This window comes from Maricaulis sp. (assembly GCF_030149425.1).
GTDB lineage: Bacteria > Pseudomonadota > Alphaproteobacteria > Caulobacterales > Maricaulaceae > Maricaulis.
The window spans coordinates 54,237-153,938 of sequence record NZ_JASBRQ010000051.1 but is presented as its reverse complement, the minus strand read 5'-3'; the positions used below and the strand labels follow the sequence as shown (position 1 = coordinate 153,938).

96 protein-coding genes and 2 tRNA genes (1 of these 98 cut by a window edge) are annotated in these 99,702 nt (G+C 63.6%); 70 read left to right on the top strand and 28 right to left on the bottom strand.

Annotated elements, in window-relative coordinates; genetic code table 11:
* Positions 1 to 91: 91 nt before the first annotated feature.
* The 4 genes from Q1V57_RS08475 (at position 92) to Q1V57_RS08460 (ending at position 3,347) form a co-directional block, all read left to right on the top strand.
* Positions 92 to 400, top strand: coding sequence for a hypothetical protein (locus tag Q1V57_RS08475; RefSeq protein WP_300529619.1), 309 nt, complete (start codon positions 92 to 94; stop codon positions 398 to 400).
* Complete coding sequence (locus tag Q1V57_RS08470; protein ID WP_300529617.1) at positions 393 to 2,132, top strand: Na(+)/H(+) antiporter subunit D; 1,740 nt, start codon at positions 393 to 395, stop codon at positions 2,130 to 2,132. The genes Q1V57_RS08475 and Q1V57_RS08470 overlap by 8 nt, the downstream gene beginning before the upstream one ends.
* A gap of 154 nt (positions 2,133 to 2,286) precedes the next feature.
* Positions 2,287 to 2,640 carry a helix-turn-helix domain-containing protein gene (locus Q1V57_RS08465; protein ID WP_300529615.1) on the top strand — a complete coding sequence of 118 codons (354 nt, stop codon included), beginning with the start codon at positions 2,287 to 2,289 and terminating at the stop codon, positions 2,638 to 2,640.
* Entirely contained in the window at positions 2,637 to 3,347 is a 711-nt protein-coding gene (locus tag Q1V57_RS08460; protein WP_300529613.1) for a DUF6456 domain-containing protein, read from the top strand. The genes Q1V57_RS08465 and Q1V57_RS08460 overlap by 4 nt, the downstream gene beginning before the upstream one ends.
* On the opposite strand, the gene Q1V57_RS08455 is transcribed toward Q1V57_RS08460, so the two are convergent.
* Positions 3,344 to 4,714, bottom strand: a complete 1,371-nt coding sequence (locus Q1V57_RS08455) for an alginate export family protein (protein ID WP_300529611.1) — start codon at positions 4,712 to 4,714, stop codon at positions 3,344 to 3,346. The genes Q1V57_RS08460 and Q1V57_RS08455 overlap by 4 nt on opposite strands.
* Before the next feature lie 84 nt (positions 4,715 to 4,798).
* On the opposite strand from Q1V57_RS08455, the gene Q1V57_RS08450 reads away from it, so the two are divergent.
* Positions 4,799 to 5,134, top strand: a complete 336-nt coding sequence (locus Q1V57_RS08450) for a metalloregulator ArsR/SmtB family transcription factor (protein ID WP_300529608.1) — start codon at positions 4,799 to 4,801, stop codon at positions 5,132 to 5,134.
* Here the strand turns inward: Q1V57_RS08450 and Q1V57_RS08445 are convergent.
* The 3 genes from Q1V57_RS08445 to Q1V57_RS08435 form a co-directional block, all read right to left on the bottom strand.
* Positions 5,131 to 5,544, bottom strand: a complete 414-nt coding sequence (locus tag Q1V57_RS08445; protein ID WP_300529606.1) for a SufE family protein — start codon at positions 5,542 to 5,544, stop codon at positions 5,131 to 5,133. The two genes, Q1V57_RS08450 and Q1V57_RS08445, sit on opposite strands and share 4 nt — an antisense overlap.
* A gap of 86 nt (positions 5,545 to 5,630) precedes the next feature.
* Positions 5,631 to 5,897, bottom strand: a complete 267-nt coding sequence (locus Q1V57_RS08440; RefSeq protein WP_300529604.1) for a hypothetical protein — start codon at positions 5,895 to 5,897, stop codon at positions 5,631 to 5,633.
* Positions 5,898 to 6,144: 247 nt separating this feature from the next.
* Positions 6,145 to 7,131 carry a hypothetical protein gene (locus tag Q1V57_RS08435; RefSeq protein ID WP_300529602.1) on the bottom strand — a complete coding sequence of 329 codons (987 nt, stop codon included), beginning with the start codon at positions 7,129 to 7,131 and terminating at the stop codon, positions 6,145 to 6,147.
* A gap of 192 nt (positions 7,132 to 7,323) precedes the next feature.
* On the opposite strand from Q1V57_RS08435, the gene Q1V57_RS08430 reads away from it, so the two are divergent.
* Entirely contained in the window at positions 7,324 to 9,054 is a 1,731-nt protein-coding gene (locus Q1V57_RS08430; RefSeq protein ID WP_300529600.1) for an ATP-binding protein, read from the top strand.
* Positions 9,055 to 9,057: 3 nt separating this feature from the next.
* Here the strand turns inward: Q1V57_RS08430 and Q1V57_RS08425 are convergent, their stop codons facing one another.
* Together Q1V57_RS08425 and Q1V57_RS08420 are read right to left on the bottom strand one after the other, a co-directional pair.
* On the bottom strand, positions 9,058 to 9,972 hold the full coding sequence (locus Q1V57_RS08425; RefSeq protein WP_300529598.1) for a hypothetical protein: 915 nt from the start codon (positions 9,970 to 9,972) through the stop codon (positions 9,058 to 9,060).
* 46 nt (positions 9,973 to 10,018) lie between these two features.
* Complete coding sequence (locus Q1V57_RS08420) at positions 10,019 to 11,644, bottom strand: cellulose biosynthesis cyclic di-GMP-binding regulatory protein BcsB (RefSeq protein ID WP_300529596.1); 1,626 nt, start codon at positions 11,642 to 11,644, stop codon at positions 10,019 to 10,021.
* Positions 11,645 to 11,746: 102 nt separating this feature from the next.
* Here Q1V57_RS08420 and Q1V57_RS08415 point away from each other — a divergent pair, with 102 nt between their 5' ends.
* The 4 genes from Q1V57_RS08415 to Q1V57_RS08400 are packed head-to-tail and all read left to right on the top strand — an operon-like array spanning position 11,747 to position 15,377.
* Positions 11,747 to 12,082: a DUF1491 family protein gene (locus Q1V57_RS08415; RefSeq protein ID WP_300529594.1), complete on the top strand. Its 336-nt coding sequence runs from the start codon at positions 11,747 to 11,749 to the stop codon at positions 12,080 to 12,082.
* A gap of 51 nt (positions 12,083 to 12,133) precedes the next feature.
* The gene (locus tag Q1V57_RS08410) at positions 12,134 to 12,547 is read left to right on the top strand and encodes a hypothetical protein (RefSeq protein ID WP_300529592.1); all 414 of its coding nucleotides are present in this window, start codon (positions 12,134 to 12,136) and stop codon (positions 12,545 to 12,547) included.
* Positions 12,548 to 12,603: 56 nt separating this feature from the next.
* The gene (locus tag Q1V57_RS08405) at positions 12,604 to 14,211 is read left to right on the top strand and encodes a peptide chain release factor 3 (RefSeq protein WP_300529590.1); all 1,608 of its coding nucleotides are present in this window, start codon (positions 12,604 to 12,606) and stop codon (positions 14,209 to 14,211) included.
* Positions 14,208 to 15,377 carry a mechanosensitive ion channel family protein gene (locus Q1V57_RS08400; protein ID WP_300529588.1) on the top strand — a complete coding sequence of 390 codons (1,170 nt, stop codon included), beginning with the start codon at positions 14,208 to 14,210 and terminating at the stop codon, positions 15,375 to 15,377. The genes Q1V57_RS08405 and Q1V57_RS08400 overlap by 4 nt, the downstream gene beginning before the upstream one ends.
* On the opposite strand, the gene Q1V57_RS08395 is transcribed toward Q1V57_RS08400, so the two are convergent.
* Together Q1V57_RS08395 and Q1V57_RS08390 are read right to left on the bottom strand one after the other, a co-directional pair.
* A complete protein-coding gene (locus tag Q1V57_RS08395; protein WP_300529586.1) occupies positions 15,374 to 16,456 on the bottom strand; it encodes a DUF2336 domain-containing protein in 1,083 nt (360 codons plus the stop codon). The genes Q1V57_RS08400 and Q1V57_RS08395 overlap by 4 nt on opposite strands.
* 83 nt (positions 16,457 to 16,539) lie before the next feature.
* The gene (locus Q1V57_RS08390; protein WP_300529584.1) at positions 16,540 to 16,917 is read right to left on the bottom strand and encodes a PAN domain-containing protein; all 378 of its coding nucleotides are present in this window, start codon (positions 16,915 to 16,917) and stop codon (positions 16,540 to 16,542) included.
* Between the two features lie 99 nt (positions 16,918 to 17,016).
* Here Q1V57_RS08390 and Q1V57_RS08385 point away from each other — a divergent pair, with 99 nt between their 5' ends.
* Complete coding sequence (locus Q1V57_RS08385; RefSeq protein ID WP_300529582.1) at positions 17,017 to 17,886, top strand: ion transporter; 870 nt, start codon at positions 17,017 to 17,019, stop codon at positions 17,884 to 17,886.
* Here Q1V57_RS08385 and Q1V57_RS08380 read toward each other — a convergent pair.
* Complete coding sequence (locus Q1V57_RS08380) at positions 17,820 to 19,793, bottom strand: PBP1A family penicillin-binding protein (RefSeq protein WP_300529580.1); 1,974 nt, start codon at positions 19,791 to 19,793, stop codon at positions 17,820 to 17,822. The two genes, Q1V57_RS08385 and Q1V57_RS08380, sit on opposite strands and share 67 nt — an antisense overlap.
* A gap of 94 nt (positions 19,794 to 19,887) precedes the next feature.
* Here Q1V57_RS08380 and Q1V57_RS08375 point away from each other — a divergent pair, with 94 nt between their 5' ends.
* A complete protein-coding gene (locus tag Q1V57_RS08375; RefSeq protein WP_300529578.1) occupies positions 19,888 to 20,382 on the top strand; it encodes a YcgN family cysteine cluster protein in 495 nt (164 codons plus the stop codon).
* A gap of 235 nt (positions 20,383 to 20,617) precedes the next feature.
* Here the strand turns inward: Q1V57_RS08375 and Q1V57_RS08370 are convergent, their stop codons facing one another.
* Entirely contained in the window at positions 20,618 to 21,283 is a 666-nt protein-coding gene (locus Q1V57_RS08370; RefSeq protein WP_300529576.1) for a transposase, read from the bottom strand.
* A 598-nt stretch (positions 21,284 to 21,881) separates the two neighbouring features.
* Between Q1V57_RS08370 and Q1V57_RS08365 the strand changes: the two genes are divergently transcribed.
* The 6 genes from Q1V57_RS08365 (at position 21,882) to Q1V57_RS08340 (ending at position 27,112) form a co-directional block, all read left to right on the top strand.
* On the top strand, positions 21,882 to 22,076 hold the full coding sequence (locus tag Q1V57_RS08365) for a hypothetical protein (RefSeq protein ID WP_300529574.1): 195 nt from the start codon (positions 21,882 to 21,884) through the stop codon (positions 22,074 to 22,076).
* Between the two features lie 615 nt (positions 22,077 to 22,691).
* Complete coding sequence (locus Q1V57_RS08360) at positions 22,692 to 23,183, top strand: hypothetical protein (protein WP_300529572.1); 492 nt, start codon at positions 22,692 to 22,694, stop codon at positions 23,181 to 23,183.
* Positions 23,146 to 24,378 carry a terminase family protein gene (locus tag Q1V57_RS08355; protein ID WP_366145108.1) on the top strand — a complete coding sequence of 411 codons (1,233 nt, stop codon included), beginning with the start codon at positions 23,146 to 23,148 and terminating at the stop codon, positions 24,376 to 24,378. Before Q1V57_RS08360 ends, Q1V57_RS08355 begins: the two co-directional genes overlap by 38 nt.
* Before the next feature lie 29 nt (positions 24,379 to 24,407).
* On the top strand, positions 24,408 to 25,460 hold the full coding sequence (locus tag Q1V57_RS08350; RefSeq protein ID WP_300529570.1) for a phage portal protein: 1,053 nt from the start codon (positions 24,408 to 24,410) through the stop codon (positions 25,458 to 25,460).
* Entirely contained in the window at positions 25,457 to 25,882 is a 426-nt protein-coding gene (locus Q1V57_RS08345; protein WP_300529568.1) for an HK97 family phage prohead protease, read from the top strand. The genes Q1V57_RS08350 and Q1V57_RS08345 overlap by 4 nt, the downstream gene beginning before the upstream one ends.
* A 15-nt stretch (positions 25,883 to 25,897) precedes the next feature.
* Positions 25,898 to 27,112: a phage major capsid protein gene (locus Q1V57_RS08340; protein WP_300529566.1), complete on the top strand. Its 1,215-nt coding sequence runs from the start codon at positions 25,898 to 25,900 to the stop codon at positions 27,110 to 27,112.
* Here Q1V57_RS08340 and Q1V57_RS08335 read toward each other — a convergent pair.
* A complete protein-coding gene (locus Q1V57_RS08335; protein WP_300529564.1) occupies positions 27,109 to 27,456 on the bottom strand; it encodes a hypothetical protein in 348 nt (115 codons plus the stop codon). The two genes, Q1V57_RS08340 and Q1V57_RS08335, sit on opposite strands and share 4 nt — an antisense overlap.
* The gene (locus Q1V57_RS08330) at positions 27,453 to 27,671 is read right to left on the bottom strand and encodes a hypothetical protein (RefSeq protein WP_300529562.1); all 219 of its coding nucleotides are present in this window, start codon (positions 27,669 to 27,671) and stop codon (positions 27,453 to 27,455) included. The genes Q1V57_RS08335 and Q1V57_RS08330 overlap by 4 nt, the downstream gene beginning before the upstream one ends.
* On the opposite strand from Q1V57_RS08330, the gene Q1V57_RS08325 reads away from it, so the two are divergent.
* The 21 genes from Q1V57_RS08325 (at position 27,670) to Q1V57_RS08225 (ending at position 46,580) form a co-directional block, all read left to right on the top strand.
* Positions 27,670 to 28,266, top strand: coding sequence for a phage head-tail connector protein (locus tag Q1V57_RS08325; RefSeq protein ID WP_300529560.1), 597 nt, complete (start codon positions 27,670 to 27,672; stop codon positions 28,264 to 28,266). The two genes, Q1V57_RS08330 and Q1V57_RS08325, sit on opposite strands and share 2 nt — an antisense overlap.
* On the top strand, positions 28,263 to 28,682 hold the full coding sequence (locus Q1V57_RS08320; protein WP_300529558.1) for a DUF3168 domain-containing protein: 420 nt from the start codon (positions 28,263 to 28,265) through the stop codon (positions 28,680 to 28,682). Before Q1V57_RS08325 ends, Q1V57_RS08320 begins: the two co-directional genes overlap by 4 nt.
* Positions 28,679 to 29,095 (top strand): phage major tail protein, TP901-1 family, encoded by a 417-nt coding sequence (locus Q1V57_RS08315; RefSeq protein WP_300529556.1) that lies wholly within the window; start codon positions 28,679 to 28,681, stop codon positions 29,093 to 29,095. The genes Q1V57_RS08320 and Q1V57_RS08315 overlap by 4 nt, the downstream gene beginning before the upstream one ends.
* Entirely contained in the window at positions 29,095 to 29,355 is a 261-nt protein-coding gene (locus Q1V57_RS08310; protein WP_300529554.1) for a GTA-gp10 family protein, read from the top strand. Before Q1V57_RS08315 ends, Q1V57_RS08310 begins: the two co-directional genes overlap by 1 nt.
* Positions 29,352 to 29,531, top strand: a complete 180-nt coding sequence (locus Q1V57_RS08305) for a phage tail assembly chaperone (RefSeq protein WP_300529553.1) — start codon at positions 29,352 to 29,354, stop codon at positions 29,529 to 29,531. Before Q1V57_RS08310 ends, Q1V57_RS08305 begins: the two co-directional genes overlap by 4 nt.
* Positions 29,528 to 30,037: a phage tail tape measure C-terminal domain-containing protein gene (locus Q1V57_RS08300; RefSeq protein WP_300529551.1), complete on the top strand. Its 510-nt coding sequence runs from the start codon at positions 29,528 to 29,530 to the stop codon at positions 30,035 to 30,037. The genes Q1V57_RS08305 and Q1V57_RS08300 overlap by 4 nt, the downstream gene beginning before the upstream one ends.
* Positions 30,034 to 30,657, top strand: coding sequence for a DUF2460 domain-containing protein (locus tag Q1V57_RS08295; protein ID WP_300529549.1), 624 nt, complete (start codon positions 30,034 to 30,036; stop codon positions 30,655 to 30,657). The genes Q1V57_RS08300 and Q1V57_RS08295 overlap by 4 nt, the downstream gene beginning before the upstream one ends.
* Before the next feature lie 4 nt (positions 30,658 to 30,661).
* Entirely contained in the window at positions 30,662 to 31,327 is a 666-nt protein-coding gene (locus tag Q1V57_RS08290) for a DUF2163 domain-containing protein (RefSeq protein WP_300529547.1), read from the top strand.
* Positions 31,324 to 31,767 carry an NlpC/P60 family protein gene (locus Q1V57_RS08285; protein ID WP_300529545.1) on the top strand — a complete coding sequence of 148 codons (444 nt, stop codon included), beginning with the start codon at positions 31,324 to 31,326 and terminating at the stop codon, positions 31,765 to 31,767. The genes Q1V57_RS08290 and Q1V57_RS08285 overlap by 4 nt, the downstream gene beginning before the upstream one ends.
* Positions 31,767 to 35,489: a glycoside hydrolase/phage tail family protein gene (locus Q1V57_RS08280; RefSeq protein ID WP_300529543.1), complete on the top strand. Its 3,723-nt coding sequence runs from the start codon at positions 31,767 to 31,769 to the stop codon at positions 35,487 to 35,489. The genes Q1V57_RS08285 and Q1V57_RS08280 overlap by 1 nt, the downstream gene beginning before the upstream one ends.
* A 69-nt stretch (positions 35,490 to 35,558) precedes the next feature.
* A complete protein-coding gene (locus Q1V57_RS08275; RefSeq protein ID WP_300529541.1) occupies positions 35,559 to 36,497 on the top strand; it encodes a DnaJ C-terminal domain-containing protein in 939 nt (312 codons plus the stop codon).
* Between the two features lie 64 nt (positions 36,498 to 36,561).
* Positions 36,562 to 36,903, top strand: a complete 342-nt coding sequence (locus tag Q1V57_RS08270; protein WP_300529539.1) for a PepSY domain-containing protein — start codon at positions 36,562 to 36,564, stop codon at positions 36,901 to 36,903.
* A 9-nt stretch (positions 36,904 to 36,912) separates the two neighbouring features.
* Positions 36,913 to 37,590, top strand: coding sequence for a response regulator transcription factor (locus Q1V57_RS08265; protein WP_300529537.1), 678 nt, complete (start codon positions 36,913 to 36,915; stop codon positions 37,588 to 37,590).
* A complete protein-coding gene (locus Q1V57_RS08260; RefSeq protein ID WP_300529535.1) occupies positions 37,587 to 38,966 on the top strand; it encodes a sensor histidine kinase in 1,380 nt (459 codons plus the stop codon). Before Q1V57_RS08265 ends, Q1V57_RS08260 begins: the two co-directional genes overlap by 4 nt.
* A 112-nt stretch (positions 38,967 to 39,078) precedes the next feature.
* A complete protein-coding gene (locus tag Q1V57_RS08255; protein WP_300529534.1) occupies positions 39,079 to 40,383 on the top strand; it encodes a hypothetical protein in 1,305 nt (434 codons plus the stop codon).
* Between the two features lie 42 nt (positions 40,384 to 40,425).
* Positions 40,426 to 41,094, top strand: coding sequence for a DUF938 domain-containing protein (locus Q1V57_RS08250; RefSeq protein ID WP_300529533.1), 669 nt, complete (start codon positions 40,426 to 40,428; stop codon positions 41,092 to 41,094).
* Positions 41,081 to 41,536: a cytochrome c maturation protein CcmE gene (gene ccmE / locus Q1V57_RS08245; protein ID WP_300529532.1), complete on the top strand. Its 456-nt coding sequence runs from the start codon at positions 41,081 to 41,083 to the stop codon at positions 41,534 to 41,536. Before Q1V57_RS08250 ends, ccmE begins: the two co-directional genes overlap by 14 nt.
* 75 nt (positions 41,537 to 41,611) lie before the next feature.
* On the top strand, positions 41,612 to 42,832 hold the full coding sequence (locus Q1V57_RS08240; RefSeq protein WP_300529531.1) for a bifunctional alpha/beta hydrolase/OsmC family protein: 1,221 nt from the start codon (positions 41,612 to 41,614) through the stop codon (positions 42,830 to 42,832).
* A 127-nt stretch (positions 42,833 to 42,959) separates the two neighbouring features.
* Positions 42,960 to 44,459 carry a Do family serine endopeptidase gene (locus Q1V57_RS08235; RefSeq protein ID WP_300529529.1) on the top strand — a complete coding sequence of 500 codons (1,500 nt, stop codon included), beginning with the start codon at positions 42,960 to 42,962 and terminating at the stop codon, positions 44,457 to 44,459.
* Positions 44,460 to 44,474: 15 nt separating this feature from the next.
* Positions 44,475 to 45,146, top strand: a complete 672-nt coding sequence (locus tag Q1V57_RS08230) for a response regulator transcription factor (protein WP_300529527.1) — start codon at positions 44,475 to 44,477, stop codon at positions 45,144 to 45,146.
* Positions 45,147 to 45,152: 6 nt separating this feature from the next.
* Positions 45,153 to 46,580 (top strand): HAMP domain-containing sensor histidine kinase, encoded by a 1,428-nt coding sequence (locus Q1V57_RS08225; protein WP_300529525.1) that lies wholly within the window; start codon positions 45,153 to 45,155, stop codon positions 46,578 to 46,580.
* Positions 46,581 to 46,583: 3 nt separating this feature from the next.
* Here the strand turns inward: Q1V57_RS08225 and Q1V57_RS08220 are convergent, their stop codons facing one another.
* Positions 46,584 to 48,668 (bottom strand): TonB-dependent receptor, encoded by a 2,085-nt coding sequence (locus tag Q1V57_RS08220; RefSeq protein ID WP_300529523.1) that lies wholly within the window; start codon positions 48,666 to 48,668, stop codon positions 46,584 to 46,586.
* A gap of 84 nt (positions 48,669 to 48,752) precedes the next feature.
* Positions 48,753 to 49,169 carry a hypothetical protein gene (locus Q1V57_RS08215; protein WP_300529521.1) on the bottom strand — a complete coding sequence of 139 codons (417 nt, stop codon included), beginning with the start codon at positions 49,167 to 49,169 and terminating at the stop codon, positions 48,753 to 48,755.
* Positions 49,170 to 49,210: 41 nt separating this feature from the next.
* Between Q1V57_RS08215 and Q1V57_RS08210 the strand changes: the two genes are divergently transcribed.
* The 9 genes from Q1V57_RS08210 (at position 49,211) to queA (ending at position 58,067) form a co-directional block, all read left to right on the top strand.
* Positions 49,211 to 49,879: a DNA-3-methyladenine glycosylase 2 family protein gene (locus Q1V57_RS08210; RefSeq protein ID WP_300529519.1), complete on the top strand. Its 669-nt coding sequence runs from the start codon at positions 49,211 to 49,213 to the stop codon at positions 49,877 to 49,879.
* Between the two features lie 144 nt (positions 49,880 to 50,023).
* Entirely contained in the window at positions 50,024 to 50,485 is a 462-nt protein-coding gene (gene ssb / locus Q1V57_RS08205; RefSeq protein ID WP_300529517.1) for a single-stranded DNA-binding protein, read from the top strand.
* Positions 50,486 to 50,589: 104 nt separating this feature from the next.
* Positions 50,590 to 51,285, top strand: a complete 696-nt coding sequence (locus tag Q1V57_RS08200; protein ID WP_300529514.1) for a hypothetical protein — start codon at positions 50,590 to 50,592, stop codon at positions 51,283 to 51,285.
* A gap of 183 nt (positions 51,286 to 51,468) precedes the next feature.
* The gene (locus Q1V57_RS08195) at positions 51,469 to 52,110 is read left to right on the top strand and encodes a hypothetical protein (RefSeq protein ID WP_300529512.1); all 642 of its coding nucleotides are present in this window, start codon (positions 51,469 to 51,471) and stop codon (positions 52,108 to 52,110) included.
* Positions 52,111 to 52,273: 163 nt separating this feature from the next.
* Entirely contained in the window at positions 52,274 to 55,051 is a 2,778-nt protein-coding gene (gyrA, locus tag Q1V57_RS08190) for a DNA gyrase subunit A (RefSeq protein WP_300529510.1), read from the top strand.
* Positions 55,052 to 55,054: 3 nt separating this feature from the next.
* Positions 55,055 to 55,543, top strand: a complete 489-nt coding sequence (coaD, locus tag Q1V57_RS08185; RefSeq protein WP_300529508.1) for a pantetheine-phosphate adenylyltransferase — start codon at positions 55,055 to 55,057, stop codon at positions 55,541 to 55,543.
* 2 nt (positions 55,544 to 55,545) lie between these two features.
* Entirely contained in the window at positions 55,546 to 56,490 is a 945-nt protein-coding gene (locus Q1V57_RS08180) for a peptidylprolyl isomerase (protein ID WP_300529506.1), read from the top strand.
* Positions 56,491 to 56,495: 5 nt separating this feature from the next.
* Positions 56,496 to 56,948 (top strand): peptidylprolyl isomerase, encoded by a 453-nt coding sequence (locus Q1V57_RS08175; protein ID WP_300529504.1) that lies wholly within the window; start codon positions 56,496 to 56,498, stop codon positions 56,946 to 56,948.
* Positions 56,949 to 57,002: 54 nt separating this feature from the next.
* Positions 57,003 to 58,067, top strand: a complete 1,065-nt coding sequence (queA, locus tag Q1V57_RS08170; RefSeq protein WP_300529502.1) for a tRNA preQ1(34) S-adenosylmethionine ribosyltransferase-isomerase QueA — start codon at positions 57,003 to 57,005, stop codon at positions 58,065 to 58,067.
* Here queA and Q1V57_RS08165 read toward each other — a convergent pair.
* Together Q1V57_RS08165 and Q1V57_RS08160 are read right to left on the bottom strand one after the other, a co-directional pair.
* On the bottom strand, positions 58,064 to 58,816 hold the full coding sequence (locus Q1V57_RS08165; RefSeq protein ID WP_300529500.1) for a hypothetical protein: 753 nt from the start codon (positions 58,814 to 58,816) through the stop codon (positions 58,064 to 58,066). The two genes, queA and Q1V57_RS08165, sit on opposite strands and share 4 nt — an antisense overlap.
* 12 nt (positions 58,817 to 58,828) lie before the next feature.
* Positions 58,829 to 59,437: a hypothetical protein gene (locus Q1V57_RS08160; protein WP_300529498.1), complete on the bottom strand. Its 609-nt coding sequence runs from the start codon at positions 59,435 to 59,437 to the stop codon at positions 58,829 to 58,831.
* A gap of 110 nt (positions 59,438 to 59,547) precedes the next feature.
* Between Q1V57_RS08160 and tgt the strand changes: the two genes are divergently transcribed.
* Complete coding sequence (gene tgt / locus Q1V57_RS08155; RefSeq protein WP_300529496.1) at positions 59,548 to 60,675, top strand: tRNA guanosine(34) transglycosylase Tgt; 1,128 nt, start codon at positions 59,548 to 59,550, stop codon at positions 60,673 to 60,675.
* Between the two features lie 3 nt (positions 60,676 to 60,678).
* Here tgt and Q1V57_RS08150 read toward each other — a convergent pair whose 3' ends face one another.
* A complete protein-coding gene (locus tag Q1V57_RS08150; RefSeq protein ID WP_300529494.1) occupies positions 60,679 to 61,263 on the bottom strand; it encodes a hypothetical protein in 585 nt (194 codons plus the stop codon).
* A gap of 165 nt (positions 61,264 to 61,428) precedes the next feature.
* On the opposite strand from Q1V57_RS08150, the gene Q1V57_RS08145 reads away from it, so the two are divergent.
* Together Q1V57_RS08145 and Q1V57_RS08140 are read left to right on the top strand one after the other, a co-directional pair.
* Positions 61,429 to 61,504, top strand: a tRNA-Lys gene (locus Q1V57_RS08145).
* A 228-nt stretch (positions 61,505 to 61,732) separates the two neighbouring features.
* The gene (locus Q1V57_RS08140) at positions 61,733 to 63,412 is read left to right on the top strand and encodes a carboxylesterase family protein (protein ID WP_300529492.1); all 1,680 of its coding nucleotides are present in this window, start codon (positions 61,733 to 61,735) and stop codon (positions 63,410 to 63,412) included.
* A gap of 6 nt (positions 63,413 to 63,418) precedes the next feature.
* Here the strand turns inward: Q1V57_RS08140 and Q1V57_RS08135 are convergent, their stop codons facing one another.
* Complete coding sequence (locus Q1V57_RS08135) at positions 63,419 to 64,441, bottom strand: M14 family metallopeptidase (protein ID WP_300529490.1); 1,023 nt, start codon at positions 64,439 to 64,441, stop codon at positions 63,419 to 63,421.
* Entirely contained in the window at positions 64,429 to 65,856 is a 1,428-nt protein-coding gene (locus Q1V57_RS08130) for a hypothetical protein (protein WP_300529488.1), read from the bottom strand. Before Q1V57_RS08130 ends, Q1V57_RS08135 begins: the two co-directional genes overlap by 13 nt.
* Positions 65,857 to 66,014: 158 nt before the next feature.
* Between Q1V57_RS08130 and Q1V57_RS08125 the strand changes: the two genes are divergently transcribed.
* The 8 genes from Q1V57_RS08125 (at position 66,015) to Q1V57_RS08090 (ending at position 76,355) form a co-directional block, all read left to right on the top strand.
* The gene (locus Q1V57_RS08125; RefSeq protein ID WP_300529486.1) at positions 66,015 to 67,625 is read left to right on the top strand and encodes a L,D-transpeptidase family protein; all 1,611 of its coding nucleotides are present in this window, start codon (positions 66,015 to 66,017) and stop codon (positions 67,623 to 67,625) included.
* A gap of 351 nt (positions 67,626 to 67,976) precedes the next feature.
* A complete protein-coding gene (locus tag Q1V57_RS08120) occupies positions 67,977 to 69,035 on the top strand; it encodes an OmpA family protein (RefSeq protein ID WP_300529484.1) in 1,059 nt (352 codons plus the stop codon).
* 205 nt (positions 69,036 to 69,240) lie between these two features.
* Positions 69,241 to 70,527, top strand: coding sequence for a cystathionine gamma-synthase family protein (locus tag Q1V57_RS08115; protein WP_300529481.1), 1,287 nt, complete (start codon positions 69,241 to 69,243; stop codon positions 70,525 to 70,527).
* 69 nt (positions 70,528 to 70,596) lie between these two features.
* Positions 70,597 to 71,868, top strand: coding sequence for a hydrolase (locus Q1V57_RS08110; protein WP_300529479.1), 1,272 nt, complete (start codon positions 70,597 to 70,599; stop codon positions 71,866 to 71,868).
* A gap of 12 nt (positions 71,869 to 71,880) precedes the next feature.
* Positions 71,881 to 72,891, top strand: coding sequence for an arginine N-succinyltransferase (locus Q1V57_RS08105; RefSeq protein WP_300529477.1), 1,011 nt, complete (start codon positions 71,881 to 71,883; stop codon positions 72,889 to 72,891).
* A 10-nt stretch (positions 72,892 to 72,901) separates the two neighbouring features.
* On the top strand, positions 72,902 to 74,347 hold the full coding sequence (gene astD / locus Q1V57_RS08100) for a succinylglutamate-semialdehyde dehydrogenase (RefSeq protein WP_300529475.1): 1,446 nt from the start codon (positions 72,902 to 72,904) through the stop codon (positions 74,345 to 74,347).
* A 4-nt stretch (positions 74,348 to 74,351) separates the two neighbouring features.
* Positions 74,352 to 75,701, top strand: a complete 1,350-nt coding sequence (gene astB, locus Q1V57_RS08095; protein ID WP_300529473.1) for an N-succinylarginine dihydrolase — start codon at positions 74,352 to 74,354, stop codon at positions 75,699 to 75,701.
* Positions 75,702 to 75,911: 210 nt separating this feature from the next.
* Positions 75,912 to 76,355, top strand: a complete 444-nt coding sequence (locus tag Q1V57_RS08090) for a response regulator (RefSeq protein WP_300529471.1) — start codon at positions 75,912 to 75,914, stop codon at positions 76,353 to 76,355.
* A gap of 8 nt (positions 76,356 to 76,363) precedes the next feature.
* On the opposite strand, the gene phhA is transcribed toward Q1V57_RS08090, so the two are convergent.
* Together phhA and Q1V57_RS08080 are read right to left on the bottom strand one after the other, a co-directional pair.
* On the bottom strand, positions 76,364 to 77,245 hold the full coding sequence (phhA, locus tag Q1V57_RS08085) for a phenylalanine 4-monooxygenase (RefSeq protein WP_300529469.1): 882 nt from the start codon (positions 77,243 to 77,245) through the stop codon (positions 76,364 to 76,366).
* A 103-nt stretch (positions 77,246 to 77,348) separates the two neighbouring features.
* The gene (locus Q1V57_RS08080; protein ID WP_300529467.1) at positions 77,349 to 79,466 is read right to left on the bottom strand and encodes an AsmA family protein; all 2,118 of its coding nucleotides are present in this window, start codon (positions 79,464 to 79,466) and stop codon (positions 77,349 to 77,351) included.
* A 132-nt stretch (positions 79,467 to 79,598) separates the two neighbouring features.
* Here Q1V57_RS08080 and Q1V57_RS08075 point away from each other — a divergent pair, with 132 nt between their 5' ends.
* A complete protein-coding gene (locus Q1V57_RS08075) occupies positions 79,599 to 80,396 on the top strand; it encodes a M48 family metallopeptidase (RefSeq protein ID WP_300529465.1) in 798 nt (265 codons plus the stop codon).
* A 121-nt stretch (positions 80,397 to 80,517) separates the two neighbouring features.
* Positions 80,518 to 80,594, top strand: a tRNA-His gene (locus tag Q1V57_RS08070).
* 48 nt (positions 80,595 to 80,642) lie between these two features.
* On the opposite strand, the gene Q1V57_RS08065 is transcribed toward Q1V57_RS08070, so the two are convergent.
* Positions 80,643 to 81,449, bottom strand: a complete 807-nt coding sequence (locus Q1V57_RS08065) for a tetratricopeptide repeat protein (RefSeq protein WP_300529463.1) — start codon at positions 81,447 to 81,449, stop codon at positions 80,643 to 80,645.
* Positions 81,450 to 81,562: 113 nt separating this feature from the next.
* Positions 81,563 to 82,276 (bottom strand): hypothetical protein, encoded by a 714-nt coding sequence (locus Q1V57_RS08060; protein ID WP_300529461.1) that lies wholly within the window; start codon positions 82,274 to 82,276, stop codon positions 81,563 to 81,565.
* Between the two features lie 287 nt (positions 82,277 to 82,563).
* Between Q1V57_RS08060 and Q1V57_RS08055 the strand changes: the two genes are divergently transcribed.
* Genes Q1V57_RS08055 through Q1V57_RS08035 form a run of 5 tightly spaced genes read left to right on the top strand, consistent with a single transcriptional unit; the run spans position 82,564 to position 87,948 of the window.
* Positions 82,564 to 82,800 (top strand): hypothetical protein, encoded by a 237-nt coding sequence (locus Q1V57_RS08055; protein ID WP_300529460.1) that lies wholly within the window; start codon positions 82,564 to 82,566, stop codon positions 82,798 to 82,800.
* A gap of 3 nt (positions 82,801 to 82,803) precedes the next feature.
* Positions 82,804 to 84,036: a polysaccharide biosynthesis/export family protein gene (locus tag Q1V57_RS08050; protein WP_300529458.1), complete on the top strand. Its 1,233-nt coding sequence runs from the start codon at positions 82,804 to 82,806 to the stop codon at positions 84,034 to 84,036.
* Entirely contained in the window at positions 84,033 to 85,502 is a 1,470-nt protein-coding gene (locus Q1V57_RS08045) for a hypothetical protein (protein WP_300529457.1), read from the top strand. Before Q1V57_RS08050 ends, Q1V57_RS08045 begins: the two co-directional genes overlap by 4 nt.
* Positions 85,487 to 86,758 carry a hypothetical protein gene (locus tag Q1V57_RS08040; RefSeq protein ID WP_300529455.1) on the top strand — a complete coding sequence of 424 codons (1,272 nt, stop codon included), beginning with the start codon at positions 85,487 to 85,489 and terminating at the stop codon, positions 86,756 to 86,758. Before Q1V57_RS08045 ends, Q1V57_RS08040 begins: the two co-directional genes overlap by 16 nt.
* Complete coding sequence (locus Q1V57_RS08035; RefSeq protein ID WP_300529454.1) at positions 86,755 to 87,948, top strand: glycosyltransferase family 4 protein; 1,194 nt, start codon at positions 86,755 to 86,757, stop codon at positions 87,946 to 87,948. The genes Q1V57_RS08040 and Q1V57_RS08035 overlap by 4 nt, the downstream gene beginning before the upstream one ends.
* 22 nt (positions 87,949 to 87,970) lie before the next feature.
* On the opposite strand, the gene Q1V57_RS08030 is transcribed toward Q1V57_RS08035, so the two are convergent.
* The 3 genes from Q1V57_RS08030 to Q1V57_RS08020 are packed head-to-tail and all read right to left on the bottom strand — an operon-like array spanning position 87,971 to position 91,169.
* On the bottom strand, positions 87,971 to 88,963 hold the full coding sequence (locus Q1V57_RS08030; protein WP_300529453.1) for a glycosyltransferase family A protein: 993 nt from the start codon (positions 88,961 to 88,963) through the stop codon (positions 87,971 to 87,973).
* Complete coding sequence (locus Q1V57_RS08025) at positions 88,960 to 89,895, bottom strand: glycosyltransferase family 2 protein (protein WP_300529451.1); 936 nt, start codon at positions 89,893 to 89,895, stop codon at positions 88,960 to 88,962. The genes Q1V57_RS08030 and Q1V57_RS08025 overlap by 4 nt, the downstream gene beginning before the upstream one ends.
* The gene (locus Q1V57_RS08020) at positions 89,892 to 91,169 is read right to left on the bottom strand and encodes an oligosaccharide flippase family protein (RefSeq protein ID WP_300529449.1); all 1,278 of its coding nucleotides are present in this window, start codon (positions 91,167 to 91,169) and stop codon (positions 89,892 to 89,894) included. The genes Q1V57_RS08025 and Q1V57_RS08020 overlap by 4 nt, the downstream gene beginning before the upstream one ends.
* Before the next feature lie 302 nt (positions 91,170 to 91,471).
* Here Q1V57_RS08020 and Q1V57_RS08015 point away from each other — a divergent pair, with 302 nt between their 5' ends.
* The 3 genes from Q1V57_RS08015 (at position 91,472) to Q1V57_RS08005 (ending at position 96,903) form a co-directional block, all read left to right on the top strand.
* Positions 91,472 to 92,932, top strand: coding sequence for a WecB/TagA/CpsF family glycosyltransferase (locus Q1V57_RS08015; protein WP_300529447.1), 1,461 nt, complete (start codon positions 91,472 to 91,474; stop codon positions 92,930 to 92,932).
* Positions 92,933 to 93,121: 189 nt separating this feature from the next.
* On the top strand, positions 93,122 to 95,461 hold the full coding sequence (locus tag Q1V57_RS08010) for a PAS domain S-box protein (RefSeq protein ID WP_300529446.1): 2,340 nt from the start codon (positions 93,122 to 93,124) through the stop codon (positions 95,459 to 95,461).
* Complete coding sequence (locus tag Q1V57_RS08005; protein WP_300529444.1) at positions 95,458 to 96,903, top strand: sigma-54 dependent transcriptional regulator; 1,446 nt, start codon at positions 95,458 to 95,460, stop codon at positions 96,901 to 96,903. The genes Q1V57_RS08010 and Q1V57_RS08005 overlap by 4 nt, the downstream gene beginning before the upstream one ends.
* Positions 96,904 to 96,909: 6 nt before the next feature.
* On the opposite strand, the gene rpoN is transcribed toward Q1V57_RS08005, so the two are convergent.
* Positions 96,910 to 98,223, bottom strand: coding sequence for an RNA polymerase factor sigma-54 (gene rpoN / locus Q1V57_RS08000; protein ID WP_300529442.1), 1,314 nt, complete (start codon positions 98,221 to 98,223; stop codon positions 96,910 to 96,912).
* Between the two features lie 286 nt (positions 98,224 to 98,509).
* Between rpoN and galE the strand changes: the two genes are divergently transcribed.
* Positions 98,510 to 99,499 carry a UDP-glucose 4-epimerase GalE gene (galE, locus tag Q1V57_RS07995; RefSeq protein ID WP_300529440.1) on the top strand — a complete coding sequence of 330 codons (990 nt, stop codon included), beginning with the start codon at positions 98,510 to 98,512 and terminating at the stop codon, positions 99,497 to 99,499.
* 27 nt (positions 99,500 to 99,526) lie between these two features.
* Here the strand turns inward: galE and Q1V57_RS07990 are convergent, their stop codons facing one another.
* On the bottom strand, positions 99,527 to 99,702 hold the 3' end of the coding sequence (locus tag Q1V57_RS07990; protein ID WP_300529438.1) for a lipocalin-like domain-containing protein. The gene runs 904 nt beyond the window's last position; 176 of the gene's 1,080 nt are visible here — the last part of the coding sequence; the start codon falls outside the window, past its right edge; its stop codon occupies positions 99,527 to 99,529.

Genomic DNA, 99,702 nt, shown 5'->3' with positions numbered 1-99,702 from the left:
CCGGCGTCATCATCCTCTTCTTCCTGATCGGCCCGCTGCGTGACTATCTGCAGCCGGTCTTCATGCCGGTCGAGATTTCCGGGAGCGCCCAATGAGCGATCCAAGCAAGGACAAGTCCGACGAGCTGATCCACCCGGTGGCGCGGCCCTTCCTGTGGCTCGACGCGCCGTGGCTGAAATCGGCGATGATCTGGGTCTTCGGTGTTCTGGCCCTGGCCTTTGCCGCCGTGGACCTGTTCCACCACCGCCACGAATACGTGCCCTTCGCCGAGACCTATGGCTTCTACGCCTGGTGGGGGTTCGCCTCCTTTGTCGCTGCGGTGATGATCGGCTGGTTCGGCATCCGCAAATTCCTCGGCCGCGAAGAAAACTTCTGGGACAAGGAGAGCCATGATGATTGAGGCTTTCCACATTGAGGCCCTGGCCCAAGTGTCGCCGGCCTGGCCTGTGATCATTGGCGGTCTGATCGCCGCCATCATCCCCAATTTCACCCTCCGCAAGGCCTTGGCCCTGGTCGTGCCGGTGCTCGCCCTGGTCCTGTGGTTCAACCCGGCCGCTCCGGGCACTTACGGCATTATCGAGTTCGGCGGCTTTACCCTGGAGACCTTCCGCTATGATCCCTTAAGCCGGATCTGGGGCCTGGTCTTCATCATCGCGGCCTTTATCAATGCGATTTACGGCCTGCACGAGAAGGACCGGCTCGCCGACACGATGGGCATGATCTATGCCGGTGCCGGGCTCGGTGCCGTCTTTGCCGGTGATTTGCTGACCCTGTTCTTCTTCTGGGAACTGACGGCGATTTCCTCCGTCTTCCTGATCTGGGGCGCCCGCAATAACGCCGCCTACAAGGCGGGCCTGCGCTATCTGGCGATCCACATCCTGTCCGGCGTTCTGCTCCTGGCCGGTGCGGTGATCCGCGCCAGCGAGACCGGCAGCTGGGCCTTCGACGAGACGCTGACGATCGAGACCACGGGCGGTTTCCTGATCTTCCTCGCCTTCGGTATCAAATGCGCCTTCCCGCTGCTGCACAACTGGCTGCAGGACGCTTATCCCAAGGCGACGATTACCGGCGCCGTCGTGCTCTCGGCCTTCACCACCAAGCTGGCCGTCTACGCCCTGGCGCGCGGTTATGCGGGGACCGATATCCTGATCTATATCGGCGCCGTGATGACCGCCTTCCCGGTCTTCTTCGCTGTGGTCGAGAATGATCTGCGCAAGGTTCTGGCCTATTCGCTCAACAACCAGCTCGGCTTCATGGTCGTCGGTGTCGGCGTCGGTACCGAGCTGGCGCTCAATGGTGCGGCCGCGCACGCCTTCGTGCACATCATCTACAAGGCGCTCCTGTTCATGAGCATGGGTGCGGTCCTGCTGCGCGTCGGCACGGTGAAAGCCTCCGAGCTGGGCGGGCTGTTCAAGTCGATGCCGGCAACAGCGGTCTTCTGCCTGATCGGTGCGGCCTCGATCTCGGCCTTCCCGCTCTTCTCCGGTTTTGTCGCCAAGGCGCTGACCCTGGCGGCCGTGGCCCAGGAGGGCCATGTCATCATCTGGTTCGTGCTGATCTTTGCCTCGGCGGGTGTTCTTGAACACTCGGGCATCAAGATCCCGTACTTCGCTTTCTTCGCCCATGACCGCGGCCTGCGTGTGCGCGAAGCCCCGGCCAATATGCTGATTGCCATGTTCCTGGCGGCAGCGCTCTGCCTGTGGTTCGGCATTTTCTATGGCAATCTCTACGAGATGCTGCCCTTCCCGGAGGCGGCGCTGTATTACGAGCCCTATACGTTCGACCATATCGTCGGGCAGATGCAGCTCCTCCTCGGGGCCATGTTCGCCTTCACCCTCCTGGTCCGTTTCGGGCTCTATCCGGAGGAGAAGCGGTCGGAGAATGTCGATTTCGACTGGACCTATCGCCGCTTCGGCGACGGCGCCCTGCGCTGGATCTGGGCCATGATGGACCGGCTCACCGCGGCCATCGGCAATGTGATCAATGCGGTCGGCCGCAAGCTGGGCGGACGCATGTTCGAGGCCTTCAGTCCTATTGGTGCTCTGAGCCGGGATATCCCCAGTGGTCTCCTTGCCATCTGGACCAGTGCACTGCTCGCAGTCGTCCTGCTGATCGCCTATCTCGCGCCCTAAAGTTTCGGGCACTTAGCTCTCGAATCCACAAAATGCACTCTATGCGTGTATTTTGTGGATTTGCGACGCCTATAGGAATATTATCCCCACCTGGGCGTAGCCTCCTAGCATGGACAGGCGAAGCACGCGCTTCGCCGATGCAAGGGAGAGCAGGATGATCGAACCGACGAGCCGCACCAGCCGCGACGCCGCGTGCGCACAGCTCGCCGCCAGTGCCGTGGCTTTCAGCTTCGGTGTCACGCCCCAGGAAGTGGTGGCCCCGACGCGGGCCTCGCGAGAGGCGGCCTTTGCCCGCCAGGTCGCCATGTATCTGGCCCATATCGCCTTCGGTCTGCCCCTGACCCGGGTCGCCCATGCGTTCGGCCGGGACCGCTCAACCGCGGCCTATGCCTGCCACCGGGTCGAAGATGAGCGCGATGATCGCGCCTTCGATACCTGTCTGGATCAACTTGAAGCCTGTTTGCGTGCCGCACCCTGGCCCGGCGGTGACGGGGAGGGGCTGGCATGAGCACGCCGCGCTGGCAGCGCTGTCTGGCCAGGGACGGGGCCGAGCTCTGGCCCCTGGTGCGCGATGCAAACCGTTTCGGCGTCTTCGCCGGTGGCGATCGCCGCCGCCGGCCGCTGGCCAAGCTGGGCCGCGCAGCACTCGATGAGGCGATCGCCGCCGGGCAGGTCGAGCCTGACGGCGAGGCCTATCGGCTTACGCAAATGGGGCGCGCGACCGCTATCCGCGCTTCCGGAGGGCTGGAGGGTTTCGCCGGCCAGCACCGGCAGATGGTTTCGCGCAGCCTGATTGACCGGGCCGGGCGTCTCACCAAGGTCAAAATCAACGCCCTGGAAAGCCCGCTCGGCCGGCTCGCTACGGGGCTGAGCCCGCGCCAGCGCCAGGCCGGTGAACGCTTCCTGGCCGATTATCACCGCTCCAGCCTGCTCGCGCCGGTGACCCGCAACTGGTCTGCCGACGCGCTGGCCCGCGCGCCCGGCCGGGCCGGAGGCCAGGCCGAAACCAGCCTGACCCGGATCCGGGCCAAGGACCGCGTCATGCGGGCCCTGGCAGCCGCTGGCAAACGCAATGAAGCTGTACTCATGGCCGCCCTCGTTCGCGAGGAGAGCCTGGCCAGCCTGGAGCGCCGCTTTGGCTGGAAGGCGCGCTCGGGCCGGGCCGTCCTAGCGCAGGCGCTGGATGCGCTGGCGTGGCATTACCGTCTGATCTAAAACTGCCAGGCCACCTGAGCATAGCCGAACAACGTTTCATCCGGTGCTGGGCTGGCGGGGGCGTTGTCGGCAAATTCGCCGGGCAGGAAGACCGAGGTGCCTAGCTCCAGTTCCAGCGTATCCGGCACGAGATCATAGACCACGCGGCTATCAATCGTCTGTCCGATCACATCGCCGGACTGTCCGGACGGATCGCGCAGCTTGGCGATGACCCAGCTATCCGTCTCGCTTGCAAGGCTGGCGTGAGAGTAGTGTATCCGCGCCGACCAGCGTGGACCGGGATCAAGCTCAAGGCGCACGCCAGGCGCGGACAGGTTGGCCGGAGTCAGCGGGCCGTGCAGGCTGGTATTGTTGAGATCGGTGCGGCGCGAGCCGAACAGGCGCTCATACTGGTCGAAACTCTCATCATTGGGATCGTCATCGCCGCTGGCCCAATAGTATTCCAGCGCCAGGCGCGGCTTCCAGGGCGCATTGAACGTGTAACCGGCAGCGGCGAACAACATGGTGGCGCTGACATCGAGGTCGTCCGTATCGCTGTCGGCGCTGGTCGCGCGCCGGCTGCCAAAGCGCCAGACGCCTTCAATATCCACATCCCACTGGCTGGTCTGGGGACGGCGATAGAGCCTGAAGCCCGGCGCCGTGTAGTGCCGGTTGGGGGTGGCGAAATCGGCACTGTCGCGCTCGTTTAGGCCATAGACGAAAGCCTCGGCCATAATGCCCTCGGCCAAGCCGAGAAAGGCGTTGGCATCGCGATAATGCACGCCCCAAATCTGCCGGTTCCACTGTTCGTCATCACCCGAGAGCGTGTTGTCGCCGATCAGGCCCCGGTCGCCGGGCTGGCGCGAGAGGGGCACAATGGCGAGGAGATGGAATTCATCGCCCGCATCGGTACGGCTGGTGTAGTGGGCGCCGGTATAGCTCTTGATCACATTGGCATAGCTGACCCTCTCGATCTGCCGTTTCGAGCCGATGGAAACAGTCTGCCGGCCCAGCCGCAGATGGCCGGACCAGTCCTGGCCAAGCAGGCCGGGCGCCGGGGTCTCGACGTAAAGCTGGAGGATATCGAGCGGATTGACATAGCTGGCCGAGAGCGGCGTGCCCTCATCGTCGAAATAGGCGCGGCTGTCCTGCAGCTCGATCCCGAAGGCGAAATCGTCCGCTTCATAGCGGCCGTGGACAAGCGTTCGCAGGAAAAGCGCCTGGTCGCTGCCGGACCGTCCGGCTCTGAACTGGCCGTCCAGGCTCTCATAGCGCGCCCGCACTTCCCCGCTTACGGTAATGCCGTCCTGGGCCAGGACAGGTGTGGTCACAGCTGTACCGAGCAGCGCCCAGACAACGGCGCGGCTAAATGCGCTGATCGAAAACATGACTACCCCCCGTCAATCGAAGCGGTTATAAAATGAATAGAATTTCAATTCAACGAGTGTTGAAGTGATTTTGGGGGATTTTTGATGGATGACCGCATCGCGGCCGGGCGCTTTGCTGCGCTGGCCCATCCGACGCGGCTGAGCGTTTTCCGCCGCCTGATGCAAGCCGGCCCGGACGGGCTGGCCGCCGGCGTGCTGGCCGAAGCGCTGGACGTGGCACCGAATAACCTCTCCGCCCATCTCAATACGATGAGCCAGGCCGGCCTGATCGAGGCCCGCCGCGAGGGCCGCTCGCGCATTTATGTCGTGCGTATGGAGACCACCGCTGCCACAGTCGGCTTCCTCATCGAAGACTGCTGCCAGGGCCATCCCGACATCTGTGATGTGGTCACGCGCCAGCCGGAACCGGTCGGGATCTAACCCGCCGCCGCTTGAATACGGCCGATCATCGAGGCCAGGCCGTTCGAGCGTTGCGGCGACAAATGTTCGGCCAGGACGATGCGCTTGAGGACGTCGCGCGCGTCGATGGATCCGATTTCCTCGCCGGTGCGGCCGGAATACAGGCGCAGCAACAGGGCGGCGAGGCCGCGGACGATGTGGGCATCGCTGTCGGCGCGGAAGATGTGTTTGTCACCGTCGCGCTCCTCGATCAGCCAGACCTGGCTGACACAGCCTTTCACGCGCGTTTCTTCGGTGCGCTCGGCCTCCGGCAAGTCGGGCAGGGCCTTGCCCATATCGATGAGATAGCGATAGCGCTGTTCCCAATCGTCGAGGAGATCAAACTCGTCGACGAGGTCTTCAACAGTGTCCTGGATGGAAAGCTCGGTCATGCCGCGGACCTAGTGCGCTCGCGCGGCCGGCGCAAGCTTTTGCTGCGCCTTTATACTGCGGCGTAGCGCCGCTTTGGGGGGAGGGATCAGCCCTCCTGGTCGTTGTGCGCCTCGATAGCGGCGTCGATCCGGTCCACGGCGATGTCGGCCAGGAAGCCGCCGAACTGGAGGGCTTCCTCGCCCGCGCGGCAAATCTCGGCATTCTCGGCGCACCAGCCATCGGCGTTCAGATCGATCGTGGTCGCTTCATTGATCTCGAACGGCATGTCGATCTGCGCCCCGGCGAAATCCGCCGGTACGAAGACACTGACAATGGCGAGCCAGAAAGCGGCGCGAATAACGAACATCATCATCCAACCTCTCGACAGCTTGTTCCCGGCGGGGTTTTCCTGTGGGACAGCTGTTCTTCTTCTTTGCAGGATAGAGGCTAGGCAAAACACGCCGCAATTGCACGCGAATCCGGGGGGTAGCCCAAATAGCGTGCAAATCTGGATCAGGTTTTTTGTCTAAAATTTATACGCAATTTTATCTTGTCCCGGCGTGGGACACGATCAGGGCGCAAATACGACCCTATATCAGGCGTTTCGCCCTATTGGCCGCCTAGTTGGAGGCCTGGCTGGACGCGCCGAGGCAGCGGCTGACATCGAGCAGGGCGTGCTCGGCGATGCAGAAACTGTCCTCATACTTGTAGTGCCCGGCGGCGACGCATTGTTGCAGGTCGAGCCGGACCCAGGCGAGGCAGCGCTCGACCACCGGGTCAGAGAGCAGGGCGTCGATGACTTCCGAGGAGCGTTGCGGATCAGCCGACAGGTCTTCCAGTGCGGCGACGGAAAGGATGCGGCCGATACGGGTGCGGTCCGGATTGGAGCGCGTCTCGCCGACCGTCAGGCTGAGCTGCGGTGTCATGGCGGTAGCATCTGAGCTGGCAGCGGCCGGCTGGAACAGCTCCGAGGCGGCGACGCCGCTGGTAACGCGGCTGGCGATCTCGGCATCGACGGAAATCTCGCGCTCGCCGGCATTGGTAATGGCATCGAGACGGTCCTGGCGGTCGCGGGCGCGGACCCGGGCCCAGCGACCGTCATTGCCGGTCTGCAGATCATAGGCGGCCGCCCGGTAGCGCTCGGAGACTTCGCGGATCTGCGCGGTATCGCGATCCAGCGCGTCGACGACCGAGGCCTGGGCGTCGGAGGCGTGGGTAAAGCTGGTGGCGTAGGCCGGGTCATACATCAGGCCGGACATGGCCGCTTCGGGACCATAATAATCCGCGAGCTCGCGCACATCATCGAGATATTCGGGATGCCGGGCCGCGATCATGGCGGTGTAGGCGATCCAGGCCCGCACCAGGCGTTCATCGCTGTAAAAGGCGGTGAGCCGGTCCATGGCGTCGTCGAGATCATTGGCCGAACCGATCGGGGCGTCGCGCAGATCCGCGATGACGCTGTGATAGGCTGCGTAATCACCGGCGGTGTCGACCAGGGCGGAAACCGGTTCCTGCGGCGCCGCATCGAGCTGCAGCACCGGCGCCTCCTCATTCGCATCCTGAACGGCAGCAATCAAAGCAAGGCTGGACAGAAACGGAACGAGCATGAGGGTCTCCAAGAACGCGCTGAAGGCATACTGCCCCGGCCCGGGTTTCACTCCAAGCGGGGAATCATGAATTGTTCATGCAGTCTTTCTCATTCCCATTCGTAAACGCGAGAAGTTTACGATTCAGGCTTTGTTAACCCCTGGGGCCGAGGTTGGTCTTAACTCTTATGAATGAGTCGCTGCGACGGGAATATGCACAAGCCTAAGCGCGATATATCTCTTTGGATCGCCAAGCGCGGCGGACCTGTGGTCAACCTGATCTGGTTGGCAACGGTCGCCTGGGCGGCGGTCCAGCTCTGGCCGCAACTGACCTTGCCGGCCTGGTTGGCTGTGGCCGGCCTGACCGCGATCGCTTTTCCCGCCATTGCCGGATTGATCCTGCAGCCCCGCATGGGTCGCGCTTTCGAGCGTTTCATCATCGCCATGTTGTGGACCTCCCTGGCGGTCGGCGTCACCGCCTCGGGCGGCGGGGTGCTGGGCCTGGGCGTGCTGGCCTTCCTCCTGCCGCCGGCCGTGGCCGCGGCGAGCGGGGACCGAGATGCGATCATCAAGGCGGGCGCGGTGTCCGGTTCTGCGGCTCTGGTCACGCTGGCGCTGCATATGGCCGGCTTTATCCGCCCGGCGCCGGAACTGGTTCAGGTCCATCTGCCCTTTGTCTTCGGGCTCGCCCTCATGGTCGCCTACGGTTTTGCCTGCGCGGCCCTGCGCGCCATTCGCAAGACCGATCGCGCCGAGGCGGAAGCCGAGCGCGGCCGGGCGCGGACCGCGGCCTTTGATGCGGCGCCCTCGGCCCTGATCGCCTGTGATCATGAGGGGCATATCCTGGCCGCATCCAGCGGCATGCGCGACCTGTCGCCGGGCCTGCCGCCCTCGATTGATGATTTGCCGGTCTCCGATATCGGTTTTGACGAAGAGGACCGGGTCCATCTCGCCGCCGCCACGCGCCGGGCCGCTGCCGGTCCGCTCACCGACCTGCTGACGGTCCGCGGTGAGCGTGGCCGTCCGGAAACCGTTCGCCTCGATGCGGCGCCGATCCCCGGCGGGGCTGTGGCCGCCTTGACCCGCGATAACTCGGTGACGGTGGAAGACGCTTTGCGCGAAGCGGCCCTGGCCCGTCAGGAAGCGCTGGATGATGCCCGCGCCAAATCGCAATTCCTCGCCTCGGTGAGCCATGAACTGCGCACGCCGCTAAATGCCATTATCGGCTTTTCCGACGTCATGAAGACCCGGCTCTTCGGCCCGCTGCCGGCGCGCTATGCGGAATATGCCGATCTGATCCATGAAAGCGGTCAGCACCTGATGGAACTGATCGGCGATGTCCTCGACATGTCCAAGATCGAGGCCGATCGCTATGAGCTGGTCGAAGAGCGTTTCGATGTCGGCGAAGTCGTTGCCGTGGCCGCCAAGATGATGCGGCTGCAGGCGGAAGAGGGTGGTCTGACCCTGTCGATCGACCCGATCGACGACCCCATCGAGGTCAATGCCGACCGCAAGGCGGTGCGCCAGATCCTGCTCAATCTCTTGTCCAATGCAGTGAAATTCACCCCGCATGGCGGCGCGGTCGTGGTCATGGCCCGGGCTCTGGGATCCAATCTCGTCCTCGCCGTCGGCGATAGCGGGGTCGGCCTCGACCAGGAAGATGCTGATTTGCTCGGCCAGCCCTATCGCCAGGCCGGGAATGCCCGCGATATCGAAAACCGGGGGACCGGCCTTGGCCTGTCACTGGTGCGGGCGCTGGCCGAACTGCATGGCGGTACGATGAGCATTGCCAGCCGCAAGGGTGTCGGCACCACGGTAACGGTGACCCTGCCGGTGTTATCGGATGTGCGCGGGGAAGTGGTCAGCGAGGATGAGCGCCTGGATGTGCACAAGCAGATCGAGCGCGCCCAGAAAGCCTCGAACGGGCTGGTCTCGGCCGGCTGATCCCTAGCGGGTCGATCCACCGCTTGCAGTCACGGCGCCATCGCCGTTCCGATCACCGGCCCGCAGGAAGGCCAGCGCCGCGGCGAAGTCGGCAATCTCGAAATAATGTGACATCACCCGCTCGCCGCGCCGGTTGAGGAAATCAATGCGGGCGGCTTCGCGCGGATCGCGCTCGATCAGCGCCGCCAGCGCGCGCGCGCCGAACCTGTAGCCGACGCGTTCCGCGCCTTCATCGGACAGGGCGAGCACGGTTTGCGCACCGAGACGGCCCGAGGCAAAGACCCGTGTCATGGCATAGTCGGGGGCCGCCCAGCGCACCCATTCCGCGCCTTCGGGCATCGCAAACATGCCGCCGAGCGTGGGGTCGTAGAGCCCCGGTTCACGCGCCGGATCGCGCAGGATCATCACCGCCGAGGTGAACTCGCCAGACCCCGGTACGGTCACCGCCAGATGGTTCTCGCCATCAATCCGGGCAATGCCGGCATCAACCGTGCCGGTGTCCTGGTGGATCAGCCATTCCGGCGTTTCAAACCCGGTCGGGCGCCGCGCGCTCCAGCCGAATGTACCGCCGGGAAATTCCTGGCGCAGGCGGCGGCTATAGGCGTCATAGGCCGACAGCACCGTTTCGCGCAGGGCGATGATCTCCGGTGCATTACAGGGCTTTCGCGCCGCTTCGCGCTGGATGTCGGTCTGCACGGCGTCGAGCTGGCCGGGCTGGGTGCCGGCGCGCAGCAACGTGTTGCGCGCCTGCAGGAAGGAGGCTTCGAGCACGGCAGACTGGCTGTCCGTGAACATGCCGCACTGGGTGTTGAGCGCGAGCGCCATGGCCCGCTCGCCGAAGACATCGGCGGCATCCTGGGCGCTGGCGGCGGACAGGCTCGCTGCCGCAGCCATAATGGCTGTGATCACTCTACGCATACTCACTCCCCGCTGATGCGAGGCGTGGGTTATAGCAAGTTTGGTTTTACGACGCGTGAACGCGGCGGCGACGATGCCACATACCGCGCATCAGCATGAAGAACGCCAGCCCGAACAGGACGAAAGCCGCGTCCCGGGTATGGTCCAGCGCAAACTCGCGCAGGCGTTCCTGCCAGGTCGGCGCAGTGACGCGGAAATCAATCGGCGTGACCCCGCGCGTGCTCCACACAGCGGCCCGGCCTTCCAGCGCGCCCCACAGATCAGAGCGGGCCAGCGACCGGCCGGCGGCTTCGAAAGAGGCCGGTTCCGGGGCCGTCATGGTGGCGATCCAGCGTCCGGCATGATTGCGATCTTCAAACAGCGAGGCGACGCCGATATTGACGCTTTCGGTTTCGCTGCCGTCATCGGCATAGGCCGCAGCCGCCAGGCGCATCAGGCCACGCTGGCCCTGGCTGCGCTCTGCGGCGCGCAGGGCAGCGCGCAGCTCGGCCGGTGCATTGCGGTCGATCTCGTCAAACTGGGTGCTGTCCGGACCGATCACCAGGAGATTATGGTTCGCCGGCGCTTCCACCGAGCCATCGCCATACCAGGCATAGAGCCAGGCTTCGCCACCGGTCAGGGCGGCGCGGGCCAGAACCGAAAGCGCGCCATAGCGGGCCTCGGCATCGCTGGCGACGAGCTGAACCGCGGTGCGGGCACCCTGGTCAGCGCTGAAGGGCAGGGCCGAGCTGGCAAACATGCGCAGGTCGGCGTCCTGGCTGAGATGACGCGCATCGCGCGCCTGCGGAGCACCGAGATGACGCGCCGACAGGGCATCGGCAGCGACGAAGCTGGCGCCCTGGTCCGCGAAGGAGCGGGCCGCCAGAAGGCGCGCTGCAGCCGTGGTTTCCTCGACATTGCGACCGGTCACGATCAGGCGCGGCGTGGCACCGCCGGCAAAGGCGATCTCCGGACCGATGGCGCGGCCATCATGACGCAGAAGGGCGCGGTCGGCTTCGCTCAGCGCGTCGTATTCGGCAATGCGAACAATCAGGTCGGCCGTCTCGGCATCGCCGCCAAACAGCGGCACGCGACCGGCGCGCAGGGCGACAGCCTGGGCGGCCAGACCTTCAACGGTCGGGCGTTCCATATTGTCTTCCGTCACCAGGGCGACACGGCGCAGGGCGGCGAAATCGGCGCCCAGCGTCTCTTCCAGCTGGCCCAGCGAGCCGAGCTGTTCCAGGCGCTGCATGGACAGGCGCAATTGCGAGCGGCTGGCGTCGACGATCCAGCCCGCGGTGGCGCTGTCGGAAGTGAAGGCGATTTCGAGGGCGTTTTCGCCCGGGCGCACATCATCCGAATAAAGGGCGAATCGCGCCTCCATGGCCCGCGCCTGCGGGCGGATGACAATGGCTTCTCCACCGTTCAGTGACACATGGATGCGCCCGGTCGTGGTCTCGCTTGCCGGACGGGCGGCGAGGTTCAGCCAAGCTTCGGTCGCATCCGCGTTCGGCGGCAAAGTAAATGAAATCGTTTGGGTATTTTGCGAGGGCGACAGCACGAATGCGGTCATGCCGGACTGCAAATCCGACAGTGAACGTTCCTCTGTATAGACGGCTTGCTCGGCTGCGGTCCCCAAAACCTCAGCTTCGCCAGCTGCATCCCCCTCGACAGCCACGGCTGCACCAGCCATAACAGCCCACCACGACAGTGCGGCGCACACCACTCGTACTGACATGTAACACTCCCTCACCCATTTACAGATTATTAAGCAATTGAGCGGCCATCAACGAAAATGAGTCGATTGAAGGCAGTTTTTTGGGTGGAAGCCCTGATAAGGCGTGCTGAATCAGGTCTGGCGGCCGCTTATGTGATTCGCCGGGGAGACGAGGACGCGGGGGCGGTGCTCGTAAAGGTCGTGCAATCAAGGACAGATTGCGTGCTCTATGTCCCGGTCCGGGACGAATTGGGCGAACGTTTATGGATTCGATTCCGCAAGGGCGAGGCGGACGAGCCGACGGTCGACGCATACTGCCGCGAGCGCTGCGATGATGACCCCGATCTCTGGCTGGTTGAAATCGAAGACCGGCAGGGACGTCATTTTTTAACCGAGCCGGTTGAGGAGCTTTAACGAATCCCGGCTTAGTCTTCTCAGCAATAGCGCTCTTGAAGGCCTTTAGTGATGTTGTTCCTGTTCAACGATGTCGTCTTCGAGCTGGGAGATGTCAGCTCGCTCCTGCGGGACGGATCGATTCCCTTGCCTGTCTCGCAGTTTGAAACCCTGACACCGGCTCATCTGACCGAGTTGCTGCGTGAGGCGATCTATGTCGACCCGAATATGGCGCACACCAAGTTCGAGCGGACGCGCTATTTCTGCGCCCTGATCAGTTACCGGGCGCCGGGCGCCAACGCGATCCTCGCTGTGCGGCCGCAGGGAGCAGAGGGGCCTGATGATGTCGGCCTGCGCTTTGCCAATGTTCCGATCACGACGCTGGCCTATCTCTGGCGGCAGCAGAACCATGAGGTGCTCACGGTCGACGAGATCAATCACGAGGTCTGGTCGCGCGTCACTGAAAACTTGCACAGCGCCCACTGATCGGGCTAACCGGGCGGCCTGCAGTTTCACATCACCGACCCCGGACCAACCGATCCATGACCACTCCCGCACCGGGGGCCCCGGAATGGGCCCGCCGCCGTTCCTTCGCCATCATCTCTCACCCGGACGCCGGTAAGACGACGCTGACGGAGACCCTGCTCTTGTCGGCCGGCGCCATCCGCCTCGCCGGTCAGGTCCGTGCGCGCGGTGAGAACCGCCGTACCCAGTCGGACTGGATGAAGATCGAGCAGGAGCGCGGTATCTCGGTTTCCGCCTCGGTGATGACCTATGAACACCGCGGGCTGTTGTTCAACCTGCTCGACACGCCGGGCCACGAAGACTTCTCCGAGGACACCTACAGGACGCTGACCGCGGCCGACAGCGCCATCATGGTGCTCGATGCGGCCAAGGGTGTGGAGCCGCGGACCCTGAAACTGGTCGAGGTCTGCCGCCTGCGCGATATCCCGATCGTCACCTTCATCAACAAGATGGACCGCGAGGCACTCGATCCGATCGAGCTGTTGGAAGATATCCAGGAGAAACTGGCGCTGGATACCACGCCGATGCAGTGGCCGGTCGGTTCGGGCAATCGTTTCAAGGGCGTGCTGGATCTGGCGACGGAAGGCTTCCACGTCTATCAGCGCCCAGGCCAGGAGCGCGAGGCGGGCCAGCCCAGTGAAGTGGTCGATCTCAACTCCAACATGATTTCCGAAATCCTCTCCGAAGAGGAGATGGATGAGGTGCGTGAGGGGGCAGAAGTGGCCAAGGAGCTATGCCCGCCCTTCAAGATGCAGAGCTTTCTCGAGGGCCATCTGACACCGGTCTTCTTCGGCTCGGCCCTGCGCGGGTTCGGCGTGCACGAACTGCTCGATGGTCTCGCCGACAATATTCCCGGCCCGGCTCGCGTCGCAGCCGATATTTCCGGCAAGGCCGGTGAGGTCGAACCGGGCGGCAAGGAAGTCGCCGGCTTCGTCTTCAAGGTGCAGGCGAATATGGACCCCAATCACCGTGACCGCGTCGCCTTCGTGCGCCTGTGTTCGGGCAAGTTCAAACGCGGTATGAAGCTGAAGACGGAGATGGGCAAACAGCTCACCGTTTCCTCGCCGACACTATTCTTCGCCCAGGATCGCGAGATCGCCGACGAGGCCTTTGCCGGTGATGTCATGGGGGTGCCCAATCACGGCACGCTGCGCGTCGGTGACAGCCTGTCGGAAAGCGGCAAGATCCGCTTCTCCGGTATTCCCAATTTCGCACCGGAAATCCTGCGCCGGGCCCGCCTGGCGGACCCGCTGAAGGCCAAACACCTCAAGAAGGCACTGGAGAGCCTGGCCGAGGAGGGCGTGACCCAGCTCTTCCGCCCGGTGATGGGCGGCGATTTTGTCGTCGGCGCCGTCGGCGCGCTGCAGATCGACGTGATGCGTGAGCGCGTCGCGGCCGAATACGGTCTCGAGGTGGATTTCGAACCGGCGCCGTATGAGACAGCGCGCTGGCTCGGCGGCGAAGACGCCAAGATCGAGGCTTTCGCTGACCGGCACAAATCGGCCATGGCCGAGGATATCAATGGCGATCCCGTCTTCCTTGCCAAGAGCGCCTGGGAGGTTTCCTATTCGGAGGAGAAATTCCCCGATGTCAGCTTCCACCGGGCCAAGGAGCGTTCTGCATGACGACGCAGGCTGAAGGTTTCGTCGCCGATTTTGAAGAACTCTGGCGCATTACCCAGGATGTCTGGGCGAGCTCGTTTCTTGGTGTCAGTGTCGGGCACGGCATGTCGGCCGTTCTCATCATTATCCTTGGCCTGTCCCTGCGCGGGCTGATCGCCAGCTGGCTGGTGGCCTCGCTGCGTCGTATGGCGGCCAAGAGTGAAAACAAGCTCGATGATGCCGTGGTCGATGCGCTCGCCGGGCCGCTCAAGCTGGTGCCGGTGATTGTCGCGCTCTTCTTCGCCCTCAGCACGTTGCAGGCGGGCGCCGAGGAAGAGGGGGCCTTCCTGATCGCCGATGGCGAGAACATCATCCGCACCCTCATCACCATCGCCATTTTCTGGGCCCTGCATAATGCGGTCGATCCGGTGATGCACTTGTTCAAGGGTCTGCAGAACACGCTGACACCGCTGATGCTGGACTGGATGACCAAGGCGTTGCGGATTGTCTTCGTGATCGTCGGTGCCGCCGCCATTCTCGAGCTCTGGGGCATTTCCGTCGGCCCGATCGTGGCCGGTCTGGGCCTGTTCGGTGTCGCCGTTGGCCTGGGGGCCCAAGACCTGTTCAAAAACCTCATCGCCGGTTTGTTGATCCTGACCGAGAAACGCTTCCTGCCGGGCGACTGGATCAAGGTGGATGGTGTCGTCGAGGGGACGGTGGAGGAGGTCAATTTCCGCTCCACCCTGGTGCGCCGTTTCGACAAGGGCCCGGTCTATGTGCCCAATGCCAAGCTGGCCGATAATGCGGTGACCAATTTCTCCCGCATGACGCATCGCCGGACCTACTGGATCATCGGTGTGCGCTATGACACCTCGATCGAGCAGCTCAAACAGATCCGCGACCAGGTGCTGGACTATGTCCTGACCCACCCCGAATACGCGCATCCGCCGGAGGTCTCGACCTTCATGCGGGTCGACCGTTTCTCCGACAGCTCGATCGATTTCATGCTGTATTGCTTCACCAAGACGACCAATTGGGGCGAATGGCTGAGGCTGAAGGAAGACCTGGCCTTCAAGATCAAGGAAATCGTCGAAGAAGCGGGCACCGACTTCGCCTTCCCCTCAACGAGTGTCTATCTGGAAAGCGGCGCGGAGATCTTCAATCCGCCAAATGAGAAGACCGAGGCCTAGGCCGCCACATCCCGGCGCAGGCGCCAGAAGCGCATGGCGCGTTCGGCGTCTTCCAGCGTGATCCGTTCATACAGGCGGCCGAGCTCCTTGGCGTCGGAGAAGGCTTCCGCATTGGCAGCACCGCGCAGCACTGCGAGGGTGACGAAGAGCGCCTTGTCGAAGCCGGCGGCCTTGCAGATCAGGGCCAGCGGGTCGACGCAATCCTGTTCGATGGCGCGGCGGGCCGCGACAATGTCGACGCCGGTCATCTCTGAAAACCCGACATAGAAGGTCATCAGCTGGCGTTCGCGCAAGAGGCGGGCGAGCTGGGCGCCGTCGAGCTGTTTGCGCAGTTTGAGGCCCTGGATCTGTTTGCGCGCCTCTTCCAGCTCTCGGTCTTCCTCCAGCCGGGACGCCAGCCGGGCGCGCGAGGCGGCCATGGCATGTTCGATGACTTTGGGGTCGACCTGGTCGAAGCGCTCTACGATGCGCTCGCGCAGATTATTCTCCACCGTCAACATGAGATCGGCGAGCAAGTCATTGGGCGTATCGGCGCGCTCGACCATGGGCTCCTGCAGCACCGGGGAGGTTTCCGCCCGCTCGGAGACAACCTCGAAAGTCTGGCGCGAGATCTGGGCGCCTTCATTGCGGATCAGGCTGGCGACGGTGTGATCATCGCCGCGGCGGACAATCGTGTCGGAGACGCGCTCGGAGACGCTGTCGCGCTGGGAAATGGCTTTCAGGTGGGTCTGCTGACCGGTCTCGGCGATCTCGATCAGGTCCTGTTCTTCCAGCACCGAGGACTTGGCCAGGATCGGCGCGGCGACCTCGATCGCATCCTGGGCCAGTTTCAGCACCAGGCCCTTGGGCGCCATATCGGTCTCGGCAAAACGTTCCGACAATTCCACCCGGGCTTCCTCGGCGGTCTGTTCGGCCAGGCTGGTGAGCACATCCTCAAAGCGCTGCGACACGCTGGTGTCACGGGCCGGGGGCTCGTCGAAGAAAAGATCGGTGACTTCACGCAAGAGGGCGCGTCGGCGTTCGGAGGACTTTTCCTTCGCCAGCTCGACCAGATTATTCAGCTTGCTGACGACCGCCATGCCCAATTCCGTTCCATGCTTGGTATTGACCCTCCCACAGCCAGGTAAAAAAAGCGTACGCGGGGTCGTGCAAATTGTTCGCTTCAGTGCGGATAGCGCGAATAGGTGGCGCGCAGGGCGACCAGCTCACGTTCGCTGAGCGGACGCTGGGCGGCACTGGCGACCCGGTCTGCCAGCGCTGTGGAGAGACCGGTGGTATGGCCGGGCTGGGCGATCGGGGTGGTTGGCGCGCTGAGCAGGGCACATTGCGGATAGGGGCCCATCAGGCCGGCGCGGGCATAGCTCCAGGCCGCACAGCGATCATCGCGGTCGCACAGGGCTGAACAGGCCTGCACCGTTCCCGCATCCATATCGACACGGTCATAGATCGCGCCGCGGCGGGCATGTCCTTCGCCGCCCTGGGCGATGGCGGGGGTCGAGCAGGCGGCAATTGCCGCAATCAGGCTGAGCACGTGTCGCATGCGGCCAGTCTGGCGAAGGCCGAGCTAAGAAAGGGTTCAAATGCCCGTTGAACTTGTCTTGATCCGGCGATAATTCATGGCTCTCGCATGGGGAAATCAATGACTGCCAAGACTGACGGCTGGAATGATCGGCTGATCGCTTTCGTGGAAAGCGCCGGTTTCCGTAACTTTATTCTCGCCCTGATCACCTTCAATGCCATCACTTTGGGCCTGGAGACCTATCCCTATGAGGGGGACTGGTTCACCAAGGGGCTACCCATTGTCGACCGCGTTGTCGTCTCGGTTTTCATCTTCGAGATCGTCCTCAAGCTGATCGCCTACCGCCATCGCTTCTTCTTTTCCGGATGGAACTGGTTCGATCTGGTCGTGATTTCGGTGTCCATCCTGCCCGATGCCGGTGGTTTCTCGGTGCTGCGGGCGCTGCGCATCCTGCGGGCTTTCCGTCTGTTCTCGGTGATGCCGGAAATGCGCAAGGTGGTCGAAGCCCTGTTGCGGGCCATTCCGGGCATGGGCGCGATCATCGCCGTGCTGGCGCTGATGTTCTACGTCTCCTCGGTGATGGCGGCGAAACTCTTCGGTCAGAGCAATCCGGAACTCTTCGGTTCGCTGGGTGAAAGTGCCATTACCCTGTTCCAGGTGATGACGCTGGAGGGCTGGGCCACGGAAGTGCAGAACCCGGTGCGTGAACATCACCCCTGGGCCTGGGCCTTCTTCCTGGTGTTTATCGTTCTGACCAGTTTCGCGGTCCTCAACCTGTTCATCGCCATCATTGTCGACAGCCTGCAGGCCAAGCATTTCGATGAAGAGGACATGCGCAGCGAGGAAGCCCATTCCGAACGCGAGGAATTGCGCCGCGAGCTCGCCGATCTGCGGGCGGAAGTGCGGGCGCTGGGCGTTATGCTTCAATCCTCGTCGTCAGGACCGGACGGATCGAGCAGGTCGGAAAACGCATCGGACAATTCCGAATAGAACGCCGCCAGGCGCTCTTCACGTTCTGAACGGGTACGCGGCGCGGCGGCGCTGAGCGGGCGGACGGGCAGGCCTTCATGCGCATCGAGCATGAAACGCTGCCAGATCTGCGCCGGTAATCCGCCGCCAGTGACATCGCGCATCGGGCTGTCATCATCATTACCGACCCAGACCCCGGCGGTGTAGTCGGCGGTGAAGCCGATGAACCAGGCATCGCGGAAGGACTGGCTGGTCCCGGTCTTGCCGCCGGAGGCGCGGCCGGGCAGGGCGGCGCGGCGCCCGGTGCCGGTCAGAATGACATCCTGCATCATTGTCGACATCGACTGGGCCACCTCGGAGCGCAGCACTTGGTCCGGCTCGCTTGCCTCGTGCTCATACAGCACCTCACCGCGCGAATTGCTCAGTGAGACAACGAAATAGGGCTCATGACGCTGGCCGTCGCGGGCAAACACGGCATAGGCCGAGGTTAGTTCCAGCAGGTTGGCTTCCGCTGCGCCGAGCGCAATCGAGGGCAGGGCCGGCAAGGGCGAGCGGATCCCCATGCGCTGGCCGGTCTCGACGATTTGTTCAATGCCGAGCTGGTCGCCGATCTGCGCCGCGACCGTGTTGATCGAGCGCTTGAGCGCTTCCTGCAGCGTCACCAGGCCCCGATAGTTTCCGGAGAAGTTCTGCGGCGTCCAGCCTTCCAGATCGACCGGCTCGTCCCAGACGGCGGAGGAGGGGTCATAGCCGGCCTCGAGGGCAGCGGTGAACACGATGGGCTTGAAGGCCGAGCCGGGCTGGCGCTGGGCCTGGATCGCCCGGTTGAACTGGCTGTCGAGATAATCGCGGCCGCCATGAAAGGCGCGGATCGCCCCGTCCGGGGCCAGCAGCATGACCGCTGCCTCGCTGGCACCGAGCGCATCACCCTGTTCGTCAAGCACGCCCAGCGCAGCGGCGCGGGCCTCGCGGGTCAGTTCCGGATTGATCGTGGTGCGGATGACGAGATCGGGAATGTCCTCATTCATCAACAACCGGTCGGCCTCGGCGACGGCATAGTCGAAGACATGGCCCCAGGTCACACCGGCATTGGGATCAAGCGGCGGGGCGCTGGGTACGGCCGGATTGGCCAGGGCCTGGTCGTGGGCAGCCTGGTCGATAAAGCCCGCCTCCAGCATGGCGGCCAGCACAATGGCGGCGCGCGCCTGGGCCGCTTCCAGATTGACCGTCGGATCCAGCCGGCTCGGGGCTTTGGGCAGGGCGGCCAGCAGGGCGGCTTCGGCCAGGTCGAGCTGGGTCGAGGACTTGCCGAAATAGCGCTGGGCGGCCGCCTCGACGCCATAGGCGCGGGCCCCGAGATAGATACGGTTGAGATAAAGCTCGAGGATCTCGGTCTTGCTGAGCTGGTCTTCCAGCGCCCAGGCGATGCGGATTTCCTGCAGCTTGCGGCGCAGGCGGCGTTCCGGGCTCAAGATCAGGTTCTTGACCAATTGCATGGTGATGGTCGAGCCGCCCTGGAGCGAGCGCCCGGCACCGATATTGGTCCAGACCGCGCGCATCAGTCCGCGATAATCCACACCCGCATGATCGAAAAAGCGCTGGTCCTCAATCGCCAGGAAAGCGTTGGGCACATGGTCCGGCAGAGTGTCCAGCCCGACGGCACGGGCATACAGCGGACCGCGCACGGCGAGCACGTCGCCATTCATGTCCTGCAGGGTCACGGAGGGTTCGCGCCGGGTCGACCACAGCTCGGCAGCGCTTTGCGGCGTGTCGGGCAGGTCATGGAAGGCCCAGTGCCAGAGCGAGCCGGACACGATAATGCCGAAGAACAGCACCGTACCGGCAATGGCGCCGGCAATCAGACGATTGCGGCGTTCGCGGCGTTGCCGCTCCATCATATGATCGGCCCGGTAGGGCTCCATATTCATTCCTGTTGTCCCCGCGCGCGGGCCGGCATCCCTTGCCGCGCTCCGCTACACCGTCTAAGGCTCCGCGAAAGCGGCGAAAATCAGGCGATCCTTTATGTCACGGCCTTTCTGGAAGATGAAAACCCTTACAGAGATGACCCCGCAAGAGTGGGAATCGCTCTGTGACGGGTGCGGAAAGTGCTGTCTGGTCAAGCTGGAAGACGAGGATACGGGCCTGCGGCTGGAAACCGACATCGCCTGCAAGCTGTTTGATGGCGAGACCTGCCGCTGCAAGGATTACACGAACCGCAAGGTCAAAGTGCCCGACTGTGTGGTGCTGACGCCTCAGAGCGTGCACGAGCTGCCCTGGATCCCGAAAACCTGCGCCTATCGCCTCATTGCCGAGGGCAAGGACCTCTATGACTGGCATCCTCTTGTCACCGGCGATCCCATGTCGACGCACAAGGCCGGCATGTCGGTGATCGGCCAGACCGTGTCCGTGCCCGACGACCAGCTCGACGAGATCGACTGGGAAGACCACATCGTCGAGTGGCCTGGAGAGGGGGATGATGATGGGGATGAGCGGGGCGCGAATGAGGGCGCTACCTAGATGTCGTTTTTCATCAAATAGGTCAGCTGAGCGAGCCTTTTCGCTGGCGGCTCTGAAAAAACGGGGACACTAAAAACGGGGACACGTACCAATTCCTCACTCGTAAAAACGAGGACACGTACCAATTCCGGCAAAAAACGGGACACGTACCAATTTTTCGAAAAACAGGGACGCGTACCAATTTCTCCGTACTGATTTCTCACTCGAATAAACAGGGACACGTACCCATTTCCCCTTACCGCTCCGGCTTGCGTGGCCGTCCGCGCAGGCCCGGTCGCAGTCTCAGCTTCGATTTGGTCTCCAGCGCGTCAATCCAGTCATCTTGCCCAAGCGGATAGCCGGTCTGGGTGAAGTCGCCGAGACGGGCGTCTTCCTTGGCACTTGCCCCGTCCTCGAGATAGCGCGTCCAATTGGGGATGCGGTCGAGCCAAGGGGCGGACTGGGTCAGCCCGTCGGGGCGGGCGCCAACATGAAAGCCGGCGCTCGACCAGGGCCAGTCCCAGGCCTTCGCGCAGAGCTTGGCCGCGACCGGATTGTTTTCGACATAGCGCACCGCTGCCAGGGCGTGGCTTTCATCCATGGCGCAGGAGGCAAAACGGCCCTGCCATAAAAACCCGGTCCAGCCCTCGCGCGCATTGATATGCCGGGTATAGCGCCGGTGAGCCTCTCCGACGGCCAGGGCGAGGGCATCCTCGCGGGCCGGTTCGAGCACGAGGTGCACATGGTTGGGCATGAGGCACCAGGCCCAGCAGCGCACACCATGGGTGGCGCAGGCAGCAGCCATGAGGTCGCGATAGAGGGCGTAATCCGCGTCCTCAAAGAAGGTCTGCTGACGCCGATTGCCCCGCTGGGTCACATGATGCGGGAAGCCAGGCAGGACAATCCGGGCGCGGCGGGGCATGCTGAAAGGGTATCAGTGTGTCGCGGAAATGCAACTCATGCGAGTATTTTGCTTTGAGGTGTGGTTCGGGGCTGGAAAATTGGTACGTGTCCCCGTTTTTTGGCCGTACCAATTTTTCCGTACTGATTTCACACTCGTTCTGGTGTTGTTCTTGGCTTTTATTACTGTCACGTTCATCGGGCAGTGCAGCGAAGATTAAGGTAGGTAGCAGGAATGGAAGTGTTCAATTTTCTCGGAGCGTGGTCCGTGCCTTTGATCCTAATTGCTGTTCTCGTGTCAGTGGTTAACTACTTTTGGTTTCGAGCAACATTCATGAACAGAGATGAAGGTAAGGGGGACGGGTAAAAATCAGGGACACGTACCAATTTCTCCGAACTGATTTCTCACTCATTTTGCCGGGGTAGCGCGCCATGCAAAAAACGGGGACACGTACCAATTTTTCCGTCCTGATTTCTCACTCGTTTTGCAGGGTAGCGCGCCATGAAAGGGTACGTGTCCCCGTTTTTTGGAGCGCGCCATTAAGGGGTACGTGTCCCCGTTTTTCTGGGACAGACACTCAAGGGCGCGAATTGTCGAGCACCTGTCTGGAGGCAGAGAAATGCGGAAACTGATCAAAGCGGTTTTGATCTTGGTGGTCCTAACGTCGCCGATCTTGTCCTTCTACTCCCTGATCCAATATTGGGAGGCCGCCAATGACATTTTCCTCGTACTTTTGGGCTTTGGGGCTGCATCATTTCTGATTGGTGGAAACTGGTTGTTTTTCGAACTCAGAAAGCTGGGCGATGGTTCTTGAGGGGACGATCTTTGAAGGCGGTGCGACTACGACCGCTTCGGCTACGGTAAAAATCAGGGACACGTACCAATTTTTCCGTACTGATTTCACACTCGTTCTTGTGGGAGTGCAGCGCCGTTAAATGGTGCGTGGCCCCGTTTTTTCCGCTTCTCGCGGCTTGTGTTTATCCACATACGCTTGTCATCCCTGACGGATGCCCCGCGAACGCGGGGCGCAGATCAGGGACCTCGATGCGCTAGGCTTGGTCCCGGATCTCCGCCCGGATCAAGTCCGGGCCTGCGTCCGGGATGACAAGGTTTTTAGCGCCCCTCCTCGCCCTCGATGGGCGAGGTCCCGCGTAAGCGGGGGAGTGGGTGACGCGGCGAAGCCGCCACCAAAAACCAACTCCACTCCCGCAAGTTCCATCTGCGCCGTCAAATGGTGCGTGGCCCCTGTTTCGAATGGCCCGTAGAGGGTGTTGACGCGGGCGAAGGCTAGGCCGATGCCGCGGACCCGGCGGGTATAGAGCGCCGCCTGTCCCGGCAAACCTCTTCGAGTTCCAGGCACTTGCCCTAAACAATCCAGCGCATACGCCGCCCGGCTATATTTGGGTATGGCCGGAAATGGGGCAGGGCGATGGTGAGCACGGCGCAGTGGGACGACTACTTGCTGGACTTTCTTGCAGGCAAGATCACCGCGCAAGCCATCGCCAGCGCACAAGGGCGCGAGCTTGGTTATGTGCAGCGCAGGCTGAGCGCCGGGCTGCGCGCGGCGGAGCGCACGCTCGGCGATGCCATGTCCCGGACCCTGGTGCGCCAGCTTATCCTGGCCCGCGCGGCCATGGATAAGGGTGATGACGAAAACGCGGAAAAGCGCTTGCGGCGCATAACCATGGCCGCACGGGCAGCCCGCGATCTGGAGGGATTTGTGGCACGCAATGGCAGGAAAAATAACGCGGTCGAGGCAAGCGGGGCGGGGGATATCGGCGACATTGACGATCCCGGCGCGGAACTCATCGATCACCTCGATCGTCTCGCAGCGGCGCGAGATCAGAAATCGCTGGGTCCGGACGCTCTCGCGGCAGGAGCAGATCGACAAGCTGCATGCCTGGATCGAATGGGCGAGTGACGCACAGAAACCTCCCGCCGGCGACTGGCTGATCTGGCTCTTCATGGGCGGGCGCGGGGCGGGCAAGACCCGCGCCGGCGCGGAATGGGTCCGCGCCCAGATCATTGCCGGCCGCCGCCGGGTGGCCCTTGTCGGCCCGGCCCTGGCCGATACACGCGAGGTCATGATTGATGGGGAATCCGGCCTGTTGCGGCTCGGCCCGCCGGATCAGCGGCCGCGCTATGAGGCCAGCCGGCGGCGCCTGGTCTGGCCCTGCGGGGCGATTGCCCAGGCTTTTTCCGCCGAAGACCCGGACAGTTTGCGCGGGCCGCAATTCGAGATCGCCTGGTGCGATGAGTTTGCCGCCTGGCCCGACCCGCAGAAGGCACTCGATACCCTGCGCATGGCGGTGCGGCTGGGCCGGCAGCCTCGGATCATGATCACGACTACGCCGCGGCCGGTCCCGGCCTTGAAAAACCTGCGGGCTGCGCCCGGCGTGGTCGAGACACAACAGCCGACCGTGAAGAATGCCGACAATCTGGCACCGGGCTTTGTCGCCGCCATGCAGGCGGCCTATGGCGATAGTGCGCTGGGGCGGCAGGAATTGGACGGTGAGCTGATCGATGATCCCGAGGGGGCGTTGTGGCAGCGCCCGGCCCTGGAAGCGTGTGTGATGACCGCGCCGGACGTGGCCGAGCGGATCATCATCGCGCTCGATCCGCCGGCCAGCGGCGGTGCGCAGAGCGCGGAGTGCGGCATTGTGGTGGCGTCCGCCTGCGGCGAGGGCATCGGGCGCACCGCCTGTGTCCTCGCCGATCTCTCCTTCGGTCCGGCCGCTCCGGCGGATTGGGCCCGGCGCGCGGCCGAGGCGTTCGAGACCTTCAAGGCCGATGCCGTGGTCGCCGAGGCCAATCAGGGCGGTGAGATGGTGCGCAGCGTGTTGCAGGCCGAACATGCCGGCCTGCCGGTCAAGCTGGTGCACGCCTCGCGCGGCAAGCGCGCGCGGGCAGAACCGGTCGCCGCGCTTTATGCCGCCGGACGGGTTCGCCATGCCGGGCATTTCCCCGCGCTTGTCGATCAGATGTGTGCGTTCGGGGCGCCTGAGACCGTGTCCCGAAGCTCTGCCAAAAGCCCCGACCGTGTCGATGCCCTGGTCTGGGCCATTACCGAGCTCTTGCTGCAACGGCGCCGCTCACCGCGCCTGCGTCCGCTCTGACAGCGCCAACTTTTTAAAGGATGATGATCATGCCCAACTGGTTCGCCCGGCTCACCGGCGCGGAGGGAAAGAGCGTGCCTGCACGGGCCTTGTCCGGGATCAGCCTGGCCGGCAGCCATGCCTCCCTGGCCCGCGACATCCCCTCGCTGACCCGTGCCGGATATGAGCGCAATGCCATCGCCCACCGCTGTGTCCGGCTGATTGCCGAAGCTGCGGCTTCCATTCCCCTGACCAGCGAAGACCGGGCTGTCCAGGCCTTGCTGGACAGCCCCAATCCGGACCAGGCGGGGGCTGAGCTGTGGGAGAGTTTTTACGGTTATCTACAGGTGGCGGGAAATGCCTATCTCGAACTGGTCAGCCTGGAGGAAGAGCCGCGTGGCCTGTTTGCCCTCAGGCCGGACCGTGTCCGCGTCCTGCCGGGCGATAAGGGCTGGCCGGCGGGCTGGGAGTATGCGACGGGCTCGCGCAGACGGCGCTTTGTGCGCGACGCGCTGAGCGGGCGCAGCGCGGTTTTCCACATGCGTCTGTTTCATCCCGGCGATGATTATTACGGCCTGTCACCGCTCTCGGCGGCGGCTGAGGCCATCCATTTTCACAATGGCGGATCGGAGTGGGCCCGGGCCTTGCTCAATAATGCGGCGCGGCCGTCCGGCGCGCTGGTGGTTAGCGGCGAGGATGGCCGGCTGAGCGAAACCCAGTTCGAACGCCTCAAGGCGCAATTGCTAGACGCCCATAGCGGTGCCCGCAATGCCGGGCGGCCACTCCTGCTCGAAGGCGGGCTGGACTGGAAGCCGATGGCGCTGTCTCCGGCGGATATGGATTTCATTGATGCGCGCCGCGAAAGCGCCCGCGAGATCGCCCTGGCGCTGGGCGTACCGCCGCTTCTGCTGGGGCTGCCCGGAGATAATACGTATGCGAATTACAAGGAGGCGCAGCTCGCCTTCTGGCGCCAGACCGTGCTGCCCCTGGTGCGCAAATGTGCCGGGGCGATGACGGTGTGGCTGCGTCCGTGGATGGGCGAAACCGTATCAGTGCAAGCGGATATCTCGGCCGCGCCGCTGCAGGCGGAGGACGGGAAATGAGCGGTCTCATCATTGAAGGCTATGCCAGCCTGTTCGGTCTGGCCGATCTGTCCGGCGATGTCGTGCTGACCGGCGCCTTCGCGCAATCGCTGAGGCAGGGGCGCAGCGTGCCGATGCTGTTCCAGCACGACCCGGGCGAGCCCATCGGCGTCTGGCGCGCGCTTGTCGAAGACGCAAAAGGCCTGCGCGTGCGCGGCGAAATCCTTGGCGAAACCGCCCGGGGGCGCAGCGCCCAGGCCCTCGTCAAACGCGGGGCCGTAGACGGTTTGTCGATCGGGTTTCGCACCCGGCGTTCGCGCCCGCGCCGTCCGCGCGGACGCTATCTCGCGGCGATCGATCTGTTCGAGATCTCCGTCGTGACCTTCCCCCTGCTGCCGCAGGCGCGGCTCCAGCTTACCCCTCAACCGGCCCTTGCGGCCTAGATCCAAGGAGGATCCATGACCCAGGAAACCAAAATGCCCGCGGTCTCGGCGGAAACCCGTATCGCTCTGGGTGAAGTGCTGGCGACGTTCGAGGCCTTCAAACAGGCCAATGATGATCGCCTCGGCGAGATCGAGGCGCGTCACAGCGCCGATGTCCTGCTGGAGGAAAAGGTCGCGCGTATCGATGCCGCCCTCGACCAGCAAAAATCCGCGCTCGACCGGCTGCACCTGAATGATCAGCGGGCGCCGCTGGGCGCCCAGGCCATGACGGCGCAACCGGGCTGGCAGAGTTATCTGCGCACCGGTGACGCATCCGTGCTGGCTGAAGCCAAGTCGATGAGCGCCGGCAGTGCCGTCGATGGCGGTTATGTCGTGCCCCAGGAAACGGAAAACCGCATTGAGCGCCTGCTCGGCGAGGCTTCGCCGATGCGCTCCATCGCCAGTGTGCGCCAGACCTCGGCTTCATTGTTCCGCAAACCGATTTCGCGCGGGGGTGCGGCGGCCGGCTGGGTCAGCGAAACCGCGGCCCGGCCGGAAACGGCATCGCCCAGCCTCGACCTGCTCGATTTTCCCGCGGCCGAGCTTTACGCCATGCCGGCGGCGACCCAGCAATTGCTCGACGATGCCATGGTTGATCTGGACCAATGGCTGGCGGAAGAAGTGCGCGATGTCTTCGCGGCCCAGGAAAGCGCGGCCTTCATCTCCGGTGATGGCGTCAACAAGCCACGCGGTCTGATGAGCTATACCATGGCGGCTGACGGGGTGCAGAGCTGGGGCGAGCTGGGCTATGTCGCCACCGGTGTGGCCGGCGGGTTTGCCGCCAGTGATCCCGGCGATGCCCTGATCGATCTCGTCTATGCCCCGGCGAGCGGGTATCGCGCCAATGGTCGTTTCCTGATGAACCGCCGCACCGTTTCCGCCGTGCGCCGGTTCAAAGATGCGGACGGGCATTATCTCTGGCAGCCCTCGCTGAGCGAGGCGGGCAGTTCGACCCTGCTGGGCTATCCCGTCGTCGAGGCCGAAGACATGCCCGATATCGGCACGGACAGTTTCGCGCTCGCTTTTGGTGATTTCGCCAAGGGCTATCTGATCATCGACCGCCAGGGCGTTGAGGTGCTGCGGGATCCCTACAGCGCCAAGCCTTACGTGCTGTTCTACACCACCAAGCGGGTCGGCGGCGGCGTGCAGGATTTCAACGCCATCAAACTGCTGAAATTCGGCCTGAGCTAGCGCCGCTTGAGCTCGTCTTCCATGCGCGCCTGCAGGGCGGCTGCGGCGGCGTCGGCGATGTCGTCGGCGCCGTCCAGCTGGTGCTCGGTCTCGACCGAGTTGAGCTCATACCCATGCCGCCGGACCAGGTTCTCCAGTGGCCGCACAATGAAAGCGGTGGCGGCCAGGACCGGCAGCGCCCAGGCAAAAACGAGGCGGCCATCGGCGACCGGGTTGGGCATGTCCATGCCCGTTACCGCGCTGATCGCCCATAGCACGCCATAACCCGCCGCTCCGGTCAGCAAGAGCGACAAGCCGAAGGCCAGGATCCAGGCGAGGGCGGCATTGATGCGCACAGGTGTCATGCGTCGCCACCGGGCGGGTTCTTGGTGTCATAGCCGCGCCAGAACACGGCGGCGCCGCCGGCCAGCAGCATAAGCGCCAGCGGGCCGAGGGCGAGTTCCTGGCTGGAATAGCTGTCGAACGCGGCCCAGAGCGCAAACAGGATCGCCGCATAACCCAGATATCGCGGGCCGCGTGAGCGTGGCGGCCGGCTCGTGTCTTGAGAGGTTTCCCCCATGTCCCTGTCACTCCTTGTGCCCCCGGCTTCAGAGCCGGTCGATCTGGCACGCCTTAAACTGCGCCTGAGGATCAGCGACAATGGTCACGATCAGCGCCTGTCGCACTTGATATCGGCTGCCCGCGAGCGGGTCGAGCGGGAAACCGGGCGCGTGTTTCTCACCCAGACCTGGCTGGAAACGCGCGATAGCTGGGATGGCGATGGCCGCCTGTGTGCATTCGCGACCCAGTTCAAACTGCTCAAACCACCTCTGATCGCGGTCGAGAGCGTGACCATCACGGCGGCAGATGGCTCCAGCGCGCTCTGGCCGGCCAGCGCGTATTTCATCGACAGCGCCATGGAGCCGGGGCGGATCGTGTTGCGCCCGGACAGCGTGTTTCCGCAAGCGGGCCGCCCTGCCGCCGGGATCGCAATCCGCTTTAGGGCCGGTTATGGCGATACCGCGGACAGTGTGCCCGGCCCCTTGCGGGAAGCGGTAGAAGTGCTCGCGGCGAGCCTGTTTACCGATGGCAATAGCAACGGGGGCAGCATCCAGGACGGGCTGCCTGGCCCGGTGCGCAGCCTGATCGCACCCTGGCGGCGGGTGTCGCTATGAGCGCGCTGAAAGATATCCGGGCCGCTGTAGAGACCGCGCTGGCCGCCAATGCCGGCGCCCGGGCCCTGCTCGGCGATCCGCTTCGCCTGGCCGCCAGCCGCTCGCGCCATCTCGCCTTTCCCCATGCCAGCTGGGGGCGGATGACCCTGCTCTCGCGCGGGGCAGAGGGGGTGGATCTCACCGAGTGCCGTTTGACGCTGGATGTCTGGTGCCGTGATGGCGATGCGGCGGCGGTGACCGGGCAATTGCGCTCCATCCTGCGCGATCTGTCGCCGGTCATGCCGGCCGGAACCGTGCTGATGACCCTCGAGCCCGTCTACACCGACGTTTTCCAGACCGCCAATCCCCGCATCCAGCGCGGCCTGGTGCGGCTGCGCGTGCTCACGCAACAGATCACAGAAGAGGTGGCCCCATGACCGTCCAGGCGGGAAAAGACATGCTGATCAAGATCGGCGATGGCGGCGTACCGGAGGGGTTCCTCTCCGTCGCCGGTCTGCGCACGCGGACGCTCTCCTTCAATGCCCGTCCGGTTGATATCACCCATGACCAGAGCCTGGGCAGCTGGCGCGAACTGCTCGCCGGCAGTGGCATCAAGGCCTGTACCGTCTCCGGGGCGGGCGTGTTCACCGATGCGGCGGCAGATGCCCGGCTGCGGCAGGCCTTTTTCGATCAGGCGGCGCCGAACTGGCAATTGATCATCCCCGATTTCGTCCGCCTGACCGGACCCTTCCTGATCGCGGCGCTGGATTATAGCGGCCGGCATGATGGTGAGGCGGTGTGGTCGATGACCCTGTCCTCCGCCGGTGCCCTGAGCGCCGAGGTCATCTGATGGCCAATGCGCAGCGTGGCGAGGTCGAGCTGGTCGTTGCGGACCGGCGCTACCGGCTGTGCCTGACACTGGGCGCACTGGCCGAGCTGGAAGCCCGTCCGGTCAGCCGGCTGAGCACCGGGGAGCTGGTGCGCCTTCTTACCCTGCTCGCGCGCGGGGGCGGTCATGTCCTTGATGAGGCTGATGTCGCCGCCTGGCCGCTGGCCCCGGAGGCGGCGGCCGATGCCGTCGCGCGCTGTCTGCAGGCGGGGGGCGAGTGAGCCCGGCCTGGCAAATGGCCCTGCGCTGGGCCCTGAGCCGCGGTCTCACGCCGGCGGTGTTCTGGCAGCTCAGCCTGCCGGAATGGCGGGCCCTGACGGCCTCCGAAGCGGCGCGGCCGCTGGCCCGCGCCGGGCTGAATGATTTGTGTGCGAAATACCCTGACGAGGTCCCATGACAAACGACAGATTTGATCCGCCCGGCGCAGCGCTGGGCGATTGGGCGGACGAGGCGGGGCCGCAATCGGCCGAAGCGCTGGAGGATGCCTTTACCCGGGCCGGGCGGCAGATCGAGGATGCGCTGGAACGCGCTGCGCGGTCCGGTGGCGACAGTTTCGAGCGCATGACCGAGCGCATCCTCGCCGATCTTGCCCGGCTCAGTGCCGAGCGCCTGGTTCTCGCTCCGATCGAGGGCTGGTTGCAGCGCGCGATTACCCCGCCGCTTGATGGCGCCCGCGCCGAGGGCGGTCCGGTGACCGCGGGCGGACGCTATCTCGTCGGCGAGCACGGCCCGGAAGTCTTCACCCCCGCGCATAGCGGCGAGATCTCCCAGTCCGCCGGTCGCGCCATCACCGTCAATATCCATCTCGCCGCGGGCAGCGATGCGGCCGGGGTGGAGCGGGAAGAGGGGCGTATCTCCCGCGCCCTGGCCCGCGCCGTGGCCCGGGGGAGCCGGTATCTATGAGCGGGTTTCACGAGGTCAGCTTTCCCTTTCGCATCGCGCTGGGCGCGGTGGGCGGGCCGGAGCGGCGCACCGAAATCGTGCCACTGGTATCGGGCCGCGAGGAGCGCAACACGCCCTGGCAGCACAGCCGCAGACGCTGGGATGTAGCGCCGGGCGTGCAAAGCCTGGCCGATGCCGATGCGCTGATTGCCTTTTTCGAGGCCCGCCGCGGCCCGCTGCACGGTTTCCGTTTCCGCGATCCCTTCGATCACAAGTCCTGTGCCCCGAACCGCGATCCCGCTCCGCTCGACCAGGTGATTGGCACCGGTGACGGTGTGCAAACCCAGTTCGCGCTGACCAAGACCTATGCCCATGGCGGCCATGACTGGACTCGCCCGGTCACCAAGCCGGTCGAGGCGAGCGTGCGGGCGGCTGTGGACGGGGTTGAGAGTGCGATCAGCTGTGATGCGGCAACCGGCGTGATCAGTTTCGCCGTACCGCCCGCGGCGGGCATGCCGGTAACTGCCGGTTTCATCTTTGAGTGTCCGGCGCGCTTTGACACCGACCGGCTCGATTTCCAGCGCGATCATGTCGAGGCGGCGACGCTCTCCCGCCTGCCCATTCTCGAACTTATCGGGTGAGCTCATGCTGACACTGTCACCACATTTCCAGGCCGCGCTTGATAGCGGCGTGACCACGCTGTGCTGGGGCTGGCGGGTCGAGCGCCGTGACGGCCAGGTCTTCGGTTTCACCGATCACGACCGCGATTTGCTGATCGACGGGCTGATCTATCGCGCCGGCAGCGGTTTTGGCGGTGCCGATCTGGAAACGGCTGAGGGGCTGGCGCCCGGCCAGGCCGATCTCGCCGGAGCGCTGGATGCCGATGTCCTCAGCGAGGCGGATCTCAAGGACGGGCTGTGGAGCGGCGCCCGCGTGGAGCTGTGGCGGCTCGACTGGTCCAGCCCGGATGAGCGGGTCCATATCGCCAGCGGCGAGCTGGGCGAGGTGCGCCGCCGGGACGGGCGTTTCGAGGCGCAATGGCTCGGTCCCGCGCACCGGCTGGAGCGCACCACCGGGCGGGTGTTTTCCCGCCGATGTGACGCCGTTCTCGGTGATGCGCGCTGCGGTGTTACAGCCTCTCATCCCGGTTTTTCCAGCGGCTGTGATGGCGCGTTTTCAACCTGCCGTGACCGCTTTGGCAACAGCCTCCAATTTCGCGGATTTCCCTACATGATCGGCAATGATGTCTTGATCGCCGCGCCGCAAAGCGAGACGCGCCGCGATGGCAGCTCCCGGGGGCTGGGCGGATGAGTGCCGCCGGCCAGGGCAAGCTGATCGCGGCTGAGGCACGGCGCTGGATCGGAACGCCCTACCAGCACCAGGCCTCGCTGCGCGGCCGGGGCAGTGACTGTCTCGGTCTGGTCCGGGGTGTATGGCGCGCCTTCTATGGCGAAGAGGCCGAACCGGTCCCGCCCTATGCGCCGGGCTGGGCCGAGGAGGGGGAAGGCGAGAGCCTGCTTCTCGCGGCACGCCGGCATCTGATCGAGATTGATCCCTTTACCCCTCTGCCGGGCGACGTCCTTTTGTTTCGCCCGCGCCTGGATGGACCGGCGCGGCATTGCGCGGTGCTCTCACGGCCCGGCTGGATTATCCATGCCTATTGGGGACGGGCCGTGACGGAAACCGCTTTGACCCGCTGGTGGATGCGCCGCCAGGCCGCCTGTTTCCGTTTTCCGGAGATCAAGATCTGATGGGACAATTGCTTCTGACCGCCGGGGTCAATCTTGGCCGCATCCTGGTAAACTGGGGCGCGCGCTATGCTGTGCAATGGGGCTTGAATACATTATTCGCTCCCGAAGTAACTGGCCCGCGCATGCCGGAGCTGCCGGTGCAGACGTCCAGCGATGGTGCACCCATGCCGCGATTGTGGGGGCGCGGGCGGATCGCCGGGCAGGTGATCTGGGCCTCGCGCTATCGCGAAGCGCGTGAGGAAACCGGCGGCAAGGGTGGACCGCGCCAGACCCGTTACAGCTATTCCATCAGCTTCGCCGTCGGCCTCTGTGAGGGAGAAATATCCGGCCTTGGCCGCATCTGGGCCAATGGCGCCTTGCTGGATCTCAGCCGCTACACGGCGCGCCTGTATCGCGGCACGCAAACGCAATTGCCCGACGCTGTCATTGCCGCCACGGAAGGCGCAGATGCGCCCGCATTTCGCGGAACGGCCTATGTCGTTTTTGAAGACTTGCCGCTGGACGAATTCGGTCATCGCATTCCCAACCTGTCCTTCGAGGTGTTCCGGGCGGCACGCGATCCGGCGGGGCTGGAGCGCCGGCTTCAGGGCATCAATCTCATCCCCGGATCTGGCGAGTTCGCGCTGTCACCGGAGCCGGTTTTTGCGCGCCTTGGTCCGGGTGAAGAGCAGGCAGAAAATATCAATAACGGGAGGGGTTTGACTGATGTTCTTGCGGCGCTTGATGATCTCGAGCGAGATCTGCCCGCCTGCCGCTCCATCCAGCTGATCATCGCCTGGTTCGGCACTGATCTGCGCTGTGGTGCATGCGAGGTGCACCCCGGAGTGGAGCGGCGCGACAAGCTGACCCGGCCGGTCAGCTGGATGGTCGCGGGGGCCGACAGACAAAGCGCGCACCTGATCAGCCAGATCGGTGACCGGCCGGTTTATGGCGGTACTCCGGATGATGCCGGCGTGATGGCTCTGATCGGCGAACTCAAGGCGCGCGGTTTTCGCGTCATCCTTTATCCTTTCGTGCTGATGGATATCGCTCCGGGCAATGCCCGTCCGGATCCCTATGGCGGTGCCGAGCAGGCGGCCTTTCCCTGGCGCGGCCGGATCACGGCGGCCGGGTCGCCAGCCGTGGGCGCAGATGTGGCGCAGTTCTTCGGTACGGCGCGGGCGTCCGATTTTGCCGTCTCCGAACAGGAGGTGGCCTATGACGGGCCGGCCGAGTGGCGCTTCAATCGCTTCATCCTGCACTGCGCGGCTCTGGCCAAGGCCGCCGGCGGGGTCGAGGGGTTCCTGATCGGTTCTGAAATGATCGGATTGACCACCTCCCGGGACGGCGATGACTTTCCCGCCGTTGATCATCTCAGAACCCTGGCGGCAGAGGCCCGCCAGCTATTGGGGCCGAATACCCGTCTGTCCTATGCGGCGGACTGGACCGAGTATGGCGGGACCGGTTCGAACGGAGAAAAATACTTCCATCTTGATCCGCTCTGGTCCGATCCCGCGATCGATGCCGTGGCCATCGACTGGTATGCACCGCTGTCGGACTGGCGCGATGGGCAGAGCCATGCCGATGCGGCGGCCGGCTCGCCGCATGACCGGGACTATCTCGCAGCCAACATCGCCGGGGGTGAGGGTTTTGACTGGTATTACGCATCCGAAGAAGATCGGGCCAATCAGGATCGAACGGCGATCACAGATGGTCAGGGGGAGGCCTGGATCTGGCGCGTGAAGGACCTGGTGAGCTGGTGGTCATCGCCCCATCATGACCGGCCCGGCGGGGTCCGGACTACGGCGCCGACCGGCTGGGTGCCCATGAGCAAGCCGGTCTGGCTGACCGAGATCGGTTTGCCGGCAACCGACAAGGGCGCCAACCAGCCCAATGTGTTTTTTGACCCCAAGAGCGCGGAAAGTGCACTCCCGCATTTTTCCAGTGGCGAGCGGGATGACCTGATCCAGCGCCGGGGGCTGGAGGCGCTGCTGGCGCACTGGTCGGCCAGCGGCCCGCACAATCCGGTATCGCCGCTCTATGGCGCGGCGATGATTGAAGCGGACTGGATCCATGTCTGGGCTTTTGATGCCCGGCCCTGGCCGGACTTTCCCGCCCGCAGCGAGATCTGGGCTGACGGGGCGAATTGGCGCCTGGGACATTGGCTCAACGGCCGGGCCGGTCTGGTGCCGGTGGCGGAGATCGTCGCTGATATCGCGGCGGACTGCGCCATTGCGGGCGTTGATGTGACCGCCGTGGACGATCTGGTCTCCGGCTATGTGCTGGGGCAGGCCGGCTCGGGCCGCTCAGCGCTTGCCCCCCTTGTGGAGTTGTTCGATCTCAGCGTCATCGAGACCGCCAGCGGTCTCGATATCCGGTCCGCAGGCCGCCCGGCGGATGCCTATGTCTTGAGCGATGGCCGGGTCATGGATGGCGGTGATGTTCAGGTGCGCCAAGGGGCGATGGATGATCACAGCCGCGATACGCGCCTCTATTATATAGATGACAGCGCCGACTATATGCCGGCTGTCGCCAGCGCCCGCCAGGCGGCTGGACGGGCGGGGGTCGAGACCGTTTCGGCACCTGTCCTGGCCGACCCGTCCCTGGCGCAAGACTGGGCAGAGCGTCACTTTGCGCGCACGTCGATGGCCCGGTCCGGCCTGGTGATCGGTCTGCCGCCCTCGGCACTGGGGGTGCAGCCGGGCGACAGGATCGGTTTTCAGGGGCAGGACTACCGGATCACAGCGGTGCAGGGAGACAGCGCCCGCACCGCGCAGCTGCAGCTTGCGACGCATGCCGGTCCCACGCTCGCCGGCAGCCAGGCCGGGGTCGCTGCAGACCCGCCGCTGCCGCCGGCCCGGCCCGAGATCGCGCTGATTGATCGCCATCCTGAGGGATTGCTGGCGGCGTGTTTCGGAGCGCCCTGGTCGGCCCCGGTCGCGCTGGCCATCTCCACCGATGCGGTCCATTTCGATCCCCGCGGCGAGGCGCTGCAACCGGGCATTATGGGGGAGCTGCTTGCCGATCTGGCTCCGGGCCCCGCCGGGTATTGGGACCGTGCCGGGGTCATCGAGGTGGCGCTTTATGGCGGGCAATTGGACAGCCGTGACGGGCGCGATGTGCTCGCCGGCCGCAATCGCATCGCGGTCGAACAGGCCGAGGGCGAGTGGGAAGTGCTTGATTTTGCCCGCGCCGAACTGATCGGCGAGCGGTGCTACCGTTTAACGGGTCTGTTGCGCGGGCAGGCGGGGAGTTCGCCCCAGGGCGCTTTGATGGGCGCGCGACTGGTCGTGCTCGATCATGCGCTGGTGCCCGTCGCGCTCGCGGCGCACGAGACCGGCCTGGATGTCACGCTGCGGGCCTGGCCCGCTGGCAGTGCGCAGTCGAGCGCGGGGATGGAGGTGGTCACGGCACAGCGGCGTGGTTTGCGCTGTTATGCGCCAGTGCACCTGCGCTGGCGGCGGAGCGGAGACATGCTGCTCGCCAGCTGGGTGCGCCGGACGCGTGTCGATGGCGATAACTGGGTGGCAGCGGATGTCCCGCTCGGCGAGGCCGAAGAGGCCTATCAGCTGACCTTGTCCGGGCCGTCGGGCGTTATCTTGCAGGAGCGGGTCGAACAGCCCTTCTGGCAGGGCGCATTGGCGGCTCTGGATCTGCCGGCCAGCGGGCTGAACCTGTCGGTGGCGCAGATTTCCCGCGAGTATGGTCCCGAACTTTCAGCCCGCGCTGACATCACGCTGTGAGGGCGGCCTTTGCGATTGGCGCGAAGACGCTTACATGCAGGGGGTAGACAGGCCCGACGGACCCCGCGCATGGAAGATCCCTACAAGACGCTCGGCGTGAGCAAATCCGCCTCCCAGGATGAGATTCGCAAGGCGTATCGCAAGCTGGCCAAGGCGCTGCACCCGGATGCCAATCCGGGCGACAAGGCGGCGGAAGAAAAGTTCAAACAGGTCTCGGCCGCCTTCAACCTGCTCTCCGATGCCGACAAGCGGGCTGATTATGATGCTGCGGCCCGGGCCGGTTTCGGTTCGCAATACCAGCCCGGAATGGGGGCGGGGATGGGCGGTGCCGGCATGGGCGGCCAGCGCGGACCATTCAATTTCCGCCAGACCCGGACTGGCGGCAGCCGCGGTTTTGAGGACCTGGGCGATATTTTCTCCGACCTGTTCACGGGTGCCAGCGGCGGCGCCGGGGCAGCGCAGCAACCGCCGCGCAGCAAGGGCGAGGATGTGCGCCAGACCCTGAGGCTGGATTTCATGCAAGCGGCCCAGGGCGGCAAGCATCGCGTCGTTGTGCCCGGCGGACGGTCGGTCGATATCGCCGTGCCGGCCGGTGCTTCGCAGGGTCAGGTCCTGCGGTTGCGCGGCCAGGGTCATCCCTCACGCATGGGCGGTCAGCCCGGCGATGTGCTGGTCGAGATCGATGTCGCCGAGCACAAATTCTTTTCCCGTGATGGCCAGGATGTGCGCCTTGATTTGCCGATCTCGCTCAAGGAGGCGGCGCTGGGGGCCAAGGTGCGCGTGCCGACGATTGACGGCATGGTTGAGGTGCGGGTTCCAGCCGGCGCCTCGAGCGGCGGGCTTCTGCGCCTGCGTGGCAAGGGATTTGCGGGAAGTGGCGGCAAGCGCGGCGATCAGATCATCCGACTGATGGTGGCGCTGCCCGAGCGCGACGAAGCGCTGCAGGAGTTTCTGCAGACCTGGTCGCCGCCGAGCGGTTATAATCCGCGCAAAGGGCTGCAGTCCTGAGCGCAAGGATCTGTTAGGGTGTCGTTCAGGCCGGGTTCAGCGGCTATCAGCAAATGTGTGTGTCATGTTGAGAAAACTGGTCATTATCACAGCTCTTGTCGCAGGAATGTACACCCCGGCCGCCCATGCCATCGGGCCGGTCGATGCGCTCATGGTGACCCTGGCGGGTCAAAGCGAGCGCTTTACGGCGGGAGAGGCAAGGCGGAGCCGCGAAAGCGGTGAAACCATCCCGGCCCGCCGGGCCCGTGCCATTGCGCGCGAATTGTATCCCAATGGCGATATCCTCGATGTCGAACTGGTACGCGATCGCGAGCCGCGCTTCGTCGTCAAGGTTATGGTCGATAATGGCCGGCGCATCGATGTGGTATTGGATGCGCGGACCGGCCGCGTAATATCGAGAGGCTAGGGAGCGAATATGCGCGCACTTATTGTCGAAGACGATCCGGATCTGAGCCGTCAGCTGGGCCGCGCCCTGGAAGATTCCGGTTATGCCGTTGATGTGGCCCTGGACGGTGAGGACGGCCATTTTCTCGGCGATACCGAGCCCTATGATGTCGTTGTACTCGATCTCGGCCTGCCCAAGCTCGACGGTGTGACCGTACTCGAGCGCTGGCGCTCGGACGGGCGCGACTTCCCGGTGCTGATCCTGACCGCGCGTGATCGCTGGTCGGAAAAGGTCGCCGGTTTCGACGCCGGGGCCGATGATTATCTCACCAAGCCCTTTCATACCGAGGAATTGCTCGCCCGCCTGCGCGCCCTCACGCGCCGCGCTGCGGGGCATTCCTCCTCGACGATTGAATGCGGTGCCCTGAGCATTGATACGCGCGGCGCACGGGTCTTTATCGAGGGCGCACCGGTCAAGGTGACCTCGCACGAGTTTCGCATGCTCAGCTATCTCGCCCACCACCAGGACCGGGTAATCTCCCGGACCGAGCTGGTCGAGCATATCTACGACCAGGACTTCGACCGCGACAGCAATACGATCGAGGTTTTTGTCGGGCGTTTGCGCAAGAAGATCGGTTCTGACCGGATCGAGACCGTGCGCGGTCTTGGCTACCGGCTGGTCGATCCGGTGGCTCGACCGGTTTCGTGAGGCGGACGGGCTCGCTCGCCTTCCGTCTGTTCGCCGGGGCAGCCGCCTGGGCGCTGGTCCTGTTGCTGCTCGGCGCCATCGCCCTGAGCGTGCTCTATCAACGCAATGTCCTGCGCACCATGGATGACCGTCTGACCAGCGTCGTCGGGGCGCTGGTGGCCGCGGCGGAGACCGATCCGGGCGGCGATGTCGCTCTTGCACGGCGTCCGTCAGACCCGGCCTATGCCCGGGTTTTTTCAGGCCGGTACTGGGAAATCGTTGATGTCGCCGAGGGCCAGCCGGCCCGGGTTCTGGTCGTCTCACGCTCGCTCTGGGATGAGCAATTGGCCGTGCCGCCTCCGCTTCTGGAACAGGCTCGCGCGGCGCCCGGCGAGATTATCTCCAGTGATACCAAGGGGCCGGACCGAGAGCCGCTGCGCGTCGTGCTGCAGGCCGTGCAACTGCCCAACCGTCCCGATTTCGTCGTCATGCTGGCTGCCGAGGACCGCCGCCCCGCCGACCGTGAGGTGCGCAATTTCGCGATCACCTCGGCCTTGATGTTCCTTGGCTTTGCCGCCGCGATCGCCGCCGGTGTCTTCTTCCAGGTCCGCATCGGCCTGGAGCCGGTGATTCGCATGCGCAATTCCGTGTCCGAAGTGCGTGAAGGGCATGCCGAACGGGTCGATGGTCAATTCCCGGACGAGCTGCAGCCGCTGGCCGATGAGCTCAATGCCATGCTTGATCACTCCCGTGAACTGGTCGAGCGCTCGCGCACCCATGTCGGCAATCTCGCCCATGCGCTGAAAACCCCGATCGCCGTTTTGACCAATGAAAGCCGCGCCTCCGACGGCGAGCTGGCCGAGATTGTCGAGCGCCAGACCGGTGTGATGGCCAAACAGGTCGATCACCATTTGCGCCGGGCCCGAGCGGCGGCACACGCCAAGGCGATCGGTGCCCGCACCGAGGTCGCCGGTGTGATCGGCGATCTGGCGCGTACGCTGGAGAAAATCTACGCCCGCCGCGGTGTCTCCATCGCGACCGAGCTGTCCGATGGGCTCGGCTTTCGCGGCGAGCGCCAGGACCTGGAAGAAATGATCGGCAACCTGCTCGATAATGCCTGCAAATGGGCCACCGGCGCGGTGCGCATCACGGCCCGGCGCAGTGCCGAACGCGAGCTGGAAATCCTGATCGAGGATGATGGTCCCGGACTGACCGATGAGGAGGGCGAGAGTGCTCTGCAGCGCGGTGTTCGTCTGGATGAACAGGCCCCGGGCTCCGGGCTCGGCCTGTCCATCGTCACCGATCTGGCCAAAGCCTATGACGGCCATGTCGAGCTGTCCCGGTCCGAACTGGGCGGGTTGTGCGCGCGTGTGATACTACCGGCCACTGCACGATAAAGCCTCGTTAACCGTATCTGGCGGAAAATGGCGTGAAATCCGGAGTTTCACCGCCATCATGGCTAAATTATCGCCGTCTCAGAGAGCAAAGCTAGAAGCGCTTTGGCGCAGCATGCCTGCGCATATGCGCGATGCGCTCGCGGCGTCGGCGCGTGCAGCGGCAGCCACTGATCCCAACTCCAAACGGCTGGTTGAAGTGTTCCAGGAATTGCAGACCGCGATCCAGGAGCCGGCGGGTGATTCAGCCAAGGCTTATCTCCTCGCACCCTTGAAGCCGCTGGTCGGTGATCCGGCCACGACCCCGCCATCGCGGGCCCGCTTCAGCCCGGAGCAGACTTCGAAAATGTGGGGGTGGCTTGGGCGCCAGCTGGCCAAGGATGTGGTCGAGATGGCGAAGAAGTGCAAACAGCCGCCTTCTGAACCGATCTGGTATGAATTCCGCGGTAAGCTCGCCGATGCGCTGGAAGATGGCGTCAACAAGGCCGAGCGGGTTCCCAAGGACATGACGGCTCTGGCCAAGCGCTTTGGTGGTGATGGCGGCGCCATGCTGCGGGATGCCGTGATCCTGTTGCGCAACAGCCAGGCCATCGACGAAGCCATGTCGCGCATTCCGCCGAAGATTTTCGATCTCGATGAGGATTTGTGTACCCGGCTGCACAAGATCCATGACGGGATGATGGAAACTGCGCCGGATGCGGCGGTCTGGGTGCTCATCATCACGATGGGCCGCCTCGACCGGCCGTGGGAGATTTTCCGGGTCATCGAACGGATCGGCAAGCGCGGCGATGACCTCGTTGTCTCCAAGACGGAGCTGGCGGCGGTTGGCGATGCGGTCCTGGCCGATACCGGATACTTCGCGTCCCGCCTGCAATCACCGCCGGCAACCCTGGAAGAAGCCAAGGCGACCTACGAGCTGTTCGACCAGTTCGTCAATTTCTCGGTCGGGATGACCCAGGAGTTCGGCATTCGCAAGGCCGGCCGCTGGGGGCAGTCACTGTTCTCGCTACGGGCTGAAGCCTCCATGCATGTCGAGAAAATCCTGGCCAAGGTCCCGCTGGCCCTCGACTCCGGCCTGCCTGAGCCGCGGCGCGGCAAGTCCGGGCGCATTATTCCCGCTCAACTGCCGCCCGACAGCGCTATCGATCGTGCTGAGGGCTTGTTGTATTTCACCGCCAAGGCGCGCGAGCATGCGACGGCGGCTGCCATTGCCAGCTCGCAGAAGCGGATCTCCACCGAGGCGGTCAACCGGATGCAGGATGCGGGTGAATTGCTCGTTGACCTTGTCGCCGAGAGCGAAGGCCAGAACCGCAATGTTGCACGCGAGGGCCTGGAGATCACGGCCCGCTTGTTGGCTATCTCTGATGCCGATGAGGTCGCAGCCACGCTCCGGCGCCGGGGCAATGCAGCCGCGGCATAGCGTCCGCTTGCGCATAGCCCGGTGAGCGCCTAGTTCAGGCGTATGAGCGCATCATCCGATACCCCGCCCGCACTGGAAGCCCGCCGCACTGAGGCGGAGCGCCTGTTTTCGCCCAGCGCCGGGCGCAACCGGCATGCCATCGCCGAGGTCCTCGCTGAGGCCCTACCGGCTGATGCGCGGGTGCTGGAGATCGGTTCGGGTACCGGCGAACACGCCGCAACGCTGCTCGGCCTGCGTGCTGACGTCGTCTGGCAGCCCAGCGATCCGGACCCGGCATCGCGCCTGAGCCAGGATGCCTGGGGGTCAGACTTCGACGGGCGGATGAAGCCGGCCCTGGCGCTGGACCTGGCCCGGCCGGGCTGGATGGACGGGCTTGGCCCGTTTGACGCCATTGTGTCCATGAATGTCATCCATATCGCCCCCTGGGAGGTCGCCTTGTCGATCGCCGAGGGCGCGCAACACATGCTGGCGCCGCACGGTCTGGTCTATTTCTACGGCCCGTTCCAGGAGGGTGAGCTGACCGCGCCGTCCAATCTCGATTTTGACCGCAGCCTCAAGGCCCGCAATCCAGACTGGGGCGTGCGCAAGCTTGAGGAAGTTCGGTCGCTGATGGGCGAAATCGCTTTTCATCAGCTGCAGCGCATCGAAATGCCTGCCAATAACCTGTCCCTGATTTTCCGCACCGGAGTTCTCGCTGATGCGTCATCGTAATCGCCGTCTTGCCACTATTGCTGCCGCCGGGACGGTTCTGATTGCCGCCGTGGCTCTTGGCCTGTTCGCCTTGCGCGATGCGGTGGTGTTTTTCTACAGCCCGTCCGAGCTGGCCTCCGAACCGCCGGCTGTCGGGGAGCGGATCCGGGTCGGTGGACTGGTCGCCGAGGGCTCGGTCGGGGATGCGGAGAATGACGGTTTCGTCTTCGTCATCACCGATGGCGCGCAAAGCGTGGATGTCACCTATTTCGGCATCCTTCCCGACCTGTTCCGTGAGGGGCAGGGGGTGGTTGCCGAGGGGCGGATGACCGAGGAAGGCCGCTTTGCTGCAGAAACGGTTCTGGCCAAGCATGACGAGACCTACATGCCGCCGGAAGTGGCTGAGGCCTTGCGTGAAGCGGGTACCTGGCAGGGTGAAGAGGGTGAGCCCGGCACGCGATGACGTGATCGTCATTGGATGATGAGTTGCGTTTTGCGTTCACATCACTAGCTGTTCTCCAGAACAATGGAGACAGATATGGCTCGATCGCAACGCGTGGATTTTAACGGATCGCTGGGCGAAAAACTCGCCGCCCGCCTGGAGTGGCCGGCCGGCAAGGCCGAGGCCTTTGCCATTTTTGCGCACTGTTTTTCCTGCTCCAAGGACATCTTTGCGGCCAACCGGATCGCGCGGCGCCTGGCACAGGCCGGGATTGCGGTCCTGCGCTTTGATTTCACCGGGCTGGGCCAGTCCGACGGTGATTTCGCCAATACCAATTTCTCCTCCAACATTGAGGACCTGGTCAAAGCCGGGGAGTATCTCGCCGCCGAGCACGAGGCGCCGGCGCTACTGGTCGGTCATTCCCTCGGCGGTGCGGCCGTGATCGCAGCGGCGCATCAGCTACCCTCGGTCAAGGCCGTGGCGACGCTGGGGGCGCCGGCGGACGCGGAACATGTCGGGCACCAGTTTCACGCACATATTGAGGATATCGAGCGCGACGGGATAGCCGAGGTCTCGCTTGCGGGCCGGCCTTTCACCATCAAGAAGCAGTTTCTCGATGACATTAAAGGCCGGTCGCTGGAGGAGGCGGCTGCCACGCTGAAGCGCCCGCTGCTGATCGCGCATGCGCCCACCGATGCGACGGTCAGTATCGACAATGCGACCAAGCTCTTCGTTGCGGCCAAACACCCCAAGAGTTTTGTCAGCCTGGATGGCGCCGATCATCTCCTGACCCAGCTGGAACATGCCGAACATGCCGCCGATATCATTGCCGCCTGGGCCAAGCGCTATGTCGTCTCCGAGCCGCTGCCGGCGATCCCGCGCGCACGTCAGGGCGAAGTGCTGATCGAGGAGACCGGGCGCGGCAAGTTCGAGAATTTCGTCATCGCCGATGACCACGTCATGCTCGCCGACGAGCCGGAGAGTGTGGGCGGGAGTGACAATGGTCCCACGCCCTATGGCTATCTCATGGCTGCGCTGGGAACATGTTCGGTGATGACGGTGCGCATGTATGCCGATCACAAGGGATGGCCGCTGGACAAGATTTCCCTGCGCCTGACCCACAATAAGGGACATGCGGAGGACTGCGAGGCCTGCCTGGAGGGGCAGGAGCTGAAGGTCGATATCTTCGAGCGTCGTTTCACCTTCGAGGGCGATCTGGATGCCGAGCAGCGCGCCAGGCTGCTGGAACTCGCCGATAAATGCCCGGTTCACCGCACGCTGAATGCGCCCGTCGTGATCCGCACCGAAGAGGCTTGAGCCCGATTTGCCTAGATGAACGGTAAATTACCGTTTGTAATGTTATTGTAATGTAGAAGTCAGGCAGCGGATAAGTACCGCCTGCGACATCTACCGTCAGTTTGGAAGTGAAAGGTCGTTTCTACAGATGAAGCCGATTCAGCGTCTTGGCCGCCTTGGCGGTGCCTCTCTCATGGTTCTCGCCATCGCCTCTGCTGCTTTTGTTGTCGACAACGCCACCAGCCCGGCCTTCGCCGTGCAGGATCAGCCGCGCTTTGCTGCCGCGGTGCCCGGCGGCGCGCCGATGTCCTTTGCCGATCTGATCGAGAGTGTGAGCCCGTCCGTTGTGACGATCCAGGCCAGCACGCTGCCGGATGAGGGTGCTGAGGATCAGCAGTTCGAGAGCCCGCGTCAGTTCCGGGAATGGCTCGAGCGTCAGTTCCGCGGTGATGGCCAGATGCCGCAGGTGCGGCCGCGCCAGAGCCTGGGTTCGGGCTTCTTCATTTCCTCCGAAGGCCATATCGTCACCAATGAGCACGTCGTGCGCGGGGCCCAGGAAATCACCATCGGGACCAGCGATGGCGAAAGCTATTCCGCGACGCTGCTGGGGACCGACCCGCAGACCGATCTGGCACTGCTCAAGGTCAATGAAGACATTGCCTTCCCGTTTGTGACCCTCGAGCGTGACCCGGCCTACCGGGTCGGCGACTGGGTCGTGGCCGTGGGCAATCCCTTCGGCCTGGGCGGGACGGCGACGGCCGGTATCATCTCCGCCACCGGGCGTGAGATCGGCAACTCCACCTATAATGATTTCATCCAGATCGATGCTCCGATCAACCAGGGCAATTCCGGTGGCCCGACCTTCGACCTTGAAGGCAATGTGGTCGGCGTCAATTCGCAGATCTTTTCGCCCACCGGCGGTAATGTCGGCATCGGCTTTGCCATACCGTCCGATGTCGCAGCGCGTATCGTCGATGAGCTGATCGAGAATGGCCGGGTCGCCCGCGGCTGGCTCGGCGTGTCGATCCAGAATGTCACCGAAGACATTGCCGAGGCGGAAGGCCTGGCTGAGCCGGTCGGAGCGATCGTCAGCTCGATTGTGGCGGAAGGTCCGGCGGATGAGGCCGGCTTCCAGCGCCGCGATGTGATCCTGGAAATCAATGGCGAGGCGATCGAGACCTCGCGCGAACTGACCCGCCGTATCGGCCAGTTCAATGCCGGCGAGCGTATCCGCTTCAAGGTTCTGCGTGAGGGCCGCGAACTCACTATTCGCGCCGAGCTGGCTGACCGGCCGGACGAGACCGCGCTGAACCAGATGCAGAGCCGCCAGCAGGCGGAAACCGAAGTGGCCATGTTCGGCATGCGCATGATGACATTGACCGACGAAATCCGTGAGGCGCGCGGCCTGGCCGATGATCAGGCCGGTCTGGTGGTCGAAGAGGTCGAACCGGGCAGTGAAGCGGCCCGCAAGGGCCTGGTGCGCGGTGATGTGGTGCTGGAAGCGGGCGGCGATGCCGTCGCCTCCATCGACGCCTTTCAGGCGGCAATTGATGAAGCTGCGAGCGATGGCCGTTCCGCCATCCTGCTTCTGGTCGAGGGCCGTGGCGGCCAACGTTATGTCGCCATGCAGCTCGACGAGAACGAGTAAATAGGAGATTTGAGGGTGCGCATTCTCATTGTTGAAGACGATCGCGAGGCGGCCAGCTATATCCGCAAGGGCCTGCGCGAAAGCGGTCATGTGGCCGATCATGCCGGTGACGGCGAAGAAGGCCTGGAGATGGCCCGGGCTGCGGAATACGACATTCTCGTCGTTGACCGCATGATGCCGCGCATGGACGGTCTGACCATGATCGAAACCCTGCGCAATGATGATGACCGCACCCCGGTGCTCATCCTCTCTGCCCTTGGCGAAGTGGATGACCGTGTTGAAGGCCTCAAGGCTGGTGGCGATGACTATCTGGTCAAGCCCTATGCCTTTGCCGAGCTGCTGGCCCGGGTCGAAGCCCTGGCCCGGCGCCGCGATCCGGAAACCGTACGTACCAAGCTGGTGGTCGGCGATCTGGAAATGGATCTTCTGGCCCGCACCGTGATCCGCGGTGACGAGGAGATCCTGCTGCAGCCGCGCGAGTTCCGTCTGCTGGAGTTTCTCATGAAGCATTCCGGCCAGGTCGTGACCCGCACCATGCTGCTGGAGAAGGTCTGGGATTATCACTTCGACCCCCAGACCAATGTCATCGACGTGCACATTTCGCGTCTGCGTTCGAAGATCGACAAACCTTTCCCGCGGGCGCTGTTGCACACCGTGCGCGGAGCCGGTTACCGCCTGCAGGCCTAGATCAGCGTGCAGACCCGTCTCCCCGCCATCCTGCGGACGACGGCCTTCCGGCAGACGCTTTTGTCGGCGGCCCTGTTCGCGCTATCCAGCTTTGTCATCCTCGCCTTTGTCTATGCGGCTTCGGCGGGGATGATGCTGCGTCGTGCCGATGCGGTGGTGAATGACGAGGTCGCCACCCTGTCGGAACGGTTCGATGCCGGCGGGATCCGGGCCATCAACCGCTATATCCTGCAGCGCACGGTCGGCGGCGGGGCGGACTATCTCTACATGCTGGTGCATCCCACCGGGCGCAGCCTGTCAGGCAATCTGTCCGGCCTGCCCGATACCCAGCCGGATGATGAGGGCCGGGTCCAGTTCACCTATCGCCGCCCGCGCGTCGTCGGCACCGAAGACACCGAGAAAGACGATCGCACAGCGCGTGGCCGCATCGTCGAGCTGCCCTCGGGCTATCGCCTGTTTGTCGGCATTGATGTCGATGAGGAACGCACCCTCGTCGACCGCATGTTCAATACCATCCTGGCCGCGTCGGCCCTGGCGCTGGCGCTCGGTGTGGCGGGCGGTATCTTCATTTCAAGACGTTTCGTCCGCCGCCTCGACCTGATCAATGATGTCGCCCGGTCGGTCCGCTCCGGCGATCTCAAACAGCGAGCCCCGCGCAATAATACCGGGGATGAGCTCGACGAGCTGTCGGAGAATTTCAACGACATGCTCGACCGCGTCGAAGCGCTGATGCATCGCATGCGCCAGACCGGGGACAGTATCGCGCATGACCTGCGCACGCCGCTGACGCGAATGCGCAACCGTCTCGATGAGGCGCTGCGCGAGGATGGTGATCTGGAAGCGCGGGAGCAGACGCTTGAGCGCGCGATATCCGATACCGATGAGCTGCTGGGCATTTTCAACGCCATCCTGTCGCTCTCCCGGCTCGAATCCGGGGAGAGCCGCAAATCCATTCAGCCGCTTGACCCGGCCGATATCGCCGAGGATCTGGCCGAGCTCTACGAGCCGGTATGCGAGGATGAAGGCCTGGGCTTTGACAGCGAGATCGAGCGCGGCATGACGATGAGGGGCGATCGCGGCCTGATCTCCCAGGCGCTCGCCAATATTCTCGATAATGCGGTCAAATACACGCCGGCGGGCGGAGCGGTGACGCTGCGTCTGCGCAAGAATGGCGAGGGCCGCGCCGAGTTCTCGGTCACCGATACCGGTCCGGGCATTCCGGACCAGGACCGTACCCGCGTCACCCAGCGCTTTGTGCGGCTGGACAATTCCCGCACCCTTCCGGGCTCGGGTCTGGGCCTGTCACTGGTGCAGGCCATTATCGATGTCCATCACGGCCGTTTCGAGCTGGGCGAAGGCCCCGGCGTCAGTGTCGACGGCCGGGGCCCCGGTTTGCGCGCCAGCATGTGCTTCCCGCTCAAGCCGGACAGCTAGAGCCTAGCGCTGCAGGCTCAGGCGCAGGCCGATGGAACGGCCTGTGCCGGGCAGACGCTCGCCCAGGCCCACGACTGAAGCGGCATTGCGGTTATAGCCGGCCAGATGCTGCTCATAGTCTTCGTCCAGCAGGTTTTCAGCACTCAGCGCCAGCGTCATGCCGTCGCCGAGCGACCAGCCGGCATAGGCATTGGCGATGGCATAGCCGTCTGTTGCCTGTTCCGAGTTGGACCGCGACACGCGATCCTGCTCGGCCACCACCAGCCCCTCGAGCGTGGCGTACCAGGCGCCTGATTCATAAGTCGCGCCCAGGCGCAGGGAGGGCGGGGCGATGCGATAGAGATTATCGTCGATATCGCGGCGTTCACCGCGGACCCAGCTGGCGACACCATCGACATGCCAGCGCTCACTCAGGCGATAGCCGAAATCAAGGTCAAAGCCGTACAGACGCGCTTCGACATTGGCGAAACGCAGGGGCGTCGGGTCGCCATTCATGTTCGAGATCATCTCGACCGGGCTGTTGATCACGCCGGGCGTGTCATCAAAGGGCACGCCCTGGATATAATCGTCGATCTCGCGCCAATACACGGTCGGCCGGGCATAGGCGCGGCCGCCCTGCCAGTCGAAACCGGCCTCGGCAATGATTGCGGTTTCCGGTTCCAGCTGACGGTCACCGACATAGGTATTGCCGTCCGCCAGGCCGCCGGAGGCCGGGGTCGGCAGCCAGGCGAAGCGCTCGACATAGCCCGGCACGCGCGATTTGTGGGCCAGGGCGAAGCGGGCGGTCAGAGTGTCGGAGACCTCACGCCAGAAGCGACCCGCGACGTCGATCGTGCTGTCGTCCCAGTCAAGCTCGCCGGCATTATAGCCAACGGCGAGCATGGACGGTCCCATGGGGACGGCAGGACCGGTGAAGGCTTCACCGCCGCGGGCTTGATGATGATCCGCCCGTAATCCGATCTCCGCGGACCAGCCCAAGGGGCCGGTACCCGTCCACTCGGCGAACACGCCGGTGCGGTCGACTTCAATCCCGGCAAAGCTGCCAAGATAGAAACCGGCATTATTGGGATTGGTGATGGTCACATCATGTTCCGAGCGGGACAGGTCCGTTCCGAAAGTGATCTGGCCGCCCATTGCCGGTAGCTCGTACTCGGCACTCAATGTCTTCGTCGTCGCATAGGCAAATGTCTCGCGCTGGCGCATGGCCGGCGGAGCCGGGCGCAGGCGGAAATTGCTCATGGCATGGGCGACATCGCTGTAGCCGGCACTCAGACGGATTTGCTGCTCGCCGAGATCAATCGTGTAGGCCAGGCGCGCCATGTCGGTGTCAAAATAGCGGATATCCATGGCGAAAGGCGGATTGCCGGTCTCGCCGGTTTCAGTGCGGCGCAGATCCAGCGAGATCTCGTGCCCGTCCGAGCGCCAGCCGGCGCCGAGGCCATAGACCAGCCGGTTATGCTCTGTGCCCGCCAGCATGCCGCGCGGGCTTTCGACATCGCTCCCGTTCTCGATGGAATACAGGGCGTGGAAGCGCCAGCGCTCATTGGCGATGCCGGTGAGGCCGCCGGCGGCATAGCTCTCATCGACCGAGCGCGCGCTGAAGCTCCAGTCGAACTGCGGGGTGAAGCCGGCGCTATCGCCGAATTGTGAGCGCTTGAGCACGGCGTTGAGACCACCGCCCAGGCCCGGCCCGGCGCTGACCGGGGAGAGGCCGCGGTCGAGCTCGAACCTTTCGACCAGAGGGAGCGGGGCATAATGCAGCGGCGGGTCCATCAGATTGGGGCCGCCGGAAGCGAAGGCGTGATCATCGATGCGGATATTGATCCGCGATCCGAACAGGCCGCGATACTGCATCTGTCCGGACAGGGCGCCATTGCCAATTGCTGCGGCGCCGGGAAGGCGCGCGATCAGCGCGGCCGGATCCGGCCCGGCATTGGGCGGCAGGGTTTCCGGCGACAGCACCTGCGTGGTGTCATGGGCCGGGGTCTGGGAATGAATGGTGATGATATCAACCAGCGGGTGGTCGGCCGCTGCCGGGGCAGCGAGCAGGGCGAAAACGCTCGTGGACGCGAAAAGCGTGCGGGTCATGGCAGAACTCCTATGCCGCCGTGCTCTCACGGCGGACTGATCAATCTGGACAGGCCCGGCTTTGAACCGGGCGCAATTTGAGGATCAGAGGAGTGCCGGCGGGGCGCGGCTCGGCGGCCGGATCAGCTGCGGCGAGCGCCGCAGGGCCTGGTGCAGTTCGCTCGTGTGGCGCTGCTCCGCAACCCGTTCGGGGGCGCGGGGAAGGGCATCGACCGGGAAGGCGGCATCGTCGAGGCCGGCAGATGCCAGGGCACACAGGTTGGAGCCGCCGGACGCCGGCAAGTCCGAGGCGCTGGCAAACTCACCGGTTTGCAGATTCATCATCCGCATCTCGGTGCCCATCCCGGCTGAGCAGAAGACGACCGCAATGGCTCCGGTCTCAGCACTGCGATCAAGCATATAGCCCTTTGGGATGATCGCATGCGTTCCCGCAGCCAAAAGCGCCAGAACCAGGAGGGTCTGGGCAAGGAAGGCCGGTCGCGGGGTCGAAGCCAATTGCATAACCGGCGCATATCATGGTGAATGGGCGGGAACCATGAATAATGTTTGCAGAGCTGTGCGGCCCAAGCGCGCAGCGCCTCTCAGTGATGTCCCACCAGGCCGTACATAGTCACCTGCTCGACGCAGCCGAACCCTTCGCGCCGGACTTGCACGCGGCGCTGAGTCGGCTTGGGCCGCTGAAATTTCCTCGCCGCGATGATGTCGCTTTCCCCGAATACCTGTGCCGTGCCATTTCCGGCCAGCAGATATCGGTCAAGGCCGCGCAAAGCATCTGGAACCGGGTTGTGGCCAGCGCCGGGGACGGCGATCTGATCTCGCATTTCGCCGCGTGCTCTCACGAGGCTTTGCGTGGTTGCGGACTGTCCAACTCCAAGACCAAGACCATTCAGGGCATTGCCCGGGCCCATCTTGATGCAGGTCTTGAACGCGATGTCCTGGCCGCCCTGGCTGCCGAGGAGCGGGCCGCGCGACTGACCCAGCTTTGGGGCGTAGGCCAATGGACCGCCGACATGATGAACATGTTCTATTTCGGCGAGCAGGATATCTGGCCCGATGGCGATCTAGCGGCCCGCAAAGCGTTGGAAAGACTGACGTCCAAGCGTCGAAAAACGGTCCGGACCGCGCAACGCTTCAAACCCTACCGGTCCTGGCTCGCGCTATACATGTGGGCGCACCAGGATGCACCGCCGGACGGTGAGGCTATCGCCTGAAACGTCAGCGGCGGCAGCGCTCGGCGCTGGACAGGCTGTCTCAGGCGGGTCCACAGTGCGGGCCAAGAATCGGGCGTTTGACCGCCGGAACATAATGTGAACAAAATGGCGGCATTGATGGCCGCAGGAAGTGGAGGCTGGGCGATGGCTGGCGTGAACAAGGTAATTCTGGTCGGTAACCTCGGGCGTGACCCGGAAGTGCGGCGCCTGAATTCGGGCGACCCGGTGGTCAATCTGCGGATCGCCACCTCGGACCAGTGGCGCGACAAGTCGACCGGCGAGCGCCGCGAGAAGACCGAGTGGCACAGCGTTGTGATCTTCAACGAGAACCTGGCCAAGGTTGCGGAGAACTATCTGCGCAAAGGCTCCAAGGTCTATATCGAGGGCTCATTGCAGACCCGCAAATGGACCGATCAGAACGGTCAGGAAAAATACACCACCGAGATCGTACTGCAGCGTTATCGCGGCGAACTGCAAATGCTCGACGGCCGCAATGAAGGTGGCAGCAGTTTTGAATCAGCTCCCTCCCGTGGCAGCGCTGCGGCTATGGATGCTCCGAAAGAGAACTTCCAGAGCGCCGATCTGGACGACGAAATCCCGTTCTAGGCCACGAAATCGCCGTCTTGCCCGGCAAAGTTCGGGCAAGTGTTTCGAAGCCGGACAGTTGTCCGGGTGTTGTATAGGGGGCCGGCATGCGGGTCGCAGGTGTAATGAGTTTGGCTTTGGCTTTAACGGCCGGGCCGGCCTTGGCGCAGAATGATGCGTCCGGGAGCGATGACCCCAATCTACGCAATCCGGAAATCTTCGCCTTCGAGGTTGATGGCGCTGAAGTTCAATATGTCGTCGGAGATGATGCCTGGGGCAATATTTTCGCGACGCTGATGAGCGTGCAGCAAGTGCCGGAGGCGAGTGATGAAACCATCATTCAGCGGCTCTGGGACGAGCGCAATAACAATGCGCCGATCTTCCTGATGGAGGTGGCGCGCCGTGCTGCTGACAGCAATCCCGAGCGCGCCATCGAAGCCTATCTGCTGGGCCGGGCCCGGACGATTTACGACATTTCGCGCTGCCTGGATTCCAGCTCGGCACGGATTCTCAATGTCACCACGGCCCAGGCCGGGCCGGAAGTCGACCAATTGCTCAATGACCGGCTCGACTATGTCTCCACCGTTCTGGAGGAGATGTTGGCGGATGGTTCGGCTTTTGAAGGTACGGCCTCGCCCTGGTGGGCCTGTTCCTTTGGCGATACTGCTCAAGCGGCCGCCGTCAATGGTGTGCCGATGAGTGGGCCGGAATGGCTCAAGGTAGAGGCGCGCTGGGCCAGTGAGCGCCGCAGTATCAATGATAACCTGCTCTACCAGATCAACCTGGTCCGTACGGCCAGTGCCCAGCGGGAAGCAGAATAGATTAGCGGGCCGCTGCGGCGGCCCGATTCTCGCCGGAACTATCCGTCTAAATCACTGAAATTGCGTTGTCCGGACAGGTTTTTGCGTGCGTCCGGGCGCAGGTTTTGTTCTCATCGGGCAAGGCTTGGAGAAATTTCATCTCCGGGCCAGCCGCCCGTAAACCAAACCGGTGAAACTGGATAGATGACACAGAAACGCGAAAAACAATCTGAAAGCCTCGAGATCCGTCTCGGCTTTACCGCCAAGCGCGAATTTATGGATGCGTGCCGCGAGCGGGGCCTGACGGCGAGCGAGGTGGTTCGCGAGTTTGTCGAAACCTATCCGGTCGAACCGGAGCAGCGCGGCTGGTCGTTTCCAACCCCGAAACTACCGGAGCCTGCAATGAAACTTTCCGCTGTAATGCTATTGTCTGCCGTGATGGGCACCAGCGCCGTCTTGCCCACCGCCGCGACCGCTGATCGTAATGATCCCGAGGCCAGCTTTGCCGAGCTTGATGCCGATAATGACGGCCAGTTCGTGATCGAAGACCTGTACCGTATCGCCGGCCTGACGCCGGACGGGCGCCTCGGTCAGGAGATTCGCGACGACGCCATGAATTCGATCAGCGAGGCCATGGCCGAGTTCGGACCGGCCGTGCAGGAAGACCTGTTGTCGCCCGACTATGTCGAGCGTGTCCTGCAAAATGCCGAAGACAGCGCCCGCTCCAGCGTGACGTCCACCTTTGCCATGCTCGACGATAATGACGATGGCACGGTCACGCGACGCGAGTTCATGGAATTCGCTGCGCGTGAGATGCACCAGTTTGCGCCGCGTCTCGAGGACTAGCTGCGGTCAGCGCCGTTTGCGCCGCACCGGCCTAATTGTTAAAGCTTGGTGACAGCGATACCGCCTGATTCACGGGCCGGATGACCGGTCTTGAAATCGGGCGGTGTTTGTCTTCTGCCGCAGGGCCTTCCGTCCTGTTCCAAGCGTACCAAGAGAGGCCGCCTTGAGCGATCACGACGACGACCTGAACTCCTCCGATTCCGGCTTGCCCGAAGGTGTGGGCAATATCGCCATCGAAGAGGAAATGCGCCGTTCCTATCTCGATTACGCCATGAGCGTGATCGTCAGCCGCGCCATCCCCGATGCGCGCGACGGCCTCAAGCCGGTGCACCGGCGTATTCTCTACACCATGCATGAGAACGGGCAGACGCACGAAAAACCGTATCGCAAATGTGCGACGGCAGTTGGTGACGTGATGGGCCGCTATCACCCGCATGGTGACCAGGCGGTCTATGATGCCCTGGTGCGCCTGGCCCAGGACTGGTCGATGCGGGTGCCGCTGATCGACGGTCAGGGCAATTTCGGCTCCATCGATGGCGATCCGCCGGCGGCTTATCGTTACACCGAAAGCCGCATGCAGAAGGTCGCCCAGTCGCTGCTGGCCGATATCGACAAGTCGACCGTTGATTTCGTCGAGAACTATTCCGCCGAACGCCAGGAGCCTGTGGTCCTGCCGGCGCGCTATCCCAACCTTCTGGTCAATGGCGCCAATGGTATCGCCGTCGGTATGGCGACCAATATCCCGCCGCACAATCTTGGCGAGGTGATCGATGCATCGCTGGCGCTGCTCGACAATCCGGCTCTGAGCGACGAGGAATTCCACGAATTGCTGCCCGGGCCGGACTTCCCGACCGGGGGCTTAATCCTCGGCCGTTCCGGTGCCCGCAATGCGGTGCAGACCGGTCGCGGGTCCATCGTGATGCGCTCCAGGACCGATATCGAGGAGGTCCGCAAGGATCGCCAGGCGATTATCGTCACCGAAATTCCCTACCAGGTGAACAAGTCGACGATGATCGAGAAGATCGCCGACCTGGTGCGCGAGAAGAAGATCGAGGGCATTGCCGATCTGCGCGATGAAAGTGACCGTTCGGGTATCCGCGTCGTCATCGAGCTCAAGCGCGACGCCAATGCCGACGTCATCCTCAACCAGCTCTATCGCTGGTCACCGATGCAGACGAGCTTCGGGGCCAACATGCTGTCGCTGGTCGATGGCCGGCCGCAATTGCTCGGTGCGCGCGAGATCATCCAGGTCTTCCTGCGCTTCCGTGAGCAGGTCGTGGCTCGCCGAGCCAAGCACGAGCTGAACAAGGCCCGCGACCGCGCCCATGTCATCATTGGTCTGGCCCTGGCTGTGGCCAATATTGATGAAGTCATCGCCCTCATTCGCAACGCGCCCAACCCGGCCGAGGCCCGCGCCCAGCTGATGGCGCGTGACTGGCCGGCGGCTGATGTGGCGCCGCTGGTCGAGCTGGTGGCCGATCCGCGCTCCATCCTGACGGAGAACGGCACGTTGCGCCTGACCGAGGAACAGGCCCGCGCCATCCTCGAACTGCGCCTTAACCGCCTGACCGGTCTGGGCCGTGAGGAGCTCGGCAATGAAGCGGCCAAGCTGGCCGAGGAAATCGCCGACTTGCTGGATATCCTGCGCTCGCGCGTTCGCGTCTTGCAGATCATCCGTGATGAAATGACCGAGGTGCGCGAGAACTACGCCACCCCGCGCCGCTCCGAGTTCACCGATGCCGGTCTCGATTTCGAGGATGAAGATCTCATCCCGCGCGAGGACATGGTGGTGACGGTGACCCATGGCGGCTACGCCAAGCGCACGGCACTGTCCGACTACCGGGCGCAGCGCCGCGGCGGCAAGGGCCGCTCCGGCATGGCGACCAAGGACGAGGACTTCATCTCCACGCTCTTCGTTGCGTCGACCCACTCGCCGCTCTTGTTCTTCTCCAACAAGGGCATGGTCTACAAGACCAAGACCTGGCGCCTGCCGCAGGGTGCGCCGAACACCAAGGGCAAGGCCCTGGTGAACCTTCTGCCGCTCGACCAGGGTGAGACCATCACCTCGATCATGGCGCTGCCGGAGGATGAAAGCACCTGGGCTGATCTCAATGTGATGTTCGCCACCAAGTCCGGCACCGTGCGCCGCAACAAGCTGTCCGACTTCGTCCAGGTCAATCGCAACGGCAAGATTGCGATGAAGCTGGAAGGCGAAGATGAGCGCATTGTCGATGTCCGCCTGTGTACCGAGGATGATGATGTCTTCCTGGTCTCCGATCGCGGCCGCGCCATCCGCTTCCCGGTCACCGATGTCCGCGTCTTCGCCGGCCGTAACTCGATCGGTGTGCGCGGTATCCGCCTGGGGGCTGACGACACGCTGATCTCGATGGCCATTCTGCGCCATGTCGACGTCACATCGCCGGAAGCGCGCGCCTATATGAAACACGCCACGGCCATGCGTCGCGCCCTTGGGGATGACGAGGCCGAAATGCCGGCTGTTGAACCGGGTGAGGACGGTGAAGAGGCGGCACTGTCGCCGGAACGCATCGCCGAGCTGGGTGCTGCCGAGCAATTCCTGCTCACTGTCGGTGCTGACGGTATGGGCAAGCGCTCTTCGGGCTATGACTACCGCGTCATGGGACGTGGCAATCAGGGTGTCGCCGCGCAGGACCTGTCCCGCGGAGCCATGCTGGCGGCCAGCTTCCCGGTCGAGGATGCGGACCAGATCATGGCCGTGACCGATGGCGGTCAGCTGATCCGCTTCCCGGTCGACGGTGTGCGTATCGCCGGACGTTCAACCCGGGGCGTCCGTCTCATTCGCCTGAATGAGGGCGAAAACGTCGTAGCGGTTGTCAGAATTGAAGATGCAGGCGATGAAGAGGGTGATGACGCCGAAACCGGCGATACGGCGACCCCTGAAGGCGGCGAAAGCGAGACCTGATCCATGTTCCGCACGGCTCTTTATCCCGGCACGTTTGATCCTCTGACCAACGGCCATCTCGATATCATCCGCCGTGCGGTCAAACTGGTCGACAAGCTCGTCATCGGCGTGGCCATCAACGAGGCCAAGAAACCGCTTTTCCCTCTGGAGGAGCGCGTCGCCATGGTCGAGGCCGAGGTCGAGGATTTGCGCGAGACGGCCGAGATCGAAGTGCGCCCCTTTGAAGGCCTGCTGATGCATTTTGCCGAGGCGGTCCGGGCGCAATCCATCGTGCGCGGGCTTCGCGCCGTGTCGGATTTCGAGTACGAGTTTCAGATGGTCGCCATGAACCAGAAGCTCAATGATGATATCGAGACCGTCTTCCTCATGGCCGACCCGCAGCACCAGGCGATTGCATCGCGTCTGGTGAAGGAAATTGCCGCACTAGGCGGCGACATTACGGCCTTTGTGCCGCCGGCCATTGAGCGCCGTCTCAAGGAGCGTTTTGCGTGATCATGCGTTTGTCTTTTGCCACCCTGGCCAGCCTCGCGCTGGCGACCACGGCCTGTGCCCGCGAAGCGGATACGGCCACGAATAATGCCGAGAGTGCCGTTGTTGCCGGTGCCGCTGCTGCGGTCAGCCAGGCCGCGGCTCCCGCCTATGATTTCCCGGAAGAGGCCTGGCGCGATCTTGATCCGGAGAACACGCTCTACATCGAGACCACGCATGGCCGTATCGTCGTAGAACTGGCGCCGGAGTTTGCTCCGGGCCATGTCGAGCGCATGAAGACGCTGGCGCGCGACCAATTCTACGATTTCCTGATCTGGCATCGCGTCATCGAAGACTTCATGGCCCAGGGCGGTGGCTCCCGGGCCAATCCCAATCACGGCACGGACCTGCCCAATCTGCAGGCTGAGTTTACCCTGGCACGCGGTCCGGAACTGACGATTTCCGAGCTGATGCAGCGCCCGGTCAGCCCGTCCATTCCGCAGGTTGGTCAGGCGGGGTTCTGGAACTCCTTTCACGCCGGTACGCAACCGATCGCCCAGGCGATGATCACCGCGACCGGCCAGGTGCAGAGCTGGCTTCTGCACTGTGAAGGCGCCGCTGCCATGGCGCGGACCAATGATCCCAACAGCGCCGGCAGCCAGTTCTACATCACCCGCGGCGATGCCGAACACCTCAATGCGACCTACACGGTCTGGGGCCGGGTGCGTCATGGCCAGGACGCCGTCAATGCGATCGAAGTCGGCACCCTGTTCCAGGATCCGGGCTTTACCCCGGACGTGATCCGCTCGATGCGTGTCGAGGCCGATATTCCCGAGGCCGAGCGCACCAATGTCCAGATCGTCGACAGTAACCATCCCTCTTTCAACGGATATCTCGACAGCCTGCGCGATGCCGATGGCGCGCTGCCGGATGTATGCGATATCGACATTCCCACGCGAATTCAGGATTAAGACCCATGGCTGAAGAACAACTCGTATTCACCGTCGATGGCGGCGATGTCGTCATCAAGCTGCGCCCGGACCTGGCACCGAAGCACGTTGCCCAGATCACCAAGCTGGCAAAGGACGGCTTTTATGACGGCCTGACCTTCCACCGCGTCATTGACGGCTTCGTCGCCCAGGGCGGCTGCCCGAACGGCAATGGCATGGGTGGTTCCGGCACCAATATCCCGGCCGAGTTCTCGCCTGAGCCGCACAAGCGGGGCACCATGTCGATGGCCCGTGCGGCCGATCCGGACAGCGCCTCGAGCCAGTTCTTCATCTGTCTGGATGATGTGCCTTATCTCGATAACCAGTACACCGTCTGGGGCGAAGTGATCTCCGGCATGGAACATGTCGACGCCCTGCCCAAGGGTGAGCCGCCGGCCAATCCGGGCAAGATCGTCAAGGCGAGCGTCGTCGAGGCGTAAGCCGCTACAGACCAGACTGGCGCGGGGCAGGGGAATGCCCTATCTCCCCGCGCCATGAAGGTCTCTGATTTCGATTTCCATCTTCCCGAAGCAAACATCGCGCTGCGCCCTGCGCGCCCGCGCGATAGCGCACGTCTGCTCCATGTCGCACCCGACGGGGCGCTCGACGACAAGGGCGTGCTCGATCTGCCCGCCTTGCTGCAGCCCGGCGATGTACTGGTTTTCAACGACACCAAGGTCATCCCGGCAGCGCTTGAAGGCATTCGCCCGGCCCGCGAGGTCGGCGGAGGCGGGGATGTCACCCTCGAGGTCAATCTGCACAAACGCGACGGAGCGGATGGCTGGCGCGCCTTTATCCGTCCGGCCAAGCGGGTGCGCGAGGGCGATGAGATCGCCTTCGGTGAAGCGCTGAAGGCTGTTGTCGAGGCCAAGTATGAGGGCGGCGACACGCTGTTACGCTTTGATCAGTCCGGCGCGCAGCTGGATGAGGCCATCGCCGCAACCGGTGCACCGCCGCTTCCGCCTTATATCGCCTCCAAGCGTGAGGTGGATGAGCAGGACGTCGAGGACTACCAGACCGTCTATGCCAATGAAGAGGGTTCGGTTGCGGCCCCGACAGCCGGGCTTCACTTCACCGATCGCCTGTTGAAGGCCCTGGACGAACGCGGTGTCGAGCCGGTCCACGTCACCCTGCATGTCGGGGCGGGGACCTTCCTGCCGGTCAAGGTCGAAGACACCGATGATCACGACATGCATTCGGAGTGGTGCACCATCTCCGGCCCGGCGGCCGAGCGGATCAATGCGGCCAAGGCGGCCGGTCGCCGCGTTGTCGCGGTCGGTACAACGGCATTGCGCACGCTGGAAAGCCTCGCGGACGGCAAGGGCCGGGTGCGGGCGGGCAGTCGCGATACCGATATTTTCATTACGCCGGGCTATGACTTCCAGGTCATCGATGCGCTGATGACCAATTTCCACCTGCCCAAATCGACCCTGTTCATGCTGGTCAGTTCGATTTGCGGCCTTGATGTCATGCAGCGTGCCTACGCCCATGCCATCGAGACCGGTTATCGTTTCTATTCCTATGGCGACAGCTCGCTGCTGGAGCTGGCGGAACACTAGTTCGGGCAAGCCGGCAGGGTTGTGAGCTCGATATTGGAAGAGCGTGTCCGGGTGCGCAAAATGTTGCGCGCGCCGCGGCCGGTTGTCGTCTCGGCCTCATCCTGGACCACGCCGCGTTCGCCGACGATGCCACGCTCGCCGACGATCCCGCGTTCACCAACGATCCCGCGTTCGCCCACAATACCGCGCTCGCCGACGATCCTACGTTCTCCAACGATGCTGCGGCGGTTCAGTCGTGTCTGCGCGGGCTGGCCCGTTGCGACACGCTGATAGCAGACACCCGAACCATCCGGGCATAAACGCTCTATCCTTGCCGTATTGCCATTGGAGAGGCGACACTGGCCGGCGGGCCGCCATTCCTCAGTCGGAAACCATTCCTCAGTCGGAAACCATTCTTCTGTCGGGAACCATTCTTCATCGGGGAACCATTCCTCCGTAGGAAACCATTCCTCGGTCGGAAAGGCCTGGGTCGTCGGAGTCCATTCCTCAGTCGGGAAAGAAATGCGGCCGACATGGCGAATTTCGGTCTTGCTCCAGTCGACACCCGGGAACTGGTTGGGTTGGCCAGACAGCAAGTCATTGGTCGGGTAGACCGCCGCATCCGCTGATCTCGCATTCAACTGTAACGCCGACGGATCGACCTGGTTTTGTACGGTCGGAAGATGGCGCCGGTGGCCGCTGGCCTGGCTGGACGATTGCAGTGCGGGTTCCGCCGTAAACAGGGCGGCGGCGACAAGTAGAAGGCTCATGATATCCCCCGATTAGCTTGGGCAGTGATTGCTGGACGCCACATCGGCGGCCGAGAGTTGATAGGGCCATTGCACTGAAGCAGCGGTCCGGCGCGGGCTCTGGACCTGGCCCATCTCATCGCGGAAGACTTCCGTTTCGGTATTGGCGGTCGCGCTGAGATCGCTGCCGATATTTTCCCGCTCGACGCCGCGCCGGCGTGTGGCGCCGGTCGCGCCGCTGCCGGGCTGGTGTACGCCCCGGCCATCACCGGACGGGGCCTGGGCAAAGAGGATTTTCTGGTAGTAGAAATTCACCTCTTCGGTCGGGCGTTCATTGTTATTGCCGCGGGCGCGGTAGACATAGCCGACCTCGCCATTATCGCCGCGGCAATGCCCGGCAGGCTGCCAGTCGACACCGGGAAAGGCATTGGCATTGACCTGGCGAATCTCGATGCCGCTCCAGTCCACGCCGGGAAACTGATTGGGTTGCCCGGCGAGCAGATCACTGGCCGGATAATTTCCGGCGGCCCGGACGGGCTCATACGTGCGCCGACCCGTGGCGAGTCCGGAGCCGCGCTCACGTTGCTGGAAATCAGCATCGGTGGCCAGAAGGCTGGCCGCTGCCATCAAAAGAATACTCATCTCTACCTCCCCTTTAGAGCGAATATGCTAGCACATATTCCCCTGCGGCTGAGCTGAAGATGAACGCCATGGCTTTCGCTTTGGCCCAAGGCGGACTAGAAGCGCGCCCCATGAGTGCATTTCCTTACACGATCAAAGCGACCGACGGCGCTGCCCGTTCCGGTGTCCTGACCACTTCGCGCGGCGAGATCCGCACCCCGGCCTTCATGCCGGTCGGTACTGCCGGCACGGTCAAGGCGCTGTATATGGACCAGGTCAAGGAGACCGGGGCGGATATCATCCTGGGCAATACCTATCACCTCATGCTGCGCCCTGGCGCGGAGCGGGTGAAGACGCTCGGCGGTCTGCACAATTTCTCGACCTGGAAAGGCCCGATCCTCACCGATAGCGGCGGCTTCCAGGTCTGGTCGCTGTCCAAACTGCGCAAGATGAGCGAGGAGGGGGTGACCTTCTCCTCCCATATTGACGGGTCGAAGCATTCGCTGACCCCGGAACGCTCGATCGAGATCCAGGCCGACCTGCTGGGCGCTGACATCTCCATGCAGCTGGATGAATGCACCGCCTTTGGCTGCACCAAGGATGAGGCCGCGTCGTCTATGGAGCTGTCCCTGCGCTGGGGCGCCCGCTCCAAGGCGGCTTTTGGTGAGCGTTCGGACCAGGCCCTGTTCGGGATCGTCCAGGGCTCGGTTTTTGATGATCTTCGCCGGGAAAGCGCCGAGCGCTCGATCGAGACCGGCTATGACGGTTATGCCATTGGCGGGCTGGCGGTTGGCGAGGGTTTCGAGCTGATGTGCCAGGTGCTCGACTTCACCACGCCGCACCTGCCGGTCGAGCGGCCACGCTATCTGATGGGCGTGGGCAAGCCGATTGACCTGGTGGAAGCCGTGGCGCGCGGGGTCGACATGTTCGACTGCGTGCTGCCGACGCGGTCAGGCCGGCACGGGCAGGCCTGGTCGGACTACGGCCCGATCAATATCAAGCGCGCCGAATTCATTGAGGACGAAACGCCGCTCAACCCGGAGCTCAATTGCCCGGCCAGCCGCGACTATTCCAAGGCCTATCTCAACCATCTCTTCCGGTCCGGTGAATATCTCTCGGCCATGCTGCTCAGCTGGCACAATATCGCTTACTTCGAAGACCTGACCGCGCGCATGCGGGCAGCCATCGAGGCCGGCGAGTTCGAGGCCTTCCGGGCGCAGTTCAATGCGCGCTGGGCCGAGGGGACGTCGAAGTCCTAGCGATTAGCGTTTATGGCTGCCGTCGGCTTGCTCGATCAGGCCATAGGCTTCAAAGGCGCGTTCCATATAGCTTTCCGGACACCCGAAGCCGTCATAAAGGCCGCGCAGATAGGCCCGCCGGCGCTGGGCGTGGTCGCGCTGTTCGCGCGCTTCGCCCTCAATGCGTCCGGCGCCGCCGATAAAGCGGACCACCGGGCGGATCGGGTTGAGGCCGACAATGGTGGAGCGATAAAGCCCCCGCGTTGCATCAGCGGCTGCACCGGGCGCGCGCCGGGCCGCATGGGCGCCGCGGCTGACCCAGCTGTCCTCATCCGGTTCGGCGGCTTCGGCGAGGCGTTGTTCTTCCTCGATATCCGGGCCGAGAATCACGGTCAGACGGGCAATATCACGCGACACGGTCGAACAGCGCCGGCGCGAGCCATCACCGCCATAAGGGGTCGGCACCGTGTCATCGCCTTCATCGACCATGATCTGGCCCGGGCGCTGGCGCGGCAGGCCAACGGCATCTTCCACGGCAACCCGGGTTTCATCGCGCGCAAAATCGCTCGCCTGGCCCGCACGCTGCCGCGTGGAACTACACGCACTCACAGCTAACGCCGCGAGAACACATACGAAAATCTGAACTCTCCCCGTCATGACAACCATCATACAAATGATTGTGACGAAATCGCATCAAAAATACTGAAATCGATCAGCAAATGCGCATTGACCACACAGATTCGCGCGTATAGGTTCCGCGCTCTTCCGAAACGGGAGCCGATAGCTCAGCTGGTAGAGCATCTGACTTTTAATCAGACGGTCCAGGGTTCGAATCCCTGTCGGCTCACCATTTCTTTCCCAAGCGATTGAAATGATTTGAAAACGCTCCGAGCCGGAAGGCCTGGGGCGGCAGGCGTCGTCTAGGCGAGCCCTTGTTCCACGCTCCCCGAACCCGCCGAAACCCGCACCCGTGCCAGCGCACCATTGATCAGCGTTTGGGTTGAGGGGTAGTCGCAAATCAGCCAATTGCCAGAGCGCCCGAAACGCCTAATCTCTTCGATCAAACGGGGAGGGCTTCATGCGTGTGTTCAAACTCTTTGCGGTGCCGGCAGTGCTGGCCAGTCTGGTGGCCTGTGGTGAACCGGTGGAACCGCCGGCGGTGATTGACGAGACCACGGCGCGGACCATCAGCCAGGGGGAGCTGGTCGGGTTTACCGATCAATTCGGCGCCCAGGTCTGGCGCGCTGTGCCCTATGCGGCGGCCCCGGTGGGCGATCTGCGCTGGCGGGCACCCCGCCCGGCGGAGGCGTTTGAGGCCCGGTTTGAAGCGCTCGAATTTGGCCCGCGCTGCCCGCAGATCACTAATGCGCTGGATGAAGCGGAGGGGCTTGAGGCGGGTCAGATCATCGGTTCGGAAGACTGCCTGACCCTGGATATCTATGCCCCGCCGGGCACGCAGCCGGGTGATGATTTGCCGGTGATGGTGTGGATCCATGGCGGTGCCAATACCTGGGGGCGGTCCTCCGCTTATGATGGCCGCCAGCTGGCCATGGACCGCGATGTGATCGTCATCGCGATGCAATACCGCCTGGGCCCGTTGGGCTGGCTGGCCCATCCCGCGCTCCGTTCCGACAGCGAAACAAATGCCGACCGGGCCGCAAATTTCGCCGTGCTCGACATGATCGCGGCGCTCGAGTGGGTGCAGGACAATGCGGATGCGTTCGGCGGAGATGCCGGCCGGGTGACGATTTTCGGCGAAAGCGCCGGCGGGCATAATGTCGCCGCGCTTCTGGCCAGCGAGATGGCGCGCGGACTTTTCCATGCCGCGATCATTCAAAGCGGCAGTACGCGCACCGTGACCCTCGAGGAAGCCGAGCAAACTGCGCCCAATTCGGGCATTGACCGGGCCGCGGTGTTTGCCGGACCCGATGCAGACGCCGCGACCATGCGGGCAACGCCGCTCAACGACGTCTATGAGGCCTATCGCGAAGCCCTCGCTGCGAGCAGCGACATGCCGCGCATGATCGAGGATGGTGTGGTGATCCCGCAAGGCGGAATCCTCGGCGCGGCGCAGACGCCGGGCGGGTTTGCGCCGGTGCCGGTGATCACGGGGGCCAATCTTGACGAGATGAAGCTTTACGGCCTGCTCAATCCGCAGCTGGTCAACCGTATCGGTCCTTTCATCTGGGCCAAGGATCGCGACGTCTATGATGCCGTCGCGGAATATCCCAGCCGCATCTGGCGCGCCCTGGCGGTGGATGAGCTCGCCGTTGCGCTGAACGGTGCCGGGCATGACCAAGTCTGGGCCTACCGTTTCGACTGGGACGAGGGCGGTCGCTTCCTGGTAACGGACCTCGCCCATCTCATGGGGGCGGCCCACTCCATGGAGATTCCGTTCGTCTTCAACCATTTTGAATTTTACGGCCAGCTCGACCCGATCCTGTTTAATAATGGCAACTTCCCGGGTCGTGCAGCCGTGGCCCGGGATATGGGCCGCCACTGGGGCAGCCTCGCCGCCAATGGGGTGCCAGAGGCAGACTGGCCGGCCTGGAGTGAGCAGGGCGTGTTGATGCGCTTTGATACGCCCGAGGACGGAGGCAGTGAGATCCTCAACGGGGTCGAAACCGCGGCCTTGATCGCGTCCGATCTGGCAAGCGATGAGCGCTTGTCTGCAGAGCTGAAATGCGCTGTTGCCGCCGCGATCCTGTCACGCGATCCGCAATTGCGGCCCGATTTCGACGCAGTGCTGACCTGCTAGGGCAGGTCAAGCCTCAACCGGGGCCGGGATTTCCTGCATCAGATAGCACAGGCAGTCTTCGCGCAAGATGTGCGGATCCCGGGTCAGCATGGACGGGGTGATGTCGCGCGTCAGGCGGATGGCGTTGCCGTCGCGCGCAAAGAAATCGGCCGTGATATCCTCGCGGCGGGCGTTGACCACGCGCAGCACCGGGGCCGGAACGCGGCTGGTGGCGAATTCGGTGCCGGCCTTGAGTCCAGTGAAATTCCAGCGCTCCAGATCAGCCGGGAAGACCAGGTCCGCGTCGGAGGTTTCGGTAAAACCGAAGGAGAGGTGGCGGGCCAGCTCGACCCGGCCGACGGTCTCGTAGATGGACACTTTCCGCTCCAGGCCGGACGTGCGGAAGGCGTGCAGGTGCAGCGTGTCGAGCACCAGATCAAACGCCCGCTCAATCCCGCGTGCATCGCCCGACTTGCCGGCCTCGACGGTGACCGCCGGGCAGATGTTCGCCATCGCCATGGAAATAACGCTGGAGGGGTTGTTGAAGGTCACCAGGGTCGGGCTGAACAGGGAGGCCAGGTGGAGAAATTCCGGCTCCAGCCGGTTGACGCAGGCATAGTGCGGATTGAGCCCGGTATTGTTGTGAATGTCGATTGCGGCGAAAGGCCGGGCGTCCCGGGCGACTGCCAGCACCTCCATGGCCAGGGCATGTTCCGGGCCGGGGCCGCCTTCCCAGATGCGGTTATAATCGGGCTGAGCGGCGAGATGGCGCACGCCGGCTTCGGTCGCATGGACATTACCCACGAAAATGATCAGCGGCCGCGGCAGTTTGTGTGACCGCATCCAGTGCGCCAGACGCTGCAACACGAAAAACCCGGTTGTCTCATTGCCGTGCAGCAACACCGACAGAAACACCGGTGCTCCGGCCAATCCCTCAAGATGGATCAGCGCCGGATCGGGAAAGACAGACCGAATCTCGCGCGGCCCGATCCGCAGTAGCGCGTCGGGCAGGGCGTCATACCGCGCCAGCGGCAGTGTTACAGGGTCCATTGATGAACCGGTGCTCCCTCCTGCTGGCGGGCAAGATAGTCGAGAACGAGGCTTTGGTGGTCATTGCCATTGCAGTTGGCGTGGGCGCGCTGCCAGGCGGCGCCGGTCTGACCATTGCGGCCGCGGCCGCGGATGATGTCGATATAGGTTTTCGCGTCGGAGCGATCGACGCCCGCCCCGACCAGGGCAGTCTCGGCCGCGTCGGTCAGCCGCTCGCGGATCAGCACCTGGGTATTGATCACCTCGCCATCGAGCCAGACGAGGTCGGCACTCAATCCCTGCTTGGCGGCGCTGTAGAAATTGCGCCGTGCCATCTCGAACGGCAGCCGCTCGGCGAGGTTCTCCTGGTCACGCAGATACAGAATCAGGCCGATGCAGAAGGCGGTATTGGCGACCATGTCGATGACGGTCGGACCGGCCGGCATGACCCTGTTTTCCAGCCGCAGATGGGGCGTCTTGCCCTTGCCGGGATAGAGGATGGGGCGGGTCCAGCGCCAGATCGTCCCATTGTGCAGATTGAAGTGAACGAGGTGATCTTCCGGCGTGTCCGATACCATGGGCAGGAAGGGCGGATAGCCGTCCAGATTCTCCAGGAAAAGCTCCATCATGGAGCTGCGCAAATGCCCATTGCCGAAGGAGACCCGGTTGGAGCGGCGCCCGCTGGCCTGACGGTATCCAGGCAGGTTCACCGCCGATTCAAACGCGGGGATACGCGTCTCTTCCCAAAGCCGGCGGCCATAAAGGAAGGGCGAGTTGGAGCTTATGGCAATCAGCGGCGCCGAAGCGATTTGCGACGCATTATAGCTGGCGGCCGCATTGTCCTGGGTCAGCATGAGATGCACCTGCAATGAGGTGCACGCGGCCTCGATCATGAGATGATCCTGGACCAGGTCGAGCCGCTCGCGCCCGTCAATGGCGATGGTCAAGGGCGTGCCGCCGCGCAGCTGGAACAGGCGGTCATTGAGCAGACGGTAGCGCGCCGACTCGGTGATGGTATCGAGTGACAGCATCGGTTCGCGCAATGTCGCCGGAATACCGGTCATCAGCGGCGTCAGCTCCAGCGTGCCCGCTGCCTCGGTCGCGCGCAGCCAGACGTCCGTCAGTTGGGCATCCATATCGCCGAACACCGACTGGCGCAGCTTGCTGGGCGGGGCATTGTACTCGAAGTTGAAAGCGGCCAGTTCCGGTACCATCAACGGGTCATCGAGGCGGTTGAGGAAACGGATATTGTCCGGGCTCGGCAGCCCGTCCTTATCGACCAGCCAGGCTTCGACTTCGAGACCGATACTGGGCGTTTCAGGCGCTTCAAACGCCCGGTCGCGAAACCAGGTCATGGCCAGCTTGCTCTCAGCCCGCAGCCTTTCCTGAAACGCGCTTTCATCCAGGCGCTCGTCAGACGTGATCTCGCGGCCCATATAAGTCCTCCCTTTATTTGAGGGTATTGAGCTGCCGCCGCCTTGACCATGCGACCAAAAAGCCGCGCTTTGGTATTCTTCCGCCCCTAAGGGTCCAAAACGGGTATTGGAATCGAATTTGCGTGGTTAAGATGGATTCCGGTTTTGGGAGAAGACTGGTGCGAGCCGTCCTGACGACATTGCTGTTTGCCGCGGCGACCGCGTTGCCCGTTCTGGCTCAGGACGGGGCGCAGGATCGTGCCCAGGATCCCGATGGTCCAGGTGTGCAGGTGCCGGTGGAAATCGAAGCTGCGCCGGTGCCGCAGGTGCCCTTGCGGGCCATGCCGGCGCGTTCGGCCTGGACAGAAGCGCATGTCGATGCGCTGGCGGTGCAGTTGTTCGAGGCGCCGAGCCATGGCCTGCCCTCACTGGACGACACCGCTTTCCAGCTCTCCAACCCCACGATTGACCTGGCCGAGCGGGTGGTGCTGGCCGAACGGGCCTTCATGCGCTTTGGCGGATGGTTACGCTTCGGGCTGGTTGACCAGGAAAGCCTTGATGCACGCCGTCTTGATAATGCCGAGCGCAATCTGCTGATTGCGGGCTTGTCTGACGCCTTGGTCAGCGGCGATTTCGCGGCCGTATTTGCCGATTTTGCTCCGCGCGTCCGCGATTATGAAATCCTGCGCCAGGAAATGATCCGGCTGACCGCGCTGCAGCCGATCTGGCCTGGAATTGAAGCGGGCGAGTCGCTCTCGACGGGCGATAGCGGTGTCCGGGTGGATCAATTGCGTGCCCGATTGGCGGCCGAAGGGCTCTATCCCGGTGCCTGGGAGGAGGGCGATGCGTTCGATATGCGTCTGGAAACTGCGGTGCGGCGGTTCCAGGGGCGTGTCAATCTGGCGCCGACCGGTCGTATGGATCAGAACACGCTGCGCCAGTTGAACATCCAGCCGCAGGCGCGGATCGCCCAATTGCGCTCCAATATGGAGCAGCGCCGTTGGCGCGAGCGCGATCTCGGACGGCGGCATATCTGGGTCAATATCGCCGACTTCCATCTCGAGGCCTGGGAAGATGGCGAGCTGGTGCGCGAACACCAGGTCATGGTCGGGCGCGCCGCGAGCTCAACGCCGGAATTCTCCGACATGATGGAGTATCTGGTGATCAATCCGTGGTGGGGTGTGCCGACCGGTTCGGCCCGCTCGCGTTTCCGCTCCATCCGCCGCAATCCGAATGTGGCCGCCTATCATGGTTTCCGGATTTTCGATGCCAGCGGCCAAGCGGTGCGGCCATATCAGGTCGACTGGTCCCGCTGGGGTACGGGCAGCTGGCCGTATCGCCTGTCACAGGCGCCCGGACCGACCAATCCGATGGGTGAGGTGAAGTTCATCTTCCCCAACCGCCACAATGTCTACATCCACGACACCACCGAGCGCGACCAGTTCGTGCGGACCCGGCGCGATTTCTCCGCCGGCTGTATCCGTGTGCAGGACCCGTTTGCGCTGGCGGAATGGATACTCGACGGTCAGGACGGATATGATCGCGCCCGGCTGGATGAGGTGGCCGCCGGCAATACGCCGGATGTCGTCTGGCTCGACGAGCAGCTTCCCGTGCATATCGCCTATTGGACCGTGGTCGGCGATAGCGATGGCGAAGTGCGCTATCTCAACGACCTTTACCGGCGCGATAACCGCCTGATCGAAGCCTACATGGCCGCCTATAATGCGGTGCAGCCGGATCAGGACGAGGTGGCGGCGGTTTACGAGTCGCTGGCGGCCTCGCTTAATTAACTGGACAGGTTACTGCGCCGCTTTGACGCGCGGCTTGGAGGGAGCGGTCTGATCGCCAATCGGCGAGGGGTGGGCGGGGCTGTGTCCAAACGTCTTCAGTAAGCATACGCGAAAACAAAGTGTTACCTATCCGTATTAGGCGAGTGTAGCAGTCTTGCAACTAAATCGATTTTTCGCATCAAATGCCTGAAATCCCGCAGCTTGCTATGGCGTCCAATTGTTAATTGTTGTAGGGAATTTAATAGGAATGTCCGCAGGGGGCACTCCAAGTTATTTCGATCTGGTCCAGTTTCGGCCGGATAGGAATTGGTCAGTCACACCAAGGAGGCAGATGCCTCCGGAGGGGGAATGATGAAAGCACGGCTTTTCACGGCGGCCGCCGTTGGTGCCATTCTCGCAGCGGCTCCTGCGTTCGCTGACGAAGGCTGGTACGTTCGCGGCGCGCTTGGCTATGGCGCACCGGGCGATACGGATGTTTCGGGCGCGCTTAACGGCGAAATCAATGGCGAAGGTGAACTTCGCGAGATGGTTGCTCTCGGTTACGAATGGGCTGATGGCCTTCGTCTCGAGGGTGAACTGGCTCATCGCTACAACCAAACGGGCGCTGTCGGTAAATTCCCGAACAGCGATAGCGACTTCCAGATGTGGTCCCTGATGGCGAACGCCATCTTCGACTTCAATCCGGACGGTTCCTACCACCCGTATCTCGGTCTTGGTGTTGGCCTGACCGACATGGACGGCTATCTGGCCGGCTACCCGAACGGCATCACCGTTCCGGGTTCCTATGTCATCGCTCAGGACAGCGACACGGCATTCACTTGGCAGCTGCTGGCCGGTATCGGCTGGGATCTGACCGAGCGTCTGACCCTGGACACCGAGTACCGCTATGTGTCCATGGCGGGCACCGACTATAACCCGGGCGTGAGCGTCGATGCTCTGGCCGGCCACGAGGCATGGATCGGCCTGCGTTATTCCTTCGCAGCTCCGCCGCCGCCGCCTCCGCCGCCGCCGCCGCCGCCGCCGCCGCCTCCCCCGCCGCCTCCGCCGCCGCCGCCTCCGCCGCCGGCATGTGAGGACGTGGACTTCATCGTCTACTTCGAGTGGGATCGTTCGGATCTGACGGATCAGGCTCGTGCCGTGATCGCCCAGGCAGCCAACCAGACTGGCTCCTGCGACGTGACCCGCGTGTCCGTGGCCGGCTTTACCGACCGTTCCGGCGCAGCTGCATACAATGTGCGCCTGTCCGAGCGCCGCGCCAACGTCGTTCGCGACGAGCTGGTTCGCCTCGGCATCGCTTCGAGCGCCATCTCCATGGAAGCCTTCGGTGAGACCAACACCGCTGTTTCCACGGCTGACGGTGTTCGCGAGCCGCTCAACCGTCGTACGGAAGTGGTTATCACGCTCGACTAAGCGTCGATCGTAACCGATTGGAACGGCCCGGCATTTCGCCGGGCCGTTCTTTTTTGGAAAAAAATTGCTCAAACTGGGTGCGATCGGGGGCGTTTCGGTCGCATTTTTTGTGCCGCTGAGTATGGGCTTGACCCGGCTCCTAGACCCCGTCAAATGCCCCCACGGAACAGATCGCGCGCTCTGCAGCGATCAACGGGAGGAAAAGATGAGCAAGCCCGACAAACCTTACCGCAAACGCGATGTCGCCGGTCACGTACTGAGCCCGGAAACCCAGATGATGAGCTACGGGTTTGATCCCAAGCTCTCGGAAATGTCGATCAAGCCGCCGGTCTTCCTGACCTCGACCTTCGCCTTTTCCAGTGCTGAAGAGGGCGCGGCCTTCTTCCGTGTTACTTTAGGGCAGGCCGAAAAGGGTGATCCGGAAGCGGCCGGCCTGATGTATTCGCGTTTCAATAACCCGAATATGGAAGTGCTCGAAGACCGCCTCGCGATTTATGACGGCGCCGAGGAGGCAGCGGTCTTCTCGTCCGGCATGGCAGCGATCTCAACCACTTTGATGGCACTGGCCCACGCCGGTTCGGTGATCCTGCAATCCACCCCGCTCTATGGCGGTACGGAAAGCCTGATCCGCAAATTCCTGCCCAATTACGGCATCAAGGCCGTCGATTTCGACGCCGGGGCGGAAGAGGCAGACCTTATGGCTGCAGCCGAACAGGCCATGGCACAGGGCGAAGTCTCGGTGATCTACACTGAAAGCCCGACCAACCCGACCAATGACCTGGTTGATCTCGCGGCCGTCGGCCGTGTCGCCGACCTGATCGCCGACAAGCAGGGCAAGCGTCCGACCATCGTCACCGACAACACCTTCCTGGGACCGGTGAATACTTCACCGCTCTCGCTCGGTGCGGACGTGCTGGTCTATTCGCTGACCAAATATATCGGCGGGCATAGTGATCTGATCGCCGGTTCCGCTGTCGGCTCCTCCGAGCTGATGGCCAAGATCCGCAGCCTGCGCGGCTATCTCGGGACCAATCTCGATGCCCACACCAGCTGGATGCTGCTGCGTTCGCTGGAAACGGTGAAAATCCGCATGGAGGCCGCTGCTGCCGGTGCCCGCAAGGTGGCCGAATATCTGCGCGACCACCCCAAGGTCCAGCGTGTGCGCTATCTCGGTTTCCAGGAAGAGGGCAGCCGTGACGCACGGGTCTTCGCCGCCCAGTGTACCACTGCCGGTTCCACCTTCGCCTTCGACCTTGAAGACGAAGCGGCGGCTTTCCGCATGCTCAACGCATTGCGGGTGATGAAGCTGGCCGTCAGCCTCGGCGGGACCGAGACACTGATCTGCCACCCGGGATCGACGACTCACCGCGGTGTCGACCCGGCCCTGCGTGAGCGCCAGGGCTTTACTGACGGTCTGGTGCGGATGTCGGTTGGGATCGAGAACCCCGATGACCTCATCGCTGACCTGAAACAGGCGCTGGAACACGTCTAACGGCCTTCACCCCCGCAATGATGTCATTGCGGGGGTGGACCCGCCGCGGGAAACGGCTATCACTTCCCCATGCTGGAACGGGTAGAGCTAAACGCCGACGAGCGCGCGGTCCTCGACTGGATCGACAGCCGCGCCGATCACATGATCGCCACCGTCAAGGACTGGTCAGCGATCAATTCAGGTAGCCATAATGCCGCCGGGCTGGAGCGCATGCGCGCCAAGCTGGAGGAGGCTTTCGCGGAGCTGGGCGGAGAGATTTCCGCTGTCGAGCTGCCACCCTCGACCGTGGTCGAGCGGGACGGGCGGGTGACGGAGAAGGCTTACACGCCATCCTTTCACTGCCGCATCCGGCCGCAGGCGCCGATTCGCATCGTCATGACCGGTCACCACGACACGGTCTTCCCGGAAAATAGTCATTTCCAGACCACCGAGTTATGGGATGAGGACACGCTCAACGGTCCCGGCGTAGCGGACATGAAGGGCGGCATCATCGTCATGCTGCATGGTCTTCTCGGCCTACAGCGGTCGCCCTGGAAGGATGAGATCGGTGTTGATGTGCTGATCAGCCCGGACGAGGAGATCGGCTCGCGCGGCTCGGCTCCGATCCTGGCCGAACTCGCCGCCGGTGCAGATGTCGGCATGACCTATGAGCCGGCCCTGGCCGATGGATCGCTGGCAGGGGCCCGCAAGGGCTCGGGCAATTGGGCCCTGAAAGTTTCCGGCAAGGCGGCGCATGCCGGCCGCGAGCACCATCTTGGCCGCAATGCCATCGCCGCCGCTTGCGCCTTCGGGCTGGGCCTGGATCAGCTCAATGGCAAACGGCCCGATGTCACCTTCAACCTGGCCCGCATCGACGGTGGCGGACCGGAGAATGTTGTGCCCGACACCGCTGTGGCGCGCTTCAATGTCCGCGTTGCCAGCGAGAATGACAAGATCTGGGTCGAGGCGGAGCTCGAGCGCCTGCTCGACGAAGTCCGGATCCGCGACGGGATCGAAGCGGAGTTGCATGGCGGCTTTACCCGCCCGCCCAAACCGATGACGCCGGCCAATGCGAAAATGTTCGAATGGACGCGTGCAGCCGGTGGCGCGATCGGGCTCAATATCCGCTGGCAGGACACGGGCGGTGTCTGTGAAGGCAATAATCTGTGGGCCGCGGGCTGTCCCAATGTCGATACGCTCGGGGTGCGCGGTGCGGACATCCACTCCGACCGTGAAATCGTGAAACTGTCCAGCTTCGCCGAACGCGCGAAACTGTCTGCCGTGATGCTGATGAAATTTGCACAGGGCGAATTTGACGCCCGTCAGGCCCGTGCCCTCGCACGCGGCGAGACGGCGTCCTAGGGGGGAATAGGAATGCTCATTGTCCGGGCGGCGCGCCGCACTGATATCGATGCCCTGATCAAGCTCGCTGAGGAGGCCGGGACCGGTTTTACCTCGCTGGCAGTACCGCCGGAGGCTCTCGAGGAGCGGCTGGTCAAGTCCGAGGCCGCTTTCGCCAAGCCGGGCATCGAACAGACCGAGGATACCTATCAGCTGATGCTGGAGGACAGTAGCAGCGGCGCCATTATCGGCTGCTCCGCCGTCAAGGCTATGGTCGGCGTGTCAAAGCCTTACTGGGACTTCAAGATTTTCACCATGGCCCGCCATTCCACCGAGGCCGGCCGCCGCTTCGATATGGACGCCATGCTGCTGGTCAACGACTTTGCCGGCGCGACAGAGGTGGGGACGCTGTTTGTGTCCGAGGCCGGACGTGGCACCGGTGCCGGGCGGCTGGTGGCGCAATCGCGCTATCTCCTGATCGCGGCCGGCCGCGAACGTTTCGGCGACAAGGTCCTCGCGGAACTGCGCGGCGTGGTTCACGATGATGGCTCTTCGCCCTTCTACGACGCGGTCTCGCGCCCCTTCTTCCGCATGGATTTCGACGAGGCCGACAAGCTCAGTGCCTCGACCGATAACCAGTTCATTCTCGATCTGGGACCGCAGCACCTGATCTATCTCGATCTCCTGCCCAAAGAGGTCCAGGAAGTGGTCGGCAAGACCCACAAGGACGGGGCAGGGGCCTTGCGCCTGCTGGAGTGGGAAGGCTTCCACTATAATCGCTATGTCGACATTTTCGATGGCGGGCCGCTGGTCTCGGCTTGGACCGAGCAGATCCGCACCTTAAATGAAAGCCGCGTCGTTACCGCCCGGGCCGCTTCGGTCGCAGGTGGCGTGTCCGGCATTGTGTCGACTGACCGGTTTGACAATTTCCGGACCTGTCAGACGCAGGCCGTGATCGACGGTGATGTGGTCGGGCTGCCCTATGAAACCATGCAGGCCCTTGATCTTCAGGATGGTGAGCGCGCCCGGTTCTGGCGCCGATAAGGATGATGGCATGAATTATATCGACGGACAGTGGGTTGAAGGCAGCGGCGAAGCCATGCGCTCGGAAAACCCGGCAGATGGCAGCCTGATCTGGGAAGGCCGCGCGGCCAGTGCCGATCAGGTGGATCAGGCTTTCAAGGCCGCCCGTGCTGCATTTCCGGCCTGGGGCCGGCGCCTGTTCCCGGAGCGCGTGGAGATCGTCCTCGCTTACAAGGCCTATCTGGAAGCGCACAAGGACGAGCTGGCGGACCTGATCGCCCGGGAGACCGGCAAACCGCTGTGGGAGACCGCCGGCGAAGCCGGAGCGATGATTGGCAAGGTCGATATCTCCCGCACGGCCTACGCCGAACGCACCGGCGAGCACTCAACCGATACCGCTTTTGGCTATGCCGCAATGGCGCACAAGCCGCTCGGGGTGATGTTCGTGCTCGGCCCGTATAACTTCCCGGGCCATCTGCCCAACGGGCATATCATTCCGGCGTTGCTGGCGGGCAATACGGTGGTGTTCAAGCCGTCCGAGATCACGCCCGCCGTTGCCGATTTCATGGTCAAGGCGTTCGAAGCCGCGGGCGTTCCCGCCGGTGTGGTCAATCTGGTCCATGGTGCCCGCGATACCGGCGCGGCGGCGCTGGATCATGCCGAGCTGGACGGGGTGCTCTTCACCGGTTCCTGGCCAACAGGCAAGTTCATCCACCAGAAATTCGCCGGCCGCACCGATGTTCAGCTGGCGCTGGAGATGGGCGGCAATAATCCGCTCGTGGTCTGGGATGCAGCCGATGTTGAGGCGTCGGCCCGCATTGCCGTGAACTCCTCCTTCATCACCGCGGGACAGCGTTGCTCCTGCGCGCGTCGCCTGATTGTGCCCGAAGGGGAGGCCGGCGATGCCGTGGTCCGGCGCATCGCCGAGATCGCCCGCGAGCTGACCATCGGGGCCTGGAACGCCGATCCGCAGCCCTTTATTGGCCCGCTGGTTTCCGAGCGGGCCGCCCAAGGTGTGCTGGCCGCGCAGGATGATCTTCTCAAGCGCGGTGCCAAGGCGGTGATTCCGGTTGAGGCGTGCGATCTGGGGCCGGCCTTCCTGCAGCCGGGTGTGATCGACGTCACCGGTGTCGATGTGCCGGACGAAGAGGTGTTCGGCCCGCTGATCCAGGTCGTGCGGGTGGCCAGCTTTGATGCGGCGATCGCTGCGGCCAATGATACCGCTTACGGGCTCTCCGCGGGGCTGATCAGTGATGATGAGCAGCTTTGGGAACGCTTCTGGGTGGAAAGCCGGGCCGGTATCGTCAATTGGAACCGCCCGACCTGCGGCGCCGCTTCCAACATGCCGTTCGGCGGACCGGGTCAATCCGGAAATCTTCGCCCGAGTGCCTATTATGCAGCCGATTATTGTGCCTACCCTGTAGCGACGCAGGCAGCACGGGAGCCGGAGCGGATGAGCGTCCGCGGTCTGGACTAGGCAATTGAACGCAACGATCGAGGCGAATTTCGACGGTCTGGTTGGACCGACGCATAATTATGGCGGCCTTTCTGCGGGTAATCTGGCGAGTACCCGCAATAAGGACCGGATATCCTCGCCGCGCGGCGCGGTGCTGGAAGGGCTGGCGAAAATGCGCAGCCTGGCCCGCGCCGGGCTGTGGCAGGGTGTTTTGCCGCCCCAGGAGCGGCCCTACCTGCCGGTGATGCGGGCGATCGGCTATTCCGGACGCGATAGCGAAGTTCTGGCCCGGGTGATCTGGGAACAGCCGCGCTATCTCAAACTCCTGTCCTCGGCCTCTTCAATGTGGGCGGCGAATGCTGCCATGGTCTCGCCCTCGGCCGACACTGTGGACGGCCGGGTGCACTTCACGCCCGCCAATCTGCACACTACACCGCACCGCGCCATTGAGGGGCCGCAGACCCAGCGGGCGCTACAACGCATCTTCGCTGATCCGGAACGGTTTGCCGTTCACCCGCCCTTGCCGAGCCATGCCCTGTTTGCCGATGAAGGGGCGGCCAACCATGTCCGCCTGTGCCGTGAGCATGGCCAGGCCGGGGTGGAGATACTGGTGTGGGGCCGTGATGGCCATGAAGGCGAGGCCGGGCGCTTCCCGGCGCGCCAGTCGCTGCAATCGTGCGAGGCCATCGCCCGGCGTCATGGCCTGGACAAGCGGCGGACTGTGCTGATCCGGCAAGCGCGCGCCGCGATCGATGCCGGCGCGTTTCATAATGATGTCGTTTGCGTCGGCAATCTCAACACGCTGTTCTTTCACGAACAGGCATTCGAGGACAAAGCCGCGGCGCTGGATGAGATATCACGGGCGGCGCGTGACCGTTTCCAACCGGATTTTGTCGAAGTGCCCGCCGATGCGGTGTCGCTCGATGATGCGGTGACGTCCTACCTGTTCAATTCCCAGCTCCTGTCCATTCCGGGCGAGGAGCGCATGGTCCTGCTGGCGCCGATCGAGACGCAGGAAAATGATCGGACCCGGGCCTTCTGCGAGCAGCTGGTCGCCGGCAATGGGCCGATCGGCCAGGTCCGCTATGCCGAAGTGCGCGAGTCGATGCGCAATGGCGGCGGTCCCGCCTGCCTGCGTCTGCGGGTCGTGTTGAACGAGGCCGAGCGTGACGCGGTCAATCCGGGCATCTGGATGAACGATGCCCTTTATGACCGGCTCTGCCTGTGGGCGAATGAGCATTATCGCGATCAGCTGGCGCCGGCCGATCTGGCAGATCCCAATCTGCTGGGCGAAAGCCAGGCGGCGCTTGATGAGCTGACCGGTATCCTGTCGCTCGGCAGTGATTTTTACGAATTCCAGCGCTCCGGTAGCTGATGGGAGACGGGAATTGCGCGAATCAGTCCGGCTTGGAATCCTCCGCCGACCGCGCTAACTCTTGTATGCTGCGGCAGAATATTTTTATGCCTGCAACCGTTTGAAAGAGTGCCGATAGTCCGCGGCCAAGTCTGCTGGAGCGGGAAGCCGGTTCTGGTCTGATTGAAGATATATGGTAGCTTTGCGCGCCTTTTTGTTGGGGAGCATGTGGTGAGCGAGGGTCAACGCGTACCGATCGTCCTCGTGGACGATGACCCAGATGAACATTTCCTGTTCCGGGCAGACCTTGAGGACGCCGGGGTGGATTTTGATTTCCACGCCTTCACCAAGGCGGACGAAGCGCTCGATCATTTACGCGAACGCGCCGGGCAGGCTGCGCTCGTGCTGACGGACCTCAGCCTCGCAGCCGACGGCGCCTTGAAGCTCATCCAGGAAGCGGCCGACCTGATCCCGTCCGGCGCCATCGGGGTTTATTCCGGCACCCGCAATCCGGAGGCGGAACAGCGCTGCCGCGATGCCGGCGCACGTTTCTACATCGTCAAACCGGTGACCCGGCAGAAGCTGGAAGAAGTCGTGATTGACGCACCGGGCGTGCATGCCGAGGCGCGTGCCGATGGCAGCCTGCACATCGTCATCAAACCGACCGAACTCTGATCGACTGACTAGACCGCTTCGGCGTGACCGGTGAGACCGCCGCTCATGGCGTATTCCTGCGTGCCGCGGGAATAGACCTTGTCGCCGTCGACAATATCGGACGGCTTGAGCTCGCCCAGCTGCGGCAGGCGATCATAGAGCGGTGCGAAATCGGCATACGTCGCTTCCATCAGCTCTTCGAAACTGTCGATGACGAAATAGGTCTGCTGGAAATCATCATAGCGATAGTCGGTGCGCATGATGCGCTCGAGATCGAAATGGATGCGGTTCGGCGAACGGGCTTCCAGAGCGAAGATGGATTCAGACTTGGAGGAGACGATTCCGGCGCCATAGATGCGGCGGCCTTCCGGCGTGTTGATGAGGCCGAACTCGACCGTATACCAGTATAGCCGCGCCATGTTCTGGATCGCGTCAAACTCCAGCGAGCGCAGCCCGCCCTTGCCATAGGCCTGCATGTAATCGGCAAACACCGGCTGGGTCAGCAGCGGCACATGGCCGAAGACATCGTGGAAAATATCCGGCTCGGGCAGGTAGTCGAGCTTGTGCGGGTCGCGGATGAAGCGGCCGGAGACGAAGCGCCGATTGGCGAGGTGCTCATAGAATTCTTTCTCGGGGATCAGGCCCGGGACGGTGACGACCGTCCAGCCGGTGAGCTTCTCCAGCTTTTCATTGACGCGGCGGAAATCGGGAATGCCGCCATCATTGAGGTCGAGCAGTTCCAGCCCCTTGAAGTGCTCCGGCGCCGCGCGCCCCTTGAGCACGCCCATCTGGCGCTCATAGAGCTTGGTCCAGATCCCATGCTCCTCGCCGGAATACAGGTCCCATTTCTGGTCAATGGTAAAATCGTCAGCCGGCGTCTGTTCGGTCACCACGGGATCATTGACGGGCATGGCCTGCTCCAGGAACTAGTTTCATATGTAACTAGTTATAGCGCGAGCAGGGCACCGGTCCAATGGTCAAATGCGCGCAGACGCCACGGAGGCTTGCGGCCCGCTAGTCCGGCCCGTCACCATTATCATCGTCGGAAGAGCGATTACCGAACAGGCCGCGCAACAATTGTTCGGCCGGGTCGACCTCGCGCTGTTCGCTCGGCTCTTCATCGCCGGCCGGCTCGTCATCGCGATTGCCCAGGCCGAGGGCATCGAGCAGGCCCTGGCGCAGGGCATCTTCCGGCGATTGGGCCTCGCCATCACCGCCCAGTGCATTGCTCAACGCGCTGCCGAGCAGGGCCCGGCCGACCGCGTCGGTATCCACCCCGACCGAGACATCATTGAAACTGCCGCGAATGCGAACCGGGATTTCCAGTCCGCGCAGATCCGCTGCCCCGCCCTGGCCCTCGATCGAGGCCACCAGGCGCGGCCGCATGCGCAGGTCCAGCGCCTGTTCGCCCATATTGAGCCAGCCATTGCCGGCGACGCGCAGGAGCGGGCTGAGCATGGCGAGGTCTTCTGTCGTGGCCCGTCCGCCCGTGATGGTGAAAGAGCCGTTCAGCGACGAGAAGTCGGTCTGGGCCTGGTCGCCGGTTTCCGCCTGGCTTTCATCTTCGCTGCTGGTCTCGGCTTCACCTGCCGGGGCGGCGTTGAAGAAGCTGTTCACATTGCGGATCGTCTCGGCCAGGTTGATGCCGGTGATGGCGCCGTCGCGGAAGCCGAACTGTCCGCTGCCGGCCAGCGAGCGCATGATCGCGGCCTGGCTGTCGCCGGAGGCGCGCAGGTCCAGATCCATGCCGCCGCGCCCGCTCAGCCGGTCAAAACCGGCGGCCGCATCCAGGAAGGGCAGGGCATCAAGCCCGTCCAGATTGGCGACGACGCGGAAAGACGGGCGCCGATTGCGGTTATTGGCCACAACACGCACTGCGCCTGTACCTTCATACAGCCCGAAGCGGCGCAGGCGTGCATCCAGCCGGCTGTTTTCGATGACCACATCGAGATCGACATCGGAGACATCGATCTCGCCGTATTCAAACAGTCCCACGGCCAGATCCAGATCGGCATCGATGACGCCCAGCCCGGTCAGGTCGATCGGGGTCTCGCTCCAGGGCGGGAGGCCGCCGCCATTGCCGCTTTCACCGCCGGAACCGCCGGTGGATTGTTCCGGCAGGTAGGGCGTGATGTTGAGGGCCGGAACGGTGAGGGCGCCGGTGATGCGCGGGCGCGGGCCGGTCAGGGCAATGTCGAGCGTGCCGCTGCCGGAGATATCGTCAAGGCGGACTTCGGCGCTGTCCAGATCAATGCGCTCGGCGCTGGCGACGAGATCACCGGAGGCCGCAAAGCGCTGCAATTGCTCACCCGGCGGCAGCGCGCTGCCGGCAAAGGCCGCCAGGTCCCGCAAGGAGGGGATAGCGCTGTCGATCGCCCCGGCCAGCACGATATCGCTGCCCTCGCGGATCACGCCGTCAAAACTGGCGCGCATCAGATTGCCGCCGACCTGCAGGCTCAGCGGGGTTTCAGCCCCCTCGAACAGTCCGCGGACCGAGCCGAGCTCGGCATTGAAGGTCAGCTGTTCGCCATCGGCCGAGAGTGCGCCGGTCAGGCCGGCCGCATCGTCCAGAGAGGGCAAGGTGAGGCGCGCATTGAGGCCGCTGATCTGCCGGTTCTGGCCATTGCCGGAATACAGGATGGTGGCGTTTTCCACCCGCACATCACCGAATGAGGCCTCAAAGGGCAGGGCGCCGGGGCGGCGCTCAAAGCCCGGGCCGGCAGCCGGTTGGGCCTCAGATCCGTCGCCGCTGCGGAAGGTCCAGTTATTGCCGCGCCGGTTACTGGCCAGCCGGATCACCGGATCGACGAGGACAAATTCCTCAACCTCGACCGAGCGCGAAAACAGCGGGATCAGCTTCACCCCGACCCGCAGCTGAGACATTTCCGCCATGGGCTGGTCGCCGAACCCGTCTGCATTGGCGATCGAGACATCGCCAGCGCTGATCTCCACCCGCGGCAGGATCGACAGGCGCATATCCCCGGCCAGCACGACCTCGCGGCCGAGCGCGCTGGAGGTTTCGCTGGCAATGCGATCGCGGAAGGTTTCTGCCGGGATCAGCATGGGCGCCGCGACGGCGAGACCGGCGAGGATCAGAATCAGGATCAGCAAAAAGCGTAACAGGCGAGTCATGGTGCGGCGTGCTCCTTGGGCGCGTAGCTCTTGGTCCTAAAGATGGCTCGTGACCATTTCTTGGCGAGACAGGCAGAAACTGCTGCGCTAATCTATACATAACCAGACCGGCAGTCGAAGGGGGATAAAGGCATGTCGTCGAAAGAATTGAAGAATCTCATGCAACGCCGCGAGGTCCTGATGGGCCTGGCTGCCGGCACGATCGTACCCATGGTCAGCGGCTGTGCCGACAATGCCGCGCTCGGCCGCTCCCAGCTCATGCTGGTCTCCGACGGTCAGCTGGCCCAGCTCTCCGACCAGGCCTGGCGCGAGAGCCTGCAGCGCGAACGTGTCCTGCGCGACCCGTCCTATCAGCGCCGCCTCAACCGCGTCGGCCAGCGCGTCGTCGAAGCCTCCGGCCAGACCGACAAGGATTGGGAATTCGTCGTCTTTGACAGCGATACGATCAATGCCTGGGTGCTGCCCAACGGCAAGGTCGGCTTCTACAAGGGCATTCTCGACATCATGGAAAGCGATGACCAGATCGCCACCGTGATGGGCCATGAGGTCGGCCATGTCGCCGGCCGTCACAGTGCCGAACGCGCCAGCCAGCAGGTTGCGGCGCAGGTCGGCGTGCAGCTGATCACTTCGGCGCTGGGCTCGAGCGAGCAGACGGTGGGCTATACCGATGATATCGGCGCCGCACTCGGCATGGGCGTGACGCTGGGCATTATCCTGCCCTATAGCCGCCAGCACGAATACGAGGCCGACCGTCTCGGCGTCGATTACATGGTCCGCGGCAATTATAATCCGCGCCAGGCCATCGATTTCTGGCAGAACATGTCCGAGCTGCACCAGGGCGGTCGCCTCGAATTCATGTCCACCCACCCCTCCGACGACAACCGCATCGCCGCAATGCGCGCACACATGACGGCGCGGGGGTATGTTTAAGGGGGATTTCGGGGGGCTGTAGCGGCACCTGAAAAAGCCCTGCGCATGTGCTTGCCTAATCAGGGCGCGGGCGCTAGTTTCCCGCGCCTTGACGCAGGTCGCTTCGCACCGCGTCACGCGTGCCGCCTTAGCTCAGTTGGTTAGAGCGCTAGATTGTGGATCTAGAGGTCCCCCGTTCGAACCGGGGAGGCGGTACCATTTTTCTCCTGTTCCACGCCAGGTTCGCCAGTTCTGATAGCGCATCGCCTATTCTGCTTGATCAAGCATGCGGGCAATCGTGCAGGACCGGTTCGAGCTTTGGCATTCATTCCAGTAGAAGCTGCGAAGGGCCATTCGGGTTTGTTCCACCTCGTGGGTCTCTGCCAAGATCTGGAAGGCGGCGGAGCAGGCACTTGCATCCTGGCGAATACAGGCATCTTCAAACAAGTGGCGGGCTTGGGTGAGATCACGTGCGACGCCCTCACCATTGTAATGCAGTGTGGCCAGCGTGGTGCACCCCTCATTATTGCCGAGGGTGCAGGCGAAGCCGAAAATCTCTGCCGCGCTAGCCATATTGACTTCCAGACCGAGCCAGCCGCGGGCATGGGTGTAGGCCAGCATCAAGCAGCCATCCGCATTGCCGTTGCCGCAACCTGTTACCAGGCGCTGGACCGCGAGCTCGGGATTGACGCTGCCGGCGTGGCCGTTGGCGTGGATTGCGCCGGCTTCGGTACAGGCGCGGGCGAGCATCCGCCTGCGGCCGGTATCTCCTTCAAGCCTGCGGCAGGCGAGATCGTAGTAATACAAGGCCTGGGGAATATTGGGCTCACCGAACGTGCCACGCTGGATAAAACGGGCGAGCTCATAGCAGGCCGGGCCAAAGCCGAGCTCGCACGACCGGGTCCAGTCCTCGCGCATCGCCTCAACATCATCATTCATGCGCGCCGTATTGCCGCGATCAAACAGGCTGGCGCCGTCCTCGTTGGTGTCCTGCCCATATGATGGCGCTGCCAGCGCAAGGGCCGCTCCCAGGACAAGAGCTGTGACCGGTCCGATAAGGCGGAGAAAATCCATGCCGCTTCCTGACGCTTTGCTGTGCACATTGAGTTGCTGAACGCGACCTTAGAGGGTTTTCGCCGGCTTCATCAAATCCTCAACGAGCCGAGGGGCTGTTCTCGCTGGTCGCGTTATGGATGCATCCCGGCCAGGCGAGCGTCAGCGGCGCGGGGCAAGTGGCGCGTAAACGCGCGTACCAGAAGGACGAGTGCGGTCATCTCCAGAGATTCTTCGAGCGTCGCCATAAGGTCCCGGGTCAGATCGGTCACGCCGAGATGATCCGGATCAAGCCGGGCCAGGTATTGCCCCGTCGCGAGTTCCACGCCCGCTGCACCGGTGACATAAATGGTTGCCGCGATAACCAGGGTGATGGCCATTGCCGGCGCCAGTCGCCAGAACCAGCGCCAGAGCGTGACGCCGAGAACCAGCACACCGGTGACATAGGGGATAGGCCAGGCCGCATAGGGCAAGCCCTCTACGGCGAGATAATAGCGCAGGGCCGCATCGACCCGTTCGTGAATCATGGCGAACTCGTCAATAGCCATGGCCGCGAGGACGAGTGCAACTACCTGCCAGCCGCGGCGGACAAATGCGGGGGCGTTCTCGGTGCAGGCGTGCCGCAGGGCCAGCGCGCTGGCGCCGAGCAGGAGCAGGACGGAAAACAGGGTGGGCAGGTTCTGTTCGCGGTCGAAATGGAGCAGGGTGACCACGCCCCAGCCATCTTCAATGCCGCCGATATGCACCAGGGTGAGCGCCAAAGCATTGCCCAGCCACAGGGCAAGCAGGCCACGCCACAGCCAGCGGCTGAGCTGTCGTGCCGGAAGAGAAATCTCGATGCGGGCCATGGGACCTCCTGCGATGACCTGCTGGTGGAGCTTCACATCCGGGGCCGCACCGGGCCCGTGAGCCTGCTGCGCTAAGTGTCTGAAAAACCGTGCTTCCAGTGCCGGTGCTTGGGGGGGGTGGCGACCGTCCTTGCAAATTGCAAAGCGCCAGGCCCGATTTGCAATCTGCAATCCGCAACTTGCGAGAGGCGTCTGGGCGCTATTCGTTAAGTGATTGAAACTTCGCATCTCTGCTGTGTGAGCGGGCTGGCCCCGGGCTTGCGCCTGAGAGGGGCAGGAGGTTCGTCATGCGTACAGATTTCAAAATCACATCGCCCAACCAGTTGCGCTCCTTTGACCGCGCCCTGTTCGACTATCTGAAAGAGGTCTATGAGCGCCCGGTCTCACCGAGTGTGCGGGTTGAGGGCCGTGTCGAGGGTGATGCCACCGTCAAAACCATTGACTGCAACTGCCCGAAAATAGCGCGCGAGCTCGCCGCCTCCATTGCCAAGGCGCTGGCGCGCCGCCACGCGCCGGGGTTTTAAGCCATGCGCACCGGTCTGATCCCCCTCGCTGCCCTGGCGCTCGCCTCCTGTGCGGCCGCTTTTGAAGAGCCGCGCAATACCGTCAATCTGAGCGCGGAGGGCTATACCGCCACACGCCGTCCGATGATGGGCATGCGCGAGGTCCCGCTCAGCGGGCAGGGGCGCTATGGTGATCTGGCCGGATGTGCAGATGCCGATCTGCCCATGTCCCCGCCTGAAAGCGTCGCCTTTGCCGCCAGCGCGGCCCAGTCCATGCCGCCGCTTTCACCCGGCGACATGCTGCGCCTGGCCCTGCCGGCGGGTGAGGCGTTTGAAGGCACGTATATTGTCGCCCCGGACGGCACGCTGACGGTGCCGCATCTGCGTCCGATCCGGGCAGCCGGTTTCACGGTTGAAGTGGTCGAGGCGCTGGTGGCGCGCATGTTCATCGAAGAGGGCATGTATCGCGCCGGTTTTCTGCAGCTCGATCTGGATGTGGCGCAATGGGCGCCGGTCCAGGTGCATGTCTCCGGTGCTGTATTCCAGCCCGGCGATCTCTTGCTCAATGACCGTAATCCGGAACTGGTGCAGGGCTCCCGCGTGGATGCCCAGGGCGATATCGCCACCGGCCGCACCCTGGTATCGGCGCTGTCGTCGGCCGCTGGTTTGCGTCCCGACGCCGATGTCCGACATGTCGTTCTGGTGCGCGACGGGCAGCGGCAGATTTTCGATATGTCCGGGGCCTTTACCGGCCAGCGCATGGCCGATCCGGTGCTGGCCAGCGGCGATCAGATCCATGTGCCCTCGCGCGGCTGTTTCCAGGAAGCCCTGGCCCGACCGAGCCGCATCACCCTGCCGGGTATCCGCGTCTTCATGTCCAATCTGACAACGCCGGCCTCCTCGAATTCCCAGTCGGCGATCAACAGCCAGAGCACCAGCCTGCCTTACGGCACCCGCTTCCTGCAGGGGCTGGTGGCTGCGAACTGTGTCGGCGGTACCCAGGCGACCAATGCCGATCGCTGGGCCGTGCTGATCTCGCGCAACCCGGTGACCGGGGAGAGCGAAGTCATCGCCCGCTCGATCGAAGGCCTGGTCCGCCGCTCTGACCGCGATGCCTTCAATCCGGTCCTGCTGCCGGGCGATGCCATCGCCTGCTATGACAGCCATGTCACCAATGTCCGCGATGTGATCAGCGCCTTCAGCGCAGTGCTCACGCCGGCCATCAACCTGACCATTCTCAGCGGAGCGTCGCGATGAAACGTCCGCTGACCCCCAATCCGCCGGAGCCGCCGCCTCACGCTGACCCTCGCAACTCGAAGCGCGAGGCGGACTTTGAGATCGCGCGCAAATCGCTCTTAGGGCGCCTGATCTTGGGCTCCGGCGGACCCCGGCGCTGGGTCCGCTATGCGCTGGTTCTGGTGCTTGGCGCGGTGTTCTTCGGGGGTGTTGCCGGTGCGTATTATGTGGGGTCCCCGCGCACTTTCGTCAGTGGTTTTACCCTGATCCTGCCCGGATCCGGTGCCGGAGCGAGCGTTAATCTGACCGATCTCGGTCAGGCGACCTCGGCAACCTCCTCGGCGTTTTCCAGCGCCTCGCTGAGCCCGACGGAAAATTATAAGCGGCTGTTGCAGTCGGACCGGGTGCGCGGTGCTGCGGCGGTCTCAGCCGGGGTGCGTCCGAGCGAGTTCGCCAGCGCCCGGGTACGCCTGGTTGACCAGACGCCGCTGATCTATGTCCGCATCACCGAGACCGATCCGGATATGGCCTATGCCTCGGCCAATGCGCTGCTGAGCGCCTTCCAGGCCAATCTGGATGCCTTGCGCCAGGAAGAACTCGAGGCGCGCGAGCTGGCCTACCGGGACAGCCTGGCCGGCTATGAGCAAAATGTCGTGGCCACCCGCCAGGCGGTGATCGCCTTCCAGGCGGAGACCGGGCTGATCTCGCTGGAGCAATACCAGTCGCTGGTGACCGAAACCGGTGAGCTGGAGCGCACGCTGGCGCTGGCGCTGGACCGGGCGCGGGCCCTGGGCGATCGCTCGGCGCGCCTGGGTGAGCTGATCGAACTGCCGGAAGATGTCGCTGCGCGCGTGCTGATCCTGCGCGGTGATGCGGTGTTTGAGGCCATTCTCGAACAGCTCGCTGCCAGTGCGGCCCAGATTGCCAGTTTCCAGACCATGTATGGTCGCAACCACCCCGAAATGCGGGCAGAAACCGAACGCCATGCCGGCCTGGTCGAGGCGCTGAACGCGCGCGGGGAGGCCCTGCTGGGCGTCGCCGGTTATGGCATGCTGCGCCTGGCGCAGATCAATCTTGATGATGAGCGGGCCCAGTTATTGCGCCAGGTAGTCGACCTCTCGGCCGAGGCCGAAGGGGCCCGCGCCGAGGCCCGTTCGCTGCAGGACCGCCTGCTGCGCAATGAGAGCCGGGTTGAGCAATTGGCTGCAGTGGCGGCGAGCCTGGACGCTTTGCTGCGCGAACACCAGGTCGCCGAAACCGTCTTCGCCTCGGCCCTGGCGCGACTGGATACGTCCCGCGCCGATGTCTTCGCCTCCTATCCGCTGGCGCAGTTGCTGGAAGCCCCGGCACTGCCCGAGCGTCCGTCCTCGCCGTCGAAGAAGATTGCGGCCCTGGCCGCGCTCGGCGGGTTTTTCCTCTACTGCATGGGAGTTTTGCTGCTGTGGTTGCGTCTGCCGCTCATCCGCGCGCTGTGGAAGATTATCTAGTCTCCCTGGCGCTTGTCGGGACCTGGCCGATCTACTTCATTGGCGGGCTCTACGTGCTCGGCCCGGTGCTGGGTGTGGCACTGACCGCGATCGTCCTGGTGCGCAAATATGTTCGCTCACCGGCAACACCGCGCCTCGAGCCGCCCGCCATCCCGATCGGGGTCTGGTTCTGGATTGCCGGCATGGGATTGATGCAGATCGCGCTTTTGGGCGGGCACTGGAGTTATGAGCTGTCCACCGGTCAGACCATCAAGTCGACCATCGGCTGGGCCAAGGGCTGGGCCCTGTTTGCCATGTTTACCCTCGCCGGCGCTTGTCTGGAGATCCGCTTCGAGACGGTGATCCGGGCCGCCAGTATCACAGCCTTGATCTCGCTGGCACTGACGCCCGTGCTTTATCTCGCCCCGATGGCCGGGCTGCCCGAGATCCTTTTTATCTCGCCGCTGAAGGCGATCGGCGGGCCCGGCCCGGAATTCTTCGCGGTACAGCTCTATTCCATGGATCCGGCCGACGGCTTGCCGCGCTGGCGCTATTTCACCCCCTGGTCGCCGGCCGCCGCGATGATCGGCAATCTGTATCTGATCCTGGCAATCGAAGACCGCCGCATGGCCTGGCGGGTGATTGGCATTGCTTCGGCGCTGGCGATTATCCTGCTGTCGAAATCGCGCCTGGGCCTGGTCACAGCCGTCCTCGTCTGGCCGACTGCTTTCGGCGTGTCGCAATTGCGGCGCAGCGTGCTCTGGCTGGCCGCCGCAGTGCCGGTGTTTTTCGCCGGACTGTTATCGCCGGTGATCCTGGCCCAGCTTGGCGCCGCTTATGAGGGCTTTCGCGGCATGCGCGCCAATTCCACGCGGGTGAGGGAAGCGCTGGGCCGTATCGCCGTTGACCGCTGGTGGAATGAGGCTCCGGTCTGGGGGCATGGCGTTGTCGAACGCGGCCCGCACTATGTCGAATACATGCCGATCGGCAGCCATCACACCTGGTATGGTCTTCTGTTTGTCAAAGGCCTGGTCGGTGTCGCGGCCCTGGTAATCCCGCTGGTCTGGAGCCTTTTGGAGTTTGCCCTCCTGGCCCTGTCCAGCCGCATCGGCCGGGCCGCCTTTGCTATTACCATCCTGCTGGTTCTGTTCACCGTGGGCGAGAACCTGGAAATCCTCACCTACCTCTTCTGGCCGGGTCTTGTGATCATGGGCATCGCCATGCGCGAGGCCGCGGAGAAACGGTCCTCAATTCTTGAACAAGCGAGAGCAGCATGAGTGCCCCATTGCGTCCTTTCCTTTTCGTCCCGCGATATTGGCCGGCTGTCGGCGGTGCCGAGCTGCATTCGCGCCGCCTGGCGCAGGAGCTGGCGCTGCACGTCCCCGTCGAGGTGGCCCGGTGTTGTTCGAGTGAACCGGCGTCCACCGACTATGCCTTCGCCCGGGCCCGTGCCGGGCAGGTCGAGGACGGCCCGGTTATGGTCAAAACGATTGCGCCGCCGAACAGCTATCGGCCGGCACTTGGTGTGCTGGGCGATGCGGCCAAAGGCTCGCGCCTGGCACGCGGCCTGTATGCAAAGCTGGCGCGCCCGGCGGCTGCGGCCAGCCTGCGCCAGGCCAGTGCGCAAGCGAGCGTATTGCACGGTGTCTATAACGGTTTCACCCCCGGGGCGGAAGCCTTGCAATCGCTCGGCAAGCCCTTTGTCTGGACTCCCTTGGCGCACACCACGAAGCCGGAGGGAACGGCCTGGTCATCGCCCGGTTTCCGGCGGCTCTACCGCAAGGCCGACGCCCTGATTGCGATGACGGAGTACGAGCGGGAATGGCTGATCGGCCAGGGGGCTGCGCCCTCGCGTGTCCATGTCGCTCCCATGGCGCCGCTGTTCGACAGCGACATTCCCGACCCGGCGGCTTTCCGGACCCGGCTCGGTATTGCTGATGCCCCATTCGTGCTCTTCCTTGGCCGCACGGCTGAATACAAGGGCTATCGTGCCTTGCTGGCCGCGGCGAAAACGGTGTGGCAGAGCCATCCCGATGTCCGGTTTGTCTTCTCCGGTCCGTTGACCGCCGAGGCAGAGGCCGTATTCGCCGAACACACCGACCTCAGGATTATCGTGACCGGGCCGCTGTCCGGCGCTGACAAGAAATCCGCGTTGTCGGCTTGCACCGTGCTGGCCGTGCCGTCGACGGAGGAGAGCCTCGGTGTCGTCTATCTTGAGGCCTGGTCGTTCGAAAAGCCGGTGATCGCCGCTGACATCCCGGCCATGCGATCCGTGATCGCGCATGATAAGGATGGTTTGCTGGTCAAGCCGGAGGGGAGTGCGGTCGCTGCGGCGATTGCAGATCTGCTGCAGCGACCGGAGCGCGCACAGCGCATGGGGTCAAGGGGGGCACGCAAGGTGGAGGCGACCTATAACTGGGCCGCCATCGCCGATGCGCACCTGAAGATCTACAACGCAATCCTCTAGGCGCGCACCGGCGCGGCGCCCGCTAGACAGGTCTAGCGGGCGACAGAGCAAGGCTTTCCAGCTTTTCGTAGACTTTTTGCGGCACCAGCCGCAGAGCCAGGGCTGCAGCGAGTGTCGTTGCGGTCTTCACTGGTTCGCTGAGTACGGCCAGCGGCGCCTTGCGCAGGGACTTGAATGCCAGTTCCAGCGCCAATTCCTGGTCGCGCATGCGGATCGCCCGCCGCGCCAGATAGCGCAGTTGAAAGGCCTCTGCGGCTGCTTCCCAGCGCTGTGCGAAAGCCGGGGCGAGCCGGCGGACCTTGTCGCGGACATAGGTCCAGCTATCGAACTGTTTGACGACATTGGCGGAGAGACCACCAGCATTGACGCGGTAGGCCGTGAGTGCCCCAGCGATACCCTCAAACTGCCAGTTCGACAGGAGGGCAATCCGTAACCAGCAATCAATGTCCTCGGACTGACGCAGATGTTCATCGAACCAGACCTGTTCGCCCGGATGGAGCGGCGAGGGGCGGGCGATGACATCCAGCGCAGCGCGCCGGATGACGGGGGTTGATCCATTGCTGACCGGATTGCGCAGATAGATATCCTTGGACTCGATGCCATTGAGCTTGGGCAGCTGATCAATGCCGACATCGTGTCCTGCATCATCGATGAGGCGGGCTCCGGAGTAGCTGACACCGACTTGCGGTTGCTCGCGCAAATGCTCGACATGGCGGGCGAGCTTGTCCGGGTGCCAGAGATCATCGGAGTCGAGGAAAGCGATGATCTCGGCCCGGGCATAGCGGATCCCGGTATTGCGGGCGCCGGCAAGGCCACGGTTTTTCTGGCTGATGATCCGCATGCGGTAATCGATGAATTCTCGGCAGATATCGATTGAACGGTCGGTGCCGCCATCATCGATGATGAGCAGCTCGAAATCCTCAAAACTCTGGGCCAGCACGCTCTCGACGGCGGCCTTTACATAGCGCTCGACATTGAACACCGGCATGACCACGGACACTTGTGGTTTGGTCATCGGACAAACTCCTTGATTTGCGGAATGGGGAGAAGCAGTGCCAGGGCAGCGGCGATGGTCAGGCCGACCCGCCGGGGCATGCGAAACAGGATTAGTGGGTCGCGCAGCAGGGCACGCGATATGAAGCCGAGCGCTGTGCCAGGCAGCGATCCGCGCAGCGCGCGACGAGCCTGGTTGCGGTGGAAGTCAGCGCTGAGCTGGCGCCAGCGCGGCCGGTAAAGCTCCGGTGTCATGGCTTTGACCCGCCCCATGAAGCGGTGCCAGCTGGTGGCTGTCCTGACGAGGTCGGCTGACCGCGAGGGGCCGCCGATACGGTAATCGAGCAGCGGGCGATCAATACCCTCAACCGTCCAGGGTGAGCCCGCCGCGGCACGGTAGAGCAGGTCCTGGTCTTCTATGTAGGCCATGCGGGCATCAAACCCGCCCAGGCGCTCGAGCAAGACGGCGCGGGCGACAATATTCGAGGTCGTGCACACCGGGTTTTCCGACAGCAGGTGTTCGGCTTCCAGAACATCAAAATGGGGCGAGGTGGCGGGTTTTGCCTTCGCTTGCGGCTCGATGAAATTGACCCGGGTGAAAACAATCCCGGTCTGCGGGTTGGTGCCGAAATGCTGCAGGCACACCGCCAGCCTGTGGCGGTGCCAGATATCATCGGCATCGAGAAAGGCGACGATCCGGGCCCGGGCCAGTCCGATACCGGTATTGCGGGCTGCAGCAGGGCCCGCATTGGCTTGCGAGATCACCCGGATGCGCGGGTCCTTCTGCGCCAATTCCCCGGCAATCTCGAGGGTCGCATCGGTCGATCCGTCATCAACCAGGATCAATTCCCAGGACCGGCAGGTCTGCGCCTGAATGGACAACACGGATGCGTATAGCGTCTTGGCAGCATTATAGACCGGCATGATCACAGAGACGGAGGGGTGAGCGCTCATAACGAGGCCTCCTTTAACGGGCTGTTGGGCGCAATTTCAGCGCTCAGGGATTGGCAGATCGGATAGAGGGTGAGCGCGCCCAGCGTGGCGGCAGCGGTCAGGGCCGACGCCGCGGCGACGAGGCCCAGCTGGGCGCCGATCAGCAGGGCGCCGAGGCAGATGCTCGTGGTCGCCCCGACGGCGATCAGCTCAGAGACCGGCCAGCCGCTGGCACGCAGCAGCAGGGCGCAGCCATCGGCCAGAATTCTCGCCGGGCCACTGAGGCACAGGATGGCAATCAAGGGGACTGCGAAGGCCCAGTCGGCACCAAAGACGATCGGCACATAAAGCGGGACGAGGGCGGCCTGGACCAGGAATACCAGGGCGAGGGGCGCACCGGCGGTCTTCAGCCCCTTGTTGAAGGCCTCAAGGGCAGACCCCGTCTGGCGCACGGCGGCGCACAGATTGGGGTAGAAGGCACCGTTAAAAGCGGTCGACAGCGCTGATGACAGGCCGAGGCCCGCATTGAAGGCGAAATAATACACGCCCAGGAGTTCCAGGCCGCAAACCGCGCCGATAATCAGCTTGTCGACATGCAGCCGGGCCGCGTTGAGCAGTTCGGAGCCCAGAACCGGCGCGGCAAACATCAAGAGCTTGTGCGGCGAGGCAAAGCCGGCGGAGCGGTCCGGACGCCAGGGCCGCCGCCACATCACGCCGAAGAGCCAGATCGGCGCGGTCAGCAGTTTGGGCAGGACAATGGCCCAGGCACCGAAACCGGTCAGGGCCAGGATGGCGGTCAGCAGATTGTCCGTGGAGACCTGGACCACATTGACCGTCGCCAGCCGCCGCATGTTCTGTTTGCGCTGCAGCATCCAGCCATGCGGCACGCCGGGCGGCATGATCAGGTAGACGCCGGCGAGGCAGGCGATCATCCAGCCGATCTCGGCCGACCCCGTTGATTGCGCGACGAAATAGCCGACCACGCACTGCACGCCGGCCAGGATGAGGCAGATGATCCAGCCGGCGAGGTGGGCGGTGCGGATCAGCGAGGGCAGTTCATCCGGATTGGCGGCGATGACAGCGGCGCCGGCGCCATTCTGGTTGAAGACGCGGACGAGCTCGAACACGGTGATGGCAATCGCCGCGGCGCCGAACTCGACCGGTGTCAGCGCGCGGGCGAGGGCGATGGCGGCCAGCAGGCGAGTGATCCGCGAGACCATCTCACCGGAGGCGAGCCAGCCGATATTCTTCAACAAGGTGTGGCGGGCCAGGAGGGTTCGGGCTCTGTGGATCATGATCGCGTCCTTTCGCTGAACCACAGGCTTCAAATCCGGCGCCAGTCGGATCGCTGGCGGGAATGTCGTTTTGATTTAGTGGTTTAGAGCGGTTCTTGAGGGTCTGGTCGCGGGCTGTTTTCGCGAGCTGCGAGAGCGGTGCCGCATTACGCGAGCGCCGCTAACGCAGTTTCGGAATTGGCGGCGGAGCGGTGAGCCGTGTTGGTCTGATTGAATCAAATAAAATCAGTGAGTTGTGCTCATGGAAACAGGACTGGAGCCGGCTGTGAAGCCTGTGGGGCAACCCGATATGGAGTTGTTCGATGGTTGATGTGTCTTTGAGTTCCAATGTCCAAACCCTGGCGTCTGTTGCACGCTTCCAGCCCGAAGCCGTGGTCGATAACAGCAGCGGGCGCGAGCCGGTCGGGGCGCGCGTTGATGTTTTGGGTCTGCCGTTGCTCGCCATGCGCCAGAGCGAGGCGGTCAATGCCCTGGTCGGGCGCGTCCGCTGGGGCATCAAAACCCGCATCGCTTTCGTCAATGCGCATTGCGCCAACGTGGCCGCCGGTGACTGGCAGTACCGCCAGGCTCTGCAATCGTGCGACGCGGTCCTGCCGGATGGAATTGGTATCGAGATCGCCAGCCGGCTGGGGGGTGAGCCGATCGGCGATGACCTCAATGGCACTGACCTGTTCCTGCCCCTGTGCGAGGCCCTGGCTGCAGCCGGCAAGTCGGTTTTCTTTCTCGGCGGCCGGCCCGGTATAGCCCAAGCCACGGCCGAGGCGGCCCAGCGCCAGGTTCCGGCCTTGCAAATCGCCGGCAGCCATCACGGCTATTTCGGTCCGCAGGACGAGGACGTGATGATTGAACGCATCAATGCCTGTCAGCCCGATGTGCTGTTCGTGGCCATGGGCGTGCCGGCACAGGATACCTGGCTGGCCCGTGTCGCCAGCCGGATTGATGCGCCGCTGCTGGCCGGTGTCGGCGGATTGTTTGACTTCATCTCCGGTGCCACCAGACGGGCGCCGGCCTGGATGCGCCGCTCGCGCCTGGAGTGGGCCTATCGCCTGATGCAGGAGCCGCAGCGCATGTGGCGCCGCTATCTTGTCGGCAATATCACCTTCCTCGCCCGGGCCTTCAGCTATGGCTGGAAGAAGCGCCGGGAGGCCCGCCGCCGCAGCGTCAGCGGGGGGCTCAAGCGGATGCTGGATGTCTCGGTCGCTGCGCTCGCCATTGCGGCCCTCTCACCGCTGCTGCTGGTTACCGCTCTGGCGATCCGGCTTGAAAGCCGCGGCCCGGTCCTGTTCCGCCAGCAACGCGTCGGTGAAGACGGCCAGATGTTCGAAATGCTCAAATTCCGCTCCATGTTCACCGATGCGGAAGACCGCCTCAGCGCGCTTGAAGGCGCCAATGACCGGGCGGACGGGGTGACGTTCAAGCTCAAGCATGATCCGCGGGTCACGCGGGTCGGGCGCATCATCCGGAAATACTCCATCGATGAATTGCCGCAGCTGTTCAATGTGATGTCGGCGGAGATGTCGCTTGTCGGACCGCGTCCGGCGCTGCCGCGCGAAGTCGCCAAATATGGCGAGCGCGATCTCAAGCGGCTGCAGGGCAAGCCGGGTATCACCGGGATCTGGCAGGTCAGCGGCCGGGCCGACATACCCTTCCAGCGCATGGTCGAGATGGATATCCACTATCTCAAGACCCGGAGCCTGGTCACCGATATCCTGATCCTGGCGCGTACTCCGCTGGCGGTACTGATGGCCAAAGGCGCCTATTGATCCCACAAATGGCTCGATAAAAGGTTGCAATATGCGACGAACAATCGTTGCATATTGCAATGCTATTGCGAATTGCAATTTCTCATGCTCAAAGGCCGGCCGCTAAGCGACTGAAAAATCAGCAGCCGTCTGCTGCATTGTTACGGATTGGCCCTTGCAGACCGTTTTCCCATGCGAGGGAGAACCGTCATGAGCCGTGCACAAAACCCGTCAGATCCGAAGACCAATCCGCGGAGCGGCGTCATGGGGACGCGTGAGCGCCGGGCCGAAGATGTCGAGGCTGCGCTACGCGCCGCCCTGGTCCAGGCCGCGCTCGACTGTATCGTCATCATCGATTCTGCCGGCCTGATTGTGGAGTTCAACGAGGCCGCCGAGCGCACTTTCGGGCACCAGCGCGATAATGTCCTGGGTGAGCCGATGGCCGATCTGATCATCCCGCCCGCGCTTCGCGGCGCCCATCATGCGGGTTTCGAGAAATACCTGGCAACGGGCGAACATGCCGTTCTCGGCAAGCGCATCGAGGTTCCCGCGCTGCATGCCGACGGTCATGAGTTGATGGTCGAACTCGCCATCACCCCGGTTCATGTCAAGGATCAGACCTATTTCACGGCCTATCTGCGCGATGTAACGGCGAAGAAGGCCGATGAGGAAGAGCTCAAACGCTCGCGACAGCGTTATCGCGATTTGTTCCAGCGTTCCGGTGATGCGATTTTCATCCATACTCTGGACGGCGAGATTGTTGACGTGAATGCCCGGGCTGAGGAGCTGGTCGGCTGGGACCGCCAGGCCCTGGTCGGCATGCGCCTGCCTGACCTGCACCCGCAAGCCGATCATGCCACGGCCAAGGGGGCAATCCAGTCCGTCCAGGCGGCGGGCGAAGCGCGCATGGAGATCCATTTCATCCATCGCTCCGGCGTTGAAATTCCGACCGAAGTCAACGCGCGCACCTTTGAAGCGGATGACCGTACACTGGTGCACGGTGTTGTCCGCGATGTCTCCGTGCGGGCGCGGACCGAGGCCGAGCTGCGCACAGCCAAAGCCGAGGCCGAGCGCGCCAGTGCGGCCAAGACCGAATTCCTCGCCAATATGAGCCATGAGATGCGCACGCCGCTCAATGGCGTCATCGGCCCGCTCGGCCTGATCAATCGCGCTGGCCTGTCGGAGGATGCGGCGCGCATGATCGACCTGGCGGAAAGCTCGGCCGAAAGCCTGCTGACCCTGATCGATGATGTGCTCGATATCAGTCATATCGAGTCCGGCCGGGTCGAGCTCGTGGAGGAGGTCTATTCGCCCAATACCTTGCTTGAGCAGGTGCGGGAGATCTTTTCAAACTCTGCAGCGGAGAAGGGCTGCGTCCTCAAGGTGGCGTCCTTGCCGGCGCAATTGCGCCTGGTCGGCGATCCGGGCCGCGTTCGTCAGGTGCTCTTCAACCTGGTTGGCAATGCCATCAAATTCACCGAGCAAGGCAGTGTCTCGGTTGCCGCCCGCCTGACCGGCGAGGGCGCCAGCCAGCGTCTGGAATTCGATGTCAGCGATACCGGTATCGGCATACCGGAAGATGTCCTGCCCAAGCTCTTCTCCCGATTCCAGCAGGGCGCCGGTACGATAAGCGCCATCAGCAAAGGGGTCGGCCTTGGGCTCGCGATCAGCCGCGAGCTGGTTGAGCTCATGGGCGGACAGATCCATGCAACCAGCCGGCTGGGCCAGGGCAGCCAGTTCAGTTTTGTCCTGCCGGCGGTTGTCAGCCAGCCGGCGGGAGCGGGCAAATCGCTCTCTCAGAGCGCATTGCCGCATCTGCATGGCCGCGTTCTGCTCGCCGAAGACAGCGAAACCAACGCAGCAGTCGTCTCCAGCATGCTGGACAAGCTGGGCCTTCATCCGGAGATCGTCAGTGACGGTGCGGCGGCGGTGCAGGCTGCCGAGAGCGAGGCCTATGATCTCATCATCATGGATGTCGGCATGCCGGTAATGGATGGTCTGGAGGCCTCGCGTCTGATCCGGGCGGCCGGGCAGGCCACGCCGATTGTCGCCCTGACCGCGCACGCCTTGCCGGAAAACCGCGAGCAGACACGCGCGGCGGGCATGAATGGCTTCCTGACCAAGCCGATCCGCCTGAAAGACCTTTCTCGCGAGCTCGAGAAATGGCTGCCGAGGGCGGAAGCCGCGCATCACGCAGTGCTGGAGGCCTCAGTCATAGACGAGGCCTGGGGCGGTGATGCTGCGGGCTATGCTTTCGTGCTGCGTATCTTCCTGGGCGAGGTCGGTACACGCCTGGAAAAAATCACAGCTCATCTGGCCGCCGATGACATCACCAAGCTCCAGCACGAAGCCCATGCGATCAAGGGCGGAGCGAGCAATGTCGGCGCCGAAACGCTGGCGCATGCGGCCGCACGCCTCGAACAGGCTTGCGGTCCGTCGGTGCGCAGCGCGGCCCTGTCGGGCCATATCGACGAGCTTCAGCGCGCAGCCGAGGCGTTTTTGAAGGCTGCGAGTATGCGCCTTGAAAAGATCGAAGGAGAAAGCGGATGAGTATCGGACGTGTTCTGATCATTGAAGACAGCCCGTCTCTGGCGCGTACTTATGAAGCCCAGCTCAAGCGCGATGCCGCCGCGATCGAGATTGCCGAAAGCGGGGCCGCCGGTGAGCGGGCCATGGGGGCGGGCCGGCCGGACTGCATTTTGCTGGACCTCGGCTTGCCGGATGCGGACGGTATGGATTTGCTGCGCTCCTGGCGTGCCTCTGAAATCACCACGCCGGTGGTCGTCATTACAGCCAATGGTTCGATCGGCACCGCGATTGAAGCCATGCGAGAAGGCGCGACCGACTTCCTGGTCAAACCGTTTGGCGCCGAACGACTGATCACTACGGTCAAGAACGCGGTCGAGAAGTCCAAGCTCGAAAAGGTCGTCAAAGCTCTCGAACAGAGCAAGCCGAAGGCGCAATTCGCCGAATTCATCGGATCATCCCTGCCCATGCAGGCGGTTTACCGCGTGCTTGAATCCGCGGCGCCATCCAACGCGGGCGTTTTCGTTACCGGAGAGACCGGGACGGGTAAGGAGCTTGCCGCCCGCGCCATCCACACCTCAAGCGCCCGGGCCGGGCGGGCTTTCGTCGCCGTCAATTGCGGCGCGATCCCCAAGGATCTGATCGAGAGCGAACTGTTCGGCCATGTCAAAGGCGCCTTTACCGGTGCTACGTCTGACCGGGCCGGCGCGGCCGAACTCGCCAATGGCGGGACGCTGTTTCTCGATGAGATTGGCGAGATGCCGATCGATCTACAGCCCAAGCTGCTGCGCTTTTTGCAGACCGGGACCTATGCCCGTGTCGGCGACAGCCGGATCCGCCAGACGGATATCCGCATTGTGGCCGCAACCAATCGCGACCCCTGGGGCGCGGTACGGGCGGGCCGTCTGCGCGAAGACCTGTATTTCCGCCTCAATGTCATCCCGGTCGAGCTCCCGCCCTTGCGGGACCGGGCCGGCGATATCCTGACCCTCGCGGACGCCTTCCTGGCGCGCTATGCCGATGAAGAAGGCCGGGGCGATCTGAAATTCGCCGATGATGCGCGCCAGGCCCTGTTGCAGCACCATTGGCCGGGCAATGTGCGTGAACTGGAAAACCTGGTTCGGCGTTGCGTTGTTCTGGCCGACGGACACGAGATAGCCGCTTGCGATCTTTCACTGCAGCAGACGCGCTCAAGCTATGCACCACCCGCCGCGCCGGACGCCGGGTTTGCACATTCGGCTCCTCCTCCGGTTACCAGCGCCTCTGCACCGGGTCCTGATGCGAGCGCCGTGCTGGCGCCGGCGCCCGCGTCTGGCGGTATCGAGCCGCTGTGGATGGTTGAAAAGCGCACCATCGAGCACGCGATCGCCCTGTGCAGTGACAATGTCACGGAAGCCGCCAAGCAGCTGGAAATCGCGCCTTCCACCATCTACCGCAAACGTGAGCAGTGGGCGGAGAAAGCCTGACCGGCTTTACTCCGCAGCGATGGCATAGCTCGCCATCCGTGCCCGCTCGCGGGCGCTGCCGAGACCGAGTTGTTCACGATGCTTGGCAATCGAGCGCCGGGCGATGTGAATGCCGGTCTGTTTCAGCGCTTTGGAAATGGCGCTGTCTGACATAGCGCCCGGCACGCTTTCTTTCTCGATCATGGTACCGATCCGGGCCCTTATCGCCGCGGAGGATGTCTCCGCGTGATCCAGGTCATCCTTGACGGCGGTTGAGAAGAAATCGCGCATCGAGATTACCCCGCGGGGCGTCAGGATATATTTATTGGCGACGGCGCGACTGATGGTCGATTCATGCAGGTCGAGCTTGCCGGCGATGTCACGCATGGTCAGAGGTGCCAGAAATTCGGCGCCATCGGTCAGGAAGCGGTCCTGATAGGCGATGGCCAGGCGGGCGACGCGGAGCAGGGTTTGTCCGCGCTGTTTCAGGGCGCGCTTCAGCCACTCGGCTTCGTCATGCTTGTCCTGCAGGAATGCGCGGGCCGGGGCATTGAGGCCCTTGTCCTGTTGCCAGTTTGTATAGGCGGGTTCACTGGCGATACTGGCGCCAGGGTCCCAGGTCAGCGCCACGACCCATTCGCCGCTCTCACTCTGGGCCGCCCGCAGGTCGGGCGTGATCTCAATCTTCTCGGCGCTTTCGAACCGGTGACCGGGATAGGGCGAAAGGGTCCGCAAATGGGCGATCATCCGGCTCAACTCAACCTCATTGACGCCACAGCGCTTTGCCATCGCACGCGCCGGTTCACTGGCCAGGGCGTCGAGATTGTCCAGCAGGGCGACCCAGGCCGGGCAGGCGCGGCATTGCTCATCCAGCTGCAAGGCAAAGCACTCGCTCAGGGATCGGGCGCCGATTCCGGCGGGCTCAAACCCTTGCACCAGCGCCAGCGCGTCGTCGATCCCGGGGTGTTGCGACAAGGCGTGCCAGTCCTCTGCTTCAATCCGACCGTTGGGGGCGATATGGGCGATGATCAGGGCGGCGCCTGCTTTCACGTGACTGGGCGCCTGCGCCAGAGCCAATTGCTGCTGTAGATGTTCCAGCAGTCCGACCGGTGCGGCTACCGAGGCGCTCCAGTCCGCCAGCCCCGACCCATGCCCGGTTTTGCGCGACCAGGCCGGCAGGTCTGCCAGTAGCGGGTTGGTTTCGCAGATCTCGGCAATCTCGCGCTCGAGATCATCCCGGCAGAGCGCAATGAGATGCATTGTGCGTTGCATTTGGGGTGACAGGGTTTGCCCGAAGGACTGTTTTTGCGATGCGCTCAGGCGCTGGGTGAAACTGCTCATGGGAACCTCCATGTTCAGTTTCAATGCACAGGCTGTGCTTTGTGAAGAGTAAGTAAAATCAAATAGATAACTCGTTGTCGGCGCAGGCTGCAACGAGGGGTCTTGCGAAGTGCGGTTATTATCGTGGCCGATTGCATGGCCTGTGCAGCCGGAGCAGCGCTGTGGTCTTTCCGCAAGGCGCTGAAGCCGTAGGCGCGGCAATGGATCCCAGACCCGCGCCGGGTTCCGGACCCATATTTGCGATCCGGTTATCACGACAAGAATGCCGCCACGGAAAGGACGTATCATGAAGGTTCTGGTTTTGGGGGGTGCCGGCTATATCGGCGCCCACACCGCCAAGGCGCTCGCGGCTCGCGGTGATCAGCCCATCGTCGTCGACAATCTGTCATCCGGGCGCCGGGATTTTGTGCGCTGGGGGCCATTGGTGCAGGCCGATATTCGCGATGGTGCAGCCCTTGATGCCGCGTTCGCGGCTTACAAGCCGGACGCGGTCATGCATTTCGCGGCATCAATCGAAGTCTCCATCGGCGAGCGCGAACCCTTGGCCTTCTGGGACAATAACCTGGCCGGTTCGATCAGCGTGCTGGGGGCAATGCAGCGTTCCGGCTGCCGCAGGATCGTCTTTTCCTCGACCTGCGCCGTCTATGGCGAGCCTGAACGTCTGCCCCTGTGCGAGCGACATGTCCGCAAGCCGATCAATACCTATGGCCGCACCAAGCTGGCCGTAGAAAACGTGTTGGAAGACGCGGCGCGGGCAGGAGATATCGAGCACGCGGCGCTACGCTACTTCAACGCCAGCGGTGCCAGCCCGGACGGCGATATCGGCGAGGAACACGAGCCGGAGACCCACCTCATCCCCAATGCCCTCAAGGCCGCGGCCGGTCTGGGCGGGCCGATGCAGGTCTTCGGTTCCGATTATGCGACGCGGGATGGCAGCTGCGTGCGCGATTTCATCCATGTTGATGACCTTGCTGCCGGCCATCTTCGGGCACTCGACCGCCTGGCCGGTCGCGGCGGGAGCTTTGCCTGTAATCTTGGCACGGGTCAGGGTGTCACCGTCATGGAGGTGCTCGATGCCGTGGAAACCGTTGTCGGCCGCCCGGTACCGCGTGTGATGTCCGGGCGGCGACCCGGCGATGCACCGGAATTATACGCCGATACACGGTTTGCCCGTGATGAGCTGGGTTTTGCCCCGGCCCGCTCGAATATCGAGCAGATCGTCGAAGATGCCTGGCGCTATCATGGCCCACGCTGGCGATCAGCTGCGGCAGCCTAGCGCTGCATCTTGGGCATTGGGCGCCGATTACTCGCCATAACCGGTCATTTCCAGATATCCCCGGCCGCCATGGCTGCCGCTGATCGAGACCGGGCCTTCCCAGTAGGAGAACAGGGTCGGCATCCAGCTTTGGCGATTGACCGCTGCAATCTCGACATCGACGCCCCGGGCCGGGAGTTCTACCCGCCAGCGCACCGGAACCT

Coding starts and splice junctions, on each gene's coding strand:
- Q1V57_RS08475 (WP_300529619.1), top strand. CDS start 92: ATGAGCGATCCAAGCAAGGACAAGTCCGACGAGCTGATCCACCCGGTG.
- Q1V57_RS08470 (WP_300529617.1), top strand. CDS start 393: ATGATTGAGGCTTTCCACATTGAGGCCCTGGCCCAAGTGTCGCCGGCC.
- Q1V57_RS08465 (WP_300529615.1), top strand. CDS start 2,287: ATGATCGAACCGACGAGCCGCACCAGCCGCGACGCCGCGTGCGCACAG.
- Q1V57_RS08460 (WP_300529613.1), top strand. CDS start 2,637: ATGAGCACGCCGCGCTGGCAGCGCTGTCTGGCCAGGGACGGGGCCGAG.
- Q1V57_RS08455 (WP_300529611.1), bottom strand. CDS start 4,714: ATGTTTTCGATCAGCGCATTTAGCCGCGCCGTTGTCTGGGCGCTGCTC.
- Q1V57_RS08450 (WP_300529608.1), top strand. CDS start 4,799: ATGGATGACCGCATCGCGGCCGGGCGCTTTGCTGCGCTGGCCCATCCG.
- Q1V57_RS08445 (WP_300529606.1), bottom strand. CDS start 5,544: ATGACCGAGCTTTCCATCCAGGACACTGTTGAAGACCTCGTCGACGAG.
- Q1V57_RS08440 (WP_300529604.1), bottom strand. CDS start 5,897: ATGATGATGTTCGTTATTCGCGCCGCTTTCTGGCTCGCCATTGTCAGT.
- Q1V57_RS08435 (WP_300529602.1), bottom strand. CDS start 7,131: ATGCTCGTTCCGTTTCTGTCCAGCCTTGCTTTGATTGCTGCCGTTCAG.
- Q1V57_RS08430 (WP_300529600.1), top strand. CDS start 7,324: ATGCACAAGCCTAAGCGCGATATATCTCTTTGGATCGCCAAGCGCGGC.
- Q1V57_RS08425 (WP_300529598.1), bottom strand. CDS start 9,972: ATGCGTAGAGTGATCACAGCCATTATGGCTGCGGCAGCGAGCCTGTCC.
- Q1V57_RS08420 (WP_300529596.1), bottom strand. CDS start 11,644: ATGGCTGGTGCAGCCGTGGCTGTCGAGGGGGATGCAGCTGGCGAAGCT.
- Q1V57_RS08415 (WP_300529594.1), top strand. CDS start 11,747: ATGAGTCGATTGAAGGCAGTTTTTTGGGTGGAAGCCCTGATAAGGCGT.
- Q1V57_RS08410 (WP_300529592.1), top strand. CDS start 12,134: ATGTTGTTCCTGTTCAACGATGTCGTCTTCGAGCTGGGAGATGTCAGC.
- Q1V57_RS08405 (WP_300529590.1), top strand. CDS start 12,604: ATGACCACTCCCGCACCGGGGGCCCCGGAATGGGCCCGCCGCCGTTCC.
- Q1V57_RS08400 (WP_300529588.1), top strand. CDS start 14,208: ATGACGACGCAGGCTGAAGGTTTCGTCGCCGATTTTGAAGAACTCTGG.
- Q1V57_RS08395 (WP_300529586.1), bottom strand. CDS start 16,456: ATGGCGGTCGTCAGCAAGCTGAATAATCTGGTCGAGCTGGCGAAGGAA.
- Q1V57_RS08390 (WP_300529584.1), bottom strand. CDS start 16,917: ATGCGACACGTGCTCAGCCTGATTGCGGCAATTGCCGCCTGCTCGACC.
- Q1V57_RS08385 (WP_300529582.1), top strand. CDS start 17,017: ATGACTGCCAAGACTGACGGCTGGAATGATCGGCTGATCGCTTTCGTG.
- Q1V57_RS08380 (WP_300529580.1), bottom strand. CDS start 19,793: ATGAATATGGAGCCCTACCGGGCCGATCATATGATGGAGCGGCAACGC.
- Q1V57_RS08375 (WP_300529578.1), top strand. CDS start 19,888: ATGTCACGGCCTTTCTGGAAGATGAAAACCCTTACAGAGATGACCCCG.
- Q1V57_RS08370 (WP_300529576.1), bottom strand. CDS start 21,283: ATGCCCCGCCGCGCCCGGATTGTCCTGCCTGGCTTCCCGCATCATGTG.
- Q1V57_RS08365 (WP_300529574.1), top strand. CDS start 21,882: ATGCGGAAACTGATCAAAGCGGTTTTGATCTTGGTGGTCCTAACGTCG.
- Q1V57_RS08360 (WP_300529572.1), top strand. CDS start 22,692: ATGGTGAGCACGGCGCAGTGGGACGACTACTTGCTGGACTTTCTTGCA.
- Q1V57_RS08350 (WP_300529570.1), top strand. CDS start 24,408: ATGCCCAACTGGTTCGCCCGGCTCACCGGCGCGGAGGGAAAGAGCGTG.
- Q1V57_RS08345 (WP_300529568.1), top strand. CDS start 25,457: ATGAGCGGTCTCATCATTGAAGGCTATGCCAGCCTGTTCGGTCTGGCC.
- Q1V57_RS08340 (WP_300529566.1), top strand. CDS start 25,898: ATGACCCAGGAAACCAAAATGCCCGCGGTCTCGGCGGAAACCCGTATC.
- Q1V57_RS08335 (WP_300529564.1), bottom strand. CDS start 27,456: ATGACACCTGTGCGCATCAATGCCGCCCTCGCCTGGATCCTGGCCTTC.
- Q1V57_RS08325 (WP_300529560.1), top strand. CDS start 27,670: ATGTCCCTGTCACTCCTTGTGCCCCCGGCTTCAGAGCCGGTCGATCTG.
- Q1V57_RS08330 (WP_300529562.1), bottom strand. CDS start 27,671: ATGGGGGAAACCTCTCAAGACACGAGCCGGCCGCCACGCTCACGCGGC.
- Q1V57_RS08320 (WP_300529558.1), top strand. CDS start 28,263: ATGAGCGCGCTGAAAGATATCCGGGCCGCTGTAGAGACCGCGCTGGCC.
- Q1V57_RS08315 (WP_300529556.1), top strand. CDS start 28,679: ATGACCGTCCAGGCGGGAAAAGACATGCTGATCAAGATCGGCGATGGC.
- Q1V57_RS08310 (WP_300529554.1), top strand. CDS start 29,095: ATGGCCAATGCGCAGCGTGGCGAGGTCGAGCTGGTCGTTGCGGACCGG.
- Q1V57_RS08300 (WP_300529551.1), top strand. CDS start 29,528: ATGACAAACGACAGATTTGATCCGCCCGGCGCAGCGCTGGGCGATTGG.
- Q1V57_RS08295 (WP_300529549.1), top strand. CDS start 30,034: ATGAGCGGGTTTCACGAGGTCAGCTTTCCCTTTCGCATCGCGCTGGGC.
- Q1V57_RS08290 (WP_300529547.1), top strand. CDS start 30,662: ATGCTGACACTGTCACCACATTTCCAGGCCGCGCTTGATAGCGGCGTG.
- Q1V57_RS08285 (WP_300529545.1), top strand. CDS start 31,324: ATGAGTGCCGCCGGCCAGGGCAAGCTGATCGCGGCTGAGGCACGGCGC.
- Q1V57_RS08280 (WP_300529543.1), top strand. CDS start 31,767: ATGGGACAATTGCTTCTGACCGCCGGGGTCAATCTTGGCCGCATCCTG.
- Q1V57_RS08275 (WP_300529541.1), top strand. CDS start 35,559: ATGGAAGATCCCTACAAGACGCTCGGCGTGAGCAAATCCGCCTCCCAG.
- Q1V57_RS08270 (WP_300529539.1), top strand. CDS start 36,562: ATGTTGAGAAAACTGGTCATTATCACAGCTCTTGTCGCAGGAATGTAC.
- Q1V57_RS08265 (WP_300529537.1), top strand. CDS start 36,913: ATGCGCGCACTTATTGTCGAAGACGATCCGGATCTGAGCCGTCAGCTG.
- Q1V57_RS08255 (WP_300529534.1), top strand. CDS start 39,079: ATGCCTGCGCATATGCGCGATGCGCTCGCGGCGTCGGCGCGTGCAGCG.
- Q1V57_RS08250 (WP_300529533.1), top strand. CDS start 40,426: ATGAGCGCATCATCCGATACCCCGCCCGCACTGGAAGCCCGCCGCACT.
- ccmE (WP_300529532.1), top strand. CDS start 41,081: ATGCGTCATCGTAATCGCCGTCTTGCCACTATTGCTGCCGCCGGGACG.
- Q1V57_RS08240 (WP_300529531.1), top strand. CDS start 41,612: ATGGCTCGATCGCAACGCGTGGATTTTAACGGATCGCTGGGCGAAAAA.
- Q1V57_RS08235 (WP_300529529.1), top strand. CDS start 42,960: ATGAAGCCGATTCAGCGTCTTGGCCGCCTTGGCGGTGCCTCTCTCATG.
- Q1V57_RS08220 (WP_300529523.1), bottom strand. CDS start 48,668: ATGACCCGCACGCTTTTCGCGTCCACGAGCGTTTTCGCCCTGCTCGCT.
- Q1V57_RS08215 (WP_300529521.1), bottom strand. CDS start 49,169: ATGCAATTGGCTTCGACCCCGCGACCGGCCTTCCTTGCCCAGACCCTC.
- Q1V57_RS08210 (WP_300529519.1), top strand. CDS start 49,211: ATGTTTGCAGAGCTGTGCGGCCCAAGCGCGCAGCGCCTCTCAGTGATG.
- ssb (WP_300529517.1), top strand. CDS start 50,024: ATGGCTGGCGTGAACAAGGTAATTCTGGTCGGTAACCTCGGGCGTGAC.
- Q1V57_RS08200 (WP_300529514.1), top strand. CDS start 50,590: ATGAGTTTGGCTTTGGCTTTAACGGCCGGGCCGGCCTTGGCGCAGAAT.
- Q1V57_RS08195 (WP_300529512.1), top strand. CDS start 51,469: ATGACACAGAAACGCGAAAAACAATCTGAAAGCCTCGAGATCCGTCTC.
- coaD (WP_300529508.1), top strand. CDS start 55,055: ATGTTCCGCACGGCTCTTTATCCCGGCACGTTTGATCCTCTGACCAAC.
- Q1V57_RS08180 (WP_300529506.1), top strand. CDS start 55,546: ATGCGTTTGTCTTTTGCCACCCTGGCCAGCCTCGCGCTGGCGACCACG.
- Q1V57_RS08175 (WP_300529504.1), top strand. CDS start 56,496: ATGGCTGAAGAACAACTCGTATTCACCGTCGATGGCGGCGATGTCGTC.
- queA (WP_300529502.1), top strand. CDS start 57,003: ATGAAGGTCTCTGATTTCGATTTCCATCTTCCCGAAGCAAACATCGCG.
- Q1V57_RS08165 (WP_300529500.1), bottom strand. CDS start 58,816: ATGAGCCTTCTACTTGTCGCCGCCGCCCTGTTTACGGCGGAACCCGCA.
- Q1V57_RS08160 (WP_300529498.1), bottom strand. CDS start 59,437: ATGAGTATTCTTTTGATGGCAGCGGCCAGCCTTCTGGCCACCGATGCT.
- tgt (WP_300529496.1), top strand. CDS start 59,548: ATGAGTGCATTTCCTTACACGATCAAAGCGACCGACGGCGCTGCCCGT.
- Q1V57_RS08140 (WP_300529492.1), top strand. CDS start 61,733: ATGCGTGTGTTCAAACTCTTTGCGGTGCCGGCAGTGCTGGCCAGTCTG.
- Q1V57_RS08135 (WP_300529490.1), bottom strand. CDS start 64,441: ATGGACCCTGTAACACTGCCGCTGGCGCGGTATGACGCCCTGCCCGAC.
- Q1V57_RS08130 (WP_300529488.1), bottom strand. CDS start 65,856: ATGGGCCGCGAGATCACGTCTGACGAGCGCCTGGATGAAAGCGCGTTT.
- Q1V57_RS08120 (WP_300529484.1), top strand. CDS start 67,977: ATGAAAGCACGGCTTTTCACGGCGGCCGCCGTTGGTGCCATTCTCGCA.
- Q1V57_RS08115 (WP_300529481.1), top strand. CDS start 69,241: ATGAGCAAGCCCGACAAACCTTACCGCAAACGCGATGTCGCCGGTCAC.
- Q1V57_RS08110 (WP_300529479.1), top strand. CDS start 70,597: ATGCTGGAACGGGTAGAGCTAAACGCCGACGAGCGCGCGGTCCTCGAC.
- Q1V57_RS08105 (WP_300529477.1), top strand. CDS start 71,881: ATGCTCATTGTCCGGGCGGCGCGCCGCACTGATATCGATGCCCTGATC.
- astD (WP_300529475.1), top strand. CDS start 72,902: ATGAATTATATCGACGGACAGTGGGTTGAAGGCAGCGGCGAAGCCATG.
- phhA (WP_300529469.1), bottom strand. CDS start 77,245: ATGCCCGTCAATGATCCCGTGGTGACCGAACAGACGCCGGCTGACGAT.
- Q1V57_RS08080 (WP_300529467.1), bottom strand. CDS start 79,466: ATGACTCGCCTGTTACGCTTTTTGCTGATCCTGATTCTGATCCTCGCC.
- Q1V57_RS08075 (WP_300529465.1), top strand. CDS start 79,599: ATGTCGTCGAAAGAATTGAAGAATCTCATGCAACGCCGCGAGGTCCTG.
- Q1V57_RS08065 (WP_300529463.1), bottom strand. CDS start 81,449: ATGGATTTTCTCCGCCTTATCGGACCGGTCACAGCTCTTGTCCTGGGA.
- Q1V57_RS08060 (WP_300529461.1), bottom strand. CDS start 82,276: ATGGCCCGCATCGAGATTTCTCTTCCGGCACGACAGCTCAGCCGCTGG.
- Q1V57_RS08055 (WP_300529460.1), top strand. CDS start 82,564: ATGCGTACAGATTTCAAAATCACATCGCCCAACCAGTTGCGCTCCTTT.
- Q1V57_RS08050 (WP_300529458.1), top strand. CDS start 82,804: ATGCGCACCGGTCTGATCCCCCTCGCTGCCCTGGCGCTCGCCTCCTGT.
- Q1V57_RS08045 (WP_300529457.1), top strand. CDS start 84,033: ATGAAACGTCCGCTGACCCCCAATCCGCCGGAGCCGCCGCCTCACGCT.
- Q1V57_RS08035 (WP_300529454.1), top strand. CDS start 86,755: ATGAGTGCCCCATTGCGTCCTTTCCTTTTCGTCCCGCGATATTGGCCG.
- Q1V57_RS08030 (WP_300529453.1), bottom strand. CDS start 88,963: ATGACCAAACCACAAGTGTCCGTGGTCATGCCGGTGTTCAATGTCGAG.
- Q1V57_RS08025 (WP_300529451.1), bottom strand. CDS start 89,895: ATGAGCGCTCACCCCTCCGTCTCTGTGATCATGCCGGTCTATAATGCT.
- Q1V57_RS08020 (WP_300529449.1), bottom strand. CDS start 91,169: ATGATCCACAGAGCCCGAACCCTCCTGGCCCGCCACACCTTGTTGAAG.
- Q1V57_RS08015 (WP_300529447.1), top strand. CDS start 91,472: ATGGTTGATGTGTCTTTGAGTTCCAATGTCCAAACCCTGGCGTCTGTT.
- Q1V57_RS08010 (WP_300529446.1), top strand. CDS start 93,122: ATGAGCCGTGCACAAAACCCGTCAGATCCGAAGACCAATCCGCGGAGC.
- Q1V57_RS08005 (WP_300529444.1), top strand. CDS start 95,458: ATGAGTATCGGACGTGTTCTGATCATTGAAGACAGCCCGTCTCTGGCG.
- rpoN (WP_300529442.1), bottom strand. CDS start 98,223: ATGAGCAGTTTCACCCAGCGCCTGAGCGCATCGCAAAAACAGTCCTTC.
- galE (WP_300529440.1), top strand. CDS start 98,510: ATGAAGGTTCTGGTTTTGGGGGGTGCCGGCTATATCGGCGCCCACACC.